Below are 115,343 nucleotides of genomic sequence, written 5' to 3'. Positions count from 1 at the left end.
TTCAAATGTTTATTACAATAAATAGTCTATTGGAGATAGATAAAGATAACATGCAGATAATATCTAAGTAAGCTAAAGAATAGTATTATTTACACTTATGTCATTACAATTTGTAATCAATACAAACAAAATAAAAATACTATTCTTCCTGGTTATAAAAATTTGAAAGAATAGTATTTTTTATAAATTAGTTAAATAAAAATTTTGCCATTCACTATACTTATTTTCGTTTTCTCCTAGAATTTTGTTGAACTCATTCCTTGGATTAAGCATATCAATCTAATTATTAACTACTTTTATTTATTCCAATTCATTATTTTCCTATCAACTAAAGGATTATGATTTTTAATTCTTTACTTACATCTTGCCTGACTGTGCGTGAGAAAGTGTCAATGTTGCTACAATTGCTATGGTAACTCCTAATGCGCTATCCAGGTAACTGAAGATAGTGATACATCTCGAAAGATTACATTTGGATTCTGAACGATACGTCTTTTCTTTTTATTATCATGGTAGTACAGATCCACTAGCTAACGATCTATTAACACGTTCATTTACTATAGAAAATATTGATTCTTCTAATAGTTAAAACTACCTTATTTTAATTCTTTAATTTACCTCAATCTAATCTGCATTTAATCTTTATCTCCATCTATTAACTTATATTCAGAACGATTTGCAAAACACTTTATATGTAAAGCCTAGACAAGACATAATACGAAAGGAAACTGTCTATGATAAAAAAACTGATTACAATCCCATTGTTAGGAATTACTGTCTTATCGGCTTGCGGAAATCTCGATAGCGAGAAAAAAATCGCTAAATCGGATTATTCTTCCACAATGTTTGAAAAAGAATCCTCCCCTGTGTCTAATATAGATACTTCTACATTTGGATCCGTTTTTAGAACAAGTGTATTTTTAGGAGATTCAATAACAGATGGACTTCATGATCTTGATTTATTGGACGAGGCTAACGTAGTAAGTGCTATTGGGAAATCAATTGGAGATGCTCATAAAGATGTTGAACAAGTAGTTAACCAAAAGCCGAAAAATATATTTATTTTGCTTGGACTATGTAATCTTATCGATACAAAAGAATCTGCTATAACTCAATACTCTCAACTGATTCAAGAAATAAAAGAAAAATTACCTGACACAAAGATAAATATCCTATCGATTACACCCGTTACACCGGAACGTGCACAGAAAGAAATGCGCTATCAAAATATTAATGATTTTAATGAAGGTTTTAAAACGTTAGCGAAAAGCGAACGAGTAAATTTCATCGACTTATCTCCGATATTCAAAAATAGTAAAGATCTGTATGTGAAGGACGGTATACATTTTAAGCCTGAATTTTACTCAATTTGGTTGGAGTACTTAAAAAATCAAATGAAATAAACCCTTAAAGGCATACAAAATCGTATTTATTATATAAAACTAATACAAAAGGAAGCGAACTATTGCTACAAGCAACAATTCGCTTCCTTTTTAATTATCACAATACATATTCTCTAAATTGAATTTGCATAATAACAACATTAAATTTTTTTGTTCCTTTCCTTCACTTTGTCTATTCTTTAAATGATTTATATCTTATCTGCATCTTATCTTTATCCAAAAGCATTAATCTATATTTTGTAAACGCCAGATGCTTATGCAAACACTATCGCTTACAAAAAATATGATTTGAGAGGAAGAAAAAGATGTTAAAGAAAGTATGTATTTGTCTAATGATGGGGGCTATTGCACTAACCTCCGCAGCCTGTGCAGATAAGGGAACTGAAAAAACTTCGAATACAGTCACACAAAATACCTCGCATGAAAAAAAACCGGAAGACATATATAAATCTATTTTTAAAAATAGTTTGTTTTTTGGAGATTCTGTTACAGAAGGACTTAATTATCAAGAATTAATCGATGATACAAATGTTATCGCTGACGCAGGTAAAGTTACAGTTATGGCATTAGAGGGGGATGTTGACAAAGTAGTAGAAAGAAACCCTGAACATATTTTTATGAGTTTTGGAATTAATGATTTACTAATGCCAATGGATCTTGAAGGAAACCCTATCGATAATCCAGTCAAGTATTCATTAGATAATTATTCAATACTAATACAAAAAGTAAAAGAAAAGCTTCCTAATGTAAAAATACACATTTTATCTGTAACACCTGTTACGGATAAAGCATTACAGGAGTTTCCACAATATATACACATTGATGAATATAATGCGAAACTTAAAGAGTTAGCAAAAGCTGAAAAAGCAGAATACATTGATCTATCTCCGATTTTTGATAAAAATACAGATTTACATGATGAAGATGGCGTACACTTTAAAGCTAATTATTATACGCAGCTACTCGACCTTGTAAAAATTTCTGTTAAGTAGTGTCCATATTTAAAAATTTACAGTCTAGAGGGACTGTAAATTTTTAAAAAGTAAGTTTAACTATTTAGGAGGTGACGAATCTTGGTATTCAGCAGCTTAATTTTTCTTTTTGTATTTTTACCATTAACAATTCTTTTATATTATATATCCCCTAAGTTTCTTCGGAACTTTGTATTATTTATAGTCAGTCTAATTTTTTACGCCTGGGGTGAACCAGTATATATAGTCATTATGATATTCTCCACCCTATTTGACTATGTGAATGGAGTACTTATAGACAAATATAGAAGTCGCAAGGGTATTACAAAAGCTATATTCATTAACTCAATCATAATAAATTTAGGATTACTTGGATTCTTCAAATATTATGGTTTCGTAGTGGACAACATCAATACCCTTTTCAACTTAAATATTCACGTTGAGACTCTCCCTCTTCCAATAGGAATCTCTTTCTATACATTCCAAACGATGTCTTATGTGATAGACGTATATTTAGGTAAAGTACATGCACAAAGAAATATTATTTCTTTCGGTACTTATGTAACAATGTTCCCACAACTTGTCGCAGGGCCTATTGTAAAATACAGCGATATTGATAAACAATTACAAGATAGAAAAGTAACATTAGATCGTTTTGGCGAAGGAATGGAGCTATTTATTAGAGGTCTTGCACTAAAAGTACTATTAGCTAATAATATAGGACTTCTTTGGACGAGTGTTAAATCAACCTCTATGTCAGACCTAACTATTTTAACAGCATGGATTGGGATTATTGCATTTGCCTTCCAAATTTATTTTGATTTTAGAGGATACTCGGCTATGGCTCAAGGTTTAGGGAAAATGTTTGGTTTTGATTTTCCAGAAAACTTTAACTATCCCTATATATCGAGAAGTGTCACCGAGTTTTGGCGTAGATGGCACATTTCACTAGGCTCTTGGTTTAGAGAGTATGTATACATCCCTCTTGGGGGAAATCGGGCAGGACTACTCAAACAGCTTAGAAATTTGTTAATAGTATGGTTCTTAACAGGATTATGGCATGGAGCTAGCTGGAATTTTGTTGTTTGGGGGCTGTACTTCGGATTATTTGTAACACTAGAAAAGCTATTTCTTTTAAAATGGCTTAAAAATAGAATGCGTATTATTGCACATGTGTACACACTTATTATCGTATTAATTGGATGGGTATTTTTTGAATTTGATAACTTATCAGTAGCAATTAGTTTCATCGGAACAATGTTTGGCTTTAATCAAACTGCTTTCTTGGATAATAATACACTCTATTATCTATCAACTAATTTTATGCTATTTTGCATCTTAACTATTTGTTCAACACCATTCCCCAAAAAGGCACTTGTTTATATAAGAGAACAATTGAAATTGCCAGGCGCTATTTGCATGCCAATCTTTTATGTAATATTAGTAGTTCTTTCAACTGCATATTTAGTAAACGACACTTATAACCCATTCCTATATTTTAGATTTTAATTTTTATCTATATCATATTTAGTTGAAAGAGGTGAGTTATTTGAATACTTATGAAAAAATATACAAACGTATAATGGCATGTTTGTTGTCACTGTTTATAGGTGGAATGTTCACTATTAATTTATTAACTCCAAACAAATCATTTTCAGATTCAGAGAATAGAAACTTAGAACAGTTACCCGTGTTCTCTATTCAAAATCTTTTAGATAAAAAATTCACTCCTAACTATGAAAAATATATTTCTGACCAGTTTGCATATAGAGATTTTTTGATCAGCATGAAATCTGATATAGATCGAACAATCGGTAAAAAAGAAAATAACGGAGTGTATATCGGTAAGAATGGTTTTTTATTTCAAAAATTTAATAAACCTGAAGATCAAGATGTGAAAAGTAAAATTGAAGCAATCAATAATTTTCATCTTGCAAATCCAAATGTGCAAAAACACGTAATGTTGGTACCTACGGCAATTAGTATTTTAGAAAATAAACTTCCTAATTATGTTTCGCGTGTTGATGAGGTTACGTATATTGATAAAGTAAAGAAATCCTTGAATAAGGAAATTAATTTTATTGATGTATATCCAATATTGAGTTCAAAAAAGAATGAATATATATTTTATAAAACCGATCATCATTGGACTACTAAAGGCGCATATTATGCCTATCTAGAGTTGAGTAAAAATATGAAATTTACTCCTATCCAAAAAGGGTCATTCAACATAAAAAAAATTACGAATAGTTTCTATGGTTCACTATATTCAAAAGCAGGTTTTAGACATATAGATCCGGATAGCATTGAAATATACGAGCCTAAGGAAGCTATCAAATACAAAGTGGAGTATGTCGATGAAGCTAAAACCTCTCAATCCCTTTATGAGATGAATAACATTAAGAAAAAAGATAAATATACTGTCTTTTTCAACGGAAATCATCCATTCGTGAAGATAACAACTGAAAATACGAATGGAAAAAAATTATTAGTTGTAAAAGATTCTTATGCAAATGCCTTACTTCCCTTTTTACTATCACATTTTAGTGAAATTCATATAATTGATCTTAGATACTATACCGATAACCTAAATATGTTCATACAAAAAAACAAAATCGAAGAAATGCTACTGCTTTACAATGCAAATACTTTCTTTGAGGATTCATCTATAACTGATTTAAACGACAAGGAGAATTAAACCTATGAAAATTATAATAAAATCTTTTAATATAAAATCTGTTATTACTATTTTTGCTTGCACAATTACACTAGTAGTTTTAAGTGGTTGTTCTGGAAAACAAGAAACATCTGATAACCCTTCCGCTATAGAAATAGGAAAACAAATAAAACAAACTACAAATATAGAAGAAATGAAAGAAGGAGATCATAAAAAACTTCAAAAGTTATATAACATAAATGCTGATGAAGTGGACAGTTTTGTTCTTTTTACTGCCCCTACAAACATTAAAGCTGATGAAATCACTGTGATTAAAGTAAAAGATATGAAAAATGTAGACAACATGAAAGAGAAAATTTCAAATAGAATCGAAAAAAAATCAAAAAGTTTTAAAGACTATTTACCAGAAGAATATTTCCTAATAGAAAAACATGTCTTGAAAACAAAAGATAGCTATATTCTCTTAGCAATTTCAAAAGACTCTGATGAAATAGAAAAAACATTTGATAAAGCCCTTAAATAACTAAAATAGAGAGTGTTCCCCACTCTCTATTTTTTTATTGTATTAAGCGGAGAATACTAAACAACCGATAACCGAGTTGTAAATCATTCAAGTGTTAAGCTTAAGGAAATTCCTCTTGAATAGTGGTCAAAAAAGAATGGAAGATTACATATATAGACTAGAAATCCCCATTATTAAATAACGCGTCTAGTATTTCTTTGCCAAAAGACGCAAAAGACAATAGAAACACTACAATTAAAATGGCTAAACTACCGAATATAATTGAGAACACTATCCCCTCTCCTAAACTAGCACTGTTAATTTAATAATACCTCAAATCCCATCCATATGGATAAACATTTCCAATTACCTTAGGCTAAAAAAATTATTGATTGAACAAATGGGTGTTCAATGTGTACTTCCGCTGGGAATCTGTCTGTTTACGAATCTCAATATTATGACGTTTCAATAATCCATAAATTGCTTGTCAAAACAGCGATGATCCCACAATTTTTTGTAGAATCATCGCTGCTTTTTTATCACAAGAGAATAAAAGCAACAATCTTTGAGAAAATAGCCAAAATTAAAAACGTGTAGAACTTAAATCTACACGTTTTTATTTAAATAGAAATAAAATAATACGCCATCTTCAGTATTTGATACACCATATTGTACGCCATGTAATTCTAAAATATTTTTAGAAATAGCAAGCCCTAATCCTGTCCCACCTTTGGAACGTTTACGGGAGGTATCCCCCCTATAAAAACGATCCCATATTTTCTCTAAATGTTCTAGAGCGATATGTGCCCCTTTATTTTCTACACATACCTTTACGCGTTCTTCTTCTTCAATAGTTGAAATAATAATATTTTCGTTTTCTGGCGTATAACGAATAGCATTGGTAATAAAGTTCGTAATTACTTGTTCAATTCTATTTTGATTTGCAACTACTTCAATTTTAGAAAGATATTTATGGACATGTAATTGCTTATTAGTTATGTCTAAAGCTACTTGCTCGTATATATATTCTATAATCTCATCAATAATGAAAATATCCATTTCCATCTTATACGTACCGGACTCAAATTTTGCTAGCTCCAGCATATCAATGATAAGCGTATCCATTTTATCTACTTCTTTTGACATTGCCTTAAAGTAATAATCTTTTTTATTACTAGCGACCCCGTCTTCCAAAATTGAAATACAGCTTTTCATAATACTTAAAGGCGTTTTTAATTCATGTGAAACGCCGGAAATAAACTCTTTACGTGTATTTTCTAATTGTTTCTCTTTCTCTATATCTTCCTGTAGCTGAATAATATACGAATTCAAAGTTTTTGAAAGCGTATTAATATTGTGCGATAAACTGCCAATTTCGTCTTTCGTAGTAATAGGTATCATTTCCGAAAAATCTAAATCCGCGATTTTTTTGGTCGTATTATTTATTTGTAACAATGGTTTAGCAATTTTTTTGGAGTAGTAGAATGATACTAAAACTATAAGAAGCAATACAAATATAATTAAATATACATAATAATCTTGTATCATCTGAACGGCTTCATCTACTGGTTGTAATGATGTCATAGCAAAAATATAATTTGTTTTACCATTTGAATCTTTTATAGGTTTAATTATTAGTTTATATTTAACACCATTCTCTTCATAATCCATTATTTCTGTAGAATCAAAATTAGTATTAGTATGATTTTCATTCATCATTAAATTCACTTGAAATTGTTTTATCCTGTTGATCAACACACGATTGGCATAAATAAAATTTGTCCCTACGATCCCCTGTGGGAGTTGTACTTTCTTAATACTACCTACTACATATATTTGTGAGTTTGTTTTTGGTATAGGTTCTGCAGTTTGTTTTCCATATAACATTTCTGATAGTTGCTTATTCTCTAAAGCAACATTACCATTTTCAACTGTTAAAATTGCAGGAACTATTGTTTCACCTTTTTGTATGCCATCAATAGTAATTCGATTGCCCTGCTCTAAAAGAAAAGCCGTTCGATGTATATCTTCTACATCGATAAAACTATACAGTGGGATATGAATGACACGATTAGAAAAATTCTTGTTTTTAGAAGGATCTAATTGTATTTCTAATGAAAAATCATTTGCAGTTTTAATATTTCCTACACTATCTAACGTTGTAATCCATGATGTATTTTCTTGGTAGAAATTTTGTTCCAGCTCTTGAATTGTTTTTAAATCATTCTCGGCCTTTACATATTCTTTTTCAAAAGACTCAATACTTGTTTTAATTTCATTGACCTTTCTGTTAGCATAATATTGCTTAAAAAAAAGGGTTTGTCCAATAAAAATAGTAACTAAAATAAGTGTACATAATGCTGTTGTTAGCAAAAATAATTTGAATACAATCCCTTTTTTCATACATTCCCCTCAAATTTATATCCAGCCCTGACAACAGTTACAATACAAGTTGCTTTATGTCCTAATTTATGACGTAAATTACGAATATGACTGTTGACTGTACGATCATCCCCAGCAAATTCATAACCCCAAATTTTAATTATTATTTGTTCTCTCGTAATAATAATCCCTTGATTCTGCATTAAATACGTTAATATTTCAAATTCGGTATGTGTTAGAGTTATAGTTTCTCCATCTACAGTTACTGCACGTGAGGGAAAATGTACATAGATGCCACTACTGGATAATGTATCTTCATTTGATTCAATTGCTGAAGAATTTCGACTTTCAATTAATCGTTTCGCTCTTGCTAATAAAATTGGTGGACTATAAGGCTTCGTAACATAATCATCTGCCCCTAGCTCAAAACCAAGTAATGTATCATCTTCATCTACACGCGCTGTCAACATAATGATGGGTACATTAGATGTTTTACGAATCCTTCTACAAACAGACCATCCATCTAACTCTGGCAGCATAATATCTAAAATAATTAAATGTACTTCATGTTCTTCAAATATCGTTAAAGCTTCTTTTCCATCTGCTGCTTCTAACACATCGTAACCTTCATTTAATAAATAATCTTTAACGATTTCACGTAAAATATCTTCGTCTTCTACAATTAAAATTGTTTTTTGCATTATTTGCTCCAATCTTTCTCTTATAATTACATTGTTTTCCATTTCTATACTTTTCAATTCATAAATTTCACTATGTTTTTCTTTTAATTTCATTGTATCAAAATGAGATATAGATAAAATGAATTTAATTTTTAGAAAAATACACTTTTCCATATTATTTTTAAAATTCTTTTGAAATTCGCAATAAGAATAAGAATGTTTTCCTTAAACAATTAAACAATTAGAGGTATATCGTTATGTAAAAAATGTCCATATAACAATCTACTATGACACTTTTAGTGGTCTCTTGCCTGTAACGTTTTACTCATTGAACAAAGGCTTGGGAATTACATCTAATGGTTATGAAGATACTTCACTTTTCCATCAGACCTCCCCAGAAAAGCGTATACACTTTCACACCATCTCTCCGCCTCATTTACTCGATATTGGATTTGCATGCCAGGCGTATAAAAAAACAAGCACCCAATAAAATTGGTCGCTTGTTTTTTGTACCCCTACATTTAAAATGGCAATAACATTTAGTTAATGAAATCTTGAGGAATACATTCACGAACACCAGAATTTCTCAAGGAGTTAAATAAAGCTGCACCGATTCTTAATAAAACATTGTTATCAGTACCATTTTCTAAATCATAAATTACGTAATATGCATTATCAACTGTAAAAATACATTTTCGTTCTAATTTAAATCCAGGTGGTACAGTTGGAAGATTAATAACTGGTCGAATCACAGGTGTATCTCCTTCATCTCTAATAAAATTGAAAGTTTGTTGGTCAATCTCATAGATATTAACCGGATCAATCTCCACACCTTGTTCTGGAATTGTAATTTCATCTTCAACTAATAGGAAAAAGCGTTCGTTTCGAAAATTGAAAAGACTTCTCGCTCCAATTTCAAATGATGCCATTTTATATTCACCTCCTCTTCATATATTAAGTTTATTCATATCGAATAAAGTTGCTTAGACAAAAAGGAAGGTGGAGTAAAGAGTAGAAATTATTATATTTTCAATACTTATAATACTCATGGTTGTTCGTCCGATTTTATCTCAGGAATTATTGTTACGAGCGATGGAAGATACATAGAACCTACATGAAATCCTATAACAATTCCAATCTCTGATAAACCGTGTATGTACTAGTATCTCTTTTGAAAAGAATTAATAAAGTTATTTAATTTTACTCAAAAAGATAAGAGCCTTGCTACAAATTATAAGTAGCAAAGCTCTTTATGTTGTTTCATTTACATTATCCCTAAAAAAATGTTCGAGTTTTGGGATAGTTTGTGTTGCTAATTTTAATTTTCTTTAATATTGTGCCAAACACCATTCTTTAGTTTCTTGATCGGCAAAGGATGCTTCTACACTATTTAAATAAATTAGTCGATAATCTTCTTCAGTTAGATTAAATTCATTGTCAACTAAATAAATTTCTTTTTCCATTGTAGTATCAGATACTGTTCTGTTATCCGTATTAAATGTCACTTTTATTCCATCTTTATGAAACTTATAAATCGGATGTTCTGAATAATTATGAACAGCTTTCGTCTGGACATTACTTGTTGGACACATTTCAAGCACTACCTGACTTTCTTTCACAATCTTATAAGCCTCGGCACAATCTTTAATAAATACTCCGTGTCCTATTCTTTCAGCACCTAGCAGTTCAACAGCATCTAGAACGTTTTTACCAATTCCTGTTTCACCGGCATGAATAGTAACTCTGTAGCCATATTTTTTAGCTAATGCAATTGGATCTACGAATTTTTCACAAAAGCCTTCTTCTTCGGATGCACATAGGTCGATTGCCACCACACCGTTTCCTAGGAACTTTTTCCCCTTTTCAACTACTTCAAATGCGCTTTCTACAGACATTGTCCTCATGCAAGACAAGATTATATTTCCTTTTATTTCGTAGCAGCTTTCGGCGTCCCTCATTCCCTCTATAACAGATTGAATAACTTCTTCAACATCAAGACCTTGTAATATATGAAGTAACGGGGCAAATCTAACTTCTAAATATTTCACATTTTCTCTTGTTGCATCCTCAAATAGCTCAAAAGTAATTCTTCTTAGGTTCTCCTTGGACTGCATGACCAAATTAGGAAGAGAAAATCTTTTTAAATACTCATCAAGGGATTCACATTCTAACGGAGCAATCAGCTCCTTTTGCAGTTCATCCTTATCAAAAGAGGGTAACTGAATACCTTCCTTCTGTGCAATATCAATAATAGTTTCACCCCTTAGGCTTCCATCCAAATGACAGTGAAGTTCAATTTTGGGTAATGCTAAAAAGTTCATTTTTGACCTCCTGAAATAAATTTTTAGATTAAAATACAAAAAAATTCCTGACTACAAAGAAAATACAAGTTTTGTACTTTCTTCGTAATCAGGAATTTCGGTTCCTGGTAGAGACCCCCAAACCATATTATTGGGGTTATACGGAATTTTATTTTTTTTAAATGATAATAAAAAAATATTAGATTGTCAATATGGTTCTTAACCTTTTGTTTAATGTAACATCATATCTTACAATAACGAATTCCCAGCAAGGAACCTTATTTAGGATTTTAAGTTATCAACGAACATCGACATTACGATTAGTACCTAAGGCAAATTACGGTTTATGGTACATTAAAATCCTTCATTAAAAAATGTCTGCTTTAGGTCATTAGCAGACATTTGGTGACTCGTGTGTTAAAGGTAGTACTTTACCTATTGACTTTTAATGTTGTTTTTTATTGCTAAATCATTTTAAGCTTAACAAGTCATAAATGTAATTTCATTTAAATCTATTGCAACCTGTTGGCCACTAGGTAGGAACCCACCTAAACTTTTTTCATCAATAGAAGTCACAAATACATTTAAAGTTCTTCCATCTCTTAACTTCATATTAGCCCATTTTTGAATACATCCACCAGTTTGTTGTGGTGGAGGATATGGTGGGTATGGTGGTGGATACTGCGGTGGAAATGGTGGGTACTGAGGCGGATATGGTGGAAATGGTGGGTACGGTTGTGGTTGTATTGAGCCAGGACTTATAAATGGTTGCGGCTGTATTGAACCTGGACTTATAAATGGTTGTGGCTGTATTGAACCTGGACTTATTTGACGTGGCTGTGGTTGGGTTGAACCCGGACTTCGCCGAAATGGTTGAGTCATGAACACACACTCCCTTATTTACCTAAATTTTTTCATCTAAATTAACTTATGTAAAATATCTAGATATGTATCCGCTATTATCTCTATTGCAATCTTAAATACCTCTAGATTGTTTTATTTTAAGGGCTATTAACTATTTTAGCCTCTTTTATCGTGCTTGTATGATACAACAAAAACAATCGTTCCGTCCTTCGGCATTTTTACTTTGTTATCGCCACTCACAACGGTAAAATTGACGCACACTCCCTTCTCATCATACACCGCGAATGAACTCTTTGATGACAACACCACGGTCATCGTTTTCCCTGCTATCGCTTGCGGGATCGTAAACCATCTCGCATGCCCGTTTGCTTGCAGCTAATTTTGGATGATTGGCCTGCATCCAGCGGTTTTACGTTGGATTCACTTACGTATAAATATCCGGACATCTCCATATATTCATCGCCGCCTTCTGTATAGAAACGGGCTTCCGTCGTATCACGGCCTGTCATCACAAGGATCTGGAGCTGATGCGCAGCCGAATTTGGGCCTGTAATTTATCTGCCGTCCCAATAGCCCTCTAGACCTTCATTGCGATTAATTTGTGTTGTAAGCGCTACTGGCTATATCGAGTAACATAATCCATCATTATCAGTAGTAACAAAAAGGCTTACCCCTTTTTTAACAAGAAGTAAACCTTTTTATTTACTTATTAAATAAACGACTCCACAAAAATTTTTTATTCTATTTATTTGGCATCGATTCTCAGATATCCGGTTAAACCTCCGTAAACAATATCACCATCTGGCAAAACCTGAATCAAGGAATAAGCTCCATTATATGCTTGACTGTCTCCTAAAATTAGACGCGTTTTAACCTTCCCCGTATCCCAGTCGAGTCCAGTAATCTCCCAAGCCCCATCAACATAACCATTGAAATAAGCTTGATTACTACCCGCACTTACCATAGGTACTACCGATGGAGAACTCACATTTGGATTCGCCCATGCTCTTTTCCACTCATGCGTCTTAAAATCCCACTCAAATTTTTCAACACCTTTTGGCCCTGGTCGTGTCACCCCAGAAACAACAACGTTTTCAAGCTTTGTCGGAAGTTTATCAGGAAGACTGTTATTGACTACAAAAGCACCATACCCCAATATAGCCACCGATTGCTCTGACTGTGCTTCTTTCAAATTATTTTGGCCGAAGTTCACTTTCATCTGTCCCGCAATACGACGAGACTTTGTTCCAGACTGCTGCTTAAAGTCTGTTGGAATTTCATCACGCCAAAAAGCAACAATGTTCATTACTTTGGAACCATCTGTGATGACGACAAGTTTATCTTTGTCATCCCCAAACCCCATAAGAGTCGGAGTAGATCCTGACCCTACATCAAGTTTTATACCACCTGCTGCTTCTCCCACTTCATACTCTGATTTCCAGGCCCCATCCTTTGGATTATCACTGAGCTTCTTACCATTCCAAACAAATTTGTGCATATATTTACTGGATACCACGTAAATACCGCCTTTTTCATCAAGAGAAAAGGAGTTTGAAATAGTTTCCCCTCTCAGCTTAATATACTGTACTTGCTCTTTGAAATAACGATCAATAACCCCAACTACACCGCCTCCTGTTACAAAGACCACTTTGCCGTCATAAGTAAGATTCAATCCTAACAATGCATCTGACAATCTCATGTTTGGATTTAATAACTCCTTTGGCAGTGTAAATTTCCGTTTTAATTCAATTTCCGAAAATGGATCATACGAATGTTTGTCTCCAAAAACCATAATGCTATCATTCACAACGGTATAAAAATTCCCTTCATAATCCATCATCGGATACACCCCAGCACGAACAGCAATATCTTCCGCGTATTTAGGGAAGTTCTTATTGATGTAAGCCAATAACTCGTTCTCACTTTCGAAACTATCTAGCTTATCCGTTACTGCATCAGCATCTTGGGGCGATAAATAAGACTGACCAGGAATTTTAAACTCGGAAATTAATTCAAATTGCTCATCATCAATCAGAACTTTGGCAATACGATTATTGTTTGCCAACCAAATAGTCTGTTCTCCTGTAGGATATACCGGACCACTTACATAGCAGATATTGATTAAACCTCCAGGAATGCGCTGAATCTTTTTTTTAGGAATTTTCTTAATTCCAGAAGGAGCTGGAACCACAGTTGAATCCGTTTGGGCAGGATCCCAATGAGAGAGCCCAGATAGTCCATCTACTAAGAAGGGATTCTTCGGAGGTCTATTCGGTATATTGATATGGCTTAATGAACTTGTTTCTCTTTCTTGATTCATGCTCTCAATACTTTCTTTCATAATAGGAACAGTATTTGTTTCCGCCTTGATAGGACATGCAATAGTAGACAATACCAATAGTATACTGATTAAGAAAAGAAATTGTTTCATTTACTTAATAACCTTAAACAGGTGATACAAGAATTTATTCTCCGATAGCGTAATAGTCTCTGCCGGAATTCGATATATCACACCACCGGTATCCAAAACTACAGTTCGAAAAACTTTCAGTTGCATTGTGTTGTGAAAATTCATTTAGTAATCCAACTTTCTCTATACGTGTTTTAATTATATTTACTACATCTTTAAGAATTTACAATCGTTCATTTCCATATACATCAAATTGGAACAACCAACCCCTTTTACAAAATGATTATCAACAGAAAATAATGTATGTTCCATATACCCGTACGAACGTTCTATTTCGAAAGTGGGAAAATCATAAAAAAAAGACTGCTCATTTTTCCAGCTCCTAATTTTCCCATCTAGCACTTTTCATGTGTTCGTGTTTTATCTTGCGGTTTTAAAAATTTTGGACGTTGACTATATCCTTTTTGAGATTGACGCACCAAGGATGTTTTTATATCAGCCCAAACCAAATCTGCGAAAATAGTTAAGTAGGGAACACCGTATACCCGTACGTTTGCTAAATAAAGAAAAATGAAGAACATTGATATAAAAAAACCGAACAAGCCAAAAATAGCAGATCCAAATATAATTAAAAACCTTAAAATACCTGCCCCTGCTATAAAGGATTGATTAACTAATGTAAAACCTGCAATGCTTGAAATAGCAAAAACTATAAGCATTGGAGCAGATGTTAATCCAACTTTAACCGCTGCATTACCAATTATTAATCCTCCTACAATACTTAGTGTCCCCACGATAATAGATGGAAGACGAAGATTTGCTTCATAAAACAATTCAAACATTAATAGCATTAGAAACATTTCTAGAGCGACTGGCAATACATTTCCTGTTCTCGATTCTACTAACGACGCTAATAAATATACAGGTATTTGCTCTTGATGAAATGTCGATATAGCAATCCAAAATCCCGGTAAAAATATACTAATAAAAATACCTACTAAACGCATTAATCGTTCTACAGAATTTACAATAATGGGATACTCATAATCCTCACTTGTTTTAAAAAGTAATGTTATGTTAATTGGTACAATTATGGCATACGATACTCCATCAACCAATATAATAACTCGTCCTCTCATTAAAGCTTGCAATGCATAATCAGGACGACCTGTATAATCATGTTTAGGTATAATTTTTGTTCCTTTTCCCATTTCCCCCATCAGTACATCACCACTAAACACAATATCTGTGTCTATTTGTTTTAGCTCTTTCTTAATTACATTCACTATTTCTTTATTTGTTATATCGTGCATATAAAGCAACGATACTTTTGTTTTAGAACGCCTTCCAATTTCAAAATTCTCTACACTAAATGAATTGGTGGGTAATCTTTTACGTATTAGAGCGATGTTGATTAAAATATCTTCAATAAAATTGTCTCTCGGTCCTTTTAAAACTGATTCCATTAGGGTTTCTTCTGGATTTCGATTTGGTTTTTTTGAAATATTACTTGAGAAAAGTATGTTTTCTTCTTCGAAATACAACAGTACATTCCCTGTATAAACCAGCGTAATAGCATCGGATTTTTTTTTTACTTTTTGCAATTTAGGTATATGCAAATCGTTCATTATTTTTATTTCTAATAATTCTGTAGATAAACCAGATAATAAGGATTGAACTCTAGTAACAACAACACCATTTAATAACTGTTCGTCAATCATTGAATCACATGTGATAAAATGTACTTTATGTTGAAAAAAGTTATATGTTTGAAAAATCACATCAGCGGAAAATTTAAATAGTTCTTTCAACGATTTTAAATTCTTTATTTGTTCCATTGAATATCTTTTCCCCTACTTAAGGTCAATTTGAGGAATTGTTTTAATGTCAAAAAAGCTTTTTCCACCAGATTCCTCTAATTCATAGCAATTGTTTTTTTGAATACATTATTATTTCGAAGAATTACTCGATGAAGAGTTAATGGCTGTATTTTGTAATGATTGATTCATTTGTTGTGAAGATTCGTTTACTTGTTGTTGAGGTTGCTTCGATTGTTGTGAAGATTGGTTCATTTGTTGTAAAGGCTGAAACTTTTGCTGCGATGATTGTGCCATTTGTTGCATTGGCTGCATCATTTGTTGAGTATTCTGTAGATTTAATTTGTTCGAAATATTTTTTGTGAACTGTTGAAGAGTACCCTTTTGAAATCCTCTAGCTACACTCAAAATAACAGCACCAATTACACCCCATTTAAGATATCTCACTTATAGAAACCTCCTTCCTTATTTTTAAAACAAATTTAGTATTGGAAATTAGGTTAATATTATACTGAACATTTTTTTATTATTATCATTTTGGTACTTTTACCAATTGAGGCAAAGTACTAAAACATATCCCTACATAAAAAAAGTTGCTCCATGTATTCAAAATGTGTCAATTATATTTCCTTCATCTACGCCTCAAGTTATTATTGCAAAACGCTATCCCTATTACAAATTAGCATTCCTACAAATTTTTTCTGTAGCTTCTGAACACGCTGCGGTCTTTTAAATGTACTTTTGTATCCAAAACTGAATATTTAATCATTGTCAATGCTTACAATTTTATAACGACTAATTAGATTTAAAAATTATCAAGGAATGAACATATGAACAAATAACTAATGAATTACTCGAAGCGGGATATAAAATCGAGGTAATTATTGCAGCCTTTAATGAGGTAATTAAGACATCTAATTAAACAGAAGCAGTTAAAACAAATAGCTAATTACATAGTTATTTGTTTTTATTAAGAGGAAAAGGTTCTTTTGATTTACATTACGGAGTACCGTATGCCAACAAAAGAACCTTAAATTAAGTTGTTTTTTTAATAGAGTTTTATAATAATTTTTGTATCATCTAATTTATCTCAAGCTCTTCTTGACCAAATTACAATGGGGATAAGTACTAACGATAAAAGCCCCCCTGCTAAAGATAATACCGCATAACTTGCATTAGCCACTACCATGCCTGAGAGAGCACCACCAGAAGCTCCTGCTAATGCAACTAAAACATCGATTTTCCCTTGCGTTTTTGCACGTGTCGAAGGCTCTGTCGAATCTACTATTTGTGCAGTACCACTTATTAAGCCAAAGTTCCACCCTAACCCAAGTAAAGATAGAGCAATGATTAATAGAAGCATAGAATCGCTTGGTGCGAACGCCGCCAATAAGCCAGCAAATAACAGCGTCACTCCGGAAGCAATACTCATGGCAGTCCGCCCGATTTTATCAACAAGAATACCTGTTACGAGCGATGGAAGATACATAGAACCTACATGAAACCCTATAACAAGTCCAACCTCCGATAAACCATGGCCATGATGTTTCATATGTACGGGTGTCATTGTCATAATAGCAACCATTACAATTTGCGTAAGTACCATCACCGTTGCACCGACTGTAAGACCTCTTTTATTGTGAGCTTTTTTATTTAAGGATTCTGACTTATTTCCATGCTCATTTTCTTGTTTGTGCGCTTCAAGCAGTTTCGCTATTTCTAATGGATCCGGACGCAACATAATAAAAAGGACCAGACCTGCTAGGATATATGCTGTTGCTGATAAGATAAATGGACCCGCAAGAGCCGGCACACCAATAGAAACTGCAAATTCACCCATAATATTTACTAAATTTGGCCCTGCCACAGCTCCGAATGTTGTCATCACCATTGTTGTGCTAATAGCAGTTGCTCGTTGTTTATTATTGGCTAAATCTGTCCCTGCATAGCGGGCTTGTAAATTTGTTGCAGTTCCTGCGCCATAGATTAGTAGAGAAGCGAATAATAAAATGACACTATTTATCATGGCAGCAATCACTACACCAATTGCACCGAGTCCTCCGACAATAAAACCTGTCGATAACCCTGTACGACGCCCATAACGTTGAGATAGTTTCCCTACAATTAAAGCTGTCCCCGCCGAACCTAAAGTTAATAAAGCGGAAGGTACCCCTGCATAAGCATCCGTTCCTAACATTTGTTGAGCTAAAAGAGCCCCTACTGTAATACCTGCTGCAAGCCCTGCCCCACCAAAAACTTGTGAGAGACTAACAACGAATAACACTCGCCTATATAAGCTCTTTAGCTTATCGGGTGATTCTATATAAGTCTCTATCGGGTCTTGTGTTTTTCCAAACATCTTTCAATACCTTCTTTCTACTTATCTTAATGATTAAAACATAACCATTTTGTCAGCCCATTCGACAACTTCAACAAAATCATTCATTGCAGAGATTGGACAAGTAGATGTTTTATCAAGAGATCGCAATACTATTTAGAATTCTAATATAAATATCATCTATTACTTTTTCCTTCAACAAACCTGTCCTCGTTAGTCATAAAAGTAAGAAAGCAGAAGTACCGTCCATAGACCGCATCCTAAATATTACTATGTAAAATGTATATAAAACTTAATAAGAAGATAGAACTGTCAAAGTAGAATACAGATTTGACAGTTCCTTTTTAATTAATGCGCCTGCATCACAACATTCTTTTTCTTTGAATATAGTAAAAAAGTGATCGTTAAACTTAAGCTGATTATACCAAAAACTAGTCCCAATCCACTTAAACCAACTAAATCTAGCATCATACCTGTTGACAATAAGACGACCTGAAAGATGACAGAATCAATCATATTACGGAATGAGAAAAATCGGCCATGAAAATCTTTTGGCACTTGCTTTTGAAAAATCACCATGGTTGTTGGGAAAAAACAGCCTACTGAAAAACCAAAAACGCCAAAAGCTACTAATGCAAAAAACTTGATATCCGATAATAGTAGCATGAGTTCCATCGAACCGATGATAAATGCTAAAGTAAAGAGGAGTGTCCCAATTTTTACCCGTTCCGTAATCAATTTTAAACCAGCTGCACCAAGCATGAAACCAATGCCCTCAACTGTATACAATAATCCAGATATTGTCGTTGAATGATGAATCTCAGAAATTTTCATAATAACTAAATTAAAGGAACCTAAAAATAATGTTGGAATTAACATTAAAACAAGTGTCATTAAAACAATTGGGTGCTCCTTCACCATCGGTAACACTTCTTTAAAGCCTCCCTTTTCCTTAGTTGATAATGAGTGATCAGCCATCTCGTCTAATTGTAGGAAGCTCGTAATAACAAACATCAGAATATAGACAATAAATGAAATGATGTACAACCATTTCAAGTCAAAGAAACTTAACATGAATCCTGCTGCAGCCGTACCAATAATCCTTGAAATCGTTCGGGCATTCATTTGCCAAGCATTAAGTGTGATTAAGTCCTTATCCTTAACAATCATTGGAATAATAGATTGTAGAGCAGGCATATAAAAGGCTGCCGCTATTTGCAGCGTAATTAAAAAAAGAATCATCCATACAACCGAATTTGTAAAAAGTGCCATAAACATAAATAAAACACTTATAATTCGTCCTACACTTGCCCACTGTATAACTGTTTTTTTCTGCGAATTGTCAATAATACGTCCTGCCAACGGACCTACTATTAAGCCCGCCAATATACCGCAAGAAATAATTAATGATTTGTGAAAATCAGAGGGAACGACCTCTTGCATAAAAGCTAGATTGCCTATAATCCCAGCCCATAAGCCAAGACCAACGACAAATTCGCCCAATAAAATAATCCATACATTCCGATAATGCCACATGCCGTATCTCCTTGTTGTTTCATTTATTAATTACTACATAGTAACAAAATTACAAATAATCGTACATAGTCGTTTTTCAAAAGTAAGAACTATGCAGAAGATTAGAGGCAAATGCAAAAAAACATCGTTTGATTCCAGTATCAAACGATGTTTAACTTTTTTGAATAAAGCTGGCGGTAACTCATATTCAATTTATAGTGATTTTCTAATAAGGCGCCGCCAGCCTATCCAGAAAATAATAATCAACATACCCGCTCCGACAGACTCGGTCAGTTTCCAAAAAAGTATAAGAATCAGCAAAATAATTAACGGAAGAATCGTTAGTTTCAAATCATCCAATTCTTTCATTCGCGCACTCTTCTTTCTTATGAGACATAATTAGCATTCATAATACTTTCGCATGCACAACTGATATTTACTTTCAATTTATTATTATTGTAAAATTTTAAAATAGAATATCTCCCCCATCCTACATAACGATGGATACTGCTTATCTTCATCATATTCTGAAGGTGGCGTATTGGAAACCTCATATTTCGCTATTTTCATTTGATGATCTTACATCACATTTTTGTGCCTCTCCTTCTTTTGGAACAATTAATGTGGCGTCTTAATAACAATCGATAGCGTAAGTCTTAAAAAATTTATTTACCTTCCACAAAAGAATTGCTAAGATATTTAGCCTTTCGCAACTTTCAACTGATACTGCTCAACTATTCGGCTAAAGAACGAGGCTAGAACTTGCTGAAATAGCATGCCAAACACTACTGGCATAACCGTTTTTGTAGGAAAGTATGTCGTCGCTATCACTACTCCTACAGCAATATTGCGCATCCCTCCAGTAAAAACGAACATTGTAATAATACTTATATCCTTCCAAAGAATATGACCGAGTACTAAACAGAGCGCATACCCTGATATAGCTAGAACAAATACGACTAAAATAACACCGACAAGCCCCCAACTAAAGTGTGTAATATACGGAGCGATTGCGCTACTATTAATCATCACAATGGTAAATAAGCTTAGTTTTGAAAAAGGGGCTAATTTCTTTCCTAGTGTCACCGCAATATTGCCTTTAGTCAACTCGTTCAACGCTACACCTATAAGTGAAGGTACAACAATCATCCAAAGTAAATCTAACATTAGACCTGCAGTATCAATTTCGATTGTTTGCCCCACAACAATATGTAGTAAAGCAGGAATAACTACGGGGGATATAAGTGTGTCGATTAAAATAATTGCAAGACACAATGGAAGATGTCCTCCACAAATACTTACCCAAATAAAACTCGTTACTCCAGTTGGCACAGCGACTGCTAAGACAAAGCCAATCGTTAGTAAATGATCATGAAAGATAACGGTTGATACAAAATAGGCCCACATCGGCATCATCAGATGTAAAAATACAAGGGCTATTACTATAACCTTTGAATATTTCCGAAGATTTTTTATCCCTTCAAAACTCATATTTAAACTACCTGCAAACGTCATAAATGCAAAAAGCCATGGCACTAAAAATAAAAGCTGATGCCCTACATTCCCCAACAATACACCCATCACTAAACTTAGTGGCGTTAAAATAGGCATCCATTTTTGGAGATATTTATTGAAACTATTCAACATCTCTGTTTATTCCTTCTTTCCTAAATGAATCGCTTATAGGATTGCTCTATCTCATCCTTTCTACTTAAAATAAACTAGAAAAATTTGCAGTTTTTATCCATATCCTTCAAACTATTAATAGTACGAAAGAAAGGATGACAGAGACAAATGAAAAAAATAGTGTTCGCTTTATTGCTTCCCATACTGGTTGTGGCAAGTGGATACACTGTGCAAGCTGCTGGTTTTAAAGATGTACCAGAAGATCACTATGCGTATGAAGCCATCCTGTGGGCAGAGGAATATGATATCGTTAATGGCTATGCAGACGGTACATTTAAGCCCAATGCAACAATCACGGAGCAACAATTTGCAAAACTACTTGCTAATTTTTACGAGCTCGAATCACCTTATGATGAGCTAAAAAAACAACCCCCTCTAGCAAACTGGTCTGATGAATTTTACAATCGACTTGCAAGCTATGGTGTTCCATTAAACGGATATTTCGATAACACTATTAGAGGAGCTAATGTGAAGCGCGGTGTTGTGGCACAGGCTATTACACATTTAGCAAATGGTAAAAGTGGATTAGATCAATCAATACAGTTTTTACTCGATTATTACATTTCCACTGGTCAAAACTTACAGTATGAAAACCGTAACTTGCAGAAGTTTTTTGGCGTGACAAACAATATGACGCGAGCTCAAGTCGTTACAATGCTCCACCGTATGGATGAAAGAAATTTTTATGAGATTTCAGAAGACGCACAAAAAATTCACGAAAATGTAAGTAATACTTCATTAAATACACGAGCGAAAAATGGCCAAAATCAGCTTGATAAAACAATGCAGCTGACAGCACCTTCTAATAGTGCTTGGAATGGTACCTATTCGTATTACTATAAATGGGGTACAGGCTCCACTGATTTTAATCGCCGTGATGCCTACATTTCAAACGCAACAAGCAAAAATTTTACTATTTTCATTACTGCGAATGATGGGACAGCTGCAGGGAGTGTCGATGGTACAGCGACGATTACTTCTAACACGAAGGCCGTGATGAATAAATCTTCAAACGGCAATCGATGTGTATTAGAATTTGAACGTCTTAATAATGCGCTTAAAATTACCGAGGTAGATTGTCGCAAAGAGCATGATGAAGGAACGAACTTTTCTGGGACTTTGAAGAAACAATAAATTTATCATAGGTCGAACTGTAAGGACCTTTATAAATCACAATAATACTCTTCAATTGTGAAAAGAACTAAAAAGTGCGAAATGAATTAAAAAATTCATTCGCATTTTTTTGATACAGCTGTGTACTTTAAAAGATTGCTTAGTCAGTAAACAAAAAGAATCCATTTTGAAAAAAGGTCCGGGTAAAAAATATATGCCCTTAAAACTTCTTATACATTTTCATAGCAATCTCTATAAAATCAGCGAGATACGGAGATATATGCTTATCCTTATGCCAAGCGATATCCGTAAAAATGTCTGCTAATTTCGTTGCTGTAATCAGTTCTTGTAAACGTTGGTTTTTTAGCTCCTTCTCGACCACCATTTTAGGTAAGAATGTAATACCTAAGCCTGCCATCACACATTGCTTAATGGCTTCAATACTTGCAAATTCAATCATTTGTATTGGTAGCGAACCTTCCTGCTGCAGCTGTAATTCCAATTGATTACGGTAGGAGCAACCGCTCTCTGTCAGAAGCATCGTTTCATTTGAAAGTTGCTGTAAAGAAAATACTGCTCTCTCCTCGTTGCTATCAGTAGGTGCACTTACAAAAACTAATTGCTCTTGAATAAGTCGCTCACGATGTAACATAGGTGTTTCCTTATATGCATCCGTAATAAATGCTATATCTAGATTGCCTGACTGTAATAAATCTTTGGCTATTTCGGTTGTATGCACAGGTTTAAAAATGATTTTGACTTGTGGATGGGATTTCTGAAATTGTTGTAAAACACTTGGCAGACGGTATACACATTGGCTTTCCTGTGCACCAATTTTTAATACCGCTTGTGTTTGTTCATTTAATACAGCTTTTTTCATCTCCATATTTAAATCTAGCATTTTTTGGGCATACTGTTGTAATCGCTCACCCTCCTCTGTAAGGCTAATGCGTTTTCCAAGCCGCTCAAAAAGGACTACACCAAGCTCTTCTTCAAGCGATTTAATTTGTGCTGTAATACTCGATTGAGCATAGTCTAGTAGCTGTGCTGTTTGCGTAAAACTTAACGTTTCTGAAGCTGTTAAAAACGTTTGCAGCTGTTTAATATCCATCTTCCCCACCCCTAAATCGTTTTTTTCGATACATTTCATCGAAACATTCAGCTTTATCGATAATAAAGTTAAGTTTACACTAGTTATAACCTGAAGGACAGAGGAGGATTTTCATGAACATTACCGCATTTATTGGTAGCTCTAGAGCCGATAGTAATAGTGAACAACTAGCTAATTATGTATTAGAGGGCTTACATCATAAAAAAATAGATCTAAAAAATTTAACGGTCGAGCCTATTCACGATTTGCGCCACGATGACAACGGCTTTCAGTTTGTAGATGATGATTATGATCAAATTATACAAGCGTTTTTAACAAGTGATGTTGTTATTTTTGCCACACCGATCTATTGGTACAGCATGTCAGGAATAATGAAGAACATGGTGGATCGACTGAGTCATGCTATTCGAGATGAGCGTTTTCCACAGCTAAAAGAAAAACTACAAACTACCGAGGCCATTGTTCTTGCTGTCGGTGGTGATGCCCCATATATAAAGGGTCTACCAATGATCCAGCAATTCCAGTATATTTTTGACTTCTTAAAGATGCCGTTCTCCTCGTACATTATTGGAGAGGCAAACAAGCCTGGTGAGATACGTCACGATGAACAAGCACTGACGCAGGCTTCTATTTTAAATAAGCAGTTAAAAGCACGTATATATCCCATTTAAAAAACCGCCTGAAAGCAGCTATGCTTTTAGGTCGGTTCATTATGTTGAAACAAAATGATCGAGGAAATTTTTTGAGAATTATTGCATCCTTTTAAATGTCCCCTTCGGCAAAACGAGTGGTTGATTTCACTTACGCCTAAGTGCTTTCCTGGGGGGCAGCCACCCATCCCACCTTTTTTTTAACTAATAATAACAAAAAAAGTAATGTGTACAGAATCAATGATCATGCGGCAATCAAAAAACGACCACTGCTTAATGGTCGTTTGTAAATTCAAGCTCTTTAGGTGGATCGCCTTTTTTATTCATCAAGCGCATACGAATCGGCTCGATTTTTAGTGTAATCATTTCATCTTGATTACCAACGAAAATGCTTGTAAAAAGTTCGGCTAACTTATTTTTTATTCCTTCCTCTAGAATCTCTGTTAGCTTCCCTTCAATTTCAACGTACGTGTCACCAAAGCCTCCATTTTCGTATCCATATAATATATGTGTATATGGGTTTTTGCGAAGCTCCTCCATTTTTTCAGAATGTTTATTCGTAACTGTGTATAATACAAAATCTTCATGTTGGAATGTCATATAGCGTGAGTACGGTTTGCCGTTCTCGACGGTCGCCATCGTTCCTATTTTTTCACGGTTTAAAACTTCTAGTATTTCTTCTCGCACAGAGGTCATGTCATCTCATCCTTTCTTATCCCTACTATTTTGTCCTGATTTATCTTACCTAATCATATTTTTTTGAAAAATACGAATTGACAATATTCGATTCATTTTAAAATCTATTGTTATAATAATTTGTTGTACAACATGAATTTTTAGAATGAGGGTTATAATGATGAAGCAAGCATTTTTCACACGGTGTCTGTTCTTCTTAACGGGTATTTTGCTTTTATCCTTAGGTATAACATTGACAATTAAAGGTCAGATTTTCGGTGTTGGTTCATGGGATGTATTACATATTGGACTTGCTAAAACAATGGGATTAACTATTGGTACTTGGTCCATTCTCATCGGACTAGCCATAATAGCGTTTGATATAGTAATTACAAAGAAATTTCCACTGCCGGGTACGTTTATAGATATGTTTTTAGCAGGAATTTTTATTGATATTTTTAACTATTTGATTCCTGATATAGATGGTTTTTGGATGCAACTTCTTTCATATGTATGTGGCTTACTATTACTTGGCTGGGGTTGCGGTATGTATATGGTGGCAAATTTAGGGATTGGTCCTCGTGATTCATTAATGCTTCTTATGGTTCATAAGCTTGGTTGGAGTGTCACACGCTCTCGAACAACTATGGAAGTAAGTGTCGCTTTAATCGGCTTTTTACTAGGTGGTCCTATCGGCGTTGGTACTGTGCTAATGGCTTTCGGACTCGGACCGATTGTACAGTTTGCTTTAACGTATAATGAAAAATTATTTATGAGATGGACTGGCGTGAAAAGCGCTGTAGTATAGGCTTACAAGACAATGCACTTTTGCATTGTCTTTTTTTATTCGGTTGCAATATACAGTTCAACTATATATAATCGAACAAATCTTTACAGCAGTTTATGCAATAAACAGCAAGGAACCACTTACCGTACGTGTAAGATGGCTCCTTTTTTTGTTGCTATTCTTCTGATGCAGATGGATTTTTCCCAGTAGCCTCGATTACTTCAGGGGTCCCATCCACTATGTCGTCATCCTGTACATTTTCAGCGGCAGGAGGTGTAATCGTCACTAATGTATAGTCATCTTCCTGTAAAATTTCAAAAGAGAACTTTTCGCGAATACCTCCTACATAAAGTGATGTCCCGATTGCTACATCAGTCACATCCACCTCTATTGTTTCAGGAATTTCTGACGGATTTACTTTTATACGAACTTCACGATTAGGCTGTAATAGGAATCCACCATCTGCAACTCCAATAGCATGACCCGTAACCGTTACTGGAATATCAACCTCTAGTTCTTCGGACATATTGATGGACTTAAAATCTACATGCTTTACATTGCCCCTTAACGCACAGCGTTGTACTTCTGTTAATACTGCGTTGACCCGTTGACCGTCTACATCTAATTGGAAGACATTTTTATTGCCAAATTGAGCTAACATTTTTGCAAATTGTCTGGCATCCAGTGATACCGCTGTGGATTCCATTTGGTAGCCATAAACAACGCCCGGAATAGCACCGTTCTGTCTAAGTTGAGTTAATGATGAATGACGCCCTTTATCGCGTTTATTTACAGTTAAAACAGTATTCATCGTCTTTTCCCCTTTCATGGAAACTGGTCTCATAAAAGGTTTTGCCCGTTCTAATGATTTTTATACCTTTAGAATCTACTGTTCAATAAATATCTGTGGGTTGGTAAACACCTACTCCATTCAAAAACAAAACATTCCCCTGTAAAATGACACTAAAATGAAACGTAACATATGTCCTTCATTCGTATACCATCCCCTAAACATTAGGTTGCCACCGAAATGTCCACCATCACCGGTTTTTATATTAATTCTTTACAAATCATATTAATATCTTTTGAAAAAGTTTTTATTTGAAACGCTTCTGAAAAGGACATTTTCTCAGATGATGATGCTACTACTTGCCGGAGCTTTTGTTCATACGTAAATATAAATTGATCAATCGTTGGAGATTTAATTTTTAAAGCTCTAGCTACCCCTTGAATAATTTTAAGGCGATAGTAATCCTCTTTTGGCATTCTTGGGATATCCCATATACCTTCATGATTCAAAAATATCCTTTTTATAGGCACAGCTGAAAAATCAAAGTATCTTCCCTCTTGATCTGGTTTAGAAAATGGATCAATCAATAACGATGCATAACGTATATACAACAGATACTCCTGATGTATAGACTCCAGTTTTTCAAAATCTTCGATATCTTGTCGTGCTATACTTAACGGTTGTAATGAATAATTATCATCTACCATAAATTTCAAAAGGTTTAGAGGTTGAATATTCACATGCGTTACTATTTTCATCATTTCTTTCCAATGATTCAGCAAATGGCGAATCATTGTGTACGTAATAGGTCCCTCAGGGTAAAGCTTATAAACATACTTTATAGTCCCTTGCTCTTCAAATATTGCCTTTAATGAAAAATCATTCATACACAGTGCTGGATGTACGTATAAAGAAATATTTCTTGTTTCTGCTTCTAATGGTGATGCTAAAACTTTCACATGAATTCCTAGCTGACAAAATAACTCGCTTAGTTTATCCATATGTTCCGATTTTGATTGATTCGATCCAATATAAACCGTTTTCTTTATCCCCGTTGTTAACACTTCATTCGATGGCACACCGTTTAACCATCTAGTATCACCATAATATGTAGAAAAACTAATCACCTCAACACAGGAGGATATCTGTTTTAAATAGTTAGAAATTAATTGATTCGAGCAAAATGTAGGAGAAATCAATATAATACACTTGGCTTGCTTCAAAACTTGGATATCAATTTGTGATAATACAGCTATATAGGCATCTGTAGTCACGCTGAGAACAATGGTATCCCAATCTCCTGATATTGTATTATACCCTTTAAAAAGACAATCAATCACACATTCTCCAGCTGCAGACTGATGCTGTTTATTTTGTATATGTGCTTTAAGTGTAAGTTGTTGTTTGATTGTTTTTTCAAAGAACATATTTGAACGTGAAGATTTTCGACCAGCAATCCCCACCTTGCTATTGAAATGATTTCTAAAATTCACAGCTAGTTGAACAGATGTTGGCCCTGTCCCTAATAATAAAACCTTTTTGAAAAATGTCATATGATTCTCCTTATAATTTAGTATTTATACTTTTTGATATAAAGCGATATCAAATACACCTTGAGAGACTGCAATTTTCTCGACTATACGCCATTTTGTTGCATCCACTGTTTCCATTGGGTAATTAAAAAGAGACTTTAATCCATTCCCATAACGCATCGCAATCATCACGTCCTTATTTGTTAAATCATGTAATTGTTCTAATATGTCATATTTACAGTTGACTGTTGAGCTAAAAATAATATGACTAATCTGTTGAATGGATTGGAGTTCATCCACTGATTTATTTTCAATCTGAATTGTATGATTTCCAAGTTTAGTAGCCACTTGTCTCCCCAACAGAATAGCTTCATCGTCAATATCAATACCCAAAACATCTGCTCCTGTACGTGTAGCAATCGATAATAATGTTATTGGAAACGGACCTGACCCAACTACTAACACCTTCGATTTATTGGTAATAGGAAAGCCACTATGTTCTTTTTCAATGCAGCCTTCTATATTGCGAAAATAATCCGTCATCTCTTCGGTTTCATGTAAGTATTTCAAAGCCCAATGTTTTTCCATTATTTTCACACAATCAGCGGACATTTTTCTTAACTTCTCGATTAATAGTGAGATTTCATAAGTTTGTTTTAAATTATGCCATTGATTTTCATTCTCACTGTTAGTTATAAAGGAAGAATAATCATCAATCACTTCCTCTAGCTCTGAATAATAACCTACCATTTGATCTTGATTATGCTTGTCAATTAAAAACTCAAGCATACTAGCAAAGTAATGTAATTTCATTAATAGGGTTTCTGAATCTTTCACTATTGTCACTCCCCATGCTTGTAGATTATGAACTATTCCTCTCCCGCAACTGCACTTTTTATATGAGATAAATAAACCGATAGATTTTGTTCTTATGCTTCTAACTAGCATGTTCACTGTACTATGACTTATCTAGGTAGCAATAAAAAAAATTATATGTGGTACCTCTTTTGTATAATACGTAATACTAAAAAAATTCATGCTAATAGCGCCAAATTCATTCACTGAAAAAAACAACAAAAAAAGTCGAGAGACATCATGTCCTCGACTTTTACTGACTACTATTAAATCCTACGTGCAACATCTAATGTCACCACTAGCATTTTATCTGTAATAAATTTGTCTTGTCGTTTGGGGCACCCTTAAAGATAGCATTTGAATCAAATGTAGATGGCGTTTTCCTGTTTATAATTCCTAAAGAATGTAAAACACCAACATAACTGTTATTGGCATCAATGTCTTTGGCTGAATGCACGAACTACTACTGGATTCAACTCCCAAAAGTATAATACTTTTCAAGATTTGTTCAATCAAAAAACTACACCTCAACTGTTCAGACTTACGAACAGTTGAAGCGTAGTTCAGACATGTACTTATCAAATTGTTACTTTATTATCTAATAATATGTGTAAATCATGAAGTTTTTTAATTTCAAAATGTGGTTGAATATCACTTGTATTTTCAATATCACGTATATTAAACCAGCAAGTATCAATTCCTGCTTGTAATCCGCCTTTTACATCAGATGTTAAGGAATCACCAATAATCAAGGTTTTGTCCTTATTTATAAGTTCGATACGATCAAAAACGTAATCGAAAAAAGCTGGCATTGGTTTTTGATAGCCTGTTTGCTCTGAAATAAAAATGTCTTTAAAAAATTGTGCTAAATTTGCATCCTCTAGACGTTTATTTTGAGTCATTGTTTTACCATTTGAAACGACATATAAATCATAGTTATCGGCGAGCTGTTCGATTACTTCGTAGGCACCATCTACAAAATGATGTGCCTCCTTCAAATATTTTTGAAAGACCGCTTCAAAGTACTCCCCATCTACATCTAAGCCGAATTCCTTTAATGCAATCGAAAATCGAGTGTTATGTAATGTATTTTTAGACACCTCACCACGTTCAAAAGCACGCCACATAAATTCATTAATCTCTTTATAACGCGCAATCATCGTTGGAGTTGCTGCAATATTTTCCTGTTTAAATAAACGGTCAAGTGCTGCATTTTCAGCCAAATCAAAATCTAATAACGTGTCATCCACGTCAAACAATAATGTTTCATACTTAGTCATGTCTTTTCCTACTTTCTTTGGTGCTGTATTACCATATCATTCCTACTATCATAACGCTTTTTTAGAAAAATAACAGTAAATTTACCCACCTATTAATTTTACAGAATTTTGCAAAGTATCACACAAGTAAAGCTATGAAAAATGTTTAAACTTTTTCCCAAAAAGAAAAAACCTAGAATATCTAGGTCTTTGGCATATTTCTTTGGTGGTTTAAAAAGCTTTACACACACGAAACGCTTAATGTTAGGCCACCTAATTCAACATCTTTAGAATCTTCACGTGTATTTAAGTACCAGCTTCATCTACATAAAGCTTGATGTCTTTTTCAAATGACCTCATTATCTCCATTAAGAACTTTTTGCTCAAAATCGAAGTCTATTCTTTCAAAACCTATCACTTCAAATTTTGGTTCAGTTTCTTTGGTTATTGTTTGTTTCTCTCCTTTTAACTCGCCAAATTCATATTACTTTTTCCTTTTATATAGCAATTTCGTAAGAGAATGTACCATTATGTTTGTAATCTTGAACCTTAATATCATTCACTGTGAAGTCATAGAAGCTTTTTACTTCAGGGTTAATCCAAATTGTAGGAGGCTCATGCAACTCTCCCTTAATCTGCTTCTCGATAGTCTCTAAGTGTCTGTCATAGATATGTGCGTTATCAATGTTGATACACAACTCACCAACTTCATGACCTGTCACCTGTGCGATTAATCGGTGCAAAATTGAGTATTGATAGATGTTATAAGGGTTACCTAATGCCATATCATTAGAACGGATATTTACAGTAAGTGCCAACTTTCCATCAAACAGTTGCCAATGTGTTTCATACACACATGGTTGTAAAGCCATTTCTTGTAAGTCTTCTACACACCACAGAGTAGTCTTAATTCTACGTGAGTGAGGGTTCTTTTTAAGTATGTACAATAAGTAATCCACTTGATTTAAGTCAACATACTCTATGTATTCCTCACAGTAAGCCACAGCGTTCTCAAATTCTTCATCCGAAAGAACTTCATCAGGCTTCTCAGATAACTCTCCATTTCGAACCATCTCTAGGAATGTTCTGTCAGCTATAATTCGCTGGTATTTGTTGCGAAGTTGCCAACCGTAAGCATTTCCGACTGTTCCATCTTTAAGCTCCCATTCATCCCAAACGTGACAGCCCATTTGCTGTAGGTCAAAGACTTTGTTAGACATTTTCTGCCAAATCCAAAATAGTTCTTTGATTGGGTCTTTCAATGGCACTCGTTTTGTTGTTAACACAATAGCATCTATACTATTGTCAAATTTCATCTGTACATTGATAATCGCTTTTGTAGGTGCTTTCTCTCCATCTTCATAGACAGTTCGCACATGCTCAGGACTATCCATAATACCATTATCTAGAATTTGTTGAATAATTGTGTTGTATTGCTTATCTGCTGTTTGGTACATTAATAATCTCTATTCTTCAAAAATTTCCTCAAGCGATTTTTAACTCGAATAGCTTTCTGAGTTTTTAATCGTTGACTGATTGCGTTAGGGTGCTTGTCAAAATGTTTGGCAATCTCCCTCATTGTTTTCTCTTTTGTTCTAGCAATAAGAATATATAACAATTCATCATCTATATCTTTATCTGCTTTTAAGAACTCAATAACCTGCTGCTGAAACAAGTTACCTTCTGCAGTTTCGCTAGTATTTTCATTTGCTTCTATGGTGTTGAGGAAAATTACCGCTTCTTCCTCATTGCCATTCATATTAAGTGGTGTATCTACACTCATAACATTAGCTAAATCATATGATTGAGTATTAACTGTGCGTAGAGATTCTTTCTTTGCATTGGTAGAAATAGACCATGATATACAGTTGATTGCATACGTTCGAAATGAACTCTTTCTAATAGGCTCAAAAGTTCTGATTGCATTTAGTAACCCTATGTTCCCAAGTTGCACTAAATCATCTAGATCAAGCATATGAGCTTTACAAAAGTATTGATTATTAGGAAACTTTCTTCTAACTGTAGTAATAACTAGTCTTCGATTTAACAGAAAAACCTCTTCTTCTGTTAGGCCTTCCCACTCTGTATTAGAGAAATTTTGCATATCGTTTACCTCTTAGAGAAATTGCAGGGTACCCCCCTGCTAATACATTAAGCTTGAGCTTGACGTAAAACTTCTTCTTTCAATTTTTGTTCAGGTGGGAAGAACTCAGGTGATTTAAGAACTTTCCCATCCTCGCGATATTTAGGGTGCTTTTTACCATTTTCGTCAGTAAACAACTTGCTCATGTTAGAAGCATGGACAATTTCGAATAGTTGTTGTGGTAGTACACCTAATTCCACAAACGAGCCTTTAAGGAAGTAGTCTGAGTCTATTAGAGCGTCTGCCATTGCGACAATACGCTCAGTATTATCTTGGATGAAATTAGTTGCTAGTGACTTCTTGTATGCTTCACCTAGCCCTTCGAGGAAAGCATAATAAAGTTTAGCGAACTGTTCTTTGTCTTTTGAGCAAGCGTGTAGGAACTCAACTAATTCCTCACCTACCCAAATTGTACGTTTTAAACCTCTTTCTGCTCCAATTGCTGTTGGCTTCTCAGCTACAGGGTGATTAAAAGCACTTTGGAACTCTTTTACGAGTGTAAAATGGCGATTTTTGTCAAACTCTTTACGAGGATGTTTCTCCAACACGATTAAGTCGTACAGCTTGGATTCAACAAGCTCTGTTGTACGTTGTTGAAGCTCTTTATTTGTATCAACAATGACTTCAATTTTTGCTGTTTTATTTTGGAAGTTGATATAAGATACTCGCCCTTCAAATTTTTGCTTACGGTCAAAGACAATATCTTTAACCTGTGGTTTTACAAATTGCTTCTGCATAGATTATTCTGTATCTCCTTTGATGAGTTGTTTTATTTTATCTTGAAGCTTTTTGTTGGCTTCGAGCTCTGCATTAGTGTTATCAGCGTTTTGATTGAACGCCAATAATATTTTTCTATTTAATATCATTATATTATTTTTTGATAGCGCCAATTAAATATTGTACCCTTTAAAGTTGAATGTTTCGTCAGTGATAGGTGCAACATTAGCCATTGTATAACTATTGCCCTTTTGTGAGAAGAAATCATGTGTCACTGAATCAGTACGAATACCGTTCAAAACAATTGGGTCTACTTCTTCGTCAGGGAACATAGTATCTAAGCCTAAGTTCATTAGAGCTTTGTTTGCGTTGTAGCGCACATAAGCCTTAACCTTACCACCTACCCCTGTTTCAGCGTACACATCATCTGTGTACTTTAACTCATTGATATAAAGGTCTGCTAAAAGCTCATAGCCCCAAATCTTTAATTCATCCTGAGTTGCTTTATCAAACGTCTTAAACATTTCCTGAGCTTCGTAACCTACTGCAACCCCATGAATTGATTCATCACGGACGATTAATGAGATAACCTCAGCACTATTTTTAAGTATCCCATGTCCCCCTAAGTAAAGTGGATAGAAGAACCCTGAGTAAAACAGGAATGATTCTAACATCACAGAAGAAAAATGCGCTTTCCATAGTGAAACATCATCATCTTCTTTAATAGCTGAGTAAATTGCTTCAATCTTACTCGCTTTATATTGAAGATATGGATTGGTCTTAACCCATTCGAATACTTCATCAATCTGAGAGTTCGTTGCAAGTGTTGTAAAGATATAGCTGTATGATTTAGCATGAATTGCTTCAAACGCCCCAAACAAAGAGTACAATGCTTTCTGCTGTAGTTTCTTAACAAAGCGTGAAAGCTCATTCATACCTACGTTAGTTTGAATTGTATCTAGTAAAGTAAGCCCTGCTAAAACTCGCATATAGGTTACTTGAAACTCAAATTGCTTCCAACCTAAAAGATCTTTAGATACAGCTACTTCCTCAGGCAACCAAAACTGCTTGACCTGTTGTTTCCAAAAGACCTCATGTAAGCCTAATTGTTTATTCCAATTGACAGCTTCAAAGACTTTTTCAAATCTTTTTTGTATATACGCTCTTTCTGATAATACTTCCATTTATCTATAACACCTTCTTTTATACTGAACAACTTTCACATTCTTCAATTGTTTGCATACGTTGTCGCACATAGTAGACTGATTTAATCCCTTTTAGCCATGCGTAAATATACACTTTAGCTAACTGTTCTGTTGTCCAATTATCTTTAATGTACAATGTCATTGAAATAGCTTGATCAACGTGTTTCTGAGCGATTGCGTAGGAATCAATCATCTTAAACATATCCATATCGTATGCTTCAACATAAAGATGTTTGTTGTTATTATCAAGGTAAGGCATGGGGTAAATTGTTCTCGAATCAGCGTAGTCTCGCACTTCTACACGCTCTGTGATTGGTGACATTGAAGCACTTGAGCTTCTAATGTAACTAATTGAACCTGTAGGTGCAATTGCCAATCTGTATGCATGGAACATACCATGCTTTTTAACTTCTTGAGCTAATTTTTTCCACATGGCTATAGTGATGATTGGAACATTGCCTAGCGCCTGTTTAGCTTTTTCAGAAGTAATTACTAGTTCTTTTCTGTAGTAATGCTCGAAGTATTCACCACTTGCGTACTCAGAATCTTCGAAACGATAGAATTTGTTCTTACGTTCCTTTGCAATCTCTACAGAAGCCTTAATAGAGTAGTAGTTTAATGCAGTGAAGAAAGCGTCAATGAACTCGTTGGCTTCCTCGCTTCCATACATGATACCCTGAGAAACAAAGTGACCATGGAGGTTCATAACACCTAATCCTACTGAGTGCATTTCTTGGTTAGCACGAGCAACCGCAGGCACATTGTTAATGTTAGTTAATAGAGAAACTTGTGTAAGCATCCGCATTGAAGCGTTAACTAACTTATCGAAGTCTTCTTCTTTAACTGCATTGTGAATATCAAGTGAGCCTAAGTTACAACTTACATCAAGACCAATAATATCTACTTCATCATAATCATTGATTTCAGAGGTTTCCATTAATTGCATGATTTCTGTACATAGGTTAGTGATTTTCACTCGCCCAATCTTTTTCAATGGGTGTGCTTTGTTGACATTATCATCAAACATTTCGAATGGATAACCACTCTCAATTTGAGATTTCTTAATGTCAGTGTATAACTTACGTGCATTAATGCGTTTCAGTTTTCGAATGTTAGGGTTATCAAGTAACTCGTAGTACATGTCAGTAATCGAGATTTCAGACATAGTTTTACCATACTCATTCTTAATATCATAAGGAGAGAATAGAACAATATCCTTATCCTGACGAGCTAACTCGAAGAAAATATCAGGGAAAATGATACCTGTACTTAAAGTAGCAAGGCGAATCTTTTCATCTGCATTTGGTTTCTTAGCTGAGATAAAGTCCTCAATATCACCATGAAACACATTGAGCCAAATAACGCCTGAACCTGCTCGTTGACCTAATTGATTTGCATATGAGAATGAGTTCTCTAGCAACTTAGCAACAGGTATAACACCTGACGCTCGGTTTTCAATGCCTTTGATTGGGTCCTTTGCACAACGTAAATCAGTTAGTGAAATACCAACCCCACCACCTAGCTTCGACAGCTGTAGAGCATTTCCGATATTGTGAGCGATTGAGTTCATGTTGTCTGCCATAGCAATCTTGAAACATGACACAAACTCACCGCGAGCTTTCTTACCAACATTAATGAAAGTTGGTGTTGCAGGTTGGTAACTACGCATTAAGTAATGAATCCAATCCTCAGCGTCTTTACGCTTACCTTGAGCTAGATATAAGGCAACTATAGCCATTCTATCTTCATACCGCTCTAAGAAATTGTTTCCATCACGAGTTTTTAGTGCATATGAGCTGTAGAACTTACTAGCACTCATAAACGTTGGGAATCTAAACTTATAATCATAAGCTAGTTTGAAGATTTTCTTGACAAACTTAAATGAATATTTGTCTAAGAATTCCTTTTCATAATAATTCTCACGCTTTATGTAGTTAATCTTTTCTTCAAGCGTATGGAAGAACATTGTTTTACGATTGATCTCTTCAAAGAAGAAGTCACTTGTAGCTTCTCTGTCCTTCTTTCGGTCAATAATACCCAATGTTTTGTAAGTATTAAGAACCTCGTTGTTTAACATTAAATAATTTTTCAAACTTGTTCACCTGCAATCATTTTTCTATAGCTACTGCTAATAGTTGCTATATCATCCTGATTACCTCGCAGATCAATCATGCGTATTATTGGAACTCTTAACCACTGAGAGATCTCAATAGCAGAGCCACAAAAATTCCGCTTTCCAAAATTTGTGTTACCACTTGCGATTACACCTCTAAGATTTTCCCTATTTTCTTCATGTGAAGATAGGAATTGTCTTACTACCTCAGGCGCTTCCCCTAGCTTATCTGTATAAGTTAGTAAGTAATAGGGGTCTTGAACAATAGTACTAGCTGTAATCTCCCTTATAGGAATAGACTTATCTAGTCTTCCCACAATATCTCTCACGTTACCTGTTCTACTAGCGTAGGCTATCATGCCTTTTGAGCAATGAAAGCCTGAATTGAAGGAACGTCAGCATAATATTGACCTTCATCAAGTGCGATAGGTAGGCCCATGAATCCTTTTTCCTTTAGCTCCACTTCTGCTTTTTCATCAAAGTCTAAGTTGACTTGTTCGTATGCCACCTCTGCTGAATCAAGAAGTGTTTTGATTAAAGTACACTTTGGGCATACTGTGCGTGTATAAAGAATAACCACGTTAAAAACATCCCCCTTTTAAATACATCATTATATAACTTTTAACAGTTGAACGTAAAAGTTGTTGATCCTAATGTTCGTTTATCTTGAGTTGTAGCTTCTTTTAATGCTTTTTCGATTACTGTTGCAACCTCTTTGTCAATCTTATCTACAACTTTATGGTTCATTTCTTGCATTTTGCGATAACCTAAGATCGCGTACCCTGCTAGGTCTAATAAAGTATCTTCGATAGCTTCATCTGACACTTGGCGAGTTTTACTTTCTTTGATTAGATTTTTGAATCGACTGAGTTTATCATCTAAGCGAATAGCTAATGAAGATAATCCCCATTCGTCAATGTTTTTGTCAACATTGTTGCCATAATCAGCATTCTTACTTTTAAGTGTTTCCACTAATTTAGTAGTGATAATTTCAACTTCTATTGCGAACCTTTGAGTGTTATAGTTTGTCATGTTTCTCACCGCCTCTAAATTAAATTAATAACATTTGATATTATTATATTGCTTTTAATAAGTTTTTTAAAATACTAAATCATATTTTTCTAGCAAACCTATCTTCCACCAATTCACAAACGTCTCGAAAGTAACACCATGCCTATCAAGAATCTCATTCTCAACAAACATATCACCTAACCAATCCAATGTTTCGTCCGTTAGTTTAGCCATAATATTTCACCTCGGAAGAAGCAGAATCACGCTCTAATTGTGCTAAGTGTTTGCTCCTTCTATCAAGGATTGAGTTTATCATAACTTGCTCTTGATCGTAATTTAACATACCATTATGCACCTTATATATATATTTGATTAACCTTAACTAATCTTTCACTTCGATATTTTAATATGAAGTGATGTACCTTTTATGCTTTGAAAATACGATTGCTTCCTAGATATTAAGGAGATTCTACTCTCCATTAGGAAAGCGATTGATAGTAAAGTCATAATTATTTAGTAATAACATTATTCTTCTCCTCCATCATTCATTGCTTCACCATAGCCACTCCAATTATCTATACCACAAGCTTGTTAATAATTAAGAAGCACATTTTTTTCTAGCAGATGTACATGTTCTGCTTTTATAATGTCACCATTTCAACTGATTCCATTTTAAACAACCCTCTCCATTAGTTACTTATCTATGTCAACAGCTTTAACTGTGATTCTTATTGATTTAATAACTTATTTCAGTGTTTTTCTGTGAAGGACTACATTAGCTTCTCCTAAAATTGTAGATAGCTTTTCCACAACATCTTTGTGACCATTTTCGTAAAGAACATGAACCAAAGAACTATAAGCATCTTTTAGCTTTTTTTTCTCAAAGCCTTTGTATCGGTACAGATTCACCCCATTTTGTAGTGGTGTTTTTTCAATAATATGACCTTCCTCATAAAGCTCTGATAACCTTGCTCTAAAACTAGGTGATATTTTAATCAATTCATTGTTTGTTAAACCGCTTGGTGTGTTTTGTAGTGCTTCAAGTACTTTTTGTCTAGCTGTTGTTCTAGTCATTTCTTATGCTCCTAACCAACCCTATTTGTACTCTCCCAATATTACTGATATTGCTGTTATGGTTATTAAGATAGCCCATGCTATATGAGTTGGAACAAATTTTAACAAAGCCTCAAACTCCTTATATTTCCAATACTTTAGTAGCACCTGATTGGAACATTTCAATTATCGACATAACTCATGTCAACAGCTCCCATGAAGAACAATTGATAACCTGCTACATAAAGCGCAAGTGCTACACCTTTGTACATATCTTCAATGCGTATTCTTCCTTGAGTTTACCCTTATACTTCTTTTGTTCAATTATTTCTGTCATTATCTTTCCCTTTATTCCCAGTTACCAATAGTTAAACTTGTTATGATACTCTTTTAGATAATCAACTAGACATTTATCATGCAGTTGCCTACAAATTGGAATAACAATCTCTTGTTCTCCATTGTGTAATTTATTCATAACATATTGAGGTAGATGCATCACCTTCAGCTTATGTCATCACATTATTTTTCATCCTTTTTATTAAGCGTGAAACTCTGAATCTATTACGTTTCATAGGTTTCACCTCCTCCCAAAAATAATGTCTATCACTTTTGTTTACCCCATCTTTGACTGAACTTTTCAACTTGTGACATTAATTCTGTACTTTGTCTTTCTTCTTGTGGGATAAAAGGAATAATATCAGGGTGATTTTCCAAATCAATGACCTTTGCTAGTGCTTCACAATTGCATAAGAGTACTTGCGATTAGAAACCTTCTGAGATGTGCGTTGCATTTTTTTTATGGCTTCATTACACTCATTAATAAATTTGTAATTTGCTTTGATAAAGTTTTGAGCTTCTACTAAATTAATCAGTATGTCTTTTATATCTCTGCGCTTAAATCGTATTTCGCGTTTCGCCCTGTAAACAGCATTAATTTCTTTTCTATCTAGGTCAAGTTCAAGTGCATGTAATAAATCGCCTTGTCGATTATTTAAGCCTTCCTCCATTTTTTTGGCTATGAAAAAGTTTTGTTCTAAAGTTTGCATTAAACCTAAAATTTCTTGCATTGAACTTATTGGATTAAGTGATTCCCATTGTTGCATTTCGTTTTCTTCAATTGTTTCATCTACCATATCTCTCGCTTCACTTATATATATCATTATATTACTTTTTTGTTGATTGAACGAGAATTCTCATCTGTACAAATGAGTTTACATTAACCACTATAAGTTATAAACATATTATCATGTTACCTTTATAAAGTAAATGCTTCCCCCTAATATTTTTATAGTTCAGTAGTAGCTAAGCTCAGTTTCATCATGGCGAACCCCCTTTGAATTGAGGGAACGATTACAGATGGTTCACCGTCAGCATATTGTGAATCTCGGAAATACTGTACTTCAACATTATTTATTTTAGTTGTTTCAAGCCTGGTTCGTACTTCGTCAGTGAATCCATTTACACCCAATGGATAGCCCTTATAATCCACGCTAGTCAGTTCATCAATTATTTATTAAATAAGTTTCTCTTTATTCACCATAGTGTTTCTCCTTAAACAAAAATGGGTATAGAGGAAAACCGCAACCATAACTCCATACCCTATTTTATATCATTATATTACTTTTTAAAGTTTTGAAGAAACTATTTGCCGTTTCTTATCACTTTAACGTAAACAGTATGTCTACCTAAGTTATAAGCTGTTTGTTTGTCAGCTACAAGAATATCAACCTTGTGACCTTTGATTGCTCCACCAGTGTCCAAAGCAATTGCCCTAAATTTCTCGTTAGGTGTTGAAACCTCAACAATAGAGTACAAAGGGATAACACGGGGATCTACAGCAATTACTCGCATACCATCAACATAAATCGAACTACGAACATCATAGCCTGTTGCTGTAACACCTGAGCAACCGTTACAATATGGTGTGTAGTAGCTACCATTGAACTCTACACCATTTGTTGCTAGCGCTTGTTTTTGAGGTTGCGCATTTGTTTGTTGCTTTTGGTATGCTATTTGCTTTTGCCTCGCTATTTCTCTTCGTCGCTGTAGCATTGCTTGACGCTTGCATTCAGCTTCCTCACGTGCTTTACGCTCTGCTTCTTCTTTGGCTTTGCGTTCTGCTTCAATCTTTGCTAAACGAGCTTCTTCTGCTAATCTTGCTTTTTCATGCTCGATTCGTACTCTTTCTTCTCGTTCATATTGGAGTTTTTCGCCCTCAGCTTTGATTTCTTTTGCTGACTGTTCAGGTGATTTAAACGTTGGAACTAAAGCACTTGAAGGTAGCTCAATTTGTGTTTCTCCTTTTGTTATATTCGGTGCTTCTACTTCATAGCCTGTTACATTAAAAACTAATGAAATAGAAACTAACCCTCCTGTCACTAGAGTTGATAACATTACTTTTGATACCTTAGTGTTTTTCATTAAACTTGTCGCTAAATTCTACGAAATCTTACTTTGTCACATTTGAAACATAGACATATGTCTTGAATTTCATTTATAGAATATAACTTCCTTCCTTCCTGTAGTAAGAATATGAGCCTAGTAAGCTCTTGCTCTTTCATCTTGAAGAATTAAGTCACCATTTTTCTCAACACCTAGTATTAGGTTTACAGTGTGTTGAACTTCTTCACCTTTGACTTTGTAAGTTTTCAATACAAATTGTTCTTCTCTGCGGAAACCATTGAGCAACACTAGATTACCGCGAGTGAACCACGACTTCTCAATCACTTCTTTTTTCTCGCCTTTTTTGCGTGAAATCTGTTTATCATAGTGAGCAAAAGCTCCTGCATATGTTTTCACAGTAACTACACCATGAGGTGTTAATACAGTAATTGTATGTCTTGCTTTGTTTCTGTCAAGTACAGTACCAACAATAGTAAAGACCTTCTGCTTAGGAATGTTGTTATCTTTGAAATGCGAATATCCTACTACTACAGGTTTTTCATTAAGTTCAAAGAAGTTAACAATGTTGTATTTCTCCATGTTCACATTGATTAACTCATGATCATTCTCATAATATGAGATAGAATCCATTTCCCATTTAGATACTGAGCCTTTAGCTGTTTTGTACCACTCTCTCTTAAACATGGCTTCATTATAAAGTTTGATGAACTCTTTCGTAGTTATTAGCTCTTTGAAAGGCTTTATCTTTTCATTATACTCTTTAGTGAATTGTTTCTCCGATATTTCAAGAGTAACATAATTATATCCACGAACAGAACTACCGTCAAACGTTTTCTCATAAAATTGCTTTGCAATTTCATCTAGCCCTAGAATCTTATCTTTAGAAAACCCTGTCTTACTGCATTTGTTTGATGCTTTTTCCACTCGAACAACACTCTTTGAGATATACTCTTTAAAGTTGAATAGCTCTTTATAGATATGCAAATCAGGATTATCTAACAATCCTAAATCAATGATAGACTTCATGTTCTGCATATTCAGGCTCTCTTTTATGCCGATTTCTTTTAATAAGAAATCTCTCATAATATATCTTGGTTGACCAAACTCGTTAAATGCACCTGCTTTAATGAGTTGGATAACGTGCTTTTTCTGTATTCGCTTCTCAACATACATACGCTCATAGAAGTCTTCAAACGAAGCGAAAGGGCGATTAGCAAGAATTGTATGAGCTACTTCATCTCCAATTCCTACAATACCTTTAATCGAGAAGATAATACGGTCATTTGCAATATCAGGTACAAAGCCGAACTCAGCTCGATTGATGAATGGTTGTGATATATTAATACCACGACCTTTCATCTTTCCTATGGCTTCTGCTACTTTGCCATAGTTGGTTGACTTCTGTTTCGCGTCTTCTTCTACCTCCAAAGAGCCCGAGTTAACCGTTAGGCATGCTGTTTGCCAATACAGAGGATTGTAATTGTATGATAGATTCGCTTCAACCATAGCTATAAGAGTATACGCTAAAGTGTGAGGAATCGAGAAAGCGTAACCTAACATTCGTGAAATCTGTAACCATAAATAATCTATTACTTCATCACGGGTTCCTCGTTCTCTCCCCCATAAGAATAGCTTTTGTTTTACTTCTTCCTGTACATCTGCCTTTTTCTTGGCTATACCTTTACGAAGGTAGTTAGCTTCTTTAACGGTGAATCCTGCTATGTTTTTATCCATAGCCATAAGCATTACAGCTTCTTGTGTATCAGCTACACCGTTTAAAGCTTTTAGGTACTTCTCAAAAATAGCGACTTCTTTTTTAGTTAAACCATGTTGGCGCATTTCTTCATACCAAAGGTTAATATCATTCTTGTATCGAATGAATGTATCAATTGGTTGTTCTTCACCCTCTGACATAAGTCGCATGATAGAGTTCAATGATACAAGCTCAATAAGGCTTCTAGGTTGAGCTTTCTTGATAACAGCCTGGCCTAATTGTGTTGAAAACTGGAATAAGTCAACAATCTTATCTTCACCAATCATCTTAAATAACCCAGGGTTACTCTTGTCAATGATTTCAGGATGGAAGTATTTATGGAATGTTTTTCGAAGTGTCCCTTGCCACTCAATCTCACCATATTTTAATAGAAGTTCCATACACTCTTGAATCTTATCGTTACCCTCAATTGTAAGAATATCGAACTTGATAGCTCCACATGCCTGACTATCATTTAAGTTAAACTGTGTGATAGGTGTTCCATTCGGTGCTTTCATCATTGCATTCATCTTGGTGTATTCTTCATTAAGAACAAGTACACCGCCTGCATGGATTGAGCGCTTGTTGATTAATCCCTCAATCTTTAAAGCTGTTTCACGTAGTCTTGGATACATGTCGATTTCATCAATAAGTTGTTTGATAGGTTTCCTACCTTTTTCTTCATTTCCATAAAGACAATCTTTCAGTGGCCACATATCGCCACGTTCTACAGGAATAAGTGAAGCAATATATAAACCTACATCTCTATCAATACTTAAACCACGACAGGCTGTTTGAACCGCAGATTTTGCTTTCTCAGTACCGAAAGTACATACTTGGATAACTTGTTTCTTACCAAAGAAATCTCTCATTCGGTCAAAGAGGAAGCCTTTTTTAGTTGAAGTTACATCAATATCAATATCCAACGCGGAAATATCAGGCTTAGACTTGTGTAAGTGTCGCCAATGGGGAACTTCAATACCATAAAGCATTGGGTTTACTTGAGTAACATCAGTTAAATAGTTGATTAAAAAAGCTACAGCAGAACCTCGCCCTGCACCCACAATTGAACCTTCTTCTCGTGAAGCTTCACCGCAATCATCACCCCAAATTAGCTCAATGATTTTAGCGACTGTAACATAATAACTAGCCATTGATTGATTTAGGATAATCGACATTTCCCAAAGTTCTTCTAGCTCTATGTTTATTCGAGCCATTACTTCATGAAATGCTTCTTTTGACATTTCACGATAAGGAATTTTCTCTTTGAAGCCCTTCTCGATTAAATGAAGCAAGTATCTATCTTGTTCATTATCAGAGTGTGCCATTTTTTCAATGTAGCCATATTTCTTATAGCCACCTTTAAATAGGTGAGCCACCTCAAACTCAGGTAACTTAGCTACAGGAATGATAGTGTCACCCTCAATTGTGTAGTCACAAATCATTTTTCCTATAGCCATTGTATTTTTCAAAGCTTCTTTGACAACATCTTTATCTAAATAGCTCATTTTCGCATAAATCTCACTAGCCTTGTGCAAGTAAGTATGAGCATAGAATGAAACAGTCTCACGTTCATCTTGTTTTGAGTTTAGGTATGCTCCATGAATAGGCATGTCCTCAGGTCGTAGATAGTGAGCGTCATTGGTGATAATTAGTTTTAAACCATATTTTCGTGCTAACTTGATAAGCACTTTGTTTACTGTTGATTGCTCATAATCAGCACTTGGTTGTAGTTCAAGATAAAAGTTATCTTTACCATGTAGCTCAATGTTCCACTCAATAAAATACATTAATTTTTTTATATTATATTGTTTCTTTTGTACATCCCCTTCTAAACGAGCCTTATCAGCTTCTAGGATATAGTAAGAGCTTTCAGAGCCTAAGCAAGCAGTTGTAGCAATCAGTGTATTAGGGAACTGCTTTACAATCGCTTCAAGGTCTTTTTTGACTGTTGGTACTCGCTCCATAGTACCTGTGTAAAATGAGTTCTCCCATGCTTTTGAGGATAAAATACGGAGAGCTTCATGACCTTCTTTGTTCTTAGCTAAAAGGAGATAGTGAGGGAATTTAGTTACACCTGATTGATAATTATCTCTAACTTCTTCTAAGCTATTTACAAGGTATATCTCATTGCCTAGAATCAATTTAAAGTCTTTCCCTATCTTACCCTTTTCCTTTAGCTCACGAACCGTCTGAATGGCTTTTACGTGTGCTGAAAGGGCTTCGTGGTCAGTGATAGCTAAACCTTTAAGACCAATATCCCACGCTGTCTGTATCAGCTCCTTAACAGAGTTGATACTATCTAATAATCGTATATTACTAACGTCTGTATGTGCGTGAAGCTCGATACGACAAGTACATTCACCTTCGCATGTGCATATCCAAACGTCTCCTTTGTGTAGTTCACAAGTTTTGCACATATCATCTTCTCCAATCAATAAAAATATCCTTAGGAATTAACCTATTTCTAATCCATATATTATTATATCATTTTTGATATTCTTCTGTTTAGCTTCTTTTGTCTTTTGTTTTTGCACACGCTCAAGCTTTCTTCGCACACTCCCGAAAGTCACTCCGACCTCTTTTGATATTTCAGTGATGTTTTTTTGATTGAAGTACTACATGTCCCAAACAGTTTTTTCTAACTTTTTCGACCATTTTCTTCTGGCATAGGCAACACCATTTACCATGACCTCTTGCAACCAAACAGGCTCAGGCAATATTTCATTTCGCTCAAATTTATTAGGGTCTAAACTTACTTTTTCTCTATGTTTTTCGAGCCAATCCCAAAACTTATCTTGTTCAACACCAAAACTATAGTCATTGTATGAAGTTCCATGTTTCTTAAACTTTTTAGCAGGTAGTCCATAGTTCGCAAGCTCTTTTGTTGTCATTAATCTTTGAGCAAGTTTAGTTGCGGAACATTTAATAGCCTCAACACTCCTACCTAAATATTTCGACATTTCTTCAATGTCTTTTACACCATAATTGGTTTCAATATAATCTAAATGAGAATCAGTCCAATGCTTATTCTCATTTTTATGTATTTTATTTGTCATTTCCATCTCCCCTTTGCCGCTAATTCACTCATTAATAAAGCAATTTGTTTTCTAACAGGCATTTCATCACTATTCATTTTTTTTGCATTTACTCTATACTACTGACTCACAGGAAATTTTTTTCGTAATAAATTCAATTTATTTTTTTGACCAAACATTTTGTAAGTCGTATTTACTCTTGTTTTTCATTCTTATTTTTCCTCTTTAAATAAACATAGTTCCAATAATCAAAATCATATATAATATTGTTATTTTTGTAAATAAAAAAAGAGTAGTTTTTCCTACTCTTTTTAAAGATTTCAAACAAGCAACAATAATAGTCTACACTATCTGAGAACTAATCAAGTATGTCACCTTTCTCTTTCTTCTTTGCGTGTTTTGCTTTCTTCTTTTTCTTCCAAAATCTCATTTGATTACTCACCTATTGGGACTTTAAAATTGATAAAGCCTATTAGATCAGCAGCTTACCAACCCATCACGAAAGACTCGTTTTCAATCTATGATTCCTAAGCTAAAAGCATCAAGAAACAAGGTCGCCAACATTGTAAACTAAATAGCCCTGTCTTCACCTACAAGGCAATAGCTTTCATTATTATTAAAAAATTCATTGTGTTTTTTAATAATTGCTACTCTCCTTTTCATCTAGATTTTCCTCTACTAAATATTAATAAAATCGCCATCATCACAATAATAAAACATTCAATTTTGTTATTTTTACCAATTAAATAAATCATCTACTTTGACTTCTTCAATTGGTGTTAATTCTGTTTTTTCACCTATTGCTATATCTTCAATTATGAACTGTGGTGTGCTTTTTCCCAAGAAATAGTTCACACTTAAGCTTCCAACGATTGTTAGGTTAACGATATGACCGTCTTCCATCAGGTCAAGTAAGCGTCTATCGCATGTGAATTGTAAAAATTTGATATTGTTGTGATACCACTCAATCATGTTTGAGCTTGAAGACTTTTTAATCCTGTTAGTGTCTACTTCAATATCAATTGCAAACAATGGCTTCCTTGCTCCCTTGCCCCACAGGTACTCATATTCAAAAACTTTATTAACTAGCTCAGTAGTTAATTGACCATCTTCTAAATAGAAATCAACATCAATCTTCTGATGACCTGTTAGATTCTGTTCCTCTAAAGCGCTATTAATGGCACCATTCAAACTGAATAATGAATCTCTTGAAATCTTGAATCCGCAAGCATTTTGGTGTCCACCTAGATAATCAAACAAATTCAATCCCTCTAGAAAGTCCTTAGTGTTCTTCATAGTGCCATCATAACCACGTAGAGAGCCTGAGAAGCGCTCTATCTTGCTATCCCACACTAACATTAGAACAGGCTTTCTATACTCTCCTGCTAACGCTCCAGCAAGGTAGCCACTTAAGTCTCGGTCAAATGATTCCTCTAGCTCAATCAAAAGAAACGCATTTTCGTGAAGATTCTTTTCTACAATCTGCTCCCTGATTTTGACAACCCATTTTTCACGCATTGTCTTCTGACGCTTATGAGCGTTGACACATTGTCGAGTTACCTTTTGTGGAAGTGTCTCACTTTTCTTAGAGCGAGGATTCACTGTAGCTTGCTCAAACCCTCTAAAAGCATTGAATAAGTCAATCTTTTCCTCCGGTTTCCCTACTCGGATAATACCGTTCATTTTAGGGATAACACCGAAAGCCAAGGTGTGGGGATATACACGCTTAAAGTCACCAATCTGTTTTAAGATGATTTCCTTTAAGAACCCATTGCGTATATCTTTTAGTCCTTCATACACTAAGTAGCGTGTCTCAGGACTTGTTAAGTCCATGCTGTCAGCGATATTGCCAAGCGCTACAAGGTCTAAATACTCCTCCGCTTCCATGTAGCCATATTCATCGTCAAGCGCCTGTAAAAACTTGTATACGATCCCTACACCTGATAAGGCCTTGTTAGGATAGTTATCTGATAGTTGGTTGTTGACTACCAGAGCAAACTCTGATTCACCATTCTCAGCTTCGTGGTGGTCAAGGATTAGGATAGGTATTTCATGTTTTTCACTAATGAGATACTGTTGTCTATAATCGCTTGTTCCTGCGTCAGCTACGATTAATAAGTCAAGAGCTGTTTCCTTATTCAACTCTACAATCTCTTTCACTTTATCCTCTGTAATACCATGTTGTTTACCTTCATGGAATAAGAAGATAAGTTCAATATGAGGGAATAGATTCTCGATATATGAAGCGAGAATAGCTGAACTTGTGTTTCCATCAATATCACTATCAATAATTAATGCAACTCTTATCTTTCTCACTTCTACTCGCCCTCTGTTCTCAATCTCTTTGAACAGCGCTACAGCTTCCTTTATGTTGTGTAAGTTTGAGTAGTGAATTTCATCACTTGCTTTTGGTTCTAAGAACCGCTCTTTGTCTGTAATGCCACGATTCCCTAGAATCACTTCCAGGAAATCATCCGTGACAATATTGGATGTGCTAATTAACCTGTACAACAAATTCACTCTCCGATAATATCATTATATTACTTTTAAATAATCTTTGCCGTTTCTTATTTTCCTAAATTTAAAGTTTTATGCACCTAGAAATAACATTGCAAATTCAATATTTTCGGTATTTTCCTTTGCTTCTTTTCTTTTTCAGGTGTTAAGCCAAAATTGATTTTTGTATCTTCATCTAAGTAAGCAATCTACATCGCAATTTCTACTGATTCTTCTAATATTTTAATTGCTCTTCCATTGCGTTATTCATTGCTTTGTGTTAATAGTTCTTCTCATTTTGAATAACTCAACAAAAACCTCTCTACCTTTATCAGAAGGTGAATCCTTTAAATCTAGCAGATTCCACCTGTCCCATATCATACTTACCTTAGCGTAGCTACTAAACATTGAGCAAAGTCGCTGTAGTTTTTCTTCATATATGTTAGCCTCTTTTGTGTTGAGAACTGTGAACTCTTTATCTAGCGCAATAATAACTTCCTGTACGCCTAAGTTAATTAGCATTTCCACCTGTTGTTTACTAATATTACTACCACATAGAGCTACACTAAAGTTCTGATTAGGAAAGTAGGTTTCAAACTGCATTACTGACTTCTCAGATTCAAAAATAACTACTTTTCGAATCTTTTTAATGAAGTTTTTGTTTTGATACAATCCATAGAGGTTTTGGAAAGTTGGGTAAGAATACTGTACATTCTGTATCTTTAGTGGAATGTATTTATATCCATTATCAATGTCCTCGAAGTTTAATGACCTAGATTTAAGTCCAATCAACTCACCTGTGTCATGTCTTCTGTGAGGAATGACAATTCTATTTGATTTCTCATAGTACATAATCTCATATTTTTTCATTGTTTCCTCACTGATATTGTCAAATAAGAACAATGGGTGAGGCTTTCTAGAAAACAATTTCAAAGTGTATTCTCTATGCACTTTCATTTCAATATTGACAGGCTTCTTAACTATTAAGCTATCAAGCCAATCTAATTCTTCTCGTCTACTAACATAGGAATGCCCAAAACCCTCTGGTCTAGTTGTGTAATCATTTGTCTTTCCAAGAGTTCTTAGAATCCAATTAATAGCACCTATCAGATTAATTTCCACGCCTTTTAAAGCATAGCTTTTAATCACTAGGTCAAATACATCAAAATTACTACCGCAATCTGTATAACAACGAAAAATCATATCATCTATGTAGTAGTATAACTTCATCTTTCCATCTGAAATGTTATGACAAATGGTGTTAGTTATAATGTGACCTTTTTCTAGGTGTGATTCAATGTGTTGAACCCCTAACTCTGTCAGAATTGTCTTAATATCTTCAATTGTTAGCTCACTTTTCAACTTATCTTTGTCATACATTTCAATCACCTAGCCCCCAAATAAATCTCCAATGCAACCTTCATCTTGATAGCTATTAGCTTCTTTTATGATAGCCATGATTTCTTCTTTATCTTCTGCATAGATGTTGAAAACAACTGTTTCTTCATTTTCATCAACTTCTAGGAACTGTTCAACCATAGTTGGTGTAATATCAGAGATAACTTCACCTTTATAGTTAGTTACAAATAAGTCGGTCATTCGTAGAGTACCTAAATTGAAATGTACCCAAATGCGAATTAACTTCCACTTGTTACCACGATTTTTATAGATGTTGATTGTGTGAGTAGGTTGCAAATGGAAACCTAAGTTAGCGGTCTTTTTAATTTCATCAAACAACGCCTCATCTTGAGTTGTAAGAGGAATTTGAATTGCCCCTAAGTCCAGTTTGTTGACTATAGATTTAGAGCCTTCTAATGCCGATTGGTCTAATGCACCTTGTTTCCATGTGTCATTAAGCTGAGTAGATGTACCAATCCAAACATTGTAGCGATTACAGATGTTCTTTAAACGTATTGACATGATACGCAATACTTGGTGCTCTTGAAGGTTACGTGCGCCTTGTTTTGCTAGGCTATCAAACATCTTTAATGTTGAATGCATATAGTCAAAACCAATATATTGTACACCATTTTTGTTTACATGTTTCTCGATTTCATGTTCAATATCATCATCATCAAAGTCAAATAATTCTTCGAACCATACAGGTGTTTGTTCTAAAACTTTAAAAGCGTGTTTTAAACGCTTAATTTCATCGTCCGTTAGGTCATTGTTATGAACCTTCTCTTCTTCAACATCAGCAATGAAACATACCGCAGGAATCTTAATTTCTTCTTCCTCTAACTCCGTTGAGATAAATAATCCACGCCCTTTGTTGTTGGTTTTAACCCACTTACCATCAGTATAAATATCAGTTACACACATATTTAAGATGTGGGCTAATAGCGAACGAGTTTTACCCGAGCCTGAGTTACCTGAAATACAGTAAAGCTTTCGCAATCGTGCGCCACGAGAAGCTGTGTTAAGATAGCCACTTGTTAAGTTAGCGCCATAACTTAGAGCTAGTGTTTTCTTGAAGAAAATATCTCGAATGTTCTCAGATAAGTGACTACCGACACCTTCTTTTTCAATCAAAAATTCAGACTTAATATCAATGATTTTGCTGTCAATGTGTTTCACTATGTCAACTATAGTCAATTTATTGAAGCGTTCTGACTGTTCTTCTTCATCTTTAAGCTCAAAAACATCAACATCATAAATGTCTGAAATATCAATACCAACCTCAGTATAGTGTCTAAGCAATGAAAACTTTTTAACTCTGTTATAGTGATAATCGAAGTTATCAGGCTCATTTAGTTCCATCACTCTGTCAACATATTCATCACCGCCATTGTCCTTATATATTCGGTGTTGGTTAGTAAATCCTTTTAGTAAATAGGCGTTAATCTCAAACTTACCAATCTTTGAGACACCTTCATGATAAAGCTCATTTATTGTTGTGAATAAAATCTTATGAAATCTCTCAGGGAAATCATTCGGTGTTAGCTTATATCCACTAGATAAACTCAACACTTCATCAGGTTCATTCAGAAGTCTAGCGAATATTGGAATATAAGCAAATTTATCTTGTAGAGCTAAGAGTGTTTTATTACTCATTTCCCATTCTCCTTACATGCTGCTTAAATCATAGCGACTTACTCTATTTGCCTTAACAGGGGCAACAGCTTTGATTTTCACTGTCTTGTTGTTTATAGTAACGTTGTTAGCTGAGTTTCCTGCTTTTCTTAGTTTTTGGTGATAGCTTTTGGCTTTCTCGAAATAGAAAGGTATAAGACCTAATCCTACACCCTCCTTAGTAGGAACTTTTTCAACATCAAACATATACTTTAAGGTCACTAGCATTGCTTTGTATGAGTAACCTCGTTTATTGTGATAATCAGTTATTTGCTTTAACATAAAGCCGGTTGGAAACTCAACATTGTATTTCAATGCAATGTAATCAAGTAGTTCCTCTCGGTTTTTCTTTTGTCTTTGTATGCTCTCATAGCAAGCTTTGTGATAAGTTGCTGTGTCAGTATCAAGAGCGTCTACGTCAAGGGGATTGACCTTCTCTTTACACTTAGGACAGGTTCTCACCCTAACCTTCACTTCAACCTTCTCACTAGATTGATGATATTGCTCTAAGCAACTTTGATGGACTGTTAAGCTACCACGCTTCACAATATCCTTTTCGCTTTCGAACTCTCCATTACAGAAACTACATGTCTTCTTTTCCTTATCTCCCTTTTCTGATTCACAGTCAACATGGAAATAACCACTACTCTTTTTAATAAAACTAGATACATCATTCTTGTTGATTTCTTCTTTACAAATTTTGCACTTTGGTAATGCTCTTGCCACAACTTACCACCCTTTACAAGCGACAATAGAGAGCGCTATCTCTAACACTCCCCGCTCACATATCATTACACTATTTTTACAACATTTGTTTTAAATCATAAGCAATTAAAGACAGTTGTTCTATTTGCGATTCTGTCACATCTTTTAGAGTTCGACTTTTTCCTAAGTGTAGTTCCACAAGGTTGTTCATTGTTTTTTTCGCAACGTTAGCACCTTGTTTTTCAACTAATTTAGCTGTAAGGTCTTTGATTTCAGTTTTTAAATCTTCAAACGATAGTAGTTCTTCCTCAGCGTATAAGTTAACTCCTTTTTCAACTACTGTTGTTTGACCTTTTTCAACTTCTTCTTTTTCAATAGCGTCAGCGATTGCTTTCACTAGGGCTTCATATTCAAATTTGATAACAGGTGGTGTATGTTTAAAACGTGAACCCGCTTCAAATTGTTGTGTACCACGTAAGAATAATGCTGTTTTAGATTCACCTTCACGTTCGATTGACTTAGCGTAACCGATAATGTCAGCCATTGACAGCACGATACCACGAGGCTGTTTTGTTAATGTCGGTACTGTTTTTGAATACTCTGCTCCATCTTCTGCTGTAATCGTTTGTACTTGAGCATGTGAAATCATTACAAGACCATAACCCATCATTGGGATTGACCGTAACACTGTATCGAACTCGTCACGAACTAATTTATAGCCCCCACCGTAAGGAATATCACCGATTTTATCTACGCCTTCACGTTGAAGAATGAACTTCTCGCATGAAGCATAAGATAAGTCTGCTGTATCTACAATAATAGTTTCAAATTTTTCTTTAACTTGAGCGTTTTCAAGTTGTCGTAATACCTTCTTGAAGTCAGCCCACTTAGTAACGTTTTGTGCCATAACACCCGCAAGAGCGTTATAGCCTTTTTCAAACGCTAGTAATAAAGCTTTGGGAAATTGTGAAGCTATAGTTGTTTTACCAACCTTTGGCTCACCGTAGATTACTACGATTTTTTCACGAAGATCACGAGAAATTTGATGTGGTTGAATAGCTAATAAGTCGATTGTCATTGTTTAACTCTCCATTTTCTGTTAAAATTTATTCAATAGAAGAAGGTTGACAACCGCCTATTCAGAAAAGAAAGTGGTGATTGTCAACCTTCTTTTTAATTATCGAAATCTACGATATTATTTCATTACTTAGAAGAATTAATCTTCACCAAATAAATCATCTAAACCATCATCTTGTTTTTCATTTGTTTTAGCATTTGTTTGTTGAGAACCATTACCAAAACCTGCTGTTGGTTTTGGTTTATCATCAGTTTTTTCTTTCTCTTTTAGTGCTGATAAATGACGCTCACGATTAGCTAATGCTTCTTTAAGAAGTGAAATGTCGAATACTTCTTTGTGAACACCTTCCTCGTATAATGTACCGCCTGTTGCGATAAACTCACGAGTACGCTCATAAGTTACGTCAGTTTTGTTTTCACCGAAACCTGATTCAATTACACGTTCGATTTTTTTAGACTTGTTAACTAAATCACCGTAAATACGCACAGAAGCACGAGATTGGAAGTTGTCAGTTAAGTAGTCTTTACCGCCTTGTGGCAATGTTTCACCTGTTACAAATGTTAATGGAATTGTTTTCCCACCATACAAAGGAACGTAAAGCTGAATTTTTAATCGACCTGTTTCATTTTCATCTTTATCTGTTTCTGCTTTAAGTGATTTCACGATTCCCTCAATATCAAACTTAGCTTTTGGATTGAAATCTTTTGCTTCGCCTTTGTAGCGAATAGGTGCGTATTGACCACTAATTTTAGGGAATGATTTAACTTCTCCATCATTGCCTTTGTACTCATTTAGAGTTAATTTACCTTGACATTCAATACGGGAAGGCTCACCTTCTGATACTCCTTGAGCAACGTCAGCAACAGTAACTAGTTCATTCATGATAGTAGTTAAGGCTTTGTAGTTTTTATTTACTTCGCCTTTTTGTGTAAGCTCTTTTGCGAAGTAAGACACAACCTGAGTTTCTTCCTCACTGATTTTAACAGTAATGTCACCGCTTATACATGTGTAAGGTTTACCTATGTTGTCTTTGAACTCTTTCTTTTCGAGTGTTGATTCTTGAGCGAAACCAACTATCTCAATTTTATTTAATGCTTCTCGTAATAATTGTTCTGCCATTTTACAATCCCTACCTTTCAAATCTTATTATGCTTTTTGTTAAGTAACTAACAAGCCACCAATATATAATTTTCAGATTATATTATTATGTTATTTTTGTAAAGTGATTTTAATAACCCTTTTATAAATTATTATTTTTTACAATTTATTATTATTTTGGCTTTATCATTTTACTCAGTACCTCTTGCTCGTATTTCTGCAATCCAGCGTGATTATACATGTTGTACGCCATACGAGCCATAATGTATGCGTCACGCACATTATCTGAGTGGTGTTCATAACCCCACTTCTTATACAGTGGTAGCACTAAATCTTCCTTCTTTGCGTTCCCTTTGTTGCTGGCAAACTTCTTCACCTGACTTGGTGTAGCGTCAGAATAACCGAACTTTTCAGTAAAAAGCATAGCTCTGATTAACCAACCTAGTCCATATTGGAAGTCTACTGCTTTACCCTTAGCACCGTAAGCGAAACCTTCAATAACAACTTTGTCATTTGGTTGCAAGTACGATTTAATTTGTTTTGCTATTCCAATCATTCTAGCAGGGTCTTTTGTAGCTGTTGCTCGAATTTCTTCTTCTACAACTACCTCACCGTTAGAATCAAGAATAACAAAACCTGTTTTAGTTGATGGGTCAATGCCCACGAACCTGATACTTTCTTTAGTCAAATTCCTTTTCTCCAATCAATTCCAAAATGTGTCATTTAAGACCTTCATTTCCCTTCGATCGTTACAAGTTCCTCTGACTTCATAACTTTTGAGCAAACCTCTCTTATGCTAATTACTATGTCATACATGATTTCATATGACTCAAGATGTGTTCAGACAGTTTCAATATGCTTATCTAGTGATTTTGACACTGTAAAACACTCTTTAACGTTATCGCCAACCTGCAATATTGCTTGATAGTGGCGTTCTAAAACTCCAATAGTTCTTTTACTACTTCTCAAGTGATACCTTTATAGTTCATATCATAGATACGAAAAATACATTTGTCATTATATATTATTTTATGGTTTTACCAAATGAAATGTCTAAAATTTTAAATTTCTAGATTATTCAAGTTCAAATAAATTGTCTACTCGTTTTAGGAGACAATACTATAAACATATCTTTTTTCATGGTTAGAACAACAATCATCACAAGCTCGAAATTCATATCTGTTATTATTATATCACTTTTAAATCAACTTAAAAATGAAGACCAAATACCACCTGTAGCACGTTGTTTAAGCCATATAGTCTTTGTTGTAGCCTTAATAGCATGGAACAACAGACCATGTAATGAATCGGCTTTACCTCGTTTATAGGCATTTATAACACTTAGAATACATTGGTAGTATTCATTTGAATAATCTTCAATTTGAATAGCTTTATCAACCTTAGATTTAGCTTTATAAATAGTTCCTGCTAATTTATAAATTTCATCTGCGTCAAAGAAAGGGGCTAATACACGTTGTAATGTTTCAGGTAATTTCTTTACTAATCCTTTTTTAATTAAAGATTCCTTATCAGCTTCTTTTAAAGAAAGACCCTCTTTTTCTGTATCATTTGTTTTATTAATATTTTGAGTATTGATAAGAGTATCTTCGGGTGGACATTTGGGTTGGACATTTTCTTTAGCTGGTTGAATTACAATGATATTACTGCTTTGTCGCTTGTCACCTGTAGCTCGTTTTGTTTTAAACTTCTTCACAACGTTCAATTCTACTAATTTAGAAATAGATCTTTGAACCGTTTTATAGCTTATTTCTAGGCTCTCCGCGATTCTTTTCTGACAAAGGTAGCTCACCCCTACATACTTGCAAGACCACTGTGAAATGAAGTCTAGGACAGCATATGTTGATTTAGTTAATTGCTCCTTATTTAAGCGTTTATGCGCCATTACGGCTTTATTCATTTCTTCTATGGATCGGAATAATTGTAAAGACTCATATGTATCTTGTGTGTGTTGTAGTGTAATTATTGTCATGTTGAATAGCCCCTAATCATCTATTAATTAAAAGGGTAGGAAAAGCCCACCTTTAATGAATATCTCTTTTAGTGAAAGTACCACCTTTTACTTCTGCAACGACTGTGATTCTTATAAAGAATGACTATCAAACTCTTTGATTACTGTTTTAATTTTAGTCTCTTCCATTCTAGTGATTACACAAGTTAACATCTGCATTGATTCATTTGAGTAGCCACCACAAGTTTCTGATAAAGTTAGGTTCGTCCTAAACGAGCTCGATAACCTAAAGTCCTTTTACCAAAGTAGTATTGAGCAGTAGTCCAAAAACCAAATGCTCAAAAGAATATTAATAATACCCATGCTGTAATTATCATATTGCCTCTTTCATTTTTCCTCTAAATGAACAATTGCTAGCTATTGAGAATCCCATTCGGTAATCTCCCCACCTTATCTACATGAAAGACCGACATCCTTGTCATTACAGATAAAAGAGCCAATGATATAGCTCTTTTCTTGGAATCCATTAATAATTACCTGTCGTTTAGGTGGCTCAATAAATTTTGATAAACATAATCATATTCACTGTTCCATGCTCTCTAATAATCCCAACACTTTAGCCTCCGCTACTAAGAAAAGGTTTTTTAACGTATGAGCTATTATCTAAGTTGAATGGGAATTGGTGCGTTGTATGTTGGTGTTACAATCTAGAAACAATTTCTACTTCCTCAGGTGTTCGATCACTACTTATGTAATTTCCATAGGACAGCAAATGTGCCACAAGTCTTAATAGTTCAACTCCTACTTTTACCCTTTTCATTCTCGTAAATATCAAGAACTTATAAGGATAAGTAGGCATGTTAAGAATATCTATCTTATAATCGCTAGGTTCATAAGTACCTCCACTCACTTCGATAGTCAATACATCTATAATTGAAATCATCTTTTTAATGAAGTCAACTTGGGCGTATCCCCAAACGTCTTGACTGATAATTGAAACTAGCTTTTGTTTTGAAAGACTTTCATTATTCATAGAGAGTGCTTCCAATACTAAGAGTGGTGTAACGTTGTTTAATTCAATTTCTTTGATTAATATTAGTAACAATGACGTCATAGGGACTTAACACTGTATCAAATCTCAAGTAATCTAATTTAAGGAAAGGAACTAGCATACTAGAATAACCTACTTTACTATTTCATCTTGATTTAGTGTTGGAACATACACCTTAACCTATAGCTTCTCTGAAACGTATTTGATTTCCTCAATACGTTCCTTTGGCATAGTTAAAGCTTTATATATGCTGCCATACTCAAGTTCAGGTATCTCAATGAAGAAACCGGAATGCTCTAAAAGAACAACTTTCTACGCTCTTAATACTTAGCTACCACCCTTCTATGAACTTGCGTTAGTTTTAAAGCTAGTATTGGTTGTATTGTTTGACTTGTAATCAGTTGAGCTAGTCATAGCGTTATGAGAGCTATATGTATAGTCATTCAAGAAAAGGAACAAAGCTTGTATCACTTTTTTGAGCTACCGCCTCCTTTACATTCACATTTAAATGAACCATCTCTCTGAAGATCATTTTCTTTCCTTATACTTGTTAGTTAAAGGACTGTATTCAATCTTCCGCAACCCACTTTGATTCACTGGTCGCCTAATATTTAAGTTGTATCAGGTTCACTCGTAAGCTAACAAGGCCCATTGTCAAAAACCCTGCTCTGCTATGCATGCATACTTCATCTTTTTCCTTGTCACGCATTATTCTAAATTCACCATAATGTTATTATGTTGTTTTTGAAAATCAAATAAGAATATTACATGTCATTATATTTCTTATATAACGAGAAATCAAGAAATTTTTAATAGTTTATTCGAACCAATCTTCCTCTACTTGTCTAATTCCCAACTGGTCATTGTGGATTTACGATTAATAGCACTTATGATTTTCTTAATATTTTTAACTAGTTATATACATCATCTTCTGTTGGTATTGAATAATCCAAAAGAACATCTATAGCTATACCTATCAATGCTCTCCAAAAAACACAAACACTGTTTCATCTTCCATATGTGGTTCTGAAATTTTTTCAGTATTCATATAAAAATCTTTAAATAAATACTTATAAGATATTATATCATTACTTATATCGTAGCTTTCTTGAAGTTGATTTACAATCTCTTCTCTTTTATTTGCTAGAGCTCTTTTTGTTTTACTTCTTAGATTGCTCTGCTCTAGTTCATAGGCTATCTTTATTGCCCTTGACTTGACTACTAGTTGTTTTAAATTAAAGCAATTGACTGCTTCTCCTAAAAAGCTGTTGACTTGTTTTCCATATATCACTATTTCATTTATTAAAGATTGAAATTGACTTTCAGTGTAATTAAAACCACGATTAGTTATTATCATTTTTTTAATATATTCTTCAATTTCTTCATCTATCAAGTCTTTCTGATAGCTATGAAGACTTTCATATAAAAACATCATCTTATCCATTACCTTTCATTTCTTTCTTATATAAGGGTTCTAGGCATAGACGTGGTAGTGCGTTCACATGTCTGTCTATCCCTAGTAACACCTATATAGCTTATGACTTTTAGCTCACTGCTTGTGTTGTGTTGCTATAGGTCATATGATTGATAGAAACTAATATTTCCGATCTGAAACGGATATTTTAAGAATCTAATCATTACTAATATACACAAAACCGAATGTATGTTCTATTTAAAGCAATTTTTTTGCCATTACCTTTAACTTCAACTGTGTAGCTTACAGATAAGTCGTTGATAATAGCAGTTTCTAGTTTCTTTTTATTACGTTGTTTTTTGTTTGTTGTCCTATCCTTCGCAAGTAAAATTGCTATTTTATCAGAAATGTAGTCAGCACTTCTGAGTAGTTTAAACCGAGTTTTGTGAAAACAAAAAATACCTCACACAACATTTCTGTTAGTGCAAGGTATTTTTAGAAAATAAGATAAACACACATCTGTTACAATACCTTGTACTATGTTTTGGCCAATATGAAATTGATATGAATAACGTCTGAAAAACTTTCTCGATGTTACATTGGTGTGTTTGTTTGATTTCAACACCCTCAACTTATGTAGGTGTACTTCCACTCCAACTTTTAAAAAGCCCCGTCTTAAAATGAAATGAGTTCGGTATTACATAAGGATTACTTTAAGATATTTTATTCACTTCAGTTTGAGGTGCTGTTTAATTTCAATTTGCAACCAATGTACATAAGCATAGTACGAAACATACCACTTAGATTGAATTTTAGATTGTCTAAATGTTTATCGATATTTTGTTTATCATAATGGCAACCAACTCAAAAATAACTGATTTAAAGCTCTTAATCATATGATTCTTTAGTACTATTCTAGTACCCATGCACCGCTTGTATACAAAACGATTGTATCGGCTATAATAAAATTTTTCTGTGATACACGATTAGTGTTATAAACACTAACCACTTTCATAAATCATAAAATAATCGACTTACTATAAAGGTTTATTAGTCATTTTGCTACTTTTTTTGTAAAGCTTAATCGAGCAACGCTTCAAGTGTTTTTGGATTGTATAAGATAGTGTCGATGTCAGACAGTTCTACTACTTCAATAACACTCAATGACTCAAGAAACTTAAACTCAAATAGTTCGCCATTATCACTTTCAAAATGAACACTTTGTAATTTTTCAAATACTTCTTTTTCTTTTTTAAAAGCTTTCATGTCTCCAAAAATCAAATCAACATAGAACTCGTCATCGTCTTGTTCTCTATCCTCAATTGGATAACTATGGAAGTTTCCCTCTTTAGTTAATAAAATAAGCATTTGAGCATATTCAAATTGCTCAATCAACTCGTCAAATTTCTTACTTGCATGTGTTTTCATCATTAATCGAATACTAATAGGATGTGCCATTGTTTAGTTTTTCCCCCAACGATATGTTTTATTTTCTCTTTTGAAGGTATATGTAACTATTACTAGAAACGCTTGCCCTATTAGTTACTTTTGACAACATAGTCAATTATAACATCTTGATAGAACATAAACAAGGGCTTCCGTGTCAAAAAGCTATACTAGCAGTAGTCATTTTATCACATATACGCTTGTCGATTCTTAAATATTATTATATTACTTATAGAAACATTTAACAACCGACAACCAAATATGTTGAAATTAACAACTAATTGTCGTTTTTAAGGTGTAGTGATAATTTAATACCTATGTTTTAGTGACACTGTGGAAGCACAATGCCACTAAAAAGAATGTATCAATCAGAATATTCAACACCTTCTAGCTCACTATATAGTTTCCCTAATTGCTCATTAAATATTTTTCTTTTTAAGTCGGTTATATTTCTATAATAGTCTTTTCCATTTGATGTTGCCATAATAGTATCGTAATGCTCTCCAATAGTTAAAAGCTCCGTTTTTCCTAGTTTTCCACTTTGTTTGAACAAAGTATATGCCATATACATCATACCACTTTGAACAATGTCTTCCGCAGTTAAATAGATGTTACCAAAGAACTCTTTAAAGAATACAAACTTTCTAGTGATGAAATGTCTGTCTAATACATTACCGCCCTGTCTTCCTTTTTTTGCTTTCTTAAAAATATATTCATATTCATTAAAAGGGGTCTCTATGATTTCATCTTGATTGTTTGTTCTATATGCTGTTTGTTTATCTGCCAAAATAAGTAATTTATAAAGATCTTCGCTTATTCTTACTCGTCTAATTTCTTTAGTTCCTTCGTCATATACATCTGCAACATAGTAGTCTTCGAAGCCTTTTTCCTCTATCACATGAAGATTTTCTCTTTTTAATGTTAATAATTCACTAAATGATTTACCTTTGATTCCCTCAAATAAAGCTAGTAACAATGCTTGGTCAGTGTAGTTATTTAATTCATCTAACATGAACATTAATTCCTCTTTGCTGTAGCGCTTGTTTTTCTCCTTTGCTACTATCTCACTTGCAAGCTCTGAATAGCTTTCAAACTCATAGAATGGGCTTGTAGTTGTCATGTAATCAATATATCGTTTATAAGTATTAATATGATTGATAGCACTTGTTATTGTTGAACACTCAGCGCTTAATAACATTTCTTTTATTTCTGCGCCTGTCATTTCTGACATATCTTTATTTGCTTGAAATTCAAAAGGTGCTACTTTTAGGAATTGCCAATAAATTGTTAACTGACTATCAACTGATTCATATTGATTAATAAAAGCCTTTTTTTCTTCACCGTTATATAATTTATCAAATTTTAAAACATTGTTTTGAATTGTCATTATCTATTTCCCCTTTAGCTCAATATCATCAAATAGTTTTATTATGGATTTTTCAATTTTATTAGCTACCTTACCGTTTACAACTATTCCATAGTCTTTAAAAATCTTATTTTCCCTATTGAAGTCTATACCACTCAAAATATGATTGAGGTTGCTTAAAGGTATGTTGTGTTCTTTCATTCGCTTTGCTAATTTTATGTGTCCTATGAACATCTTGTTATAAAACATTAAGTTACCATTGTCTAGTTGTTCTAAATCTTCTTGGAAGTAACCAAATAAGTAAGTAAAGTACTCTGATAAATAATTATAATTTCCAAGCGCTTCGAGTTTATTTTTCATTTCAAAAGTACTGTCAATTGCATTGGATATTACAGCGTAGCTCACTAGTTCATTTGTGCCTTTTCCTAGTCTGTCTCTAGACGTTATTCTATCCTTCAATTCACTATCTATGCGCAATTGTTGAACTACAAAGTCAGCGTATCTACTTGCTTCAAGTTCCTGTATTCTGCTCTTAGGAATAGGGTTAGCTTTTGCTAGTTGGCTCTGATAGTTCTGAGCCTGTTTCGTTGTGAAATTAAAAAGAAGTCCAATAAAATTAAAATCCAAATCTTTATTCACTGAGTAAGCTCTTAAACAGGAAATCGTTCTGTGCATACCATCTAATATATCCAAACGTGTTCCGTCTGTTATTGTTAGAGTTCTTTCTTTGCTATTGTAGATTAATTCTTCACTCTCATTAGAACTACCTAGACTGGCATTATACACAATATTTGTAGGAACTAACGTACCGTTTAATAAGTGCTTAGTAATTTCTTTGACACTATTCTGATTGATAAAAGGGGCTTTGATAACTCTGTCTTTCCTTTTGACAAATTTCGGTTGCCTTTGAACTTCAAAATTATAATTCAGTTTATTACTATTATACAGCCTTGCTATGAATTTATAATCAATTGGAAAAACATAACTACCTTGACCAATCATTGTTACATCATGTATCACAATTGGATAATCTATATAATCATTTTGCTTTGTGTTATAAAAAACTCTAATATCGTTCAATTCATTTTTATTAAATGTTTTTTTAAGGTCAAGACTTTCGATACCAAATTTTATATATATTTGTTCACCTATTAGTGCTATTGCTCTTATATCTATTTCATCAAGTGTGTCAATATCATTAAAGTATCTTTGAAGTTCCCCTTTATTAATACCATATATCGCTAATTGATTTTCTACTTCCCTTCTAGTTTTATTGTTTTCATGTATTTTATGAATGTTATCTTTAACTGATTGGATGAAGTCATTGTAAGTACTCACAACAATATGTCTCCCTTCATGCTATATAATGCATTTCTAAAAACTATTATATCATAACATATTATTAAGTTACTCACAATAACTTTTTCTAATTAGAATGGGCTGGATTACGCTTATTCCGAATCTTTTTAACTCATTTTTCCAGTCCGTTTTTAATCACCTTTCCCCATTCCACTTACTAAAATATATCCAGATTAACAACATCTCAGTCGCACTCCTCTGACGTCATTACCACCAATGTAAATATATAACTTTAATACAATTTTGATTTTTTTATTCAACATAAACCTTTCAGTATAACAGTAGCTAAAAACCTATTTTTTCTATATTTACCGTATCTTTAGGAAGTTTAGTTTTAAACGCTAATTCTGTCAAACCTTTTAGGAAACTTGTTTTATCGCTGTAATATACAGTAGCTGTTATGATTGAATAATGTCTACCAAAAACAGTATCAAAGAAATTTGATATGTCTATTAAATTGTATCTATAAGTATTTTCATTTCTGTGCTCCTGTTGCTTTAAGAAATTGTTCAATTGAAATTCCAATGCTACTATTAGTCATTCTAATAATATTTGCAACAACCATATATACACACTATCGAAAATATTATTATATAACTTTAAAATATACTATATTTTTGATTATGAGCGTTATTTAATAATGTTGTTTCTTCAAATTTTTTTTGATTCGTTCCTTAAAATCTGAGTTTCAACCACATTCGCAATTTCCATCACCTTCTATATAAATTTCTAATCGGGCCTTACCCTCACGAATATATTTAAAAGCGGTCCCTTACACACATAGCGACTATTAAACTTAGCTAAAAAATCTTGTGCTACTTCATAGCCAAGGTATGACAAAGTTGTAACTTCGCTCCCCTCATGTTGCTGATTAGAAAATCACGAGTAGTAGATGTTAAACCAATAGAATCTAATAACCCCTTTTTCTTGCTTATATAATCCATCCGCTTCTCTGTTTGATTTACAACTAAAGGCAAATTTCTTATGCCTATTTCCTTTCAACTTCCCTGCTGCTAGAAGTTCACCAAACAATTCAAAAGTGTTAATATCTAGGTTTATGAAGTTGTCTTTGTTGTCCTTCTTGAAGAAGTTGTTAAACAAGACTTTATCTATTAGCATAAATCATTCTCTCCTTAAAACACAAAAAGTGACGTTTTGGTACTGTGTTATACTTATTTTTTATATATAATTATATCACCTTTGTAATATTACTATTAATAACCTAAGCAGATGATGCAACTGTGCGTAACCTTATTGCAACTTAGCGACTTGCTTAATTACCATTTCTAAATCTCCTTTAGCTTTGTGTAATTCTCTAATCATATCACCTAAAAATGTTTGACGGTTTCCACTAGCGTCTGTTCCGATTGCTTTAACTAAAGCAGATGATTGTACAAGTAATACACATTTCTTTGAAGCTCGAGTGATTGCTGTATATACCCACTGTCTACATAAAAGTGAATATGCAGAGTAATCTAATATAACTACTACGTTTTTGATAGTTGAACCTTGTATCCGGTGACAAGTTACAGTATAAGCTAGTTCCAAACTATCGAGTTCTGACTGTTGGTAAACTTTAATTCCTAGTCCCTCGAAGTTAATCATCAAGCATTGAACTATTTTGTTTGTGTTATAGTCTATTTTCTCAAACACATCTACAACTATTCCCATGGTACCATTGAATAAATCACCAGTGTTTGATGTTGGAATACTATCACAAAACTCAACTCTTTCCTCGTCAGTTTCCAATGTTAATAAGTGTTCCTGAATCTCATTTTCAGTTAACTCATTGTCTCGCACATTATAATAATGCTCTAAATCATCATAGTAGCTGATTTCGTAGCTATTGCCCTTTACAATAACCTTGTCACCCTCCCGGAAGTCATATCCATTGTAAGACACAAACGGCTTCTCTAGGTCATTAAAGACTGATTGAGCTAGGTTATTAATTGCTTTTGCTGACATAGCACCACGTTCTTTCATAGCTACAACTACTTGGAAGTCCATTAGGTCTTGAGGTGTTTTGATATTCTTTGCTTGACCTCTTAAAACTCTCTCAACGTTTTCGGGCATATCCTCTTTGTTTTGATAGTTGACCATAATCATGTCTTTGTTCTTTCCAAACTTTATCATGCCCTCTTGGTTAGCAGAGTAAACTTGAACACCTTCACGAATCTTTGTAGCTAATTCAATGATTCCAGAATCTTGGGCTTGACGGTGAACTTGATTTAACTCAATAGTTTTGAAGTATTGTGTTTGAAGTAAATCACGAAGCACATCCCCATGCCCAATACCTGAAAGCTGACCACTGTCCCCTACTAAAATTACCTTAGCACCATCTTGAACTTTAGATAACATTTGGTTAAACAGGCCTGCATCTACCATTGAACTTTCATCAATGATTATTACATCATAGAATGATTTACCACCACCGATTTCTTCATCATCTGACTTCTTAACACCAATTCCAAACGTGCGGTGAATTGTTGCAGAGTCAATATCTTTCGATAAAAGAACCTGTGAAGCTTTACCACTCAATGCACATGCTTTATAAGTAAGGCCTAAAGAGTTTAATACCTCGACAATCCCTTTGACTACAGTGGTCTTACCTGTACCACCTTTACCATTTATAATAAACACACCGTGCAGAACACTCTCACGAATAGCATTTTTTTGCTCGTCAGTATATTTTACATCTAGCGCCGCCTCAGCGTCTTTGATTGCTTCATCAACATTAAAGCCAATTGGTGCTTCATATCTAGTAGCAAGTCTCAGTAAATTTCGTAATGTGTTGCGCTCATTGTTGTACATAAAAATAGAAGAAATTCTCTTATCCCCCTGTTGCCAATAGAAGTTTTTCTTACCATCCTCTGAATTCATATAGTCGCGAATATATGTGCCATTAACATCAAGTTCCTTGATAGCCTGTTCTAGGAACTCCCGCTCATTGACCCATGAATGCCCTTGATTAGCAATTTCATCAAAGTAGTATTCTGAGTAAGCCTTAATGCGTTTTGGACCAAACTTATCTTCCCCACGCATAAGAGCTATGTTGTCAATTCTTTTGAAGCTTAGACCTGAAACTATACATAGATAATATAAAGATTCTTTTGCTTTGAATAGCGCAATTGTAGAATTTCCAAACTTCTCAACAATCTTATTCAACATTCTCCCTGATGGGTTCAAGTCAGCAAGTTCCGAAATTAAAGCTCCTAGGTCTTTGTTTCTCTTGATTTCTCTCTTAATCTTTAGAGCTGTAGCTTCCCCGAAACCCTTTATTGTAGTTATATCAATTATATTATCTCTAATATCATCTACAATCATATTGTTAGGAAATGCTTCAAGAATCAGCTTTGATTGATACTCTGATAGAACAGCTTGTAAGAAGCGCTGTTGTGCTTCTACTGTGTCAAGTGCTTCTATATGAATACGAATAATCTCATAGAACTCACCATACTTAGCGTCTGTCTGCAAATCCGTTACTTCAATGTCATACTCTTGCCCCACATTCATAGCCATTGGAATGTTACCTCTAATAACAAAGTTGTTATAGCGATTCAGCTCAGGTTCGAAGTCACCCTCTATCTTAGTTGGTGCAACGCTCACAATGCCCCACATACTTTCTTCCTTATAGTACAGCACCTTTGCAACCTTGACTTTTAGGCGGTTAGTATTTTGGTGTAATATGTTTGGCAATTTTATCCCTGCTTTCTCCTGAATATACTTAAACGCAACCTTTTCATGTCACTCTCTTATTTTATATCATTACATTACTTTTATAAATATATTTATATTAAAAACATATATAATTAAAAAATAATATTTTTCAAAAAACACATCCAAAAATTACGAAATAATATATAATAACTAAAGTCAAAATCAACTACAAAAGGTTGGTGAAAGTTACATTATATAGGAAGGAAGATTTAGCATGGCACACATTACTAGTAAGGACTTAATGTTTCAACCCTTCGTCATGAATGACATTGGCGTGGTTGAGCTTTTAATAGAGTTTAGATACAAATATGATGATAACCTTTTCTTAGGCGGCGGTAGCACACGTGACGTTACAGGGGTTAAAGCTGTTAATCAAGAAGTGATAGCGACTTATGCTTCATTGGACAGACTAATCAATCAATGTAACTTCACGAATCAACAGTTACTTCTTATTAAAATGGTTGAAAAAGGCTACACCCATAGAGAAATCGGTGAAGCTATAGGCATTGAGAATCAGAATGTCAAGAAAGCGCTCAAGACCGTTTACAAAGCAGTCGTGAAAGAGAATGAGCGTCAATGGCGTAGAGTAATTTACACAAGCACTCTAGGTTTAAAAACAAAACAATGTAATAAGTGCGGTGAACACCTACCTGCAACAAACGAGTTCTATAGTGACAATAAATCAGCAAAAGATCGTTTACTTTCCATTTGTAAAACATGTCGCTAAATCAGCTTGTACAAAAAAGTATTGCAAATGTCACTTCCCACCGCCTTAAAGAATGAGAGGGTTAATTAATAAAATGAAAATTTTACTACCACACCTAACAGTGAACTTAGATAGTTCGCTAAATTTTGCACAACGCAAGCAAGTCATTGAACACCTTCTTATAGAAGAAATTGAATTTCTAGCTCAGACAATGACATTGGAAGAATATCTATTGTTTACTTGGGAAAAGCAAAAAACTAAAGTAATTTTGGATATGTTCGCTTACTACCTCACTAAAGAGGAAAAGAACCTAGAAGTCTTATCTCATAAGAAAGTAAAGGAAATTAGCAAAGGCTCAGAACGCTATAGTAATTTCTCTTGTCTATCAGAAGAAGATAAGGAACAACTAGGAATCACTATTAATAGTAGTGAAGATTAACTTACGTTAAAAATAACATAATAATATATCGGATTATTAGTTCGCTTCCCAAAGGCGATAAAATCCATTTTATTTTTCAGAGAAAAAGGAGCTTATATCAAAATGGCTAAATTAGGTCGTACAGATTTTATTACAGGAATCTTAGCTGAGGAACTACAAGATACACTACCAACGATGCGTGTATCAAAAGCGTTAGCTAAAGAAATCTTAGAAGGTGACACAGATAGCGTAGAAATCCAAATAACAAAAGACTTCGGAACAGCAGTTCTTGATTCAGTAGAAAAAGCGTATGTACGTGCTATCGTTGAAAGTCAAGTTAATATTGGTTTTGGTACTTTAGGTCAGTTCAAGGTTGAAGTAAAACCTGAGCGTACTTACCGTAACCCTCAAGATGGTTCACCAGTGGTTAAACCAACTCACTTGGCTACAAAGTTTGCTGTTTCAAAAACTTTCAAGGAAGTATTAGAAAAAACAGTTATTAACTAATTCAGGAAATGATCGGTGTGATACTGTGTGAATTTCACCTTTTTATTCGGATTTTATTAAAAAAACCACTATTTTCAAATTATTTTGATAAAATCGTTTGTTAAAGTAAGATAATAATATAATATGAAATATACAAGGTGAGTCACTTACCTATTTAAGCTACTGCTAATAAACTTATTGAACGCAAGGTGTTATTCCTACCTCTTTAACATCTTGCGAACACATGAGTAAGATAATAACTAAACTCACAAACAAGACAAATACATAAATTAGGATTAAGTAAACATCTGAGACATAATTAGTAAGTGGGTTAACTCAAAACTTGTGCAAAGCAATCTTAGAGAGCGTTACACCTAATCAAGTACTACAAAAACAACTAAAAGAACTTTGGGTGCTACCTACCCTTCGCAAGATAAAGTGAGAAGTTCTTTTTGATTTCATAACTTAAACCTCCTCAGAATCAAAGTTTGAGCGTAGTTCTTCCCTTAACTACGCTCAATGCTGAAAATCAAATATGCGTCATTAGCTCAATGGATTAGAGCAACAGGTTTCTACCCTGTCGGTTGGGAGTTCGAATCTCTCATGGCGCGCCAATAAAATTTGGGGGCATTTGACGTGGACTACGGCACTCGATTTTCTTTCGAGTATTTAGAGTTTTGAATACCCTATGCCCTACTAAAAAGGATATAACTATGAATTACTATATTTTAACATATGAAACTAACAACGAACTAGTTAATGAATCTTACTTGTATTCTAAAGAATCTGACGATAGTATAGATAACCGTTGGAAGGAAAGAGCATTTGAGATAGCGTTGGATAGGTATTTCGATATTTATGATGAAGAAGCAGAGAATCTTGAGATTTTTGCTTCAAACACAGCAATATCGAAAGATGATTACACAATGTATAGAATAGATGGTTTAATAAAATTAGAGTATCTATAAAAAGTTTATCGTATCATTGCATGTTCGACCACTGCCTAGTCAGCCAACAGGAGTGAATCCGTATTTCACCTTGTCTAATAAGCAAGCCTCTGTGAGTTCAACGCTCTCCTCCACTATGCGCTCGATTAGATAGTTACATTACATCTGCTTTTTAATCAAGAAACAACAGTTCGATTCTGTTCCTGAGCTTAATCTTATGAAGCTACTAATTGCTTAAGAGAATTGACAGCAATTATATTATTCGCAGGGTAAAATCCTGTAGGTTGCTCTATGGGAGTTGCGCAGAATGTCAATCTATTGCAAAAGCGGAGTAGATTCGAATCGTCTCCCCCCTCATATTACATCTTATATTCAGGAAACAAAGCAAAGTGAATAAAATTTTTCATTTACTCTCCTTTCTCTTTGTTTCTTTAATATAGGGTGTGATTCAGACACAGTAATCTTAAAACAAGCTAAAGAATCATTATTATTCTGTAAGGTGAATGTGTCTACTACATAACTGAATATTAAGACAATCAATTCACTATTAGAAAGACGTACTATTCTAATAGTGTTTTTTGTTGTAATTGGGGCTTAGTTTAGTGATAAAACGTTAGATTCCTAACCCAAAGTCATTGGTTCAATCCCACTAGCCCCTACAATAAAATATTGAATTTACTAGAGTAAAGGAGAAATGAGAAATGTTACACATTAGAAAAATTAAGACTATGTATGGTCTTAGATATGCAGTAGTTGACTTATACACACATTACGCAGTAAAGCTTGATAAACTTGGCAAATCTGTGAAGAAAAATGGAAAAGTTGAATACGATAAAAAGCAAACTTATCACGCTGTAGATTACAGTGGTGGCGTTGCTATCTTCCCTGTTACACCAAATGGCTTATTACAAGCGAAAGCTGTTCAAAAGTCAGTTAAAGCAGGTGCTAAAAAATAATGGCAAAGCGCACTAATTCAATACAACTAAAAGGTAAACTTGATATTGATTGGACTTTAGGAGAGTTAATCGTAACTGAATCTGTTAAAGATGGCGATTTCAAGTATAGCCTAAATAAATTACTGGAAGAATTTAATGGTAAAAACATCACTCTTTCTATCAAAGAAGAAGATTCAATCGCAATTATTAACGAGTTCAATGTATCTTCTGAAACAGATGCAGAACAAGAAGAAGACTTATTTAAGGAAGATTAATAGATGAACACTAAACAACTTCCTAATGAAATCGTTGAAGAATACAAGTATCGAATCTGTGAGAACAAAAAGATTCTTGGTCTTACATGGGAAGGTATTTGTGAACTTCTTAACAAAGAGCTTAAACTTAATTTCGGTGAATCATATTATCGCAAATGGTATAAAGCTTTCAAACAAGGTAGAGATTACGCTATTAAGCAGAACGCTAATACCTCTGGAGAACTAGAAGAATTAAACGACAAAATTAAAGAGCTTGAGATTGCTAAAATGCAAGTTCAAGACCAAAAGCGTGAGTACAAACAATTCTTACGCCACGAAGCAAGGTTGGATAACTTGCTTAAAAAGCTGATTGACTCTATTAAAGATGAAATCAACAACGCTAGACCACTTAACTACAAGAAAGCAGATGTTAAATATAATGGTGACACATCTCTTACTTTAATGTTATCAGACCTTCACAAAGGAATGGTAACAGATAACCATTGGAACACATTTAATGAAGAAGTGTTCTATGAACGCATTGAACAAACAATTAATGAAATAATAGCTTATCAAGAGTTAACAGGAGCTAGAGAGCTTCATATCATGCAATTAGGTGATTTAATTGAGGGCAATCTACACCGCCTTACTAAGATTGGTGAAACAGAAACCGCAGTTGAGCAAACTAAGTCAGTAGCTGAAGCTTTGGCTAGACTTGTCGCTATTCTAGCAAACTACTTTGAAAAAGTTAAAGTTTACAGTGTCAAAGGTAATCATGACAGAATTTCTTCTCGCAAAGAGGAGGAAATTAAGACTGAGAGTTTCCATGATTTTGTCACATGGTATATGGGAGCTCGTTTAGAAAACTTGCCGAATGTTACTATGATGGACAACAAGTATGACAGCGAAATCATAGTAGCAACAATCTTAGGTAGAACTTACTTCGGTGTTCATGGTCACTTAGACAACTATAGCAAAGTGATTCAAGACCTAACAATGATGATTCAAAAGTTCCCTACTGCTATTTTCGCAGGTCATATTCACAAGAATTTTGAGAATGAGATTCATGGCGTAGACCTAATAGTAAATGGTGGTTTCGCGGGAACGAACAACTATTCAAAAGACAGTCGCCTACTTTCTAAGGCACACCAAAAACTACTATGGCTTGATAGAAATGGTCGTAAAGCTACATTCTATATCAAGTATTAAGGAGCATGAAAACAATGGAAGAAACAAAATGTCAAGTATGTACAACATATGATGCTTTCGAAAATTTAATTGAAATCGGCACTGAACCTAAGCAAGCCTTTCATATTGCCGTATCACAGTTAATTGCTAGCACGTTAGAAACAGCTATTGAAGAAGCATATGACGAAGGTTATGAAGTAGGCTTCAAAGAAGCTTCTAATGATATAGCTGAAATCGTTGGTTCATATGCGAAAGCTGTAAAAGAAGCGTAAGTTACAAAAACTACTGCTAGATCTAAAAAAACGACTAGAAATTAATCGTAATGATTTAATCGTTTTTCGATTAGCAACACCAATTTAGTTTTAATTTCCCAGTCGCACTAGCGAAAAGTTTGAATGGGCTAAATTTAGCGTTGTTCAATACATTACTTTAGCTGAGCTAATTTTAATGAAATCAACTCACCCCGCTTCTTAAGGGCTCATATAGCGTTGCTTATGTAAAAGAATTATTTAATATCAAAGGATAACACACAATGATTGCAAAATTAGATTATTTAAACTATATGCACTCATTAAAAGGCTCTATCTTTAAGATTTTGCCACTATATGAGGAAGGTGTTTCTACGCTACCTGACCACATTAATTCAGTTATTTTTGAGGTTCATAACGTAAAAGAAATCACACCTGAATATGATGGCGCATGGATTGTTCAAACTCATGCTATTCTTAATGGATTGCTTAAAGAGTGTATTAAAGAGGACAATAAACCATTCATTAAAAGCAAAGTGTTTGGAACTATTGACACGATTGAAAAACAAATACAAAAACTAGAACAGGAATGATGTAATGTTTAGCGCTTGTAGAAAAAGGGTTCGAGCTAATGATAACACAATTAAAGACTTGTAAAATTCCACAAAAAGACAAATGGTGAACTATATCTTAGATTCTCCTTCCCTATCTTATGTTTTTATTGATATGCAGGAAACATTACCAATCCCTAGTATCGTAAATGACATTAGATCTTTTTATGGGCGTAAATTCTTGTTTTTGCCTGATTTGGAGAGACTTCACTTACCTTGTTACAAACATGGTTGATGATGAAATATATCCTCAGTTAATCGGTGAACTTTATAACACTGAGTTCCCTATTAAAACGAAAGAAAAATCAAGGTGGTTACTAACACTGTTGGTTAGACCAATCTATAAAACAGAAAAAATAAATATTAAAAAGCCTTGTATAATGACTGACAAGATTTACTCTCAGGATGATAACTCTCTATTCCCTTTCCTAATGGTTCAGTTATTTTAAAACTACCTTAGCAAATCACATTCCTGAAATTAACTCAACTGTAACCATATATCAGAATCAGTATCAAGTTACCGTATCAATGGAACATGTAATGAACGGTATTGGTTACATTGAAATCCAACTGTAAAGGATTCCAATAACATGATTAAACAAAGTTCAACAGTAGAGTTCTTCTCAAACATATATCAAATTTTAATCACTGATGAAGAACTAATGAGATTATTAAAATATGAGCCTAAAGGATATGACACTCAAGAAAACTATCATCCCGACCCACTTGACCCTAAGTTACCAAACTTAGTAAACATTGAAAGTGATGATTATTGGAAACTAGTTGACGAGAGAGTTGTTTTAGGCGAAAAAACCTCTGACCTAATAGAAAATAAACTATGCAAGATTTACATTTACGAAGGTAGACGTAGACCTGTAATTGAAAGCTATCTAGTAGCACAACAAGAGGTTAACATTGACATTTTTATTCATGAATCATTTGACAGAGATTTAAGAATATCACGAATATCTGACAGGATTAATGAGCTGATAGCGTTAGAGCGTATTGCAGGCTTTGGTAAGCTCGAATACAAATCAGGCAACCCTCGTGAAGCCCCAACACATTATAGACGCTTCTTACATCAATACACAATGAATGTGAGTAAGAAATAATGCACCACATTGAAAATCTAGACTACGATAAGAATTTATTTATTTTCGGTGAAACAGTAGATACGAAATTTGGTTCTATCAGATTTTTAACCTATCGAGAATATCTTAGTCATGCTGCTGAGATAAATCTTATCGCTCAAAACTCTCTACACATCTACTACAACTATAGAAATCAACTAAAAGAAGCTATGGCAGATGAATCAAGTCTAAAAGCCTTAACGGAAATCAAGGAAGCAGACCTATTAGAGATTGTTCTTAGTACACGACAGTTGTTAAATGCTTATTTGAAGATTTTTCAATTAGTGTTTGATGGAAATGAAGAAATACAATACGAAATAATCTTTGAATCTAGTGAGAGTTTTCACTTTGTCAGAAGATTAATTATGGATATGAATGTAATCACAGAAGACAAGGTTTCTCCTAACGAAGAAATTCAAAGAGCTATTGAACGCTCTAGAAGATTTAAACAACAATCCTCACAGGAGCAGACATTTGTTGATATTGTTACTTCTATTGTCGCAAGTACAAGTAACAGTTTTGATGATGTATGTAGAATGAACATTTTTCAAGTTTACGCTATTTATGCTCGTGTTGGAGCTATCTATAACTATCAGACATCTACCCTATTTGCCACAGTTGCAGAGAAGGTAAACATTGAATCTTGGAATAAGCATATTGACTTATTCAAATTAGAAGATGATGTAATATCTAAGAATGAATTTGACAAGAAATTTGGTGGGCTACTTCAAATGTAGCTCATACACAATATAAATAAATGGAGGAATTTACTCAATGGGTAAAATCGTAATTCAAGACACAGCAGATGTAACAATCACTGACCTAGAAACAGGTAAAGTGGTACTAAACGCGGAAGCGCAGTTAGCAGGTATCAAAGGCTCTATCTCAGAAGAAGACCTTAAAGGCGGTATCGGTAACAAAAAACTTTACAAAATTCGTACTGACAAAGCAATTGATTTAGCAATGCGTTCAGCAGTAGCTGATATTGAGTATTGGGCAATGACTCAAGGTGTAGCTGTAGAAGAAAACGGTAAAGGTCAATTCACAGCAAATACTAAAGGTATTGTTGTTGTAGACAGCGCCACTTCTACAAACGAAATCGTATTACCTGATGGTGCTATCGTAGGAACTAAAGCACAAGTTGAACTACCTGATGGTACGCAAGAGACTTTAAATGTTGTTGTTTCTTTAACAGACAAAACTAAGAAAGCTGTTGAATTAGCAGGAGCTAAAGGCACTTTCAAAGCAGGACAAGAGTTACATGTATTCTATCAAGAGGAAGTAGAAGGTCAAAGGATTTCTATTGATTCTACTAAGTTCGCAGGAAAATACAGAGTAGAAATGAAAACAATTGCTTATGACTTAGACACTGCAAAAGTAAAAGCAGATATTCTATTTGATTTCCCTGAAACAATCCCTAGTGGTGAGTTTGACATTTCATTAGAGAACGGCAATGTTTACACACCTGAAATCAATTTCGCAGTAATTAACCCTAAGGGTGCTGATGAAATGGGTTCAATCCTGCTTAAACCACGTAAATAAGAAAAATAATAATATGTTATAAAAACCAGGGCGAGAGGTCAACCTCTCCCCTTTTTATTTCTAAACTATTAACCGATAAAAAGGAGATTTTACCATGACAGCAAAAAGACAGTCACCAATTAAATTAAAAGATATTCTAGCAGAATCTAAGAAAGTAGATGTAATGTCTACGTTCGTAGTTGACCCTGAGACTAAAAAAACAGTTAAGTATAACGAATACTTTGACCGCACTCAAGTTGAGAAGCTAACTCTTGAGCTATTCAACGATATGCAGTACGCAATCGAAAAAGAATACAGTTTCTTTGAAAGTGAAGAACAACTAATTAAATATGAGCTATTGCTTATTATTAAATACTTCTCTCACTTTAAAAATGAAATCGGTGACACGTTCGAAGAAAAGATTATGGCAATGGAAGCATTAATGAAGATTGGTTTATTTGACCTATTCTTCGATGAAATTTTTGACCAAAATCAAGTTGGAGAAGTAATCGAACGTGTAAACAAGGTTGCTGAAAAAGCTGTATTGGCTCAAGAAGCAATTAATGAAGCATTAGAAACAAAAGGAGACTTTAAATAAGTTAGGGTGATGTAATTGCCTACATTCAGTAATATCAAGGATTTAGAAAAATATGTTCAAGGTAAAGTGAAAGACACCATTAAAAGCCCACAAGTTCTAAACGTGTTTAGACACGCAATGGTAGATTCTGTTTACACAGAAGTCTATGACTATTATGAGCGTAGTTATGATGCTGGCAGTCTTTCTGACGCTAGAAATATGGTATTTACAAAACATAAGCTTAATGGAAATACCTTCGCTTCTGACTTTGAAAACCTCACTAGTGATTCAATGGATGGCTATTTTTTTTCAGAGCTAATTGAAAATGGTAGTGATGTACAGCACACCTCTAGCAATTCTGAGAATGGTTGGTATAACCCTGATGAAAAATGGGCTGAACCTAGACCATTTGCAAAAGCAACAGCAGAAAAGCTAGATAAAACTACTTATAACAAACACCTTAAAAAAGCTTTAGAGCAAGGTATCAACAATTGAAGGAGGTGAGAAAATGGCAATTAAAATACCTCCTGTAACTAATGAAGAATGGCTTGAATGTAATGAGTGGAATAGAAAGATTGTTAATAAGTTCTTGAAACAACAACATCTATCAGATAAAACACTTAAACAATATACAAGCGCATTAAAAATCTTTGTGAGATATGTTAAAGATGAATTTGACAACAGCCCTATCCACAAATTAAAAGCAAGACACGCTTTAGATTATCAGAATCACTTGATGTCATTAGAGTTATCTTCTAATGCTGTTAAGTTCAAACGCTCAGCAGTAAGTTCACTTTGTAACTATATTGAACTTTACTATGGCGAAGACTACCCTGAATTTAGAAATATCTTCAACAAGGCTATTCCCTCCCCTCCTAAACAGCTTGTGAGAGAAAAGAATATTGTAGCGAAAGAAGATATTGACAGGCTTATTGCAGAGCTTGAAAAAGAAGGTGAGTATCAAATGATTGCTTACTTCTTATTAAGCTACAGCACAGGCGCACGTAGAGCAGAAATTGCTCAGATGAAAAAAGAGTTCTTTGATATGCCTAAGGTAAAGAACAAAGACTTCTACGCAACACCTCATGTTCGTGGTAAAGGTAAAGGTAAGGTTGGTAAACCGATCAAACTGATGTATAGCGAAGAAGCTAGACAAGCTATTTTAAAATGGCTTGAAATTCGTGGTGAAGACGATAACCCATATGTTTTCGTTCGTAAGTTTAAGAATGGTGAAACAAAAGAACTTAGTCCTGACGCTTTCAATGCGTGGTTTACTAATAAGTTCAATTATATCTTAGGATATAAACTAACACCCCACGCACTTAGACGCTCAAGAGCGACACACTTAGTAGTTGAAGAAGGAAAAGACATTAATAAAGCTAAGGTGCTTTTAAATCACATCTCTACTGAAACAACATCTATCTATGTTATAAAAGATGATTCAGATGAACTAGATGATATTTTCTAATACTTTGAATTACATCCCTACCCTATTTCGGTTAGGGGTTTACTTGAGGGTTTTAGACTGCAACAAAATAGTTGCACAACGACGAATAAAGAAGGAGCTAAACATTTTGAGTATTACAAATAACGAAGTAAAGTTTTTGGTTTCGTTAGATATTGATAAAGATAAATCCAAAAAAAGGATTGATACATTCTTATCTAAAGAAATGAAAGATAAAAAACTAACTTTTGGTGTAAATGTTGGTGCATCTAATAAAAACATCAAAACATTTTTAGACAAGCATAAAAATAAAAACATTAACCTTAGTTTTGATGTTGCAGTTGGACAAAGTAAAGCAAACATTCAAACTTTCCTAAACAACCAAAAACAAGCTAAGAAATCTTTGATTTTCTATGTTAATGAACAAGCAACACAAACTACAGTCAAGAGTGCTTTAAAGAAAATTGAGGTACAACCACTTCAGATTTCTTTTGGTGTGAACTATCAACAATCTAAAGCAAATATTAACGAATTTATAGAGACTGTTAAAGTAAACCAAAAACCAATTGAGCTTATTTTAGAAAAAAAGGCTAGTGTCGAAAACATTAATAAAAGCCTAGAAAAAATTATTTTCGCTAAGGCAAAAGTAAAACTAGAACTTGCTAAAGGCGCATTTAATCATATTAAAGACACTGTTGAAACGAAAGAACTACAAGGTCTTAAAACTGTTATGGAGCTTGATGTTGAAAAAACGAAGCTACGCATTTCAGAACAGATTAATAAAATGTCTTTACCGAAGTTCAAAATTGATGTTGTCGCAAATGTTACACCTGTCGTTAGCTCAGAAACAGTACAAGCTACTGTTAAAGAAGCACCTTCTCATGTAAAAGAAATACCCTCACCTCCTACTGACTTTAATGAAACTATTGGAGCACTTAAAGAACTCCGCTCTATTCTTATAGATATTAATACTAAAATGACTGACTTGAAAAAAAATACGTCTGAAGATACCAGTCTTGGAAAGCAAGTCTCAGACTATTCAGCTAAAGCTATAGAGTTTGGCCAAACAATTTCTTCAATTGCAGAAGCATCGGATGCAGCATCGAATAGCACATCTAAATTTTCCAAAGGTGCTAATATGTTATCTAATGCCTTAGGGGCTGTTGGTGTTGTTGGTTCGATAGCAGGCGCTGCTATTCAATTTGTTACTGCTAGGTATGAAGAAGCTCAAAAAGCTAAGGAAGAACTTATCGCTAAAAATGAGCAAGAGGTAAAGTCATTTGCAGACAATGAAAAAGCTATTGATAGCTTATTATCTAAATATAGTACACTTTCAGCAGAAAGCAAAGGACAACAACTAGATTCTCAAAAGTATAAAGAATTACTTGATACTCAAAATGAACTAGGTAAACTACTTCCTAACTTAGTTAAAGGTGAAGATGAATATGGTAATAAAATTCTAGTTTCTTCTATGCAAGCAGAAACTAAAGTTGACATTCTAAAACAAGAGCTTGAGGTTCAAAAACTACTTAATGCTGAAAAGGGAAAAAAAGAGCAAGAAGAAGCAGAAGAGACAGCCAGAGACACTATTAAAGGTGCAAATAGAGACACAGAGCTTAATCTAGAAAGTGCATATGCCTATGTTCATAAAATGGAACTTGTAAGTCATAACTACGATGAACTTAAAGATAAACTTACTAAGGGTATAGGTATCAATGAAGACCTATGGAGTGGCAACTCTTTAAAAAGTATTGATGATGTAGCACTTGCAATTGAAAGAGTAAAAGAAGCTTTAGCTAAAAAGACTGAGTTAAACCTTGGTGAAGGTGCTATTTTTGACTTAGAGTCTTCTCAAAAACATTTAGAGCAAATCTACTTTGAGCTTTTACAAAGTCAAAAAGATGTTATGTCAGGTTTAAATGTCTTAAAAACAGGATATACAAAAGACCTAGAAGATACCATTAAATTGACGGGAGACTTCTCTACAGAAGGTCAAGAAGTATTTGAAGATGTTGCTAACAGTGTTATCAACTTAGCTGAAACTGAGTCTGATTTAGATGATTTCAATGAAGCTATAACAATGGCGTTAGGTAAAAAAGACGCTGATATTGAGAAAAACTTTACTGAATTAGCGGATACTATTTCTGAAATGAAAAAAAGTGGTATTACTGATGTTGATGAATTTGAGAAAAAGTATGGTGAATCATTTAATACTATAAAGGGAAGTATCCTAAAAGCACTAAAAGACTCAGGTATTAAAGAAGGTACTGCTCTTTATGAAACATATGAAAATACTCTTGATAATTTCATAGAATCTAAACTTAACGAAGAAAAAGCAATTAAAGAAATCATGGAAACTCAAGGTAAAGGGCGCAAAGAAGCTGAGGAATATTTCAAAACTCATAACGAAGGCGCAGAAGGTCTTGCCGATGTTATAGACCCTTTGGTGGAGTACGCACAGAAAATCAAAAGTTTCAGCTCTCTAGGAGAGGAAATGCTAGGTGTCACTGGTAAACAAATATCAGAGACAAACGAGTTGACAGGTATTTATAAATACCTTTCGAGCGTAACTAATAAAACAACAGATGAACAGGCTAAACTAGAAGACGCTATGAAAAAGCTAAAGGCTCTCTACCCTCACCTTGTTAAAAATGGTGAGATTAGAATTGAAAGCATAGAGGCTGAGAATAAGATGAATAAGATTCTTACTGAATCTTACAAAAACTTAACAGATGGTAAGTACAACTCAGAAGAAGAGCAAACTTACTATTCTGCCGTTGGTGCAAAAGCTCGTGTTGAAAATCTTCAAGTAGAGCTAGAGGCATTAGAAAAAGCCAAAAACTTCCATGAAAAAAATGCATTGCTTATGTCTGGTTTTAGCGGTGTTGCAGGATTGGCTATGAAGGCTACTGCAATAGCATACCAATCTAGATATGATACAACAAAAGCTAAACTAGATCAAGAATTAGCAAAATTGAACACAGGAATCAATTCTTTAAGTACCTCTAATGATAAATACTCTAAATCTAGTGATAAAGCCAGTGAATCAACAGATAATTACTCTAAATCTAGTGATAAAGCCAGTGAATCAACAAAAGATGCAAAAAAAGAGCTATCAGAATTAGAGAAAATTACTAATAAGTATACTTTAACACTTGATAAGCTTAACACTTCTTTAAAAGAGGTTGAAAGTAGACAAAAGAAATACCCTACTTACTCTAAACAGTATAGACAAGCTCTTGCAGATGAAAACAAATTACTTCAACAGCAAAACGACATATATAATCAAAAACTAAAAGACCTCAATGGAGTAACTAATTCAAGTTCAACAACTGTCTCAGGCACAGGTGGTACAGTTAGACCGAAAGGTTGGTCAGGACAAATTACTTCGCAATATGGTACTCGTTCTGATAATCACAGAGGTACTGATATAGATGGTAAAATCGGTGATGTTCTTGAGTCAAACATCAACGGTAAAGTTTTAAAAGCAGGTGACGCTACTAAGATTGGTGAAGATAAGTCATATGGTAATTTAGTTATTATTCAAGATGCTAACAACAATAAACACTACTATGCTCACATGAATGATGTATCTGTTGTTAAAGGTCAACAGATTACAGCTGGAACTAAACTAGGTACAATTGGTAACACTGGAACTGTTAGAAGTGGTAGTGGTGGAGATGGTTCTCACCTTCATTATGAAATTAGAAATTCTAGTAACCAAACTATCAATCCTAGTTCATATATTGCTAGCGCTAGACAAGGTGTAACCTCAGGTGGTAGTTCTAAGGCAAATGGAAATTCAACTCAAGCCACAGTTTGGAACTTCTTTAAATCTAAAGGACTTAGCGATAGTGCTGTTGCAGGGATTATGGGGAATATTCAACAAGAATCTAGCTTTAGCTCTACAGCAGGTAAAAACGCTCAAGGTAGCGCCTTTGGTATTGCACAGTGGCGAGGTAGTAGACTATCAGAACTAAACTCTTTCGCAAAGAGCAAAGGAACTAGTGCAAACGATTTAGGAACACAGCTTGATTTCATGTGGAAAGAGCTTCAAGGCAAAGAAAAACAAGCTCTACATTCATTAAACAGAACACTAACTGCGACAGAACATGCTTCAAACTTCAATACTCTTTATGAGCGTAGTGGAGAAAAAGCAGGTAGCAAAGGGCACAACAACAGAGTTAATTATGCAAACAACGCTTATAACACTTATGCAGGTTCAGGAGCTACAGCAGGTAGTGGCTCAGGCGATGATGATTATGCAAGAGTGCATTCTGAATCACAATCTATGATACAAGCTATCATGGCTAATAATGATAAAATATCAGAAAATAACTTCAACACTATCAAGTCACAAATGGATGCTTATAAACGTAATAGAGATATGGAAGACAATGCTATTGCAAAACAAGCAGAACTTCAAAAAAATATGCTTGAATACTCAAAAGCGTATGAAGATAGCGTTAATAAACAATATACTGCCGAACAACGTAAGTTGAAAAGCTACCAAGCTGAATATGCATATATCCAAAAAATGTATGATGCAGGAGGTCTAGATTTAAACCAACAAGACCAATTGCTTGATAGAAGATACGAGCTACAACAGGTAATGTTACAATCTCAAAATCAAATCAAAGCTTACTACAATGAAATAATATCAAGCAAACTTTCTAAATTCGATTATCATATGGAAAAGCACCAAAAGGTACTTGAATGGGAAGAAGTTAAGATTCAATCGCTTGATAACACAAGTGAACGATACAGAAAAACTCTTGAAATTATGGCTAACACTCGTAAAAGCCAATTAACTACTGCTAAACAAGAAATTGACTATATAAACCAAATGCTAAGCAAAGGGAATCTTACAATTGAAATGTATGAGGAACTTACTTCTAGAGCAGGTGAACTAAAAAAAGAACTTGTTGAACTTAATGAGGCTTTCCATCAATTAAATTATGAAAAGGTTCAAGCTGTCGCTACCTCTCATGATATTAAAATAGATGATATTGACTTCGAACTTAGCTACAATCAGTCATTAAGAGGATTGCTTGATGAAGGCTCAGGAGACTACTTAAAAACTCTTGAATCTGATATGGAGCTTTATCAAAAGAAACTTATAGAGATTGCGCAAAAAGAAATAGACATGAAGGCAGAAATGCAAGGCTTGGACTTAGGCTCACAAAAGCTTCAAGACCTTGAAGAGCAACTTGAAGAACTTGCTTTATCATACCTTGATGTCCAAAATGCTGTTAAAGACACTCAAGATGCTATTGATAACTTTGCAAAAGCAGTTGATGATAAAGTTGAAGAAATGCGTAATAAACTTGCAGAAGATATTATAAATGCCTTAAAAGACGCTTATAGAGAAGCTAAGGACATTCAACTTAGTGCTATTGATAAGTTAATTGAAGCTGAGGAAGAGCGTCACGAAAAAGTGATGAAACAGTATGACAAAGAGCTTGAAGCTTATACTAAAATCATTGATGCTAAACGTAGAGAGATTCAAGATGCTGATAGAGATAGAACTTATGGCAATAAATTAGATGAACTTAACACTCAAAAACAAGAGCTACAAAACAAATTAAATCTTCTTTCTAACGTAAATACTTATGAAGGTATTAAAGAGAAAGAAGAACTTCAAAAACAAATTGCAGAGATTGAAAAACAGATTAATGAAGAAAAATATCAATACGAGAAAGGCCTTCGTGAGCAACAGCTTGATGATATGCTTGACGATAAAACTGAGCATATTGAAGACCTAAAAGATAAAGAGGATGAATATTCTAAGGAAGTTTTAGACTCTCTCAATAAGCAGAAAAAATATTGGGAAAAACATTATGAAGACTTACTTAACGATGAAGCTAAGTTTAATGAACTTAGAGAAGAAATGGCACAAGGTCATTACGGAAAAGTTCAAGAACTATATAATAAATACATTGGTGAACTTAAAGCTAGTTTACCTGACCTTGAAGATAGATTCGATGGTACATGGGAAGCTGTAGGTACTTCCATTCGTGAGAATGTAATCAACGAAATGGAAAGACTCTTAAAGGAAATAGAAAAGGTTGAGGAAGAAATTGAAAAGGTTCAAAACTTAGCAAAAAATGTAACAGGCGAACATGACTTCTCTACTGATGCTAACCAAACAGTTGAAAATGCAGGTAAAACAGACCCACTTACCGAAGCTGATATGAAAGTTATTTTAGCTAAGTTCATGAATGAAAAAATCGCAGGCTCTCTTGACCCTAAAAAAGATGCAGTTAGAATTAAAAACATCAAAGACAAAGCTGATAAACTTGCTAAAGAAGGTAGAGCAGAAGGTTCTAAATACAACGCTAACCAATCACTAGGCTCTATTTTTGATTCAATGTCAAGTAGTCAAATCAGTGAACTCGGTAGCTACTTCCAAAATAACTCTGATGCTAGTGGCTTCATGACACAAGAGTATTTAGATTACATCAAGGAGTTTGGTCAAACAGCAAGCAAAGGGAAAGTTATGACTCATGGAGATAAGCAAGTTATGCTTGCAAAATACATGAAAGAATATCTAATGCCTTTAGCTAACACCAAAGCCAAAAAAGATGCCCTTAATGGGACAGCTACAAAAATTGCTGATTCAGGAAGGATGCATACTTCTCTTATCTCCCCTACCGTTTCCTACGAACAATCACTTAGCAAGTTATCAGGTAAACAACAGGCAGAGCTTGGGCAATACATGTTGGATAACTCAACTGTTGTTAGCTTTGACGACCTTAAAAACAAGTTAATCAATTATGCTGATAACTTAAGACGCAATGCTTCCAATGACTTTGTTGGTGCAGATACTGGTGGTATGACTACAGGATTTGGTTCTACAGGTGGTACAGATGGTAAAGGTGGAAGATTAGCACTACTTCACCAAAATGAACTGGTGAGCAACCCTCTTGACACAGAACGCATGTTACGCATTTCTTCTATTATGGATAATGTAATGCGAACTATCAATGGTGTAATCGCTCTCCCTGCCTCACCAAAAGTAAATTCAGTTAGCACACCAACAGAAACAGAGAAATCAACTGTTGTGAATATTAATATTGATAAGTTCAATGGAACTAAAAATGATATTGACTACCTTGCAAAACAAATTCAAAACAGACTACTAAGAGAGAAAGGAAAACGATAAATGAAACAATCAATACAGTTTATGTATGATGGTATTTCGTCTGAGGATATGGGAGTTTTCATAGCATGGAGTAACGATGGTCTATTCGAAGAAAACTTCCTCCCTAACAGACAAATCATTGAGAAAAAAATAGCAAATCGTGAAAAACCTTACTTTCAGAGAGTGGAACATGAGCCACTCTCTTTTAGTTTGTCTTTTGCTATTGCAGATTGGGAAAACAAGGACACGCTAAGGAAATTAGCTCGTTGGTTCTTCCAACCACATTATAAGCCATTGGTGTTTGACTCTAACCCAAATAGAGTGTTTTATGCAATGTTCGAGGGTGATAGTCAACTATTCCACAATGGTTTAAATGAGGGATATATCGAATTAAATATTAGATGTGATTCCCCATACAGCTACTCATTCGAACAAACAAAAGAAAACATTGAGCTTCGTGAGACTAACGTTGGTTCAAATGTTCTATTAGATGATGAAAGCTTTTCTTTAGGAGAAAAGATAAACATGCAAAATACATCTAATGGTTTAACAATAGACACTACCGTATCAACATGGGGAAATGTCTATGCAACTACTAGTAATTGGGGAGGAATAACTTAATGGAAAAATCTAACGGTGGATTAGAACTAGATATTGTTACTAATAACACTTTTGATAATGATGATATAAAAGAAACTATTGTTGGATATGGCAAAAACTTTTCAACAATTGAAAAATACTTAACAGAAGCAATTGAAAAACCTGAGGACTTACCTACAGGTCAAGTAATAGAGGGTGGAAAAATTATTTGGAATAAAAATCCTGTTATTGGTGGATATGTTGGTTGGGTCAACATTCGTGAAGGATTAAATGCCCCTTCTTGGAAACCAAAAGTAAACTACACTGTAGGTCAAGAAATTAAAGCAAAGCCTGACAATGGTAATATTTATCGCTGTGTGACAGCAGGAAAAAGTATGGTACATTCCCCTACTTTCCTTGTTGGTGAAGGTGTTGAATTTTATGACGCTAATGGTAACAAGTGGTTTCCTAACTATAACTACCAAGTAAACGATGTTATATTTGCAGTAAACGGCAGTAAATTGTATTACTACATCTGTGAGACAGCAGGTATCACAGGAACATCAGAGCCTATTTGGTCAAGCGTTTTACCTAGTAGTACAGTAGTTGATGGCTCTGTAGTATGGCGAAAAGAAGCAACAGTTAAGTGGAAGCAAGTAGGGATTTCCTCTGAATTTAGACCATTCGGTAAGGTTGAGTGATATTATGACTACTTGGTCAAGATTAAGCGTTCCTAGAGGGGTCTATACTTCCCCTACCTTCTTTATCTCAAATAACTTAGATAGATATATTGCAAACATCAAAGAAACATTAATCAACATTCACAACCAAACAGTAGAATACAATTTTAGAGTTTCCTATAATCAGGTTGATTGGACTGATTGGAAGAGATTGTTTATAACTTCTTATGACCTCTTAGATGAATATGTTTTGACAGGATTATATATCCAATTTCAGATAGTCATGGTTGCAGATAATGAAGCTATAAAACCTTATCTACAATCCTTAGAAATTGAATTAAAGCCATATGGATTTATTGAGAACACAGGTGACTTCCCTATTAAACCTAAAATTTGGATGAGAAAGAAAAACGGTAAAGGTGATATTGCAATCATTAACTTTACCACAGGTCAGAGAGTTGAGTTCAAAGACCTTAATAACAATGAAGAAGTTTACATTGATTGTGAGAATGAAGAGATTGTATCAAGCAATCAAGTTAACGGTGTTTACAGGTATGATTCACACAATGATGAATACCTTGAGCTAATTCGAGGAAGCAACTATATCACATCTGAGGGTGATTTTGACCTTGATTTTAGACACAAAGCAATACTACTACAAGAATAATCAGGAGGAATGACAGTGAAGATAGGTGAAATTGATTATAACCTAAAACTACCTAAGAAAAGTCTTTTTCTATGTAAACCAAACAAAGACACTATAGCAAAAATTAATGAAGCCTATGATGTACAATACTACACAAAGTTAAGTACAGTTAATGAGCTATCATTCAAGATTCCAACAATCATTATTAAAGATGAAGTTCCTATGGACAATCCAAATATCGAGCGTATTAAGCACAGATATATTTTTAAATATGTTGTTGGCAACACAACTGAGTATTTTCTTTTCAATGAATCTAACAAAACTTATGGTGATGAAGATTATATTGAATACAGAGCATATTCGCTAGGTGTTCAATTAGGTGACAAAAACATTCGAGAATACGAAAAAATTGGTAACTTAAAAGATGTTGCAGATGGTGTACTTGAAGATGTTTACGGTAGCTTGTTAGAAGTCCCTATTAAGCGTTGGACGATTGGTTATGTTGACAGCTACTTCACTACTTCTGAAACAGCAGAAAGAAAGTATACCGTAAGCTCTATGTCTATTTTAGAAGTCATGTATGACATTGCTACTAAGTGGAATGCTGTCATTAAGTGGAACACTGAGGACTTAAAAATCGAGTTTCACAGAGCTGAGAATGTAGGACTAAACAAAGGATTTTATATTCGAGATGGAAAATACTTAGAAAGCTTTGACTTATCAGTTGATAGTAGCTCAACGGTTACACGCCTAAGAGCCTTTGGTTCAGAAGGATTAACTTTCAGAAAAATAAACCCACTAGGAGAAGACTATATTCAGGACTTCTCTTTTTATATGTACCCATTTGAATATGATAAAGAATTAGAAAAAGTAATTAAAAGCTCAGACTACATGAGTGATAACTTATGTGTTGCTCTAACAAAGTATGAGGACTTAATTAAAAGCTTAGACAGCGACTTTGAAATCATCTCTAAGAAAATAGAGGCACTACAAGATATCCTTACAATCGAGTCTGATAGACTTTCAACAATCACAGTAGAGAGAATGCTATTAGAAGATGAAAGAGATGTTCTTTTAGCTGACTTTCAGACTGATAAAAGCCTTTGGGGTACTGATGGATACAATGACAGAGGTACAAAAGATGGCACAGAAAAACATGCTGAGATAATTGAGAAACTTAGAGCAAAAGAGATTGAAGAATCTAATCAAAAGACAGTTGTTGACAACGCTAGATTTGATGTAGAAGACGCAGAGCGAGAAAAACAAGCTCACTTAGATAAGCTTAAACCATCTGCTAACTTCACTAATGAAGAATGGGCTGAGTTACAAGAATTCATCATTGTCCAAGAATACACAAATGACTCTATCACCCACCCTGAAGCTTTAATGAAAGAAGCTAAGACTGTATTCAAGCAAAACCAAGAGCCAAAAATCAAGCTAACTGTAAGTCTTATTGACTTCCTATCTATTATAGAATGTCAAAATGATTGGGACAAACTAGGCTTAGGTGACAGTATCAGAATACGATACGATAGGCTCAAAGTTAATATCCTAGCAAAAATCATTGAGATTAACTATGACTTTGAGAATTTTGAAATCACATTGACTATTGCTAATGAGAAAGACCTCAAAGATGGTAGTGAATTACTGATGGACTTGCTTAACAAAGCAGACCTCACTTCTACTATTGTTTCAATGGACAAAGATGGTTGGAATCTATCAAAAGAAAACAACGGTAAAATCAATGACCTTATTAATAGTAAGTGGGATTCACTAAAGAATGCTGTACTAGCAGGTTATGACCAACAAATTACTATTTCAGAGCGTGGTATTATCGTAAAGTCACTTGAAGACCCTGATAGTTGGCTAGTTATACAAAATGGTTTCTTGGCTATTACAAATGACCGAGGTAACACATGGAAACACGCTATCTCAAAAGATGGTATTTGGGGAGAATACATTTTCGGTAAACTTATCTCAGGTGTTAACCTGTATATCGAAGATGAATTAGGAGCATGGAAAACTCAAGGCTCACGAACTACTATCTACAATGCAGACGGTAAAGAAGTTATGTGGCTAGGTCTTGTTTCAGATAACCTAAGAGATGAATTTGATAATATAATCCGTCAAGAAGAAGGCGAATGTTTCGGTCTTAAATCATGGAATACTGTCACGAAAGTTGAAGTAACTGACTGTGTTGGTTTTGCAATTTCAAGATGGAAAGATAATGATTGGCAAAAAGTCATGTGGGCTAATACTGATGGCACACTTTATACAAAACATATGGTTGCAGAAGGAATTAAGATAGTCAATGATATTGGCGACCTTATTCTAGATGCAGAGAATAATATCTTTAACATAGCTAAATTAGACAAAATCGTTGCTGATGGAAAATTAACAACTTTAGAAAAGCTACAAATTGTTACAGATTTACACCGCATACATGCTGACTACAAAGCCCTTCTCACTCACGCTGAGAAATACAACAAGAGTGATAGAGACAATCTAACAGACATTAACGGACAGTGGGATGCCCTTAAAGGCAGTTTCCCAACAATTGAGTCAAATATCGAGAGATTTGATACACACCCCCTTATAAACGCTTATACAGCGCTTGTAGACTACCTCATTCAATTCATCCCTATCACAGAAAAAGGTATAGATAGAGATAAGTCATTGGATATAGACCAACAACATCCTCTTATGGAAAAAACAAGTGAAGTTACTGATAGAGGTTATTTCATTCAGGTGTCTAGGGAATACCACGACCAATCACAAAAGCTAAAGCAAGCAATTGAAGACTCAATCTTCTACTCAGGTATTAATATGGGTAAATACTACAACAACCTAATTATGAATGACTTTGGCTTTATTGCTGTTCGTAATGATGGTAGATACAGAGCTTACCTAAATGCTACAAATGGTCTTGCCCTTCAAAAATGGGAAAAAGGAAGATGGGTTAGTAAGCTATTTGCCACTCTAGGCGACCCTATGTGGGAAGATGGTACATTGTTTGCAGAAGGTCTTGTAACAAAGAACCTACGCATTGTAGACGCTCACATGAACGAGAAAATCACCTTTGATTGGTATGATGGAATCACAATTTCCGGTGATAACAACGGTGCTGTAATCTATCTAAATGCCAATGACGCTATTAAAATCGAAGTCGATGGAGATAGAAAGTTTTGGGTTGGTTTGGATGGAAGACTTTATGCAAAAGACATTACTACTCACAACTTAAAAATTGTTGATGGTGACTTAGGTGAGAGAATTGTTTTTGACCATGAAAAAGGTATTTCAATCTATGGCGAAAACGCTGATATATTCTTAAATGCCAATGACGCTATAAGAATTAAAACAAAAAGTGGCGAAGATAGATTTTGGGTTGATACTGATGGCTCACTATTTGCTAAAAAGCTATATATCATGGGTGATGATGATAAAATGATTGAGGATATTGATGGCTCATACATCTCTGACTTAACAGTTAATAGTCTGAAAACACTTGGAAAAGGAAATACAAAACAAGATATTATCCATATTGCTAAAAACTTCATGAGATTTAATACTTTCTTCTCAGGTAGTGAAAAAACAAAGTTAGAGTTCACTTACGAAGGTACAGGCGATACTTCCTTCCCTGTTATGATTTTCGGTTCAGGAAATGGCAGAGGATATGGTAGTGGTTCTGAGCAAGCAAAAGTCTATAAGGACAATAAAAAGTTTGCTATTGAGTATGACGCACCTAATGGAGTTATGACTAAGTTCTACTTCAATGAGTCAGATACAGATGATGCAGGACAAGCAGTTTACTTCGAGTCTAAAGGTGGAGTTCGATTCCACTCTGATAAAAAATTCGTTGCTAAGACTGACCTGTATGAGTTTTTCAGAGTTGTTAAAGGGCAAGATGCTAAAATGCAATTTGGTCAATATTCATGGATTTCTCTTGAAAAGGATAATCTGATGATTCGTTTTGACACTAATAACTACATCAAAATTTCAGCAAGTGGCGTAGAAGTTAAAGGAACTAAGATTAGCTTAAACTAGGAGGATTCTATATGGCAAAGATAGCACTCAAAGACGCAACAATATCTGATACTACTGCATCTAACCATATTATTTATAAGGTGCTTGAGCAAGTAGACACAGGTGGAGGATATTATGACCAATGGGGTGATTATGTACCAACCTACCCTATCAATGATTGGGTTCAATATCCAACATCTGCAACAGTAAAGGGGAAAGCAGTATCGACAGTATCAAACGTAACGATTGAAGGTAAAGCTCCAATTGTCCAAGGTGACAAAACCACAGAGAATGACTCATATTCGCTACCTAGCGGTGGCGTATATGTTAGTGGTTCTCACACTAATGCTCAAGGCTCAGTAACAGTTGGCAATAGTAACAATGTATTTATTAATGGTAAGTCTGTTGCTACTGACAACTCTACTGTTACTACACATGCAGGAACTAGTTCTAAGATTAATGGTGGAGCTAGTTCTACTGTAACAATAGGTTCATAAAGAAGGTGAGAATTTGGCAGTAACAAAACAACCAATAAATTATTTAGAATTTAATAATCCTATTCATATAGTTTGGCGTAAAGGAACACCTAGCGACCCATTTGTTGATAGATTAGACATTACTCGTGTAGTTAATCAACGTGTGGCTCTATTAGAGATTCCTGATGAACTATATCGAGTAAGGATTGCAAACATGTTTGAAGTAAACTATGAAAAGTTTATTAAGAGCAGTCTAGGAAAAAATGAGTTTTATTGTGACTATACAAATGGTTTCATCTACTTTAATGCTGATAGAGAAGCTGAAACAATTTCTATCATGTATAAAGGTAGAGGCGTTATTCTGTACCCTTCCAATAGGATTATTCACTACGATGGCACAGATAGCACAGAAACACTATTTAAAATCATTGAGGAAGCTAAAACTCAGGTTCAGGAGTTAATCGGTCAAACTGCTAATTTTGAAGAAGTTTTAGATAATATGATTGTCGCTACAAACCTAACAAAAGAAGCTACTGATATTGTTCTTGAAACAAATGATAAAGCTCTACAACACATTGAGCTTATCAAAGATGCCTATGAAACTACTGTATTAATCTATCAACCTTTTGTACAAACACAGGCTGATATAGCGAAGAAGTATCCTAACCCACATGTTGGTTGGACTGTTCAAGTTTATGACACAGGTATTCGTTATCGTTGGAATGGTAAGGATTGGATCCCGATAGATTCTTTAGGCGGTAACGTTCCAAATGCTACAGAAAAATATGATGGTCTTATGTCAAAAGAACATTATGTTAAAATGGAAGGCATTAGTTCTGAAACAGATTACAGAACTATTGTTTTCATTTGTCCTCAAGAAGTTCTACAAGGTGTTCAAGACCCTCATGTAGTATTCCCTCATAATGGAGAAATCTTAGATATTGAAGCATTTGTCTCAAAAAAAGGAACTGTTGATACAGTAATAGACGTCGAAATTTCTAAAGATTTCGTCAATTGGTCTACTATTATCAATAGCCCTGTAAACATCAAAGCAGGAAATCACAAAGATAGTAGACTACACAAGTTAACAAAATCAAAAGTTAACAAAAATGATATTTTCAGGTTGAATGTGACTACTTTTGATAATGACACATACAACCTGACAGTAAATATAAAGATTAAAATTAACTAGGAAGAAGGAATTTAATTATGGCATTAGCACCTAGAGTATCATGGTACGAAGGAACAAACGCAAAGGCAAACGAAGTAAAAAGCACAGTAAACTACGGTACTGTTGACGCTGACTCTGCGTCAGCAACTAAGGTCTTCTACATTTGGAATAATCGTGGAGAAACAGAAGATTGCTCTAAAATGGAAGAAGTAGTTTTCACAACTCGTGACCGCAAAGGTGGAGATGGTACTTCAACAGGTAATATCGTTGAAGCCGTTAAAGACAACTGGTTCAAAGTTCGTGTAGATAGTTTAGGAGAAACAGGAGCAAATGCATTCGTTCCTGTTGGTAAAGGTGGCGTAGGAACACCTAACCCTAGTGGTACGAAAGATTTAGGTACAACAGGTACTACTACAAACGTGAACGCTTCTACTGCTCAAGTTTGGTCTGCTAAAAAAACATTAACATTAGATACTTACGTTCAACCAACCAAAGCAAATGACTTTATTTACAAAGTAACAAAAGCAGGAGAAACAGATGGCACAGAGCCTTCATCATGGGTAACTGTTGAAGGAAATCCTGTATTTGATGGTACTGTAGAATATGTAGCTATCAAAATTGAAAAAACACCTAATGCTAAAGAGATATTAGGTTTTGCTAACAACACTGATGTTAACGGAACAAATGCTCACCTAGCAGGCGGTAACTTTGTTAAGATTTCTGTGTACGCAGATGTACCTATCACAGCGTCAGCAGGTAAAAACCTGTTAATGCAACGTGTTTCATACCGTTATGTGTAAAAGTAAGATAATGATATTTAAGAAATAAAACATTGATTTTATAGGGTAAGGGTCTTTCTCCCCTACCCTATTTTTATGTAATTTATAAAAGAAAAATACTTCAATGCAATGAAGGAGATTGATAAAATGTTCGCAAACGCAAGAAGCAATCAAGCAATCGGTATTCCATTTAACTGGAACGCTGATTATGCAAACGGTAAAAATTATGCAGAGTATGACCTACTTACGCATAAGAAAAACGATTTTTATTTAATTCAGAAAAATCAGGTCATTCGTTTTGGTTTGTTTGGTCAAGGAATGAAACTGTTTTTTGAAATGTGTGATGGTTCTTTCAACCTAAACGGTAGAAGAATTGAAATTGAATACATTGATGAAAATTCAGAGGTTTATCATTTAACAACAAACTTCGAGGACAAAGACCTTATAACATATAAAGAAGCCTACGCTGACTACAATAACGTTCAAGGTATTCAGAAATCAAATATTAAGTCAATTAATTTTGGCTATAAAACAACTTACAAGAAAGATGATACTCAATTTTTCTTTCAATCTGTTGTTTCACTTCCTTTAGAAAATGAAAGTCCTTTTATTGAGCTCAAGTTAACTTCCAATAAATCAATGAATGGTCATTTAGTATTCAAATCAAGAGGGATTGAAATAGAACGCTTCTATGCCCCTTTAGAAGCAAATAGAACAGGTCAGATTAATTGGACAATAAAATAACTCACTAAGATAGGAAAATACTCATATGGCTCTTATAAGTGGTAATACAGAGAAGAAAGAAATAGGTCTATCCATTGGTGTTTCAGGAACTCATGATAAAACAAAAATCAATAAAAGAGCTAGTTGATGTTGATGGTCAAGGAAGACCTATTTATGTTGAGCAAGGCTCTTGGACTTCTGATGTAATTGATTTAGGAGAAATTTTTCAGGATTTTGAAAAATTATTTGCAGAAAACAAAGTGAACGGTGGAAGCTCATTCGCAGTATTAACAAGAGTGTCAGACAACGGTAGCGATTGGTCTGACTGGATTGCTATTGCGGAAGATGGAGCTATCCAATCTGAAACTAAGCAGTATATTCAAGTGAGAATTGATTTATTTGCAGGGTTTGTAACAGATGAATTTTTTATTGCAAAAAGCGATTTTGAGAAAAATAATTTTGTTGAACATAGAAAAATTGCTGATGGTAGCTCTATACCCCCCTACTTTAACATCGAATACATATTCTCCACAAGGTTTTGCTTTTGTTCTCAATGAGTTTAGCTCAAGCTACCCTGCTTGGAGAGCCTTTGATAACTCAGATTCAGGGTATTATAATGCAAAAACAAAAGTAGGATTTTTAGGATTCTATTTCAGAAGCAAAGCAAAAATTTATAGGTATAGAGTGAGAAGTGCATATACTATAGATACCTCCCCTAAGAGTTGGATGCGCTTTTTGAAGTGCCGCTTTCTTTGGTAGGAGCTGTGTATTAGCCTGCTCGACTGCCTCCAGCTGTTGACATGCTGTTTGAAGAGAAGATTTCTCTTGCATGACAATGAATGATACATGGTCAGATACAGGAAGTCTTCATAGAAAGAAGATTACTCGTAATGATTGGGTGAAGATTGATATTAGAGGTGAAATAAATGACAATAGACATCTATATTGATGCTTTAAAAGGAAATGACTCTCAAGGAAATGGAAGTTCGAGCAATCCATATAAAACATTAGAATATTTCTGTAATAATATAGCAATTAAAAATAATGGAGATTATACTGTTTATCTCAAAAAAGGCACGTATGAAATTACTAGCAATAATATATTTGGTCAATTTGTGAGTGGAAGTCTAACTTTTGTTGGACTAGGAAAAAAAACAGAGATACTACAGAAAACAGGAATGTATATTAACACTGTTGGAGGGCACGCTAATTTCACATTAAACATCACAAAATGTCGATATAATATTCTAACAGATTTAACTAGTCATAATTTAATGGGATTTAATTGGAGTTGGAATTTTTATAATGTTCTATTTGAATATACCCCAAACAATTCATATTCTGTTTTTTCTTCCGCTACCTCTATGACAATAAGAAATTGTGTCAAACTAACAAGCACAACAAGTTTTCTAAGAAAAAACTCTTCAACTATCTCTGTTTACGATTCAATGGGCTATTTCACAAGTGGATATTCCACAAGTCAGTCAGATTGGGATAAAGGTGGAAACACTATTGGTTCTATTAGTGATTATGAGCGAATTCTTAAAAAAGGGTTATATAAATGGGAAACCGATAAAACTCTTATTTTACATGATAGTAAGTATAAGAAATATAATGGATATATCCCTTCTGTCCCTCCTAGCGTTAGTAAAAATACAATTATTCCTGCTATGACTTCCAATACTAGCCCAACTGGTGAAGCATTTTCAAATAAAAATCCTGAAAGTGCTTTTCGCCTTTTTGATGGAAATTACTCTTCTGCATATCCTATGAGCTATAGACAGCAGGATGCAATTATTGGATACAATTTTATGAAAGAAGTAAAGATAGTTAAATATGGTATAATCTGCGCTAAATACTATGGTCTTTCTGCATGGAAGTTTGAAGGCTCAAGTGATGGTGTAAATTGGACAACATTGGACTCTCAAACAGGTCAAAGTTGGAATGAAGGTGGAGAGAAAATTTATACAATAACTTCCGCTAACTATTATGAGAGGTATAGAATTAATTTTTCAAAAACTCAAAATTTCGAAAGCACCTCTTTCTATGAGTTGAAAATGTATGAGTATATTGAAGAAATACCATCTATCCCATATTATTGGTCTACAGTTTCCTCTACGCTACCAAACTCTACAGAATTTATAGAAAAGGGAATGGACAACCTATCTCCCTTATTTGACCGCACATTAACAACACTAGAGTCTATGGAAATGACCAATAAAAGTGAGATTTTAGGTGCTAGTGGAAATGTGAAAGTATTTAGTAAAACAATTGATTTAAAGAAATATTTTGATATAAAAAAAGTGAGAGCTGTGGTGAAATAAATGCCTAGAAAAAATTTACCTACTAACTTTATAGGAGAGGAGATTACATCTGAAAAACTAAAAGTACAAGCTTACAATACTTCATATTGGTATCCAAGTGGTTTATTCAACGATAATTTAGCACCAGAAGGTCAGTATGGTATTGTTTTACTTAGGTACAACTATCATTATTTAGAATTTACAATACCTGATAATTATTTAAGTGCTGATGTGTGGTTCACTGGTGGGTATTATAGTGATTCAGGAGGGGGTTCAGGAGCGCCAACCACATTAAGAAAACAGAATAAAACTACTCAAGAATTCGAAATTATAAGTTCAAATGTTCGAACTACAAATACACCTACTTGGTATAAATACTATGGAAACTTAGAATCAGGGACATATAGGTTATATCCAAATCATGCATATATACAATTTAATGAGATGTTTGTTAGTGGTGTTAAAAAAGAGTTTTATATGCTTCAATCGAATAATAAAACATACTCATTAAATTTAAAAGACACTTTATATTACATAAAAATGACCTCCAACACTGCACCTTCTCCGTTGGTTGCTAGTGCTAGTAGTGTTGCTAATACAAGTAATCTTGCTTGGAAGGCTTTTAATAACTCTAATAGTACAAATGACAGTGGTGATATTTGGGCAAGTTTATTAAATACCACTAATGGTTGGTTACAATTAGACATTGGTGTGAAAACAAAAGTAAATTCTTTCAAAATAACTTCAAGAGCATATACTAACGACATTAACTATACAACATGCTCACCAAAAACTTTTGTAATGCAAGGCTCTGATGATGGTATTAATTATTTCGACATTAGTAGAATATTCAATGAAACAGATTGGAAAGCTAATGAAACTAGATTATTTACACTTAAGTCCCAATATAGCTATAGATATTATAGATTGAAAGTTTTTACAGTTAATGGTGGTTCTTATGTAATGATAGCGAAACTTGAGTTTTGTAATTTAGGTTTCATTAACGAAATACATAGTAGTAGTTTAAATAATTTCATTAAATATGGAACTAATGTATATGATGGTTTACCAATTAATGTGGTAATTAATAATAAAAACTATATTTTACAGGATGAAGTTTCAGAAAATACAGATGGTTTATGGACAACAAAACTTGATAGAAAACCTTTGAGTATAAGTTTTAATTAAAGAAATGAGGTGAAATTAAATAAGCAATATTCAAGAATTAATTAAGTCAGAATATGCAAAAAAGTATGCTACTAATTGGTATAAATTCGATGAAGGTAGTGGTACAGTTTTACATGATAGCAAAGGTACAGTTAATGGTACTATTACAAATGGAGTTTGGAATAGCGATGGTTCTCTAACTTTAAATGGTACAGGTGCTTTTGTGTCTTTTCCTAATAATATTCCAATTGGTGGAAAAAGAAGTATCTATTTAAAATTAAAAGTTAATTCTGTAGTAACCGCAAATACTAATCCTATTCTAGATTGTAGTGGCAATGCAGGAGTTACAAGTAATGGATTCAGATTTTCTGTTGCTGTCGCTGATAATTCTTTTAATTATTCATCTCAATCCAACAAAGGACAGCATCTTACTAGTATTTATACTACACCAACCACATCTGAGAAAGTATTTGATATTCTTATCACTGACTCAGGAAAAGTTGAAAATAATGCTACAAAAATATTCATTGACAATCTAAATACTCCTGTTGTAACAGGAGGTAGATTATTTGAAGATAATTATGTTACTCCTTCCTACGGAATGTTTCTAGGCAGACAGTCTAATGTTGTTGATGGATGGTATTCAAATATCACAGTTTATGAAATGGCTATTTTTAAAGAAGATTTATCAAAAGTTTCTATAGATAAAACATTTATTTTACATGATGGTGAATACAAGAAGTACTTACCACAAAACCATTATATATTTTCTGATAATTTAGTTCCTGTAATGACTTCCAATACTACCCCTAGTGGTATAGCGAAAGCTAGTACAGAACATAGCACATCTCGACAAGCCTATAAACTATTCGATAGATTGACAGGAATAAGTGCAGACAATTGGGCTTCAGTTGGCAGTGTATTAATAGGATGGGTTTTTTATGAATTTACTAAACCTCAAATAGTAAAAAAATATAAACTTATTGGGTTAATAGATAATTCTACGGTTCTAAAAAGGAATCCCAAGAGTTGGAAATTCGAAGGAAGTAATGATGGTTCTACATGGGATATTTTAGATACCAAAACGAATGTTGAGTGGTCAAAAACTGACTATATAAAAGAATTCACGATTTTAGGTAATGATAATGCATATTTAATTTATAGGTTAAATATCTCTCAAGTTAATGGTGCAACAGATAACCTAAGTTTCGATGAATGGGGCATGTATTCAGTTTTAGAAGTTATACCAAAAGGATTAAGTACAGTATCCTCCACTCTCCCAAACTCAGCTCAATTTTTATCAGAAGGAATGGACAACCCATATCCACTATTTGACCGCAGAGTAGAAAAATTAGAGCCTAGATCAATGACAGATAAAAGTGAACTTTTACAGACAGTCGAAGTTGGTAAAGTATTCAGTCAAACAATTAATCTTAAGAAATATTTTGATATAAGAAGTATTAGAACTGAGGTGAGATAATGGCAGTAAGAGAGATAACTTTCAAGTGTACTAAAGCAGGAGCATACTACACTATTGGAGGGGTTAGACTTTACGATAATAATGGCAAAATATACCCTATAAAGTTTTCTTCAAAGAATAGTCTAACTTCTAATAGTTTCTACATTCAGGGAACAGATATTACAGGTACAGTAAGCACAACAAACAGCTATGGAACTTACTATTTTGTTGATTCCCCTTTCGATACTGATAAGTCAATTATTACTAATTATCCTAGTGTTAACTATTGGCTAAGTAGTTCAGCAGACACAATAGAAATATCATTAGATAAGTCTGTTAAAATAAGTAGAATTGATTTTATTCCCTATTGTGGTAATGGTGCAGATAGAGCGCAGAGCGCTATTGAAGCAATAGTAAAAGATGAATCTCAAAACGTGATACTACAAGAAAAATATAGCACTTCAACCTATTCGGTCAATCAGGTCTACTCAGCATTTACACCAAGTTTGTCTAATAGCAAAAATATGCTATTCAGTTCAAATAATAAAACATATTCATTAAAATCAATTGACCCTTGGTACGAAACAAAAATGACATCTGATACTGCACCTTCTCCTTTAGTGGCTAGTGCTAGTAGTATTTGGAGTTCTACTTTTCAGGCATGGAAAGCTTTTAATGGAACAAACAAAGACTCTAGTGATTGTTGGGCAACAGTAGGTGGTACTATTAAAGGTTGGATTCAACTAGATTTCGGTTTTCCTAAAAATTGCAATCAAATAAAACTCACTTCTAGATTTGGAGATACAGCTAATGCTTGCCCAAAGGATTTTACAATAAGTGCGTCAAATGATGGTGTCACTTTTGATGTTATAGCAAATATCACAGGGCAAACAAATTGGCAATTGAATGAAACACGTATCATTCAATTTAGAAATTCTAGTAAATATCGTATATATAGACTAACGGTAATTTCCAATGATGGATATAGTAGCTATAGCGCTATTGGACAATTACAATTTGGGAATAGGAATAACATAATTATTGAATTTCCTAAGTGTTCACAAGAGAATTTTATTAAATATGGTCAAAAAGAGTTACGTCCAAATGAGCCAATAGTTATTAAAAGCTACATTTTACAGGATGAAGTATCTAGAAATGATGAAGGTCTTTACACAACCAAACTAGATAGGAAACCACTCAGCATTAGTTTTAAATAGAGCTGAGTTTTTATTTTGACTTCTTAATACAATAAGAAAGGAATGATTAAATGATTGAAATTATAAACCTTGCCCCTGATATGACTAGCAACACAACCCCTAGTGGAGAAGCATTTAGCGATTCTGTTTATAGCACTAGCGCCATTTATCAATCTTGGTGTGGTTTCAGTTCACTAACATCTAATGCTTGGGTTTCAGCAAGAGCAAACGCACCTCATTATTTAGGTTACAATTTTAAAGACAAAGAGGTTAAGGTGACTAGATATTCAGTAACTTCTAGGAAACTTGATGGAAATGATTCCAAAACACCTCCTAAAACATGGAATTTCGAAGGTTCTAACAACGGCACAGATTGGACTGTTTTAGATACTCAAGTAAATTTAACATGGACTTCAACTTGGGAAGAAAAAGAATTTAATATTTTATCTGAAAAACAAAACCACTACTTATATTATAGAATCTATATAACAGAAGGGACTACGGAAAATTTTGAAGTTAGTATAGGTTTGTTAAAGATGTTTGGATATGAAAATCCAAAAAGAATTATTTTAACAAACGATAATAGCCATTACTCTCTATCAGATAACACTTTAATTCACCTGCCTGACACCTCTCCTAAAAACATGATTTTACATGGTATTGAGCAAGGAAAAGAGATTCAATTAGATGTACCTTTTACTAAGCATAGATATTTTAATGACACACCTGTTGCTAATGTGAGTGGCAAGGTGTTTACACATGATATTGGTAAAATTAATACTTTGAATATCAAAGAAATAAGAGAGAGTGTTTTTGTACCTGTTTATTATAAGTACCAAACAAGTATGACTAGCAATACTCTTCCGGCCCCTCTTGTAGCTAGTGCTAGTTCAACACATTCAGACCCATATCCTGCTTGGAAAGCTTTTAACGGAGCGATTACCGATAGTTCTGATGCTTGGATTTCGAATGGTGGATATAATGCTAATATTGGTTCAGAATGGATACAAATAGACTATGGAGTAGCTAAAGTTGTAAATACACTATTCCTAACAGGTAGACTAATATCAACAATCGGTTACTATCCTAGGAAATTTGAAATTGTAGGTTCTAATGATGGAAAAAGCTTTAATACACTACACACCGTTAGTAATCAAACAGAATGGCAACTAGGCGAGCAGAAAATATTTGTATTCAATAATAAACAAAGTTTTAGATACTATAGATTAAATATATTAGAAATCAACACAGAACAAAAAAACGCTTATGTTCAAATAGGCGATATTTTATTTGGATACAAAGGAGAGTTTGATCAAAATGGCAACGACGACTGAACAATTAATGGCACATCATGGTGTCGCATGGTTTGATTTTGATGAAGTAAATGGAAATGTTATCGACAAGCTAGGCAATGGATATACAGGTACAGTTACAGGTGCAACAAGAGTTCAAGGTTGGAATGGTGAAGGTTCTGCAATTAGCTTTAATGGTACTAGTGATAGATTAGAGTTCAATAATAAAATATTTCCTTTCGGAGAAAAGACAATAAGTTTTAAAATAAAAACAGAAAATTTTAAAACAACTTCTCAATCTATTATGGAAAATTATACAACATCATCATCTAATAGTTTTGGCTATGTTTTTGTTTTAAACTCAGGGGTTATATCTGTAAATTGGTATACATCTGCAAATCCTCTTGTATCCTCTTTTTCTCTATCGACTCCTACTAGCATTAATTTGTGTGATGGAAATTGGCATAATATACTTTTCTCATGGACAGGAAGAATGGAAGATGTTGTAAAATTATATATAGATGATGAACTAGTAGCAACAGCTAGAGCGTCACAATCTGAAACTAATGCCACTTATACAGGTCAAAACCTTAGTGTTGGTGGAATGAAATTCACGAGCTATAGAAATTGGTTTGGTGGTCAAATTGATGATTTACAAATCTACAATAAAACTCTCTCCCCTTCTGATTTCACTCAAAAGCGTTTAGTAGTTAAAACAACAGACAGTAAAAACCTTGTTTTATCCCCTAACACAACTCGTGTAAAAGAGATTCCTAACACAGCAGAATATATGATGTTAGCTCAAGGTGGAATAGTTAGAGAGATTGATTCCGCAGTGGATAGCACACCAATTGATTTCACTAAAACTACAACTGAATATGAGATTGTGACTAATAACAAAACACCTCTAGGAAAAAGTAGAATGTTTACTATTCCTATTGGTGGTGATTTTAAAACAGCAATGATTGAGGACAACTATTAATAGTTGTCCTTTTAACATGAAAAAATATTGGAGGTCAATACAATGGCTAATAGTAAAGACAATTTAAGTAAATATGGTAAAGCCTTTATTGGTTTTGATGAACCGAGCGGAAATGCAATGGATTCAATTGGTGGACATGCAGGCACGTTAGTTAATGCCCCTACTCGTGTAACAGGTTGGAATGGTATAGGAAGTGCTATGAGTTTTAATGGTAGTCAAAAAATTTCGTTTACTGACTTATTGCCTGTTGGTGTGCATTCTTTAAGGTTCAAGTTTAAATTAGGAAACATCCTTACCAATGGTTATATTTTATCGAACTCAGGTTCTTATAAAGACTATAAAGGTTTGGCTATAGCATTTAATGATATGGGAAGATTAGAGCTAGGAGAAACATATGCTCCTAATCAATTCAATTACTTAACAACGGATACTGTAGGTAATTTCAAAGATAATAAGTGGCACAATTTTTTACTAATAAGAAGTTTAACAGATGTGAAAGTATATATAGATGACATGTCAATTCCTCTTTATCAAGCTGTGACAGTTAAACCATATGATGGTGCAGTTAGACCACTTTTTATAGGTGGACTACATGATACTAATGCTAGTGCATTTATTGGAGAGTTAGACCATATCGAAATCTACGACAGAGTAATATCCCCTATTCCAGATAAATACCTAGTACAACATGGTTCACAATACAAATACCATGATGGTACTTCATGGCAATCAACTACACCAACAGAAGAAAACTTCATTAAATATGGTATGAACAATCTTGACCATATCACAGAAATTCAATGGAAAGAGCTATCAGGAGATAAATCAGTTGCTATGTGGTCTGATTTTGAAGATAAGCAATTCACTTCTGTAGTGTTAAATAAAAAGGATTTCACAGTACAGGATTTACTTGGTGATAAGCCACAAGCAATTTACTATACTGACTCAGACGCTTCACAAATCATTGTAGAGACAGGTGTTGACCCTTATAGTGTTTATGACTATATTGGTGAACTCCCTACAGTAGTGGCTTATACAGAGTCTACAGACGATATTATCGTGTCAACAACTACTGAGCCATTTGACATCTATGATGAATTTGGTGATGAAGTAGAGGTTCTTTATTATACAGATGATGAAGCCGTAACTGAAGCTGATTTAATCTTAGAAGCTAATTGGTCGCCTATTGACGAACTTGAAGGTGACTTTGAGGTTGTGACATGGACGGATGAAGCCCCTGAGACTGCTCAAAGAGTACTTGAAATGAAAGCAGTTCCAAAACCTCAATTTATCAAATTGATGAACCCTAAGCGTATATATGGGTCTTTAGACGATGTGTTTGTTAATGACATTTCTCAATCATATCGTGACGAAGCTCGCTACTTTGTCGCAGGACACACACCTGACAAATGGTATGTATGGGATAAGGAATCAAGTAAATTTGTGGTAGCTGATACCTCTACTGAGCAAGAAATCATGAAAAATGGTATGACGCATAAAGACTTAAACAATTTAACCGATAAGCAGTGGCGCACATGGAAAGATGAATATATTAATATTGGTATGTTCTTAATAGATAATCCTCGTGACACAATCACATCAATTATTGAAACAGTTTCTTTTGAAGACTACTTACCTCGTGATACTTCAACTATTAAGGACGCAAGTTTAAATATCATAAACACTACTGCAAAGATTAATATTGAATTTAATGGTAATGTCCTTAAAGGTATTCTAAGTGATGATGATTTAACTCGGGTTCAATATCGTGTTCTATTAAACGGTGGTAACTACTACCCTTCTGATGGAAGTTTTACAAAACTTGGTGAATCACCTCAGAATATCGAACTAGCAATTGGTAGTAAAGATATTAAGATTGATGACTGGAATACGCTCAAAGTAGAGTTCCAAGACTTTTTTGGTACTACTGATTATTGGTCAACACAATTCATGGGAACATATTCAGGTCTTATGTTCAAAGATATATATGGTCAATACTTTTCTAATGAAATTGGTGAAGTTCTCCAATACCTTGATTTTGGTATTATCATTGCAGGTCAAACTACACTTGAACATGAGATTGTACTGAAAAACCAATATGGATATGATGTTAAAGATATTCATTTGTATGCAAACACAGCGAATTTCCCTACAGGTATGACTTGTGAATTTAGTACAAGCTCTTCCCCTTTCATTCCTCAACCTGATTTAAGATTGGGTGGTGTACTACAAAACGATGAAGAAATGCCATTCTTCGTTAGACTAAAATCTGAATTAGGCGCAACACCTGACGCTAACGGTTCTTTTGATATTATCGTGAGGGCAGACAAAGCCTAAATCACAATACAATGTGATAAGGAAGTGAATATATGGAGGACAAAAATTTTGAATTAGAAATTTCCTCTCAAAGAAATGAGTCAGGAGAATCATCAATTGATGGCTCTTCTGATATGTATATAGAGGTTGGTATTAACAATGAAGTTCTAACAGAGATTGAAGTACCACCTAACAACAGCTTTAATGCAAAATACAAGCTTATTGCGGTAGGAAAGATTGAACAAGATGTTGAAATTGTAGCTAGACCACTAAGAGAAAGTCTTACTGAAACTGAGCTTGTCTCTCGTGCCTTGGATTTTAGCACTAAAGACACTTACCTAAACGTTATGTATCGCGGTAACTCAGATGTTTATACAGAAATTCAACCTATTGGTCACAACTTCTTAGAAACAGAGATTGAAGTACCACCTAATAACAGCTTTAAAGCAAAATATAAGCTTATTGCGGTAGGGAAAACTGAGCAAGATGTTGAAATTGTAGCTAGACCATTAGGAGAAAGCCCTATAGAAACTGAGCTTATCTCTCGTGCTTTGGGTACTAATATTAAAGACACTTACCTAAACGTTATGTATCGTGGTAACTCAGATGTCTACACAGAAATTCAACCTATTGGGTACAATTTCTTAGAAGCTGAAATTGAAGTACCACCTCACAATAGAATGTGGGCAGTCTATGAGATTCAACAACCACCAATTGTTACAGATATATTCAATCCTACTCAAGACTCTTTCACAAGAGAAGAATTAGCTTACCAATCCATCAACTATGGTAAAAATTCATCTATGGTTGTTGGTCGTAGTCAAGAAGATATTTGGCGCTCTTTCGTACAATTTGATTTATCTTCGATTAACCACTCATATGTTTTAAAAGAATCCTACTTACGATTATATTATAAAGGTGTAGTACCAAATAATATAAAACTTGAGATTCTAAATGCAGATAGCGCATGGCAAGAGTATAACATCACAAACCTTAATAAACCTAACCCTATTGACTTAATTTCTAATGAGTTTACGGTAAATACAGAAGAAGGATACATTGAGTTTGACGTCCTTGAAATTGTTAAAAATTGGGTTTCGCTAGAGAAGATTAATAATGGTTTTATTGTTCGCCTATCCAATGAAACTGAATTTGGTCAAACAACGTTCTACACTAGAGAGACTATGTTCCCTCCTGAATTAGTTGTTAAATACTTTGATTCAAGAATTTTCTCTCAAGGGAGAAGCCAACACTTAACTGAAATCTTTGCTTACAGAAGAAGAAACTCTGATAAAAACACCGAAATCACTGTTGATTCAGTTTATAGATTTGAAAAAATTGATACTGAAATCTATGTTCACAGAAAAGAAGTTCCTTTGGATTTTGAAGCCCTAGTTGAAATTTCAGTAAGCAAGCCTTATGTACCCACTCAAATTATCTCAGCAATTCGTGATGAAAATAAAATCCCAGTTGAAATCAGTGCTAGAAGACCTCGTGAAAACCGATTGGATACTGAAATTGCTGTTAACAGACCTTTTGCTTTAGCTGAGATTGCATGCGCTAAAAGAGATACAAGCATTATTGACACAACCATTGCAGTAACAAAACCTTCAATTAATGTAGAAATTACTGTCCCTACACATGACAAAAATCAAGTAGATACAGAAATTGACATTAATGAAATGTGGACTTCTGTTGTTGACACAGAAATCCATGTAGCAAAAGATAAAATACCAATTGAAATTACACCTAGAGTTGTTGATGATAGTAGTCTTTACACTGTAGTCTATGTTTCAAGACCAAAACTTGAAGTAGAGGTTGAAGTGAAACATAGAAATGATATTTGGGTTGAAATTGAAGCTAATATTAAGAATGATGTTGACACTGAAATTACCGTATCTAAACCTGTTGTTGAAGTATCTGTCACAGTACAACGCTATAATGATTCAGACACAGACACAGAGATTTACATTAAATACACTAGTGATATTATCACTGAAATTAATGCAAAATCTGTAAGTCAAGTTGACACTATTATTGATATTAAGAAAGTATCTCAAGTAGATACTGAGATTACTGTAAGTAGACGCAAAGTTGAAACTGAAATTACTATTCCAACATGGGCTGACCATGATGTATTAACTGTCATTGAACCTCGTATCTTGATGGTAGACAACATCTTCACTGTGATTCAAGTAGGTTCTAAAGGTGGCGCTTATGCATTCATCATCTAATTCCTATAAACTGCCTTAAAATAGTTTTTAGAGATTTCTTGAAATCGTTTGTAAAAGCAATATAATTATATAAAATGTATGATAGAGGGGCAAGTTGATTTCCTCTCTATTTTTGAATGGAAAGGAATAAATTTATATGATTTTAGTATTTAAAAACTATGAACTAAAAGCTTTCGGAGATTTCCTATACGAGCTTGCATTAAAAGGAAAGGACTCTCGTATGCGTTCTCGCTTCATTGGTATCTTAGAAGCACAGTTGCAATTAATCGCTACTGAGCGAGATATTCTTTTACAAGACTACGCTAAGAAAGATGAAAATGATGAACCTATTCGTGATAAAGATGAAAAAGGTCAAGAGTTCGTTATCCTTGAGGATAGTCTTTCATTCAACATGGAAGTATCTAAGTTAATGAATGAGGAATTTATTATCGAAGTCAAAAATGAGAAAGTTGAAATGATTAAAACTATTCAACGTATTGTCCTAGAAGTTGATGAAGAGTTTTCAGGTATTGAAGCAGAGCGCTACAATCGCTTCTGTGACATTTTAGAAACAGTCTCTTTTGAAGAAATGCAACAAAAGTAATATAATGATATTAAAAATGTGTAAAATGTTATTACTAGTGAAGTATCTCGCCTACCCTGACAAAATTGATGAAGTTCGAGTGGAACTTGGTTCTCCTAAGCAATATCAAATTATTAAAGCTGTAGAAAATGTACTTTACTCCCCATTCTAACAAGCGTCAAAAGCTAATACTTATGTGGCTATTACATGCTGTTGACCTTGTCAAAAAAGAGTTTGGTAGTAAAGCAGGAAACTTAAAGCTTTCTTATGTTTACAAAATGATTGTTAGCAAATACGGAGTACTCGGTATGTTTGTGTCTAAACAAAATTCGAAAACCTTGTTAATAAAGCCTTAGCAACTATGGAAGAAACATTCAAGGAAGCACTAATGAGAGAGGCTGGGACATAACTAATTTGCACTTTATGAAAAACGTATAATTTTTAAATTAGCAATGAATATAAACAGAAAACCCGAACAATTACGAAACACAGGCTGAGCGTTTCGTGATATAGTTCGGGTTTTTCATTGGCTAAAATCCTTGTGTCCCAGCCTCTTTTTGTATTAAAAAATAATTAATCGAAGGTGATATGATATGTTAGAAATTAAACAAATGTTAGCAAGCTCTGCTAAGTATTCTCTTAAAGCACCATACAGCATGACACCTCAATATGTCACAATTCATAACACAGCTAATGACGCGGCTGCCCTAAATGAAGCTCGTTATCACAATAGCAACAATAATCAAGTTTCGTTCCACTATGCTGTAGATGATAAGGAAATCATTCAAGTATTACCTGATAATCGAACAGCTTGGCATTGTGGTGATGGAAGAGGAAATGGCAACATGAAATCTATCGGTGTAGAAATCTGCTACTCTAAGAGTGGTGGAGATAGATATGATAAAGCTGAAAATAATGCAGTTGAGCTTACAGCTTATCTATTGAATAGACATGGCTTAGGAATAAACTCTGTTAAGAAACATCAAGATTGGTCAGGTAAGTATTGCCCACACAGAATCTTGGACAGAGGAACTTGGAAGGACTTCTTAAATCGTGTCGAGAAGGCTCTTAACAAGATTCAAGGCAAAGGCGGAACAAATACACCACCTAAAAACGAACCTTACAGAATACAGTCAGGCACGTATAGTACGAAGAAAGAAGCTGAGAGTGCCAAAGCTAAGGTTGCGCAAAACAAACTTGCTAACATTGATTACATCACAATCAATGAAGACAAAGGTAAGTTCTACTTCCAAACAGGCACATATGCTAACGAAGCTTCCGCTAAACAATATCTTCAAAAGATGAAAGACTTGAAAATTCTTTGGGTTGGCTCAGTCATTAAAGCATAAATTGATAAATTTTAAAGATTTTTGTTAAGGAGAATTTTTTTGTTTATTTGACAGAACCACTTGGTTACCCCTTCCCCTTTAGTTGCAAGTGCTAGTTCTTCAAATTAACAAGATAAAAATGTTTAAAAACACAGGTTTAGAATTAGCATATCATCCATCTTATTTATATATCGAGGGTTCAAATGATGATTTAACATTCAATGTCTTACATTTACAGGCTCTTAAAATTGGAATGATGTTATTGAGTTGATTTTTGAGAATAATGACGATTATCAATATATTAGAGTGCGTATTGCTAGAACACCCAACAATACACTAACAACAATTGGAAGAATATTGTTTGGCTATGATGGATTTGAGCCTATAGATAAATCTCTTATTTTACATGACGATAAATATAAAAAGTTAGGAAAGGTTTATTCACAGAATCCTACTAACTTAATAGAGAATTTAAAATTTGACGGTAGTAGTGAGATAAAAGGTGTGAAAGGAACAGTTTTTACTTCTCCTATTATTCCAAATCAGATATATGATTCAGAACATGGATATGTTGCTAGTTTTAATGGAATCAATCAACACCTACGTTCAACAGTCAATAACCTATTCCCAATCGGAGATAAGATAATAAAATATAAAATCAAAACTTCAACAAAAAAACAACAAATTATCATATCTACATCTGAAAATACCAAAAGAGGTTGGTTTATTGGTATTTCTGATATAGGAACACTACACTATGCAGTCAACATTACAGGTGGTACATCATGGAACATATCTGCTCAAAATGGAAATGCTATGATATGTGACAATGAGTAGCACGAACTATTGTTAGAATACAAAGATGGTCAATACGTTAAATGGTATGTAGATGGTGTATTAGACTATCAACTAGTACACTCTTATAAAGAGTCTACAACTGCAACAAATAATTTAGTTATAGGTTGCAAAGCTTCCGAAACAGGTGCTTCAACACTATATCCCTATTACTTCGAAGGTCAATTCACTGACTTAGAAATATATAAAGGAGAGCTTAAAGAATCAGTGCATTGGTCTACAGTTTCCCCCACTCTCCTTAATTCCACACAATTCTTAGAACAAGGAATGGATAACTTCTCTCCCCTATTAAACAGAGTGGTAACAGAAATAGAACCCCTCCAAATGACACTAAAGAATGACATCCTACCCTCAGGAGAAATTGGTAAAGTGTTTAGTAAAACTATTAATCTAAATAAATATTTTGATATTAGAAGTATTAGAACTGAGGTGAGATAATGGCAGGCATAGCGAAACCAACTTATCCTGTTAAAAAAGAAGCAAAATATACACTAATTGAAAGCATAGGCTTAACAGGTAATGCAAATGGTCTTTTTGATGGAACCACACCTAATGCTTGGAATACAAATGAAGTTGCGTATTGGAATACTGCTACATCATATATAATAATTGAGTTTTATGAAACAGTTATACTTCATAGGTTCTATTCTTGGAATAATAGCAACAATCAAAGACTAAAAATATTGAAACACAATGGAACTGACTATGTAGAGGACTACACTAACTTATACAGAGACACTTCAAAACAAGCTTCTCAAACATGGTTACAATTCACAGAAGCTCTCCCAAAAGGAAAATATAAATTTATACTAGACGCTAGTAATACAGGTCTAGCAGGTAGAGTTGATGGAGAATGGTATGTTGAATCTGCTTATATGAATAAATCGCTTATTTTACATGATGGTGAGTATAAGAAATATATACCGCATATACCACTTAGTCAAGGTGAAAATATTGTGCCAATAATGACATCAAACACAAAACCCTCTGGAAAAGCTAGTGCAAGTAGTATTTATAATGCATCTTACTATGACGCTTGGAAAGCATTTGATGGCACAGATGGTCAAGGGTGGTGTACAGCTAATGGACAAAATTATGGATGGATTTCTTACGAGTTTCCCTTTGTCACAGATATAAGTGGTTATAGTTTGAGAGCAACTGGAACTGTTGTAAATATACCATTAATAAATCATATTACAACATGGGAATTTGAAGGTAGCAACAATGGAAATGATTGGACTACCTTAGATACACAATCTAATATTACTTGGTCAAGTGGATTGGAAGTTAAAAATTTCAAGTTAAAAAATGTTGCTAAATATAAAATCTATAGAGTAAATGTTCCAACAAAAACAGGAGTGACTTATGTAGGAATAGGTGATATATATTTACTCTCAGTAGCTCAATCAGAAATTTTAGCTAAATGGGAAACAGTTTCAACAACTCTCCCTACTTCAACACAATTTATAGATAAAGGTATGGACTCATTATCTCCTTTCGAGCGTAAAGTTACAACTTTAGAACCTATGGAAATGACCAATAAAAGTGAGATTTTAGGTGTTGGTAAGATTGGAAAAGTGTTCAGCAAAACAATTGACTTAAAGAAATATTTCGATATAAAAAAATTGAAAGTTGTGGTGAAATAAATGCCTAGAAAAAATTTACCTAATAACTATATAGGAGAAGAAATCACATCTGAAAAACTAGAAGTACAAGCTTATAATACTTCATATTGGTATCCAAGTGGTTTATTCAATGATAATTTAGCACCAGCTTAGGTACACCAATCATTATTTAGAATTTACAATACCTGATAAATATTTAAGTGCTGATGTGTGGTTCACTGGTGGGTATTATAGTGATTCAGGAGGGGCTTCAGGACAGTCAACTACACTAAGAAAGCAGAATAAAAATTCTCAAGAATTTGAAATTATAAGTTCAAGTGCTCGAACTACAAATACACCTACTTGGTATAAATACTATGAAAACTTAGAATCAGGGAAATATAGGATATATCCAAATTATGCATATATTCAATTTAACGAGATGTTTGTAAGTGGTATAGAAAAAGGGTATTATATGCTTCAATCAAATAGTAAAACATATTCATTAAACTTAAGAGATACTTTATATAACGTAAAAATGACCTCTAACACTGCTCCCTCACCTTTAGTGGCGATTGCTAGTAGTGTAAATGGAAATAATGTAATGTTGCTTGGAAGGCTTTTAATAACTCTAACAGTTCAAGTGATGGTGCAGATTGTTGGGCTAGTTTAGTAAATACTACTAACGGTTGGTTGCAATTAGACTTTGGTGTGAAAACAAAAGTGAATTCATTTAAAATAACATCAAGAGCATGGACTACTGATACTAATTATACAACATCTTCACCAAAAACTTTTGTAATGCAAGGTTCTGATGATGGTATTAATTATTTTGATATTAGTAGAACGTTCAATGAAACAGACTGGAAAGCTAATGAAACTAGATTATTTACACTTAAATCCCAATATAGCTTTAGATATTACAGATTAAAAGTTTTTACAGTTAATGGTGGCTCTTATGTGATTGTAGCGAAACTTGAGTTTTGTAATTTAGGCTTCCTTAATGAAATACCTAATAGTAGTTTAAATAACTTTACAAAATATGGAACTAACATTCATGATGGTTTACCAATTAATGTAGTTATGAATAATAAAAACTACATTTTACAAAATAAAATATCAGCAAACGAAGAAAGTCTTTGGACAACTCAATTAGATAGAAAACCACTCAGTATTAGTTTTAATTAGTTTAAAACATTTTTAAATTGTTTTGAACTAATTTAAATAATATTGAGTTTTTTATTTTCTTAATACAATAAGAAAGGAATGATTAAATGAAAAACTACCACTTCTTACCATCAAACTCAGGAACTAGCGTATCAGAAGATGGTTCTTCAATAAAGATTACAACTACTCAAAACTTAGCAAGATTAAATATTCCTGCCAAAACAAATAATTTCGCCATTGAGTTTAAAGTGCTTTCAGAGTCAGGCAATGTAGCACTTGGAATAGGCAATTATTCAACTTCTTTTAGTAGAAATAAGTACACAGGGGCATACTCAGATGGTTGTTCTATAAACATATCAGATGGAACTTTTTATTTTAATAATATCGTTGTATCAACAGTTTCAGGTTTTATAGCTAAACAGAATGATGTTGTTGCTTTAAGAGTTGATTCAAAAAATAACACAATTCAATATTTTAAGAATGGGACTCTAGTCTATACCTATAGTATTCAATTTTCTTATCAAAATTTAATTTTAGAAGTAGGCACAGGTACTCAGATTAATGGTGAAATCCAAATAAACTATGAGTGGGTATATAATTATAACTCTCTAAAATATGATTCAATTGGAAATAGAGTTGCATTAAAAAATCCAACAGCAAATGTACACTATTCCCTATCAAACAATACTCTAATTCACATGCCTGATAACTCTCCTAAAAACATGATTTTACATGGTATTGAGCAAGGTAAAGAAATTCAATTAGATGTGCCTTTTGATAAACATAGATACTTTAATGACACACCTATTAATGGTGCAAGTGGAAAAGTATTTACACATGATATTGGGATAATTAACACTTTGAGTATCAGGGAACTAACAGATAAAAAGAATTTTGAACCTATTTACACTTGGCACGAAACAAAAATGACCTCTGATGCAACACCTTCCCCACTAGTTGCTAGTGCAAGTAGTAAGTTCGATGTGAACCACGACCCTTTTAATGCATTTGATGGTTTTTCTAACAGTTCTTCTCTATGGGCACGCTAGCAAATGCTCATAGCAATTCATGGATTCAAATAGATTTTGGTAATATAAAAAAGATAAATATGATTCAACTAACTCCTAGAAATACACAATATATAAATCAAACTCCGAAAAATTTTTATGTACAAACTTCTAAAGATAGTCAGAATTGGATAACTGTTGGTGAGTTTGATATTTCTGATTGGGTAGAATTCAATCCTAAAATGCTACAATTGAAATTCAGTGAAGCTAGGTATTGCAAAATAGTTCACAGAACAACCAATGGAGGTCTTAGTGCATGTTGGGCAGAGATTTTATATGGATTAAGAGAGGTGAAATAAATGGCAACAACAGAGCAATTAATGGCATACTACGGTGTAGCATGGTTTGATTTTGATGAAGCAAGCGGAAATGTTGGAGACAAGCTAGGCAATGGCTATACAGGCACAGTTACAAGTGCAACTAGAGTTGGTGGTTGGAATGGCGAGGGTAATTCTATGAGTTTCAATGGAAGCAACAGCATGGTGTCATTTGATAATAAAATCCTTCCATTAGGTGAAAAAACTATAGGTTTCAAGTTCAAGTCAACAAACTACATCGCTACCACACAGAGTATCATGGAAACATATACAAGCGCATCGAATAATGGGACTGGCTATGGTATAAAACTAGTATCAGGGGTAATCAGTGTACAATTCTATACTGCAACAAACCCATTGGTAACTTCTATGTCTATATCAACACCTTCGAATATTAATCTGTGTGATGGAAAGTGGCACTCTATAGTGTTTTCATGGACAGGAAAAGTTGAAGATATTGCTAAGCTTTATTTGGATGATGAATTAGTATCAATATCAAAGTCTGATAAAGCAGAAGATAGCACCAATTATTCTTCAAATAATTTAAATATAGGTGCTATGAAGTATACTAGTTACAGATATTGGTATAATGGTCGGATAGATGATTTACAAATCTACAATAAAACTCTCTCTCCTTCTGATTTCACACAAAAACGTTTAGTGGTTAAAACCTCAGACAATAAAAACCTTGTTTTATCCCCTACTTCAACTCGCGTGAAAGAGATTCCTAACACAGCAGAATATATGATGTTAGCTCAAGGTGGAATTGTAAAAGAGATTGATTCAGCAGTTGATAGCCAACCTATTGATTTTACTAAAACTACAACTGAGTATGAGATTGTGACTAATAACAGAACCCCATTAGGAAAAGGCAGAATGTTTACAATTCCTATTGGCACTGATTTTAAAACAGCAATGATTGAGGACAACTATTAAACTAGTTGTCCTTTTAATATGGAAAAATATTGGAGGTCAATACAATGGCTAATAGTAAAGATAATTTAAGTAAATATGGTAAAGCATTTATTGGTTTTGATGAACCTAGTGGCAATGCTATGGACTCAATTGGTGGTTACATTGGTACTTTAAATAACGCTCCTACTCGTGTCACAGGTTGGAATGGAAAAGGAAGTGCTATGAGCTTTAATGGTACTAATCAGTATGTGGAGTTTAATAATAAAATTATTCCTTTAGGTGCAAAAAGTGTAAGATTTAAAATATTTGTTAACTCTATTTCAGCTAGTGGTACATCAACTGTGATTTCTAATGGAGCATGGTCTTTAAAAAAAGGATTCACAATTAGTGTCACATCAAATGAGGGAGTTAATGTTTATTTATTCAAAGGTGTTCAAAGTGCTTATGTAGTTCATCTAAGCTCCCCTATCACTATGGGTGAATGGCATGATATATTATACACTCAAACACCAAATAATCTAGCATGTTTGTATATAGATGGAGTATTAGTGGACTCTAAGCAATTGACAGATACAGAGCATATAGGTGATTCTAATTTATTCTTAGGTAAACCCCCTCTTGACAATGCAAACTATTTTAGTGGTCTACTAGATTCGTTAGAAATCTACGATAGAGTAATCTCCCCTGTTCCTGATAAGTACCTAGTCCAACACAACTCAGACCACAAATACCATGATGGCATTGATTGGCAATCAACTACACCCACAGAAGAAAACTTCATTAAGTATGGAATGAACAATCTTAACCATATCACAGAAAAACAATGGAAAGAATTGTTAGGAGATAAGTCAGTGATTATGTGGTCTGATTTTGTGGATAAGCAATTTACTTCTGTTGTATTAAATAAAAACGAGTTCAAAGCACAGGATTTACTAGGTGACAAACCACAAGTTATTTACTACACCGACTCAGACACCTCTCTAATCGCTGTAGAGACAGGTGTTGACCCTTACAGTGTGTATGACTACATCGGTGAATTACCTACTGTAGTGGCTTATACAGAGTCTACAGACGATATTATTGTATCGACAACTACTGAGCCATTCGACATCTATGAGGAATTTGGTGATAGTGTTGAGGTGCTTTACTACACAGATGATGAAGCTGTAAAAGAAGCCGACTTAATCCTAGAAGCTAATTGGTCGCCTATTGATGAACTAGAAGGTGACTTTGAAGTTGTGACATGGACGGATGAAGACCCTGAGACTGCTCAGAGAGTACTTGAGATGAAAGCTATCCCACAACCTCAATTCATCAAACTACTCAATCCTAAGCGTGTTTACGGTTCTTTAGATGATGTGTTCGTCAA

98 protein-coding genes, 1 tRNA gene, 3 pseudogenes and 1 riboswitch are annotated in these 115,343 nt (G+C 34.1%); of the genes and pseudogenes, 54 read left to right on the top strand and 48 right to left on the bottom strand.

What is annotated here, in order from left to right:
- Positions 1-734 precede the first annotated feature (734 nt).
- The 5 genes from B1B04_RS09645 (at position 735) to B1B04_RS09625 (ending at position 5,574) form a co-directional block, all read left to right on the top strand.
- On the top strand, positions 735-1,403 hold the full coding sequence (locus tag B1B04_RS09645; RefSeq protein WP_079561264.1) for a GDSL-type esterase/lipase family protein: 669 nt from the start codon (positions 735-737) through the stop codon (positions 1,401-1,403).
- 305 nt (positions 1,404-1,708) lie between these two features.
- On the top strand, positions 1,709-2,395 hold the full coding sequence (locus tag B1B04_RS09640) for a GDSL-type esterase/lipase family protein (RefSeq protein ID WP_079561263.1): 687 nt from the start codon (positions 1,709-1,711) through the stop codon (positions 2,393-2,395).
- Positions 2,396-2,476: 81 nt separating this feature from the next.
- Positions 2,477-3,883, top strand: coding sequence for an MBOAT family O-acyltransferase (locus tag B1B04_RS09635; protein WP_079561262.1), 1,407 nt, complete (start codon positions 2,477-2,479; stop codon positions 3,881-3,883).
- Positions 3,884-3,923: 40 nt separating this feature from the next.
- Positions 3,924-5,072 (top strand): DHHW family protein, encoded by a 1,149-nt coding sequence (locus tag B1B04_RS09630; RefSeq protein WP_079561261.1) that lies wholly within the window; start codon positions 3,924-3,926, stop codon positions 5,070-5,072.
- Between the two features lie 4 nt (positions 5,073-5,076).
- A complete protein-coding gene (locus tag B1B04_RS09625; protein ID WP_079561260.1) occupies positions 5,077-5,574 on the top strand; it encodes a DUF4358 domain-containing protein in 498 nt (165 codons plus the stop codon).
- Positions 5,575-6,159: 585 nt separating this feature from the next.
- Here B1B04_RS09625 and B1B04_RS09620 read toward each other — a convergent pair.
- The 12 genes and pseudogenes from B1B04_RS09620 to B1B04_RS09565 all read right to left on the bottom strand — a co-directional run bounded on the left by B1B04_RS09620 (position 6,160) and on the right by B1B04_RS09565 (position 21,506).
- Entirely contained in the window at positions 6,160-7,956 is a 1,797-nt protein-coding gene (locus tag B1B04_RS09620) for a sensor histidine kinase (RefSeq protein WP_079561259.1), read from the bottom strand.
- Positions 7,953-8,636 (bottom strand): response regulator transcription factor, encoded by a 684-nt coding sequence (locus tag B1B04_RS09615; RefSeq protein WP_079561368.1) that lies wholly within the window; start codon positions 8,634-8,636, stop codon positions 7,953-7,955. Before B1B04_RS09615 ends, B1B04_RS09620 begins: the two co-directional genes overlap by 4 nt.
- 518 nt (positions 8,637-9,154) lie before the next feature.
- Positions 9,155-9,544 carry a spore coat protein gene (locus B1B04_RS09610; RefSeq protein ID WP_079561258.1) on the bottom strand — a complete coding sequence of 130 codons (390 nt, stop codon included), beginning with the start codon at positions 9,542-9,544 and terminating at the stop codon, positions 9,155-9,157.
- 399 nt (positions 9,545-9,943) lie between these two features.
- Positions 9,944-10,936 carry an adenosine deaminase gene (add, locus tag B1B04_RS09605; RefSeq protein ID WP_079561257.1) on the bottom strand — a complete coding sequence of 331 codons (993 nt, stop codon included), beginning with the start codon at positions 10,934-10,936 and terminating at the stop codon, positions 9,944-9,946.
- Between the two features lie 65 nt (positions 10,937-11,001).
- Positions 11,002-11,100, bottom strand: a riboswitch (purine riboswitch).
- A 295-nt stretch (positions 11,101-11,395) separates the two neighbouring features.
- Complete coding sequence (locus B1B04_RS09600) at positions 11,396-11,797, bottom strand: hypothetical protein (protein ID WP_079561256.1); 402 nt, start codon at positions 11,795-11,797, stop codon at positions 11,396-11,398.
- 138 nt (positions 11,798-11,935) lie between these two features.
- Positions 11,936-12,399: pseudogene (locus B1B04_RS09595) on the bottom strand (hypothetical protein); the annotation flags it as partial.
- Between the two features lie 125 nt (positions 12,400-12,524).
- The gene (locus tag B1B04_RS09590) at positions 12,525-14,210 is read right to left on the bottom strand and encodes a hypothetical protein (protein WP_079561255.1); all 1,686 of its coding nucleotides are present in this window, start codon (positions 14,208-14,210) and stop codon (positions 12,525-12,527) included.
- Positions 14,211-14,584: 374 nt separating this feature from the next.
- Positions 14,585-16,027 carry a spore germination protein gene (locus B1B04_RS09585; RefSeq protein WP_079561254.1) on the bottom strand — a complete coding sequence of 481 codons (1,443 nt, stop codon included), beginning with the start codon at positions 16,025-16,027 and terminating at the stop codon, positions 14,585-14,587.
- Between the two features lie 111 nt (positions 16,028-16,138).
- Positions 16,139-16,453, bottom strand: a complete 315-nt coding sequence (locus tag B1B04_RS09580) for a hypothetical protein (RefSeq protein WP_176166745.1) — start codon at positions 16,451-16,453, stop codon at positions 16,139-16,141.
- Positions 16,454-17,096: 643 nt separating this feature from the next.
- Positions 17,097-18,365 carry an MFS transporter gene (locus B1B04_RS09575; protein WP_079561253.1) on the bottom strand — a complete coding sequence of 423 codons (1,269 nt, stop codon included), beginning with the start codon at positions 18,363-18,365 and terminating at the stop codon, positions 17,097-17,099.
- Between the two features lie 327 nt (positions 18,366-18,692).
- Positions 18,693-19,880, bottom strand: coding sequence for an MFS transporter (locus tag B1B04_RS09570; protein WP_079561252.1), 1,188 nt, complete (start codon positions 19,878-19,880; stop codon positions 18,693-18,695).
- 678 nt (positions 19,881-20,558) lie between these two features.
- Entirely contained in the window at positions 20,559-21,506 is a 948-nt protein-coding gene (locus B1B04_RS09565; protein WP_079561251.1) for a bile acid:sodium symporter family protein, read from the bottom strand.
- A 147-nt stretch (positions 21,507-21,653) separates the two neighbouring features.
- Between B1B04_RS09565 and B1B04_RS09560 the strand changes: the two genes are divergently transcribed.
- Entirely contained in the window at positions 21,654-22,679 is a 1,026-nt protein-coding gene (locus B1B04_RS09560) for an S-layer homology domain-containing protein (protein ID WP_079561250.1), read from the top strand.
- A gap of 199 nt (positions 22,680-22,878) precedes the next feature.
- Here the strand turns inward: B1B04_RS09560 and B1B04_RS09555 are convergent, their stop codons facing one another.
- Entirely contained in the window at positions 22,879-23,769 is an 891-nt protein-coding gene (locus B1B04_RS09555) for a LysR family transcriptional regulator (RefSeq protein WP_079561249.1), read from the bottom strand.
- A gap of 113 nt (positions 23,770-23,882) precedes the next feature.
- On the opposite strand from B1B04_RS09555, the gene B1B04_RS09550 reads away from it, so the two are divergent.
- A complete protein-coding gene (locus B1B04_RS09550) occupies positions 23,883-24,440 on the top strand; it encodes a flavodoxin family protein (protein WP_079561248.1) in 558 nt (185 codons plus the stop codon).
- A gap of 252 nt (positions 24,441-24,692) precedes the next feature.
- On the opposite strand, the gene B1B04_RS09545 is transcribed toward B1B04_RS09550, so the two are convergent.
- A complete protein-coding gene (locus B1B04_RS09545; protein WP_079561247.1) occupies positions 24,693-25,115 on the bottom strand; it encodes a pyridoxamine 5'-phosphate oxidase family protein in 423 nt (140 codons plus the stop codon).
- Positions 25,116-25,275: 160 nt separating this feature from the next.
- Between B1B04_RS09545 and B1B04_RS09540 the strand changes: the two genes are divergently transcribed.
- Positions 25,276-25,902: a YczE/YyaS/YitT family protein gene (locus B1B04_RS09540; RefSeq protein WP_079561367.1), complete on the top strand. Its 627-nt coding sequence runs from the start codon at positions 25,276-25,278 to the stop codon at positions 25,900-25,902.
- A 154-nt stretch (positions 25,903-26,056) separates the two neighbouring features.
- On the opposite strand, the gene B1B04_RS09535 is transcribed toward B1B04_RS09540, so the two are convergent.
- The 34 genes and pseudogenes from B1B04_RS09535 to B1B04_RS09370 all read right to left on the bottom strand — a co-directional run bounded on the left by B1B04_RS09535 (position 26,057) and on the right by B1B04_RS09370 (position 66,503).
- Positions 26,057-26,692, bottom strand: coding sequence for a 50S ribosomal protein L25/general stress protein Ctc (locus B1B04_RS09535; RefSeq protein ID WP_079561246.1), 636 nt, complete (start codon positions 26,690-26,692; stop codon positions 26,057-26,059).
- 239 nt (positions 26,693-26,931) lie between these two features.
- Complete coding sequence (locus tag B1B04_RS09530) at positions 26,932-28,224, bottom strand: opine metallophore biosynthesis dehydrogenase (protein WP_079561245.1); 1,293 nt, start codon at positions 28,222-28,224, stop codon at positions 26,932-26,934.
- A gap of 24 nt (positions 28,225-28,248) precedes the next feature.
- The gene (locus B1B04_RS09525; protein ID WP_240518257.1) at positions 28,249-29,040 is read right to left on the bottom strand and encodes a nicotianamine synthase family protein; all 792 of its coding nucleotides are present in this window, start codon (positions 29,038-29,040) and stop codon (positions 28,249-28,251) included.
- 596 nt (positions 29,041-29,636) lie between these two features.
- Positions 29,637-30,338, bottom strand: a complete 702-nt coding sequence (locus tag B1B04_RS09520; protein ID WP_079561244.1) for a YjjG family noncanonical pyrimidine nucleotidase — start codon at positions 30,336-30,338, stop codon at positions 29,637-29,639.
- A gap of 476 nt (positions 30,339-30,814) precedes the next feature.
- Positions 30,815-31,774 (bottom strand): thymidylate synthase, encoded by a 960-nt coding sequence (gene thyA, locus B1B04_RS09515; protein WP_079561243.1) that lies wholly within the window; start codon positions 31,772-31,774, stop codon positions 30,815-30,817.
- Complete coding sequence (locus tag B1B04_RS09510; RefSeq protein WP_079561242.1) at positions 31,774-32,421, bottom strand: sigma-70 family RNA polymerase sigma factor; 648 nt, start codon at positions 32,419-32,421, stop codon at positions 31,774-31,776. Before B1B04_RS09510 ends, thyA begins: the two co-directional genes overlap by 1 nt.
- Positions 32,422-32,468: 47 nt before the next feature.
- Complete coding sequence (locus tag B1B04_RS09505; RefSeq protein ID WP_079561241.1) at positions 32,469-33,197, bottom strand: pyrophosphohydrolase domain-containing protein; 729 nt, start codon at positions 33,195-33,197, stop codon at positions 32,469-32,471.
- A 153-nt stretch (positions 33,198-33,350) separates the two neighbouring features.
- Positions 33,351-34,361: a class 1b ribonucleoside-diphosphate reductase subunit beta gene (gene nrdF, locus B1B04_RS09500; RefSeq protein WP_079561240.1), complete on the bottom strand. Its 1,011-nt coding sequence runs from the start codon at positions 34,359-34,361 to the stop codon at positions 33,351-33,353.
- A gap of 19 nt (positions 34,362-34,380) precedes the next feature.
- Complete coding sequence (gene nrdE / locus B1B04_RS09495) at positions 34,381-36,474, bottom strand: class 1b ribonucleoside-diphosphate reductase subunit alpha (RefSeq protein WP_079561239.1); 2,094 nt, start codon at positions 36,472-36,474, stop codon at positions 34,381-34,383.
- Complete coding sequence (nrdI, locus tag B1B04_RS09490; protein WP_079561238.1) at positions 36,471-36,854, bottom strand: class Ib ribonucleoside-diphosphate reductase assembly flavoprotein NrdI; 384 nt, start codon at positions 36,852-36,854, stop codon at positions 36,471-36,473. The genes nrdE and nrdI overlap by 4 nt, the downstream gene beginning before the upstream one ends.
- A complete protein-coding gene (locus B1B04_RS09485; protein WP_079561237.1) occupies positions 36,851-37,075 on the bottom strand; it encodes a glutaredoxin family protein in 225 nt (74 codons plus the stop codon). The genes nrdI and B1B04_RS09485 overlap by 4 nt, the downstream gene beginning before the upstream one ends.
- Before the next feature lie 41 nt (positions 37,076-37,116).
- A complete protein-coding gene (locus B1B04_RS09480) occupies positions 37,117-37,527 on the bottom strand; it encodes a nucleotide modification associated domain-containing protein (RefSeq protein WP_079561236.1) in 411 nt (136 codons plus the stop codon).
- Positions 37,528-37,593: 66 nt separating this feature from the next.
- Positions 37,594-37,740, bottom strand: a complete 147-nt coding sequence (locus B1B04_RS25615; protein ID WP_170938950.1) for a hypothetical protein — start codon at positions 37,738-37,740, stop codon at positions 37,594-37,596.
- 291 nt (positions 37,741-38,031) lie between these two features.
- A pseudogene (locus tag B1B04_RS26675) lies at positions 38,032-38,097 on the bottom strand (hypothetical protein); the annotation flags it as partial.
- Positions 38,098-38,250: 153 nt separating this feature from the next.
- Complete coding sequence (locus B1B04_RS09475) at positions 38,251-38,580, bottom strand: hypothetical protein (protein ID WP_079561235.1); 330 nt, start codon at positions 38,578-38,580, stop codon at positions 38,251-38,253.
- Positions 38,581-39,287: 707 nt separating this feature from the next.
- Entirely contained in the window at positions 39,288-39,692 is a 405-nt protein-coding gene (locus tag B1B04_RS09470; RefSeq protein WP_079561234.1) for a hypothetical protein, read from the bottom strand.
- A 508-nt stretch (positions 39,693-40,200) separates the two neighbouring features.
- Positions 40,201-40,980, bottom strand: a complete 780-nt coding sequence (locus tag B1B04_RS26400; RefSeq protein WP_079561232.1) for a 3D domain-containing protein — start codon at positions 40,978-40,980, stop codon at positions 40,201-40,203.
- 117 nt (positions 40,981-41,097) lie between these two features.
- Positions 41,098-45,135 (bottom strand): PHP domain-containing protein, encoded by a 4,038-nt coding sequence (locus B1B04_RS09455; protein ID WP_079561231.1) that lies wholly within the window; start codon positions 45,133-45,135, stop codon positions 41,098-41,100.
- Between the two features lie 198 nt (positions 45,136-45,333).
- The gene (locus tag B1B04_RS09450; protein ID WP_079561230.1) at positions 45,334-45,774 is read right to left on the bottom strand and encodes a hypothetical protein; all 441 of its coding nucleotides are present in this window, start codon (positions 45,772-45,774) and stop codon (positions 45,334-45,336) included.
- A gap of 714 nt (positions 45,775-46,488) precedes the next feature.
- Positions 46,489-48,267 carry a DHH family phosphoesterase gene (locus tag B1B04_RS09445; RefSeq protein WP_170938948.1) on the bottom strand — a complete coding sequence of 593 codons (1,779 nt, stop codon included), beginning with the start codon at positions 48,265-48,267 and terminating at the stop codon, positions 46,489-46,491.
- Between the two features lie 249 nt (positions 48,268-48,516).
- Positions 48,517-49,638, bottom strand: coding sequence for a hypothetical protein (locus B1B04_RS09440; protein ID WP_079561228.1), 1,122 nt, complete (start codon positions 49,636-49,638; stop codon positions 48,517-48,519).
- Positions 49,639-51,303 (bottom strand): DnaB-like helicase C-terminal domain-containing protein, encoded by a 1,665-nt coding sequence (locus tag B1B04_RS09435; protein ID WP_079561227.1) that lies wholly within the window; start codon positions 51,301-51,303, stop codon positions 49,639-49,641.
- A 12-nt stretch (positions 51,304-51,315) separates the two neighbouring features.
- Positions 51,316-52,047 (bottom strand): RING finger protein, encoded by a 732-nt coding sequence (locus B1B04_RS09430; protein ID WP_079561226.1) that lies wholly within the window; start codon positions 52,045-52,047, stop codon positions 51,316-51,318.
- 76 nt (positions 52,048-52,123) lie between these two features.
- A complete protein-coding gene (locus B1B04_RS09425) occupies positions 52,124-53,104 on the bottom strand; it encodes an ATP-binding protein (protein ID WP_079561225.1) in 981 nt (326 codons plus the stop codon).
- 138 nt (positions 53,105-53,242) lie between these two features.
- Positions 53,243-54,223, bottom strand: coding sequence for a hypothetical protein (locus B1B04_RS09420; RefSeq protein ID WP_079561224.1), 981 nt, complete (start codon positions 54,221-54,223; stop codon positions 53,243-53,245).
- 151 nt (positions 54,224-54,374) lie between these two features.
- On the bottom strand, positions 54,375-54,890 hold the full coding sequence (locus tag B1B04_RS09415; RefSeq protein ID WP_240518255.1) for a crossover junction endodeoxyribonuclease RuvC: 516 nt from the start codon (positions 54,888-54,890) through the stop codon (positions 54,375-54,377).
- 516 nt (positions 54,891-55,406) lie between these two features.
- On the bottom strand, positions 55,407-56,192 hold the full coding sequence (locus B1B04_RS09410) for a helix-turn-helix domain-containing protein (protein ID WP_079561223.1): 786 nt from the start codon (positions 56,190-56,192) through the stop codon (positions 55,407-55,409).
- Between the two features lie 111 nt (positions 56,193-56,303).
- Positions 56,304-56,417: pseudogene (locus tag B1B04_RS26670) on the bottom strand (DUF2179 domain-containing protein); the annotation flags it as partial.
- A 454-nt stretch (positions 56,418-56,871) separates the two neighbouring features.
- Positions 56,872-57,204, bottom strand: coding sequence for a hypothetical protein (locus B1B04_RS09400; protein ID WP_079561221.1), 333 nt, complete (start codon positions 57,202-57,204; stop codon positions 56,872-56,874).
- A 994-nt stretch (positions 57,205-58,198) separates the two neighbouring features.
- The gene (locus tag B1B04_RS09395; RefSeq protein WP_139376963.1) at positions 58,199-58,666 is read right to left on the bottom strand and encodes a hypothetical protein; all 468 of its coding nucleotides are present in this window, start codon (positions 58,664-58,666) and stop codon (positions 58,199-58,201) included.
- Between the two features lie 1,050 nt (positions 58,667-59,716).
- Complete coding sequence (locus tag B1B04_RS09390; protein WP_079561219.1) at positions 59,717-60,094, bottom strand: hypothetical protein; 378 nt, start codon at positions 60,092-60,094, stop codon at positions 59,717-59,719.
- A gap of 352 nt (positions 60,095-60,446) precedes the next feature.
- A complete protein-coding gene (locus B1B04_RS09385; protein WP_079561218.1) occupies positions 60,447-61,469 on the bottom strand; it encodes a phage lytic cycle repressor MrpR family protein in 1,023 nt (340 codons plus the stop codon).
- Between the two features lie 3 nt (positions 61,470-61,472).
- Entirely contained in the window at positions 61,473-62,786 is a 1,314-nt protein-coding gene (locus B1B04_RS09380; protein WP_079561217.1) for a ParB N-terminal domain-containing protein, read from the bottom strand.
- Between the two features lie 1,272 nt (positions 62,787-64,058).
- Complete coding sequence (locus tag B1B04_RS09370) at positions 64,059-66,503, bottom strand: AAA family ATPase (protein WP_139376962.1); 2,445 nt, start codon at positions 66,501-66,503, stop codon at positions 64,059-64,061.
- 235 nt (positions 66,504-66,738) lie between these two features.
- On the opposite strand from B1B04_RS09370, the gene B1B04_RS09365 reads away from it, so the two are divergent.
- The 46 genes from B1B04_RS09365 to B1B04_RS09135 form a co-directional block, all read left to right on the top strand.
- Positions 66,739-67,251 carry a hypothetical protein gene (locus tag B1B04_RS09365; protein ID WP_079561214.1) on the top strand — a complete coding sequence of 171 codons (513 nt, stop codon included), beginning with the start codon at positions 66,739-66,741 and terminating at the stop codon, positions 67,249-67,251.
- Positions 67,252-67,324: 73 nt separating this feature from the next.
- Positions 67,325-67,669, top strand: coding sequence for a hypothetical protein (locus B1B04_RS09360; RefSeq protein WP_079561213.1), 345 nt, complete (start codon positions 67,325-67,327; stop codon positions 67,667-67,669).
- A gap of 102 nt (positions 67,670-67,771) precedes the next feature.
- Positions 67,772-68,155: an HU family DNA-binding protein gene (locus tag B1B04_RS09355; protein WP_079561212.1), complete on the top strand. Its 384-nt coding sequence runs from the start codon at positions 67,772-67,774 to the stop codon at positions 68,153-68,155.
- Positions 68,156-68,671: 516 nt separating this feature from the next.
- Positions 68,672-68,748, top strand: a tRNA-Arg gene (locus B1B04_RS09350).
- Between the two features lie 99 nt (positions 68,749-68,847).
- Positions 68,848-69,102 carry a hypothetical protein gene (locus B1B04_RS09345; protein ID WP_079561211.1) on the top strand — a complete coding sequence of 85 codons (255 nt, stop codon included), beginning with the start codon at positions 68,848-68,850 and terminating at the stop codon, positions 69,100-69,102.
- A 680-nt stretch (positions 69,103-69,782) separates the two neighbouring features.
- Positions 69,783-70,037, top strand: coding sequence for a hypothetical protein (locus B1B04_RS09335; protein WP_079561210.1), 255 nt, complete (start codon positions 69,783-69,785; stop codon positions 70,035-70,037).
- Positions 70,037-70,291, top strand: a complete 255-nt coding sequence (locus B1B04_RS09330) for a YonK family protein (protein WP_079561209.1) — start codon at positions 70,037-70,039, stop codon at positions 70,289-70,291. The genes B1B04_RS09335 and B1B04_RS09330 overlap by 1 nt, the downstream gene beginning before the upstream one ends.
- A 3-nt stretch (positions 70,292-70,294) precedes the next feature.
- A complete protein-coding gene (locus B1B04_RS09325; protein WP_079561208.1) occupies positions 70,295-71,479 on the top strand; it encodes a metallophosphoesterase in 1,185 nt (394 codons plus the stop codon).
- 14 nt (positions 71,480-71,493) lie between these two features.
- Positions 71,494-71,730, top strand: a complete 237-nt coding sequence (locus tag B1B04_RS09320) for a hypothetical protein (protein ID WP_079561207.1) — start codon at positions 71,494-71,496, stop codon at positions 71,728-71,730.
- Between the two features lie 260 nt (positions 71,731-71,990).
- Positions 71,991-72,299, top strand: a complete 309-nt coding sequence (locus B1B04_RS09315) for a hypothetical protein (protein ID WP_079561206.1) — start codon at positions 71,991-71,993, stop codon at positions 72,297-72,299.
- 608 nt (positions 72,300-72,907) lie between these two features.
- Positions 72,908-73,429 (top strand): hypothetical protein, encoded by a 522-nt coding sequence (locus B1B04_RS09305; RefSeq protein WP_079561204.1) that lies wholly within the window; start codon positions 72,908-72,910, stop codon positions 73,427-73,429.
- Positions 73,429-74,184 (top strand): hypothetical protein, encoded by a 756-nt coding sequence (locus B1B04_RS09300; RefSeq protein WP_079561203.1) that lies wholly within the window; start codon positions 73,429-73,431, stop codon positions 74,182-74,184. Before B1B04_RS09305 ends, B1B04_RS09300 begins: the two co-directional genes overlap by 1 nt.
- Positions 74,185-74,221: 37 nt before the next feature.
- Positions 74,222-74,989, top strand: a complete 768-nt coding sequence (locus B1B04_RS09295) for a hypothetical protein (protein ID WP_079561202.1) — start codon at positions 74,222-74,224, stop codon at positions 74,987-74,989.
- Positions 74,990-75,083: 94 nt separating this feature from the next.
- On the top strand, positions 75,084-75,566 hold the full coding sequence (locus B1B04_RS09290) for a hypothetical protein (RefSeq protein WP_079561201.1): 483 nt from the start codon (positions 75,084-75,086) through the stop codon (positions 75,564-75,566).
- Between the two features lie 15 nt (positions 75,567-75,581).
- A complete protein-coding gene (locus B1B04_RS09285; protein ID WP_079561200.1) occupies positions 75,582-76,040 on the top strand; it encodes a hypothetical protein in 459 nt (152 codons plus the stop codon).
- Between the two features lie 13 nt (positions 76,041-76,053).
- Positions 76,054-77,013, top strand: a complete 960-nt coding sequence (locus tag B1B04_RS09280) for a tyrosine-type recombinase/integrase (protein WP_079561199.1) — start codon at positions 76,054-76,056, stop codon at positions 77,011-77,013.
- Between the two features lie 106 nt (positions 77,014-77,119).
- Positions 77,120-84,154: a phage tail tip lysozyme gene (locus B1B04_RS09275; RefSeq protein WP_170938947.1), complete on the top strand. Its 7,035-nt coding sequence runs from the start codon at positions 77,120-77,122 to the stop codon at positions 84,152-84,154.
- Positions 84,155-84,754, top strand: a complete 600-nt coding sequence (locus B1B04_RS09270; protein WP_079561197.1) for a distal tail protein Dit — start codon at positions 84,155-84,157, stop codon at positions 84,752-84,754.
- Positions 84,754-85,413, top strand: coding sequence for a hypothetical protein (locus B1B04_RS09265; protein WP_079561196.1), 660 nt, complete (start codon positions 84,754-84,756; stop codon positions 85,411-85,413). Before B1B04_RS09270 ends, B1B04_RS09265 begins: the two co-directional genes overlap by 1 nt.
- A gap of 4 nt (positions 85,414-85,417) precedes the next feature.
- A complete protein-coding gene (locus B1B04_RS09260; protein ID WP_079561195.1) occupies positions 85,418-86,059 on the top strand; it encodes a phage tail domain-containing protein in 642 nt (213 codons plus the stop codon).
- Between the two features lie 15 nt (positions 86,060-86,074).
- Positions 86,075-90,082, top strand: coding sequence for a phage tail spike protein (locus B1B04_RS09255; RefSeq protein WP_170938946.1), 4,008 nt, complete (start codon positions 86,075-86,077; stop codon positions 90,080-90,082).
- Positions 90,083-90,093: 11 nt separating this feature from the next.
- Positions 90,094-90,558, top strand: coding sequence for a hypothetical protein (locus tag B1B04_RS26130; protein WP_240518254.1), 465 nt, complete (start codon positions 90,094-90,096; stop codon positions 90,556-90,558).
- A 13-nt stretch (positions 90,559-90,571) separates the two neighbouring features.
- The gene (locus B1B04_RS09245) at positions 90,572-91,729 is read left to right on the top strand and encodes a hypothetical protein (RefSeq protein WP_079561193.1); all 1,158 of its coding nucleotides are present in this window, start codon (positions 90,572-90,574) and stop codon (positions 91,727-91,729) included.
- 17 nt (positions 91,730-91,746) lie between these two features.
- Positions 91,747-92,508 (top strand): hypothetical protein, encoded by a 762-nt coding sequence (locus B1B04_RS09240; protein ID WP_079561192.1) that lies wholly within the window; start codon positions 91,747-91,749, stop codon positions 92,506-92,508.
- 126 nt (positions 92,509-92,634) lie between these two features.
- Positions 92,635-93,231, top strand: coding sequence for a hypothetical protein (locus B1B04_RS09235; RefSeq protein ID WP_079561191.1), 597 nt, complete (start codon positions 92,635-92,637; stop codon positions 93,229-93,231).
- Between the two features lie 92 nt (positions 93,232-93,323).
- Positions 93,324-93,767 (top strand): hypothetical protein, encoded by a 444-nt coding sequence (locus B1B04_RS09230; protein ID WP_079561190.1) that lies wholly within the window; start codon positions 93,324-93,326, stop codon positions 93,765-93,767.
- A gap of 369 nt (positions 93,768-94,136) precedes the next feature.
- Positions 94,137-95,534: a hypothetical protein gene (locus B1B04_RS09225; RefSeq protein WP_079561189.1), complete on the top strand. Its 1,398-nt coding sequence runs from the start codon at positions 94,137-94,139 to the stop codon at positions 95,532-95,534.
- Complete coding sequence (locus B1B04_RS09220; protein ID WP_079561188.1) at positions 95,535-96,701, top strand: discoidin domain-containing protein; 1,167 nt, start codon at positions 95,535-95,537, stop codon at positions 96,699-96,701.
- A gap of 202 nt (positions 96,702-96,903) precedes the next feature.
- Positions 96,904-98,160 carry a hypothetical protein gene (locus B1B04_RS09215; protein ID WP_079561187.1) on the top strand — a complete coding sequence of 419 codons (1,257 nt, stop codon included), beginning with the start codon at positions 96,904-96,906 and terminating at the stop codon, positions 98,158-98,160.
- Positions 98,160-99,356 carry a discoidin domain-containing protein gene (locus B1B04_RS09210; RefSeq protein ID WP_079561186.1) on the top strand — a complete coding sequence of 399 codons (1,197 nt, stop codon included), beginning with the start codon at positions 98,160-98,162 and terminating at the stop codon, positions 99,354-99,356. Before B1B04_RS09215 ends, B1B04_RS09210 begins: the two co-directional genes overlap by 1 nt.
- 50 nt (positions 99,357-99,406) lie before the next feature.
- Positions 99,407-100,669: a discoidin domain-containing protein gene (locus B1B04_RS09205; RefSeq protein ID WP_079561185.1), complete on the top strand. Its 1,263-nt coding sequence runs from the start codon at positions 99,407-99,409 to the stop codon at positions 100,667-100,669.
- The gene (locus tag B1B04_RS09200; protein WP_079561184.1) at positions 100,653-101,609 is read left to right on the top strand and encodes a LamG domain-containing protein; all 957 of its coding nucleotides are present in this window, start codon (positions 100,653-100,655) and stop codon (positions 101,607-101,609) included. Before B1B04_RS09205 ends, B1B04_RS09200 begins: the two co-directional genes overlap by 17 nt.
- 42 nt (positions 101,610-101,651) lie before the next feature.
- Entirely contained in the window at positions 101,652-103,946 is a 2,295-nt protein-coding gene (locus B1B04_RS09195; RefSeq protein WP_079561183.1) for a LamG domain-containing protein, read from the top strand.
- A gap of 32 nt (positions 103,947-103,978) precedes the next feature.
- Positions 103,979-106,159 (top strand): DNRLRE domain-containing protein, encoded by a 2,181-nt coding sequence (locus B1B04_RS09190; RefSeq protein ID WP_079561182.1) that lies wholly within the window; start codon positions 103,979-103,981, stop codon positions 106,157-106,159.
- 136 nt (positions 106,160-106,295) lie between these two features.
- A complete protein-coding gene (locus B1B04_RS09185) occupies positions 106,296-106,742 on the top strand; it encodes a hypothetical protein (RefSeq protein ID WP_079561181.1) in 447 nt (148 codons plus the stop codon).
- A gap of 572 nt (positions 106,743-107,314) precedes the next feature.
- Positions 107,315-108,070: an N-acetylmuramoyl-L-alanine amidase gene (locus tag B1B04_RS09180; RefSeq protein WP_079561180.1), complete on the top strand. Its 756-nt coding sequence runs from the start codon at positions 107,315-107,317 to the stop codon at positions 108,068-108,070.
- A 246-nt stretch (positions 108,071-108,316) separates the two neighbouring features.
- A complete protein-coding gene (locus B1B04_RS09175; protein ID WP_079561179.1) occupies positions 108,317-108,886 on the top strand; it encodes a hypothetical protein in 570 nt (189 codons plus the stop codon).
- Between the two features lie 9 nt (positions 108,887-108,895).
- The gene (locus tag B1B04_RS09170) at positions 108,896-109,342 is read left to right on the top strand and encodes a hypothetical protein (RefSeq protein ID WP_079561178.1); all 447 of its coding nucleotides are present in this window, start codon (positions 108,896-108,898) and stop codon (positions 109,340-109,342) included.
- Positions 109,342-110,550, top strand: a complete 1,209-nt coding sequence (locus B1B04_RS09165) for a discoidin domain-containing protein (protein WP_079561177.1) — start codon at positions 109,342-109,344, stop codon at positions 110,548-110,550. The genes B1B04_RS09170 and B1B04_RS09165 overlap by 1 nt, the downstream gene beginning before the upstream one ends.
- The gene (locus B1B04_RS26395) at positions 110,551-110,682 is read left to right on the top strand and encodes a hypothetical protein (RefSeq protein WP_276207747.1); all 132 of its coding nucleotides are present in this window, start codon (positions 110,551-110,553) and stop codon (positions 110,680-110,682) included.
- A gap of 55 nt (positions 110,683-110,737) precedes the next feature.
- A complete protein-coding gene (locus B1B04_RS09160; RefSeq protein ID WP_079561176.1) occupies positions 110,738-111,181 on the top strand; it encodes a hypothetical protein in 444 nt (147 codons plus the stop codon).
- A 20-nt stretch (positions 111,182-111,201) separates the two neighbouring features.
- Positions 111,202-111,696 (top strand): discoidin domain-containing protein, encoded by a 495-nt coding sequence (locus tag B1B04_RS09155; RefSeq protein WP_079561175.1) that lies wholly within the window; start codon positions 111,202-111,204, stop codon positions 111,694-111,696.
- An 86-nt stretch (positions 111,697-111,782) separates the two neighbouring features.
- A complete protein-coding gene (locus B1B04_RS09150) occupies positions 111,783-112,724 on the top strand; it encodes an SPRY domain-containing protein (protein ID WP_079561174.1) in 942 nt (313 codons plus the stop codon).
- The gene (locus tag B1B04_RS09145; RefSeq protein ID WP_079561173.1) at positions 112,712-113,041 is read left to right on the top strand and encodes a discoidin domain-containing protein; all 330 of its coding nucleotides are present in this window, start codon (positions 112,712-112,714) and stop codon (positions 113,039-113,041) included. Before B1B04_RS09150 ends, B1B04_RS09145 begins: the two co-directional genes overlap by 13 nt.
- On the top strand, positions 113,042-113,995 hold the full coding sequence (locus B1B04_RS09140; RefSeq protein ID WP_079561172.1) for a LamG domain-containing protein: 954 nt from the start codon (positions 113,042-113,044) through the stop codon (positions 113,993-113,995). It abuts the gene before it with no gap.
- Positions 113,996-114,039: 44 nt separating this feature from the next.
- A partial coding sequence (locus tag B1B04_RS09135) for a LamG domain-containing protein (RefSeq protein WP_079561171.1) occupies positions 114,040-115,343 on the top strand: 1,304 nt, incomplete at its 3' end.

Source organism: Lysinibacillus sp. KCTC 33748 (genome assembly GCF_002237755.1).
GTDB lineage: Bacteria > Bacillota > Bacilli > Bacillales_A > Planococcaceae > Lysinibacillus.
Note: the sequence above shows the minus strand (reverse complement) of the source record. Positions and strands in the feature narration are given on the sequence as shown.

Bases quoted from the DNA above. Each gene is read 5' to 3' on its own strand.
- B1B04_RS09590 (WP_079561255.1), bottom strand. From the start codon at position 14,210: ATGAAACAATTTCTTTTCTTAATCAGTATACTATTGGTATTGTCTACT.
- B1B04_RS09185 (WP_079561181.1), top strand. From the start codon at position 106,296: ATGATTTTAGTATTTAAAAACTATGAACTAAAAGCTTTCGGAGATTTC.
- B1B04_RS09280 (WP_079561199.1), top strand. From the start codon at position 76,054: ATGGCAATTAAAATACCTCCTGTAACTAATGAAGAATGGCTTGAATGT.
- B1B04_RS09345 (WP_079561211.1), top strand. From the start codon at position 68,848: ATGAATTACTATATTTTAACATATGAAACTAACAACGAACTAGTTAAT.
- B1B04_RS09230 (WP_079561190.1), top strand. From the start codon at position 93,324: ATGATAAAACAAAAATCAATAAAAGAGCTAGTTGATGTTGATGGTCAA.
- B1B04_RS09620 (WP_079561259.1), bottom strand. From the start codon at position 7,956: ATGAAAAAAGGGATTGTATTCAAATTATTTTTGCTAACAACAGCATTA.
- B1B04_RS09510 (WP_079561242.1), bottom strand. From the start codon at position 32,421: ATGCAAAATTTCTCTAATACAGAGTGGGAAGGCCTAACAGAAGAAGAG.
- B1B04_RS09450 (WP_079561230.1), bottom strand. From the start codon at position 45,774: ATGACAAATAAAATACATAAAAATGAGAATAAGCATTGGACTGATTCT.
- B1B04_RS09190 (WP_079561182.1), top strand. From the start codon at position 103,979: ATGGAGGACAAAAATTTTGAATTAGAAATTTCCTCTCAAAGAAATGAG.
- B1B04_RS09200 (WP_079561184.1), top strand. From the start codon at position 100,653: ATGGCAACGACGACTGAACAATTAATGGCACATCATGGTGTCGCATGG.
- B1B04_RS09390 (WP_079561219.1), bottom strand. From the start codon at position 60,094: ATGGCACATCCTATTAGTATTCGATTAATGATGAAAACACATGCAAGT.
- B1B04_RS09535 (WP_079561246.1), bottom strand. From the start codon at position 26,692: ATGAATACTGTTTTAACTGTAAATAAACGCGATAAAGGGCGTCATTCA.
- B1B04_RS09395 (WP_139376963.1), bottom strand. From the start codon at position 58,666: ATGGATAAGATGATGTTTTTATATGAAAGTCTTCATAGCTATCAGAAA.
- B1B04_RS09560 (WP_079561250.1), top strand. From the start codon at position 21,654: ATGAAAAAAATAGTGTTCGCTTTATTGCTTCCCATACTGGTTGTGGCA.
- B1B04_RS09410 (WP_079561223.1), bottom strand. From the start codon at position 56,192: ATGACAATAATTACACTACAACACACACAAGATACATATGAGTCTTTA.
- B1B04_RS09355 (WP_079561212.1), top strand. From the start codon at position 67,772: ATGGCTAAATTAGGTCGTACAGATTTTATTACAGGAATCTTAGCTGAG.
- B1B04_RS09205 (WP_079561185.1), top strand. From the start codon at position 99,407: ATGATTGAAATTATAAACCTTGCCCCTGATATGACTAGCAACACAACC.
- B1B04_RS09300 (WP_079561203.1), top strand. From the start codon at position 73,429: ATGCACCACATTGAAAATCTAGACTACGATAAGAATTTATTTATTTTC.
- B1B04_RS09270 (WP_079561197.1), top strand. From the start codon at position 84,155: ATGAAACAATCAATACAGTTTATGTATGATGGTATTTCGTCTGAGGAT.
- B1B04_RS09290 (WP_079561201.1), top strand. From the start codon at position 75,084: ATGACAGCAAAAAGACAGTCACCAATTAAATTAAAAGATATTCTAGCA.
- B1B04_RS09615 (WP_079561368.1), bottom strand. From the start codon at position 8,636: ATGCAAAAAACAATTTTAATTGTAGAAGACGAAGATATTTTACGTGAA.
- B1B04_RS26400 (WP_079561232.1), bottom strand. From the start codon at position 40,980: ATGAAAAACACTAAGGTATCAAAAGTAATGTTATCAACTCTAGTGACA.
- B1B04_RS09480 (WP_079561236.1), bottom strand. From the start codon at position 37,527: ATGACAAACTATAACACTCAAAGGTTCGCAATAGAAGTTGAAATTATC.
- B1B04_RS09365 (WP_079561214.1), top strand. From the start codon at position 66,739: ATGGCACACATTACTAGTAAGGACTTAATGTTTCAACCCTTCGTCATG.
- nrdI (WP_079561238.1), bottom strand. From the start codon at position 36,854: ATGATAGCCTACGCTAGTAGAACAGGTAACGTGAGAGATATTGTGGGA.
- B1B04_RS25615 (WP_170938950.1), bottom strand. From the start codon at position 37,740: ATGGCTAAACTAACGGACGAAACATTGGATTGGTTAGGTGATATGTTT.
- B1B04_RS09505 (WP_079561241.1), bottom strand. From the start codon at position 33,197: ATGCAGAAGCAATTTGTAAAACCACAGGTTAAAGATATTGTCTTTGAC.
- B1B04_RS09475 (WP_079561235.1), bottom strand. From the start codon at position 38,580: ATGACTAGAACAACAGCTAGACAAAAAGTACTTGAAGCACTACAAAAC.
- B1B04_RS09240 (WP_079561192.1), top strand. From the start codon at position 91,747: ATGGCATTAGCACCTAGAGTATCATGGTACGAAGGAACAAACGCAAAG.
- B1B04_RS09585 (WP_079561254.1), bottom strand. From the start codon at position 16,027: ATGGAACAAATAAAGAATTTAAAATCGTTGAAAGAACTATTTAAATTT.
- B1B04_RS09265 (WP_079561196.1), top strand. From the start codon at position 84,754: ATGGAAAAATCTAACGGTGGATTAGAACTAGATATTGTTACTAATAAC.
- B1B04_RS09575 (WP_079561253.1), bottom strand. From the start codon at position 18,365: ATGTTTGGAAAAACACAAGACCCGATAGAGACTTATATAGAATCACCC.
- B1B04_RS09165 (WP_079561177.1), top strand. From the start codon at position 109,342: ATGGCAGGCATAGCGAAACCAACTTATCCTGTTAAAAAAGAAGCAAAA.
- B1B04_RS09295 (WP_079561202.1), top strand. From the start codon at position 74,222: ATGGGTAAAATCGTAATTCAAGACACAGCAGATGTAACAATCACTGAC.
- B1B04_RS09210 (WP_079561186.1), top strand. From the start codon at position 98,160: ATGGCAGTAAGAGAGATAACTTTCAAGTGTACTAAAGCAGGAGCATAC.
- B1B04_RS09555 (WP_079561249.1), bottom strand. From the start codon at position 23,769: ATGGATATTAAACAGCTGCAAACGTTTTTAACAGCTTCAGAAACGTTA.
- B1B04_RS09570 (WP_079561252.1), bottom strand. From the start codon at position 19,880: ATGTGGCATTATCGGAATGTATGGATTATTTTATTGGGCGAATTTGTC.
- B1B04_RS09315 (WP_079561206.1), top strand. From the start codon at position 71,991: ATGATTGCAAAATTAGATTATTTAAACTATATGCACTCATTAAAAGGC.
- B1B04_RS09145 (WP_079561173.1), top strand. From the start codon at position 112,712: ATGGGCACGCTAGCAAATGCTCATAGCAATTCATGGATTCAAATAGAT.
- nrdF (WP_079561240.1), bottom strand. From the start codon at position 34,361: ATGGAAGTATTATCAGAAAGAGCGTATATACAAAAAAGATTTGAAAAA.
- B1B04_RS09625 (WP_079561260.1), top strand. From the start codon at position 5,077: ATGAAAATTATAATAAAATCTTTTAATATAAAATCTGTTATTACTATT.
- B1B04_RS09140 (WP_079561172.1), top strand. From the start codon at position 113,042: ATGGCAACAACAGAGCAATTAATGGCATACTACGGTGTAGCATGGTTT.
- B1B04_RS09180 (WP_079561180.1), top strand. From the start codon at position 107,315: ATGTTAGAAATTAAACAAATGTTAGCAAGCTCTGCTAAGTATTCTCTT.
- thyA (WP_079561243.1), bottom strand. From the start codon at position 31,774: ATGTACCAAACAGCAGATAAGCAATACAACACAATTATTCAACAAATT.
- add (WP_079561257.1), bottom strand. From the start codon at position 10,936: ATGAACTTTTTAGCATTACCCAAAATTGAACTTCACTGTCATTTGGAT.
- B1B04_RS09540 (WP_079561367.1), top strand. From the start codon at position 25,276: ATGAAGCAAGCATTTTTCACACGGTGTCTGTTCTTCTTAACGGGTATT.
- B1B04_RS09335 (WP_079561210.1), top strand. From the start codon at position 69,783: ATGTTACACATTAGAAAAATTAAGACTATGTATGGTCTTAGATATGCA.
- B1B04_RS09565 (WP_079561251.1), bottom strand. From the start codon at position 21,506: ATGTTGAATAGTTTCAATAAATATCTCCAAAAATGGATGCCTATTTTA.
- B1B04_RS26130 (WP_240518254.1), top strand. From the start codon at position 90,094: ATGGCAAAGATAGCACTCAAAGACGCAACAATATCTGATACTACTGCA.
- B1B04_RS09550 (WP_079561248.1), top strand. From the start codon at position 23,883: ATGAACATTACCGCATTTATTGGTAGCTCTAGAGCCGATAGTAATAGT.
- B1B04_RS09545 (WP_079561247.1), bottom strand. From the start codon at position 25,115: ATGACCTCTGTGCGAGAAGAAATACTAGAAGTTTTAAACCGTGAAAAA.
- B1B04_RS09600 (WP_079561256.1), bottom strand. From the start codon at position 11,797: ATGACTCAACCATTTCGGCGAAGTCCGGGTTCAACCCAACCACAGCCA.
- B1B04_RS09470 (WP_079561234.1), bottom strand. From the start codon at position 39,692: ATGGTAGATGAAACAATTGAAGAAAACGAAATGCAACAATGGGAATCA.
- B1B04_RS09530 (WP_079561245.1), bottom strand. From the start codon at position 28,224: ATGACATTTTTCAAAAAGGTTTTATTATTAGGGACAGGGCCAACATCT.
- B1B04_RS09435 (WP_079561227.1), bottom strand. From the start codon at position 51,303: ATGAGTAATAAAACACTCTTAGCTCTACAAGATAAATTTGCTTATATT.
- B1B04_RS09325 (WP_079561208.1), top strand. From the start codon at position 70,295: ATGAACACTAAACAACTTCCTAATGAAATCGTTGAAGAATACAAGTAT.
- B1B04_RS09520 (WP_079561244.1), bottom strand. From the start codon at position 30,338: ATGACTAAGTATGAAACATTATTGTTTGACGTGGATGACACGTTATTA.
- B1B04_RS09640 (WP_079561263.1), top strand. From the start codon at position 1,709: ATGTTAAAGAAAGTATGTATTTGTCTAATGATGGGGGCTATTGCACTA.
- B1B04_RS26395 (WP_276207747.1), top strand. From the start codon at position 110,551: ATGCCTAGAAAAAATTTACCTAATAACTATATAGGAGAAGAAATCACA.
- B1B04_RS09320 (WP_079561207.1), top strand. From the start codon at position 71,494: ATGGAAGAAACAAAATGTCAAGTATGTACAACATATGATGCTTTCGAA.
- B1B04_RS09610 (WP_079561258.1), bottom strand. From the start codon at position 9,544: ATGGCATCATTTGAAATTGGAGCGAGAAGTCTTTTCAATTTTCGAAAC.
- B1B04_RS09455 (WP_079561231.1), bottom strand. From the start codon at position 45,135: ATGTGCAAAACTTGTGAACTACACAAAGGAGACGTTTGGATATGCACA.
- B1B04_RS09235 (WP_079561191.1), top strand. From the start codon at position 92,635: ATGTTCGCAAACGCAAGAAGCAATCAAGCAATCGGTATTCCATTTAAC.
- B1B04_RS09420 (WP_079561224.1), bottom strand. From the start codon at position 54,223: ATGGCAGAACAATTATTACGAGAAGCATTAAATAAAATTGAGATAGTT.
- B1B04_RS09150 (WP_079561174.1), top strand. From the start codon at position 111,783: ATGAAAAACTACCACTTCTTACCATCAAACTCAGGAACTAGCGTATCA.
- B1B04_RS09400 (WP_079561221.1), bottom strand. From the start codon at position 57,204: ATGAATAATGAAAGTCTTTCAAAACAAAAGCTAGTTTCAATTATCAGT.
- B1B04_RS09305 (WP_079561204.1), top strand. From the start codon at position 72,908: ATGATTAAACAAAGTTCAACAGTAGAGTTCTTCTCAAACATATATCAA.
- B1B04_RS09645 (WP_079561264.1), top strand. From the start codon at position 735: ATGATAAAAAAACTGATTACAATCCCATTGTTAGGAATTACTGTCTTA.
- B1B04_RS09225 (WP_079561189.1), top strand. From the start codon at position 94,137: ATGACAATAGACATCTATATTGATGCTTTAAAAGGAAATGACTCTCAA.
- B1B04_RS09195 (WP_079561183.1), top strand. From the start codon at position 101,652: ATGGCTAATAGTAAAGACAATTTAAGTAAATATGGTAAAGCCTTTATT.
- B1B04_RS09425 (WP_079561225.1), bottom strand. From the start codon at position 53,104: ATGACAATCGACTTATTAGCTATTCAACCACATCAAATTTCTCGTGAT.
- B1B04_RS09360 (WP_079561213.1), top strand. From the start codon at position 67,325: ATGAAAATTTTACTACCACACCTAACAGTGAACTTAGATAGTTCGCTA.
- B1B04_RS09260 (WP_079561195.1), top strand. From the start codon at position 85,418: ATGACTACTTGGTCAAGATTAAGCGTTCCTAGAGGGGTCTATACTTCC.
- B1B04_RS09330 (WP_079561209.1), top strand. From the start codon at position 70,037: ATGGCAAAGCGCACTAATTCAATACAACTAAAAGGTAAACTTGATATT.
- B1B04_RS09220 (WP_079561188.1), top strand. From the start codon at position 95,535: ATGCCTAGAAAAAATTTACCTACTAACTTTATAGGAGAGGAGATTACA.
- B1B04_RS09385 (WP_079561218.1), bottom strand. From the start codon at position 61,469: ATGACAATTCAAAACAATGTTTTAAAATTTGATAAATTATATAACGGT.